Source organism: Bradyrhizobium sp. NBAIM08, assembly GCF_020193935.1.
GTDB lineage: Bacteria > Pseudomonadota > Alphaproteobacteria > Rhizobiales > Xanthobacteraceae > Bradyrhizobium > Bradyrhizobium yuanmingense.
The window spans coordinates 1-115,343 of sequence record NZ_JADYVR010000002.1; the positions used below are offsets into that span (position 1 = coordinate 1).

At 64.3% G+C, this 115,343-nt stretch carries 88 protein-coding genes, 1 tRNA gene and 2 pseudogenes; 54 read left to right on the forward strand and 37 right to left on the reverse strand.

Going from position 1 to position 115,343, the window contains the following annotated elements; translation table 11 throughout:
* Positions 1 to 308 precede the first annotated feature (308 nt).
* From I6F37_RS06135 to I6F37_RS06265, 28 genes and pseudogenes are all read left to right on the forward strand, one after another.
* Positions 309 to 1,124, forward strand: a complete 816-nt coding sequence (locus I6F37_RS06135) for a sugar phosphate isomerase/epimerase (RefSeq protein ID WP_225150606.1) — start codon at positions 309 to 311, stop codon at positions 1,122 to 1,124.
* A gap of 28 nt (positions 1,125 to 1,152) precedes the next feature.
* Positions 1,153 to 2,790: an ABC transporter substrate-binding protein gene (locus I6F37_RS06140; protein WP_225150608.1), complete on the forward strand. Its 1,638-nt coding sequence runs from the start codon at positions 1,153 to 1,155 to the stop codon at positions 2,788 to 2,790.
* Between the two features lie 2 nt (positions 2,791 to 2,792).
* Entirely contained in the window at positions 2,793 to 3,776 is a 984-nt protein-coding gene (locus I6F37_RS06145; protein WP_225150610.1) for an ABC transporter ATP-binding protein, read from the forward strand.
* The gene (locus I6F37_RS06150) at positions 3,773 to 4,759 is read left to right on the forward strand and encodes an ABC transporter ATP-binding protein (RefSeq protein ID WP_225150612.1); all 987 of its coding nucleotides are present in this window, start codon (positions 3,773 to 3,775) and stop codon (positions 4,757 to 4,759) included. The genes I6F37_RS06145 and I6F37_RS06150 overlap by 4 nt, the downstream gene beginning before the upstream one ends.
* Positions 4,759 to 5,688 carry an ABC transporter permease gene (locus I6F37_RS06155; RefSeq protein ID WP_225112902.1) on the forward strand — a complete coding sequence of 310 codons (930 nt, stop codon included), beginning with the start codon at positions 4,759 to 4,761 and terminating at the stop codon, positions 5,686 to 5,688. The genes I6F37_RS06150 and I6F37_RS06155 overlap by 1 nt, the downstream gene beginning before the upstream one ends.
* Complete coding sequence (locus I6F37_RS06160; RefSeq protein WP_225150614.1) at positions 5,685 to 6,548, forward strand: ABC transporter permease; 864 nt, start codon at positions 5,685 to 5,687, stop codon at positions 6,546 to 6,548. The genes I6F37_RS06155 and I6F37_RS06160 overlap by 4 nt, the downstream gene beginning before the upstream one ends.
* 287 nt (positions 6,549 to 6,835) lie before the next feature.
* Positions 6,836 to 8,686 carry a dihydroxy-acid dehydratase gene (gene ilvD, locus I6F37_RS06165; RefSeq protein WP_109143722.1) on the forward strand — a complete coding sequence of 617 codons (1,851 nt, stop codon included), beginning with the start codon at positions 6,836 to 6,838 and terminating at the stop codon, positions 8,684 to 8,686.
* 258 nt (positions 8,687 to 8,944) lie between these two features.
* Entirely contained in the window at positions 8,945 to 9,394 is a 450-nt protein-coding gene (locus tag I6F37_RS06170; protein ID WP_225112899.1) for a hypothetical protein, read from the forward strand.
* Positions 9,395 to 9,710: 316 nt separating this feature from the next.
* Positions 9,711 to 10,034 (forward strand): hypothetical protein, encoded by a 324-nt coding sequence (locus I6F37_RS06175; RefSeq protein ID WP_036028057.1) that lies wholly within the window; start codon positions 9,711 to 9,713, stop codon positions 10,032 to 10,034.
* A gap of 122 nt (positions 10,035 to 10,156) precedes the next feature.
* Positions 10,157 to 10,501 carry a hypothetical protein gene (locus I6F37_RS06180; RefSeq protein WP_036012306.1) on the forward strand — a complete coding sequence of 115 codons (345 nt, stop codon included), beginning with the start codon at positions 10,157 to 10,159 and terminating at the stop codon, positions 10,499 to 10,501.
* A gap of 119 nt (positions 10,502 to 10,620) precedes the next feature.
* Positions 10,621 to 10,707, forward strand: a tRNA-Ser gene (locus tag I6F37_RS06185).
* A 165-nt stretch (positions 10,708 to 10,872) separates the two neighbouring features.
* On the forward strand, positions 10,873 to 11,841 hold the full coding sequence (locus tag I6F37_RS06190) for an Arm DNA-binding domain-containing protein (RefSeq protein WP_225150616.1): 969 nt from the start codon (positions 10,873 to 10,875) through the stop codon (positions 11,839 to 11,841).
* A gap of 12 nt (positions 11,842 to 11,853) precedes the next feature.
* Positions 11,854 to 12,846 (forward strand): hypothetical protein, encoded by a 993-nt coding sequence (locus I6F37_RS06195; RefSeq protein WP_225150618.1) that lies wholly within the window; start codon positions 11,854 to 11,856, stop codon positions 12,844 to 12,846.
* Between the two features lie 1,304 nt (positions 12,847 to 14,150).
* A pseudogene (locus I6F37_RS45875) lies at positions 14,151 to 14,273 on the forward strand (integrase arm-type DNA-binding domain-containing protein); the annotation flags it as partial.
* Between the two features lie 212 nt (positions 14,274 to 14,485).
* Entirely contained in the window at positions 14,486 to 14,782 is a 297-nt protein-coding gene (locus tag I6F37_RS06200; RefSeq protein ID WP_368736762.1) for a GMC oxidoreductase, read from the forward strand.
* Positions 14,773 to 15,114 (forward strand): GntR family transcriptional regulator, encoded by a 342-nt coding sequence (locus I6F37_RS06205; RefSeq protein ID WP_225150620.1) that lies wholly within the window; start codon positions 14,773 to 14,775, stop codon positions 15,112 to 15,114. The genes I6F37_RS06200 and I6F37_RS06205 overlap by 10 nt, the downstream gene beginning before the upstream one ends.
* Before the next feature lie 1,179 nt (positions 15,115 to 16,293).
* Positions 16,294 to 16,959 carry a response regulator transcription factor gene (locus I6F37_RS06210; RefSeq protein ID WP_225150622.1) on the forward strand — a complete coding sequence of 222 codons (666 nt, stop codon included), beginning with the start codon at positions 16,294 to 16,296 and terminating at the stop codon, positions 16,957 to 16,959.
* 44 nt (positions 16,960 to 17,003) lie between these two features.
* Entirely contained in the window at positions 17,004 to 17,288 is a 285-nt protein-coding gene (locus I6F37_RS06215; RefSeq protein ID WP_225150623.1) for a hypothetical protein, read from the forward strand.
* A 502-nt stretch (positions 17,289 to 17,790) separates the two neighbouring features.
* Positions 17,791 to 26,109, forward strand: a complete 8,319-nt coding sequence (locus tag I6F37_RS06220; protein WP_225150625.1) for a peroxidase family protein — start codon at positions 17,791 to 17,793, stop codon at positions 26,107 to 26,109.
* Between the two features lie 77 nt (positions 26,110 to 26,186).
* A complete protein-coding gene (locus I6F37_RS06225) occupies positions 26,187 to 27,932 on the forward strand; it encodes a type I secretion system permease/ATPase (protein ID WP_225150627.1) in 1,746 nt (581 codons plus the stop codon).
* The gene (locus tag I6F37_RS06230; protein ID WP_225150629.1) at positions 27,929 to 30,265 is read left to right on the forward strand and encodes a cadherin-like domain-containing protein; all 2,337 of its coding nucleotides are present in this window, start codon (positions 27,929 to 27,931) and stop codon (positions 30,263 to 30,265) included. The genes I6F37_RS06225 and I6F37_RS06230 overlap by 4 nt, the downstream gene beginning before the upstream one ends.
* A 13-nt stretch (positions 30,266 to 30,278) precedes the next feature.
* Positions 30,279 to 31,628: an HlyD family type I secretion periplasmic adaptor subunit gene (locus tag I6F37_RS06235; protein WP_225150631.1), complete on the forward strand. Its 1,350-nt coding sequence runs from the start codon at positions 30,279 to 30,281 to the stop codon at positions 31,626 to 31,628.
* A gap of 1,216 nt (positions 31,629 to 32,844) precedes the next feature.
* Positions 32,845 to 33,141: a hypothetical protein gene (locus I6F37_RS06240; RefSeq protein WP_035999192.1), complete on the forward strand. Its 297-nt coding sequence runs from the start codon at positions 32,845 to 32,847 to the stop codon at positions 33,139 to 33,141.
* A 6-nt stretch (positions 33,142 to 33,147) separates the two neighbouring features.
* On the forward strand, positions 33,148 to 35,367 hold the full coding sequence (locus tag I6F37_RS06245; protein ID WP_225150633.1) for a VTT domain-containing protein: 2,220 nt from the start codon (positions 33,148 to 33,150) through the stop codon (positions 35,365 to 35,367).
* Positions 35,367 to 36,041, forward strand: coding sequence for an endonuclease/exonuclease/phosphatase family protein (locus I6F37_RS06250; RefSeq protein WP_225150635.1), 675 nt, complete (start codon positions 35,367 to 35,369; stop codon positions 36,039 to 36,041). Before I6F37_RS06245 ends, I6F37_RS06250 begins: the two co-directional genes overlap by 1 nt.
* 168 nt (positions 36,042 to 36,209) lie before the next feature.
* On the forward strand, positions 36,210 to 36,401 hold the full coding sequence (locus tag I6F37_RS06255) for a hypothetical protein (protein ID WP_035999201.1): 192 nt from the start codon (positions 36,210 to 36,212) through the stop codon (positions 36,399 to 36,401).
* 220 nt (positions 36,402 to 36,621) lie between these two features.
* On the forward strand, positions 36,622 to 36,942 hold the full coding sequence (locus I6F37_RS06260) for a DUF1476 domain-containing protein (protein WP_192893207.1): 321 nt from the start codon (positions 36,622 to 36,624) through the stop codon (positions 36,940 to 36,942).
* A 106-nt stretch (positions 36,943 to 37,048) separates the two neighbouring features.
* On the forward strand, positions 37,049 to 37,339 hold the full coding sequence (locus tag I6F37_RS06265; protein ID WP_036031443.1) for a hypothetical protein: 291 nt from the start codon (positions 37,049 to 37,051) through the stop codon (positions 37,337 to 37,339).
* Between the two features lie 33 nt (positions 37,340 to 37,372).
* On the opposite strand, the gene I6F37_RS45515 is transcribed toward I6F37_RS06265, so the two are convergent.
* Positions 37,373 to 37,501 (reverse strand): hypothetical protein, encoded by a 129-nt coding sequence (locus tag I6F37_RS45515; protein ID WP_260347296.1) that lies wholly within the window; start codon positions 37,499 to 37,501, stop codon positions 37,373 to 37,375.
* A 785-nt stretch (positions 37,502 to 38,286) separates the two neighbouring features.
* Here I6F37_RS45515 and I6F37_RS06270 point away from each other — a divergent pair.
* Positions 38,287 to 39,213: a septal ring lytic transglycosylase RlpA family protein gene (locus tag I6F37_RS06270; RefSeq protein ID WP_225129927.1), complete on the forward strand. Its 927-nt coding sequence runs from the start codon at positions 38,287 to 38,289 to the stop codon at positions 39,211 to 39,213.
* On the opposite strand, the gene I6F37_RS06275 is transcribed toward I6F37_RS06270, so the two are convergent.
* Complete coding sequence (locus I6F37_RS06275) at positions 39,207 to 40,163, reverse strand: alpha/beta fold hydrolase (protein WP_035999214.1); 957 nt, start codon at positions 40,161 to 40,163, stop codon at positions 39,207 to 39,209. The genes I6F37_RS06270 and I6F37_RS06275 overlap by 7 nt on opposite strands.
* A gap of 154 nt (positions 40,164 to 40,317) precedes the next feature.
* On the opposite strand from I6F37_RS06275, the gene I6F37_RS06280 reads away from it, so the two are divergent.
* The 9 genes from I6F37_RS06280 to I6F37_RS06320 all read left to right on the forward strand — a co-directional run bounded on the left by I6F37_RS06280 (position 40,318) and on the right by I6F37_RS06320 (position 50,053).
* Positions 40,318 to 41,580 carry a D-alanyl-D-alanine carboxypeptidase family protein gene (locus I6F37_RS06280; protein ID WP_035999217.1) on the forward strand — a complete coding sequence of 421 codons (1,263 nt, stop codon included), beginning with the start codon at positions 40,318 to 40,320 and terminating at the stop codon, positions 41,578 to 41,580.
* Between the two features lie 2 nt (positions 41,581 to 41,582).
* Positions 41,583 to 42,269: a dTMP kinase gene (tmk, locus tag I6F37_RS06285; protein ID WP_035999220.1), complete on the forward strand. Its 687-nt coding sequence runs from the start codon at positions 41,583 to 41,585 to the stop codon at positions 42,267 to 42,269.
* Entirely contained in the window at positions 42,266 to 43,312 is a 1,047-nt protein-coding gene (locus I6F37_RS06290; protein WP_035999222.1) for a DNA polymerase III subunit delta', read from the forward strand. The genes tmk and I6F37_RS06290 overlap by 4 nt, the downstream gene beginning before the upstream one ends.
* A 108-nt stretch (positions 43,313 to 43,420) precedes the next feature.
* Complete coding sequence (metG, locus tag I6F37_RS06295; protein WP_074448020.1) at positions 43,421 to 45,367, forward strand: methionine--tRNA ligase; 1,947 nt, start codon at positions 43,421 to 43,423, stop codon at positions 45,365 to 45,367.
* A gap of 13 nt (positions 45,368 to 45,380) precedes the next feature.
* Positions 45,381 to 46,157, forward strand: a complete 777-nt coding sequence (locus tag I6F37_RS06300; protein WP_035999225.1) for a TatD family hydrolase — start codon at positions 45,381 to 45,383, stop codon at positions 46,155 to 46,157.
* Between the two features lie 13 nt (positions 46,158 to 46,170).
* Positions 46,171 to 46,968 carry an MBL fold metallo-hydrolase gene (locus I6F37_RS06305; protein WP_035999229.1) on the forward strand — a complete coding sequence of 266 codons (798 nt, stop codon included), beginning with the start codon at positions 46,171 to 46,173 and terminating at the stop codon, positions 46,966 to 46,968.
* A 158-nt stretch (positions 46,969 to 47,126) separates the two neighbouring features.
* Positions 47,127 to 47,720: a TRAP transporter small permease gene (locus tag I6F37_RS06310; RefSeq protein WP_225150637.1), complete on the forward strand. Its 594-nt coding sequence runs from the start codon at positions 47,127 to 47,129 to the stop codon at positions 47,718 to 47,720.
* 2 nt (positions 47,721 to 47,722) lie between these two features.
* Positions 47,723 to 49,036, forward strand: a complete 1,314-nt coding sequence (locus tag I6F37_RS06315; RefSeq protein WP_035999234.1) for a TRAP transporter large permease — start codon at positions 47,723 to 47,725, stop codon at positions 49,034 to 49,036.
* A gap of 39 nt (positions 49,037 to 49,075) precedes the next feature.
* Entirely contained in the window at positions 49,076 to 50,053 is a 978-nt protein-coding gene (locus tag I6F37_RS06320) for a TRAP transporter substrate-binding protein (RefSeq protein ID WP_035999237.1), read from the forward strand.
* A gap of 54 nt (positions 50,054 to 50,107) precedes the next feature.
* Here the strand turns inward: I6F37_RS06320 and I6F37_RS06325 are convergent, their stop codons facing one another.
* The 8 genes from I6F37_RS06325 to I6F37_RS06360 form a co-directional block, all read right to left on the reverse strand.
* Positions 50,108 to 51,757 (reverse strand): acyl-CoA synthetase, encoded by a 1,650-nt coding sequence (locus tag I6F37_RS06325; protein ID WP_035999240.1) that lies wholly within the window; start codon positions 51,755 to 51,757, stop codon positions 50,108 to 50,110.
* A gap of 21 nt (positions 51,758 to 51,778) precedes the next feature.
* A complete protein-coding gene (locus tag I6F37_RS06330; protein ID WP_225150639.1) occupies positions 51,779 to 53,668 on the reverse strand; it encodes a TRAP transporter large permease subunit in 1,890 nt (629 codons plus the stop codon).
* Positions 53,669 to 53,698: 30 nt separating this feature from the next.
* The gene (locus I6F37_RS06335; protein WP_225137299.1) at positions 53,699 to 54,730 is read right to left on the reverse strand and encodes a TRAP transporter substrate-binding protein; all 1,032 of its coding nucleotides are present in this window, start codon (positions 54,728 to 54,730) and stop codon (positions 53,699 to 53,701) included.
* A 568-nt stretch (positions 54,731 to 55,298) separates the two neighbouring features.
* Positions 55,299 to 56,267: a tripartite tricarboxylate transporter substrate binding protein gene (locus I6F37_RS06340; protein ID WP_225150641.1), complete on the reverse strand. Its 969-nt coding sequence runs from the start codon at positions 56,265 to 56,267 to the stop codon at positions 55,299 to 55,301.
* 66 nt (positions 56,268 to 56,333) lie between these two features.
* Positions 56,334 to 57,518 (reverse strand): CaiB/BaiF CoA-transferase family protein, encoded by a 1,185-nt coding sequence (locus tag I6F37_RS06345; RefSeq protein ID WP_306469111.1) that lies wholly within the window; start codon positions 57,516 to 57,518, stop codon positions 56,334 to 56,336.
* Between the two features lie 24 nt (positions 57,519 to 57,542).
* Positions 57,543 to 59,765 carry an acyl-CoA dehydrogenase gene (locus I6F37_RS06350; RefSeq protein ID WP_035999267.1) on the reverse strand — a complete coding sequence of 741 codons (2,223 nt, stop codon included), beginning with the start codon at positions 59,763 to 59,765 and terminating at the stop codon, positions 57,543 to 57,545.
* A gap of 9 nt (positions 59,766 to 59,774) precedes the next feature.
* Positions 59,775 to 60,584, reverse strand: a complete 810-nt coding sequence (locus I6F37_RS06355) for an enoyl-CoA hydratase/isomerase family protein (protein ID WP_035999270.1) — start codon at positions 60,582 to 60,584, stop codon at positions 59,775 to 59,777.
* Positions 60,585 to 60,640: 56 nt separating this feature from the next.
* Positions 60,641 to 61,510 (reverse strand): FadR/GntR family transcriptional regulator, encoded by an 870-nt coding sequence (locus I6F37_RS06360; RefSeq protein ID WP_051056824.1) that lies wholly within the window; start codon positions 61,508 to 61,510, stop codon positions 60,641 to 60,643.
* An 81-nt stretch (positions 61,511 to 61,591) separates the two neighbouring features.
* Here I6F37_RS06360 and I6F37_RS06365 point away from each other — a divergent pair, with 81 nt between their 5' ends.
* Complete coding sequence (locus tag I6F37_RS06365; RefSeq protein WP_035999273.1) at positions 61,592 to 62,731, forward strand: acyl-CoA dehydrogenase family protein; 1,140 nt, start codon at positions 61,592 to 61,594, stop codon at positions 62,729 to 62,731.
* Between the two features lie 509 nt (positions 62,732 to 63,240).
* Positions 63,241 to 67,059 carry a Dyp-type peroxidase domain-containing protein gene (locus I6F37_RS06370; protein ID WP_225150644.1) on the forward strand — a complete coding sequence of 1,273 codons (3,819 nt, stop codon included), beginning with the start codon at positions 63,241 to 63,243 and terminating at the stop codon, positions 67,057 to 67,059.
* A 27-nt stretch (positions 67,060 to 67,086) separates the two neighbouring features.
* On the opposite strand, the gene I6F37_RS06375 is transcribed toward I6F37_RS06370, so the two are convergent.
* The 4 genes from I6F37_RS06375 to I6F37_RS06390 all read right to left on the reverse strand — a co-directional run bounded on the left by I6F37_RS06375 (position 67,087) and on the right by I6F37_RS06390 (position 73,831).
* Positions 67,087 to 70,425, reverse strand: coding sequence for an AAA family ATPase (locus I6F37_RS06375; protein WP_225150646.1), 3,339 nt, complete (start codon positions 70,423 to 70,425; stop codon positions 67,087 to 67,089).
* Between the two features lie 53 nt (positions 70,426 to 70,478).
* Positions 70,479 to 71,306 (reverse strand): hypothetical protein, encoded by an 828-nt coding sequence (locus I6F37_RS06380; protein WP_225150648.1) that lies wholly within the window; start codon positions 71,304 to 71,306, stop codon positions 70,479 to 70,481.
* 87 nt (positions 71,307 to 71,393) lie between these two features.
* Positions 71,394 to 72,686: a siderophore utilization protein FsrB gene (fsrB, locus tag I6F37_RS06385; RefSeq protein ID WP_036028050.1), complete on the reverse strand. Its 1,293-nt coding sequence runs from the start codon at positions 72,684 to 72,686 to the stop codon at positions 71,394 to 71,396.
* Positions 72,687 to 72,898: 212 nt separating this feature from the next.
* The gene (locus I6F37_RS06390; protein WP_225150650.1) at positions 72,899 to 73,831 is read right to left on the reverse strand and encodes a helix-turn-helix domain-containing protein; all 933 of its coding nucleotides are present in this window, start codon (positions 73,829 to 73,831) and stop codon (positions 72,899 to 72,901) included.
* 198 nt (positions 73,832 to 74,029) lie between these two features.
* Here I6F37_RS06390 and I6F37_RS06395 point away from each other — a divergent pair, with 198 nt between their 5' ends.
* From I6F37_RS06395 to I6F37_RS06415, 5 genes are read left to right on the forward strand one after another with little or no spacing between them, the layout of a single operon-like run.
* The gene (locus tag I6F37_RS06395) at positions 74,030 to 75,250 is read left to right on the forward strand and encodes an amino acid ABC transporter substrate-binding protein (protein WP_225150652.1); all 1,221 of its coding nucleotides are present in this window, start codon (positions 74,030 to 74,032) and stop codon (positions 75,248 to 75,250) included.
* A gap of 60 nt (positions 75,251 to 75,310) precedes the next feature.
* A complete protein-coding gene (locus I6F37_RS06400; RefSeq protein ID WP_225125393.1) occupies positions 75,311 to 76,186 on the forward strand; it encodes a branched-chain amino acid ABC transporter permease in 876 nt (291 codons plus the stop codon).
* Positions 76,183 to 77,853, forward strand: a complete 1,671-nt coding sequence (locus I6F37_RS06405; RefSeq protein ID WP_225150653.1) for an ATP-binding cassette domain-containing protein — start codon at positions 76,183 to 76,185, stop codon at positions 77,851 to 77,853. Before I6F37_RS06400 ends, I6F37_RS06405 begins: the two co-directional genes overlap by 4 nt.
* On the forward strand, positions 77,846 to 78,577 hold the full coding sequence (locus tag I6F37_RS06410) for an ABC transporter ATP-binding protein (RefSeq protein WP_057029189.1): 732 nt from the start codon (positions 77,846 to 77,848) through the stop codon (positions 78,575 to 78,577). Before I6F37_RS06405 ends, I6F37_RS06410 begins: the two co-directional genes overlap by 8 nt.
* Positions 78,578 to 78,612: 35 nt before the next feature.
* A complete protein-coding gene (locus tag I6F37_RS06415) occupies positions 78,613 to 80,064 on the forward strand; it encodes an aldehyde dehydrogenase (protein WP_225150656.1) in 1,452 nt (483 codons plus the stop codon).
* A 51-nt stretch (positions 80,065 to 80,115) separates the two neighbouring features.
* Here I6F37_RS06415 and I6F37_RS06420 read toward each other — a convergent pair whose 3' ends face one another.
* The 3 genes from I6F37_RS06420 to I6F37_RS06430 all read right to left on the reverse strand — a co-directional run bounded on the left by I6F37_RS06420 (position 80,116) and on the right by I6F37_RS06430 (position 85,877).
* Complete coding sequence (locus tag I6F37_RS06420; protein ID WP_225150657.1) at positions 80,116 to 82,356, reverse strand: TonB-dependent siderophore receptor; 2,241 nt, start codon at positions 82,354 to 82,356, stop codon at positions 80,116 to 80,118.
* Between the two features lie 326 nt (positions 82,357 to 82,682).
* On the reverse strand, positions 82,683 to 84,671 hold the full coding sequence (locus I6F37_RS06425) for a primary-amine oxidase (protein ID WP_225150659.1): 1,989 nt from the start codon (positions 84,669 to 84,671) through the stop codon (positions 82,683 to 82,685).
* 15 nt (positions 84,672 to 84,686) lie between these two features.
* Positions 84,687 to 85,877, reverse strand: coding sequence for a serine hydrolase (locus tag I6F37_RS06430; RefSeq protein WP_225150661.1), 1,191 nt, complete (start codon positions 85,875 to 85,877; stop codon positions 84,687 to 84,689).
* Between the two features lie 183 nt (positions 85,878 to 86,060).
* Between I6F37_RS06430 and I6F37_RS06435 the strand changes: the two genes are divergently transcribed.
* A complete protein-coding gene (locus tag I6F37_RS06435; RefSeq protein WP_225150663.1) occupies positions 86,061 to 87,050 on the forward strand; it encodes a helix-turn-helix domain-containing protein in 990 nt (329 codons plus the stop codon).
* A gap of 6 nt (positions 87,051 to 87,056) precedes the next feature.
* Here the strand turns inward: I6F37_RS06435 and I6F37_RS06440 are convergent, their stop codons facing one another.
* The 3 genes from I6F37_RS06440 to I6F37_RS06450 all read right to left on the reverse strand — a co-directional run bounded on the left by I6F37_RS06440 (position 87,057) and on the right by I6F37_RS06450 (position 89,883).
* Positions 87,057 to 87,722 carry a methionine ABC transporter permease gene (locus I6F37_RS06440; protein WP_057029183.1) on the reverse strand — a complete coding sequence of 222 codons (666 nt, stop codon included), beginning with the start codon at positions 87,720 to 87,722 and terminating at the stop codon, positions 87,057 to 87,059.
* A complete protein-coding gene (locus I6F37_RS06445; RefSeq protein ID WP_225125406.1) occupies positions 87,712 to 88,851 on the reverse strand; it encodes a methionine ABC transporter ATP-binding protein in 1,140 nt (379 codons plus the stop codon). The genes I6F37_RS06440 and I6F37_RS06445 overlap by 11 nt, the downstream gene beginning before the upstream one ends.
* Before the next feature lie 225 nt (positions 88,852 to 89,076).
* On the reverse strand, positions 89,077 to 89,883 hold the full coding sequence (locus I6F37_RS06450) for an enoyl-CoA hydratase/isomerase family protein (protein WP_225125408.1): 807 nt from the start codon (positions 89,881 to 89,883) through the stop codon (positions 89,077 to 89,079).
* A 118-nt stretch (positions 89,884 to 90,001) separates the two neighbouring features.
* Between I6F37_RS06450 and nthA the strand changes: the two genes are divergently transcribed.
* Genes nthA through I6F37_RS06465 form a run of 3 tightly spaced genes read left to right on the forward strand, consistent with a single transcriptional unit; the run spans position 90,002 to position 91,667 of the window.
* Positions 90,002 to 90,634: a nitrile hydratase subunit alpha gene (nthA, locus tag I6F37_RS06455; RefSeq protein WP_035999337.1), complete on the forward strand. Its 633-nt coding sequence runs from the start codon at positions 90,002 to 90,004 to the stop codon at positions 90,632 to 90,634.
* The gene (nthB, locus tag I6F37_RS06460; protein WP_057029182.1) at positions 90,631 to 91,290 is read left to right on the forward strand and encodes a nitrile hydratase subunit beta; all 660 of its coding nucleotides are present in this window, start codon (positions 90,631 to 90,633) and stop codon (positions 91,288 to 91,290) included. Before nthA ends, nthB begins: the two co-directional genes overlap by 4 nt.
* Entirely contained in the window at positions 91,290 to 91,667 is a 378-nt protein-coding gene (locus tag I6F37_RS06465; RefSeq protein ID WP_036028031.1) for a nitrile hydratase accessory protein, read from the forward strand. Before nthB ends, I6F37_RS06465 begins: the two co-directional genes overlap by 1 nt.
* A 109-nt stretch (positions 91,668 to 91,776) precedes the next feature.
* Here I6F37_RS06465 and queC read toward each other — a convergent pair whose 3' ends face one another.
* On the reverse strand, positions 91,777 to 92,490 hold the full coding sequence (queC, locus tag I6F37_RS06470) for a 7-cyano-7-deazaguanine synthase QueC (RefSeq protein WP_225125410.1): 714 nt from the start codon (positions 92,488 to 92,490) through the stop codon (positions 91,777 to 91,779).
* A 127-nt stretch (positions 92,491 to 92,617) separates the two neighbouring features.
* Between queC and mazG the strand changes: the two genes are divergently transcribed.
* Entirely contained in the window at positions 92,618 to 93,463 is an 846-nt protein-coding gene (gene mazG / locus I6F37_RS06475; protein ID WP_225125412.1) for a nucleoside triphosphate pyrophosphohydrolase, read from the forward strand.
* 18 nt (positions 93,464 to 93,481) lie between these two features.
* On the opposite strand, the gene hflX is transcribed toward mazG, so the two are convergent.
* The 4 genes from hflX to I6F37_RS06495 all read right to left on the reverse strand — a co-directional run bounded on the left by hflX (position 93,482) and on the right by I6F37_RS06495 (position 99,170).
* Entirely contained in the window at positions 93,482 to 94,864 is a 1,383-nt protein-coding gene (gene hflX / locus I6F37_RS06480) for a GTPase HflX (RefSeq protein WP_225150665.1), read from the reverse strand.
* An 11-nt stretch (positions 94,865 to 94,875) separates the two neighbouring features.
* Positions 94,876 to 95,124, reverse strand: a complete 249-nt coding sequence (hfq, locus tag I6F37_RS06485) for an RNA chaperone Hfq (RefSeq protein ID WP_007591126.1) — start codon at positions 95,122 to 95,124, stop codon at positions 94,876 to 94,878.
* A gap of 249 nt (positions 95,125 to 95,373) precedes the next feature.
* Complete coding sequence (locus I6F37_RS06490; protein ID WP_036039494.1) at positions 95,374 to 96,744, reverse strand: sigma-54 dependent transcriptional regulator; 1,371 nt, start codon at positions 96,742 to 96,744, stop codon at positions 95,374 to 95,376.
* A gap of 17 nt (positions 96,745 to 96,761) precedes the next feature.
* A complete protein-coding gene (locus I6F37_RS06495) occupies positions 96,762 to 99,170 on the reverse strand; it encodes a PAS domain-containing sensor histidine kinase (protein WP_225150667.1) in 2,409 nt (802 codons plus the stop codon).
* Positions 99,171 to 99,343: 173 nt separating this feature from the next.
* Between I6F37_RS06495 and I6F37_RS06500 the strand changes: the two genes are divergently transcribed.
* Positions 99,344 to 99,490 carry a hypothetical protein gene (locus I6F37_RS06500; RefSeq protein ID WP_167361662.1) on the forward strand — a complete coding sequence of 49 codons (147 nt, stop codon included), beginning with the start codon at positions 99,344 to 99,346 and terminating at the stop codon, positions 99,488 to 99,490.
* 189 nt (positions 99,491 to 99,679) lie between these two features.
* Here I6F37_RS06500 and ntrC read toward each other — a convergent pair whose 3' ends face one another.
* Genes ntrC through dusB form a run of 3 tightly spaced genes read right to left on the reverse strand, consistent with a single transcriptional unit; the run spans position 99,680 to position 103,305 of the window.
* The gene (gene ntrC, locus I6F37_RS06505; RefSeq protein ID WP_035999368.1) at positions 99,680 to 101,122 is read right to left on the reverse strand and encodes a nitrogen regulation protein NR(I); all 1,443 of its coding nucleotides are present in this window, start codon (positions 101,120 to 101,122) and stop codon (positions 99,680 to 99,682) included.
* A 9-nt stretch (positions 101,123 to 101,131) separates the two neighbouring features.
* Complete coding sequence (locus tag I6F37_RS06510) at positions 101,132 to 102,307, reverse strand: nitrogen regulation protein NR(II) (protein WP_035999469.1); 1,176 nt, start codon at positions 102,305 to 102,307, stop codon at positions 101,132 to 101,134.
* A complete protein-coding gene (gene dusB / locus I6F37_RS06515; RefSeq protein WP_085968735.1) occupies positions 102,304 to 103,305 on the reverse strand; it encodes a tRNA dihydrouridine synthase DusB in 1,002 nt (333 codons plus the stop codon). Before dusB ends, I6F37_RS06510 begins: the two co-directional genes overlap by 4 nt.
* A gap of 276 nt (positions 103,306 to 103,581) precedes the next feature.
* Between dusB and I6F37_RS06520 the strand changes: the two genes are divergently transcribed.
* Entirely contained in the window at positions 103,582 to 104,763 is a 1,182-nt protein-coding gene (locus I6F37_RS06520; RefSeq protein WP_225150669.1) for a bifunctional 2-C-methyl-D-erythritol 4-phosphate cytidylyltransferase/2-C-methyl-D-erythritol 2,4-cyclodiphosphate synthase, read from the forward strand.
* Between the two features lie 3 nt (positions 104,764 to 104,766).
* The gene (locus I6F37_RS06525; protein WP_035999375.1) at positions 104,767 to 105,375 is read left to right on the forward strand and encodes a CinA family protein; all 609 of its coding nucleotides are present in this window, start codon (positions 104,767 to 104,769) and stop codon (positions 105,373 to 105,375) included.
* A gap of 6 nt (positions 105,376 to 105,381) precedes the next feature.
* On the opposite strand, the gene I6F37_RS06530 is transcribed toward I6F37_RS06525, so the two are convergent.
* From I6F37_RS06530 to lipA, 4 genes and pseudogenes are all read right to left on the reverse strand, one after another.
* A complete protein-coding gene (locus tag I6F37_RS06530; protein ID WP_225150671.1) occupies positions 105,382 to 106,005 on the reverse strand; it encodes a mechanosensitive ion channel family protein in 624 nt (207 codons plus the stop codon).
* Positions 106,006 to 106,078: 73 nt separating this feature from the next.
* Positions 106,079 to 106,288: pseudogene (locus I6F37_RS45880) on the reverse strand (hypothetical protein); the annotation flags it as partial.
* Between the two features lie 33 nt (positions 106,289 to 106,321).
* Positions 106,322 to 106,792, reverse strand: a complete 471-nt coding sequence (locus I6F37_RS06535; RefSeq protein ID WP_225150673.1) for a type II toxin-antitoxin system RatA family toxin — start codon at positions 106,790 to 106,792, stop codon at positions 106,322 to 106,324.
* Between the two features lie 6 nt (positions 106,793 to 106,798).
* Entirely contained in the window at positions 106,799 to 107,755 is a 957-nt protein-coding gene (lipA, locus tag I6F37_RS06540; RefSeq protein WP_035999382.1) for a lipoyl synthase, read from the reverse strand.
* Between the two features lie 130 nt (positions 107,756 to 107,885).
* Here lipA and I6F37_RS06545 point away from each other — a divergent pair, with 130 nt between their 5' ends.
* A complete protein-coding gene (locus I6F37_RS06545; protein ID WP_036028025.1) occupies positions 107,886 to 108,488 on the forward strand; it encodes a DNA-3-methyladenine glycosylase in 603 nt (200 codons plus the stop codon).
* A 92-nt stretch (positions 108,489 to 108,580) separates the two neighbouring features.
* Here I6F37_RS06545 and I6F37_RS06550 read toward each other — a convergent pair whose 3' ends face one another.
* The 5 genes from I6F37_RS06550 to I6F37_RS06570 form a co-directional block, all read right to left on the reverse strand.
* Positions 108,581 to 111,457 (reverse strand): valine--tRNA ligase, encoded by a 2,877-nt coding sequence (locus tag I6F37_RS06550; protein ID WP_225150675.1) that lies wholly within the window; start codon positions 111,455 to 111,457, stop codon positions 108,581 to 108,583.
* A gap of 151 nt (positions 111,458 to 111,608) precedes the next feature.
* A complete protein-coding gene (locus I6F37_RS06555) occupies positions 111,609 to 112,373 on the reverse strand; it encodes a PopZ family protein (protein WP_225150677.1) in 765 nt (254 codons plus the stop codon).
* Between the two features lie 303 nt (positions 112,374 to 112,676).
* The gene (locus tag I6F37_RS06560) at positions 112,677 to 114,062 is read right to left on the reverse strand and encodes a TolC family outer membrane protein (RefSeq protein ID WP_035999388.1); all 1,386 of its coding nucleotides are present in this window, start codon (positions 114,060 to 114,062) and stop codon (positions 112,677 to 112,679) included.
* Between the two features lie 204 nt (positions 114,063 to 114,266).
* On the reverse strand, positions 114,267 to 114,929 hold the full coding sequence (locus I6F37_RS06565; RefSeq protein ID WP_036028010.1) for a protein-L-isoaspartate O-methyltransferase: 663 nt from the start codon (positions 114,927 to 114,929) through the stop codon (positions 114,267 to 114,269).
* 141 nt (positions 114,930 to 115,070) lie between these two features.
* Positions 115,071 to 115,250 carry a hypothetical protein gene (locus I6F37_RS06570; RefSeq protein ID WP_035999393.1) on the reverse strand — a complete coding sequence of 60 codons (180 nt, stop codon included), beginning with the start codon at positions 115,248 to 115,250 and terminating at the stop codon, positions 115,071 to 115,073.
* Between the last annotated feature and the right edge of the window lie 93 nt (positions 115,251 to 115,343).

Consider the following 115,343-nt stretch of genomic DNA (forward strand, 5'->3'; position numbering starts at 1 on the left):
CGCCCCATGTGGTCCCCCAACCCCATGTAGCGCGATCAGAGGGTGATGCCCGTGGAAGTGGCCGCCGATCGATGTCCCGCGATGTACGCGAAGGACGGCTAGGATTCCATTCCGGATCACTACGGACACGATGGCGCTTGCCATGTGCCCATTCGGCATCGCTCGGAGCGATCGCTTTTGCTTGAACCGCAGCACGCGCGGGCAGGATGTCCACATCTCGTCCACGCTGCGGAATGCGCATTTCACGGGCCTGTCATTGAACTGGTCTAGCGCTGCTCCCGTCATCGCTGACGACGAAGGAGCATGCCATGTCGAAGCCGGTGCTGGGCGCCGCATTGTCCATCAAATCGATCCCCGCGCATCGTGACTGGCTTCTCGAAAAGCAGCGCGATCTGGAAATCCAGGACTTCTTCCGCGCCGATCTGCTCGATAGCGACTGGCGCGCAACCGCTAGCGAGATCAAGCAGATGCTCACCGGGCACACCGGCCGGCTCGGCATCCACGGTCCGTTCTGGGGCTTCAAGATCGACAGCCACGATCCGATGATCCGCCAGGCCGTAACGAAGCGCCTGCTGCAGGGCCTTGAGGCCGCCGAGTTCCTCGGCGCGACGCAGATGGTGATCCACTCGCCCTTCACGACCTGGGACCACAACAATCTCGATCTCTATCCCGACAACCGCGCCAATATCGTCGAGCGAGTCAAGGCGACGCTCGCCGAGGTGATTGCGCGTGCCGAGACGATCGGCTGCGAGATCGTCATCGAGAACATCGAGGACAAGGATCCACGCGACCGCGTGCGCCTCGCCAAGGCGTTGGAAAGCAGCAAGGTCCGCGTCTCGCTCGACACCGGGCACGCCAATTATGCGCACATCTCCACCGGCGCGCCGCCGGTCGACTATTACGTCGAGACCGCCGGCGACATGCTGACGCATGTGCACCTGCAGGACACCGACGGCTTTGCCGACCGGCACTGGGCGCCGGGCGAGGGCAACATTCCCTGGGTCGCCGTATTCCGCGCGCTAGGACGGCTGACGTCGAATCCGCGGCTGATCCTCGAACTCCGCAACCACGACGATTTCCGCAAGGGCGCGGCGCATCTCGCCGCGCTCGGTCTCGCCGAATAACCGCAATCACAAAGGGCAGGGTCACATCATGAGCAAGCTCACCCGTCGCACCATCCTGAAATCCGGCGGCGCCGCCGCAAGCACCTTGCTGCTGCCGCGTTTTGCCATCGCGCAAGCCGACAACCGTCCGTCGGTGACGGTCGCCGTGCAGAAGGTCACGAATGCGAACGTGCTCGACGTGCTGCGCGAGCAGTCCAATGTCGGCGAGCGCGTGTTCTTCTCCTCGATCTGGGAAGGCCTGATCTCCAAGAACTGGCGCGGCAAGCTCGAAGCTGTGCCGGGCCTTGCCACCGAATGGCGCCGCATCGACGACCAGACCGTCGAGGTGAAGCTGCGCCAGGGCGTCAAGTTCCACAATGGCGACGAGCTCACGGCGGAAGACGTCGTCTTCACCTTCAGCCGCGAGCGCATGTTCGGCGAGACCGAGGCCAAAAACCGCTCCACCATCAAGGCGTTCGAGAAGATCCCGACGCCGCGCCCGGGCAAGGAGCTGCCGCCGGACGTCCCCGCGGTCGCCCGCCGCATCTGGCCGGACCTGGTGCGCGTCGATGCCGTCGACAAGTACACGGTGCGCTTCTACAACGCGACGCCCGACGTCACGATCGAAGGCCGGCTGTCGCGCTACGGCTCCGACATCATGAACCGCCGCGCCTGGGAAGAGGCGGCGAGCTATCTCGACTGGGCCCGCAAGCCGGTGACGACCGGCCCCTACAGGGTCGTCGAGCTCAAGCCGGACGTCTCGCTGACGCTGGAAGCCCACGACGAATATTGGGGCGGCCGGCCGCCGCTCAAGCGCATCCGCTTCCTCGAAGTGCCTGAGGTCGCGAGCCGCATCAACGGACTGCTCTCGGGCGAATACCAGTTCGCCTGCGACATCCCGCCGGACCAGATTGCCGGTATCGAGAAGAATTCCGCCTTCGAAGTGCAGGGCGGCACGATTCAGAATCATCGCCTTACCGTGTTCGACAAGAACCACGCCGTGCTCGCCAATCCGCTGGTGCGGCGCGCCTTCACCCATGCGATCGATCGCCAGGCGATCGTCGACAGCCTGTGGGCCGGCCGCACCCGTGTGCCGAAGGGTCTGCAATGGGAATTCTACGGCGACATGTTCAACGGCGACTGGAACGTGCCGGCCTATGATCCGAAGCTGGCGCAGGATCTGCTCAAGCAGGCCAATTATAAGGGCGACCCGATCCCGTACCGCCTGCTCAACAATTACTACACCAACCAGGTCGCGACCGCGCAGATCCTGGTCGAGATGTGGAAATCAGTCGGGCTCAACGTGCAGATCGAGACCAAGGAGAACTGGTCGCAGATCATGGAGCGCGGGCCGGCACGCGCCGTGCGCGACTGGTCGAACTCGGCCGCCTTCAACGATCCGGTGTCGTCGCTGGTCGCCCAGCACGGGCCGAACGGCCAGCAGCAGCAGATCGGCGAATGGACCAATGCCGAGCTGAACACGCTCTCCGAATTCCTGGAGACCTCGACCGACCGTGCCGCGCGCAAGAAGGCGTTCCGCCGCATGCTGGAGATCGCCGAGCGCGAAGATCCCGCCTACACGGTGCTGCACCAGAACGCGACCTTCACGGCCAAGCCGAAATCGATCAAGTGGAAGGCAGCGCCCGCCTTCGCGATGGATTTCCGCGCCGGCAATTTCGAGGTCTGAAGGTGAAGCCGCTGGTCAGCATCGAGGACTTGCGCGTCGCCTTCAATGGCGTGCCGGTCCTGCGCGGCGTCGACATTGCCTTGCAGAAGGGCGAGGCCGTCGGCCTCGTCGGCGAGTCCGGCTCCGGCAAATCGGTGACCTGGCTCGCCGCGCTGGGGCTGTTGCCGCGCCATGCGCAAGTCTCTGGCTCGGTGCGGCTCGACGGGCGCCAGATTCTCGGCGCGCCGGCCGCCGAGCTCGATCAGGTCAGGGGCGGGCGCATCGCCATGATCTTCCAGGATCCGGCGAGCGCGCTCAACCCGGTGCTGACCATCCGCAGGCAGCTTTGCGAAGCGCTGGCGCTGCATCGCGATCTCCAAGGCAACGCCGTGAAGGCGGAGGCGCGGCGGCTGCTCGATCTCGTCGGCATTCCCGACGCTGGCCGCCGGCTCGAGGCCTATCCGCACGAATTCTCCGGCGGCCAGGTCCAGCGCATCATGATCGCGATGGCGCTGGCCGGGAATCCCGATCTCTTGATCGCGGACGAGCCGACCACTGCGCTCGATGCCACCATTCAGGCACAGATCCTGGAGCTGCTCTCCACGGTCCGCCGCGAGCTCGGCATGGCCATGGTGCTGATCAGCCACGACCTCGGCGTCGTCGCGGAGAATTGCGACCGCGTCGCGGTGATGTATGCCGGCCGCATCGTCGAGCAGGCGCCGAGCAACCAGCTGTTCGCCGATCCCGTGCATCCCTACGCGCAAGGATTGATCGGCGCGTTGCCGCCGCTCGATGGCCCGCGGCGGCGCCTCACCGCCATTCCGGGCACGGTGCCCGATCCCGCGCACATGCCCGGGGGGTGCGCCTTCGCGCCGCGCTGCGCGCTGGTCGCGGAAGCATGCGGCCTTGCGGCGCCGCCCCTCGCGCCGATCGCCGATGATCGCAGCGTAGCCTGCGTCCGTGCCGAGACCTCGCGCCGCGCGCTGCTCGGGATGGCCGCCGAATGAGTCCGCCGCTCGTCGAGGTCTCCGCGATCTCGCGCACCTATGCGATGCGCTCCGGAATGTTCGGGAGAGCTGCGGCCGTGCATGCCGTCGACGGCGTGTCGCTGACGATTCCAAGGGGCCAGACGCTCGGTCTCGTCGGCGAATCCGGTTCGGGCAAGTCCACCACGGGCCGCATCGTGCTCGGCCTCGAGCCGCCTGACAGCGGCGCGGTGCGGTTCGACGGCAAGCCGATGGCCGCGCTTGGGACAACGGCGTGGCGTGCGCAGCGCGCGCGGATGCAGATGATCTTCCAGGATCCGCTCGGTGCACTCGACCGGCGGCTGCCGGTCGCCACGCAGATTCGCGAGCCGCTCGACATTCACGGCCTCGGCACGCCTGCGATGCGCGACGAGCGCGTCCGCGAGCTCTTGCGCGCCGTCGAACTGACGCCGGCGCATGGTGCGCGCTATCCCGGCGCGCTCTCCGGCGGGCAGCGTCAGCGCATCGTGCTGGCGCGGGCGCTGGCCACCAAGCCGGATTTCCTGGTCTGCGACGAGCCGGTCAGCGCGCTCGACGTCTCGATCCAGGCGCAGGTGGTGAATCTGCTCTGCGATCTCCAGGCCCAGCTGTCGCTGACGCTGCTCTTCATCAGCCACGATCTGCGCGTCGTCAGGCAGATCAGCAACGTCGTCGCTGTGATGTATCTCGGCCGCATCGTCGAGATCGGCAGCGCCGATGATCTGTTTGCGCGACCCGAGCATCCCTATACCCAGGCGCTGGTCTCGGCCTCGCCCGCGCCGGGCCGCCGCAGCGCGGGCCGCATCGTGCTAGCAGGCGACCCGCCGAACCCGGCCGCGCGCCCCACGGGCTGCGCCTTCCATCCGCGCTGCCCGCGCGCCATCGCGCGCTGCGCGCGCGAGGTGCCGGCGCTGTCCGCTGTCGGCGGCGACAGGCAGGTCGCCTGCCATCTCGTCGCCGGCGCTGCGACACGGGACGCCGCGTGATGGGACGTTATTTCGCCATTCGGATCGGACGCGCCGCGCTCACGATCGTGCTCGTCGTGACCTTCGCCTTCATCGTGTTGCGGCTGTCAGGCGATCCCGCACTGATGATCCTGGGACCGGAGGCGCCGCCGGAGGTGCTCGCGGCATTCCGCAAGGCTTGGGGCCTCGATGACCCGATCTGGGCTCAATATTTCGATTATTTCGGCGCCATCGCCAAGGGCGAGCTCGGCCGCTCCATGCGCGACGGCCGGCCCGCGATCGAGCTGGTGCTGGAACGCATCCCGGCAACGCTGGCGCTGACCCTGCCGGCGTTCTTCTTCAAGGTGGCGCTCGGCATTCCCGCCGGCATCTACGCCGCGCTGCATCGCGGCTCGGGAATCGACCGCGCCGTGATGATGACGGCGGTCGCCGGCTTTACCGTCCCGAGCTTCGTGCTGGCGCTGCTGCTGGTGCTGATCTTCGCCGTGCAGCTTGGCTGGCTCCCTTCGGGCGGGCAGGACAGCTGGCGCCACGCCATCCTGCCGATCGCAACGCTCAGCCTCGGCGGCGCGGCGGTGCTGGCGCGCTTCACCCGCAGCGCCATGCTGGAGGTGCTGGGCCAGCCCTATATCCGCACCGCATCCGCAAAAGGCGTGCCGTGGCGCAAGGTGGTGACCTCGCATGCGCTGCCGAATGCAGCGATCCCGACCGTGACTATCCTCGGCTTCATGGTGGGCACGCTGATCGCAGGCGCGGTCGTGGTCGAGAGCGTGTTCGCCTGGCCGGGAGTAGGGCGGCTTCTCGTCGTTGCGGTTGCCAACCGCGATCTCGCCGTCGTGCAATGCATCCTGCTGCTGGTTGCGATGACCATGGTGACGTCCAATCTGATCGTCGACTTCCTTTACGGCTTCCTCGACCCGCGCCTGCGCAGCAAGGGAGCCCATGCATGACCGACGCGACCCTGAAGGATAGCAAGGCGTTTTCACGCCGCTTCAGCCTGCCGGCCATTCCGGTCTCGGTCGCGCTGGCGATCACCTGGATCGTCGCGATGCTGCTGATCGCGGCCTTTGCGGAGAAGATCGCGCCTTACGGCTTCACGCAGCTCGACCTGCGCAACCGGCTTGCTGCGCCCGGCAATGCCGCGCACTGGCTTGGCACCGACGAGCTTGGCCGGGACGTGCTGTCGCGGCTGCTCGTCTCGATCCGCATCTCGCTCCTGATCGCGTTCGGCGCGACCGCAATCTCGGCCGTGGTCGGGACCACCCTCGGCTTCCTCGCCGCGCATTTTCGTGGGTTCGTCGAGCAACTCGTGCTGATGCTGACCGACTTCCAGGCCAGCATGCCCTTCCTGATCATGGCGCTGGCCGTGCTGGCCTTCTTCGGCAACTCGTTGCCGCTCTTGGTCGGGCTGATGGGCCTGTTCGGCTGGGAGCGCTACGCCCGCATCGCGCGGGGCCTTGCCATATCCGCCAATGCGCAGGGCTACGCCGCTGCCGTCCGCCAGCTAGGGGCGACGCCGTCGCGGATCTACCTCCGGCACATCCTGCCCAACATCGCCTCGACCTTGATCGTCTCGACCACGCTCGTGTTCCCCGAGGTGATCCTGATGGAGTCAGGCCTGTCCTTCCTCGGCCTCGGCGTGCAGCCGCCGATGACCAGCCTCGGCAACATGGTCGGCTACGGCCGGGAATATCTGACCCGGGCCCCCTGGATCATGCTGGCGCCGGCGACGACCATCGTGGTCACCACCCTGGCGGTCTCTGTGATCGGCGACTGGCTGCGCGACCGGCTCGATCCGACGCTGCAATAGGGGCTCCGACGCCCCCGCCGTCATTCCGGGGCGCGCCGAAAGGCGCGAACCCGGAATCCATTGTCCTGCGGGTGCTGCCGCCCGATGGATTCCGGGTTCGATGCTGCGCATCGCCCCGGAATGACAGAGAGTGAGCGACGAGCCCCCCGCGCCGGGAGCAGGGGAGCCCTGTCCAACCCAAGTTCCCGTTGCGCCCGCCGGGTCCGTGCGCTATCCGGCCGGAAAGGCCTGAGGTGGCTCCACATTTTCCCGCCCCGGCCGACGCAAACCCGAGGACGGAAACCGCCATGCCAGCCTATCGCTCCCGCACCACCACCCACGGCCGCAACATGGCGGGCGCCCGCGGCCTCTGGCGCGCGACGGGCATGAAGGACGCCGATTTCGGCAAGCCGATCATCGCGGTGGTCAACTCCTTCACCCAATTCGTGCCCGGCCACGTGCATCTGAAGGACCTCGGCCAGCTCGTGGCGCGCGAGATCGAGCAGGCCGGCGGCGTGGCGAAAGAGTTCAACACCATCGCGGTCGATGACGGCATCGCCATGGGCCATGACGGCATGCTCTACAGCCTGCCGTCGCGCGAGCTGATCGCCGACAGCGTCGAGTACATGGCCAACGCGCATTGCGCCGACGGCCTCGTCTGCATCTCCAATTGCGACAAGATCACGCCCGGCATGCTGATGGCCGCGCTCAGGCTCAACATCCCCGCCGTGTTCGTCTCGGGCGGGCCGATGGAGGCCGGCAAGGTCAAGCTGGCCGGCAAGACCAAGGCGGTCGACCTCATCGACGCCATGGTGGCCGCCGCCGATAGCAAGGTCAGCGACGAGGACGTCAAGGTGATCGAGCGCTCGGCGTGCCCGACCTGCGGCTCCTGCTCGGGCATGTTCACCGCCAATTCCATGAACTGCCTCACCGAGGCGCTCGGCCTCGCGCTGCCCGGCAACGGCTCGGTGGTCGCAACCCATGCCGACCGCAAGCGCCTGTTCGTCGAGGCCGGCCACACCATCGTCGATCTGGTCCGCCGTTATTACGAGCAGGACGATGCCTCCGTGCTGCCGCGCAACATCGCGAATTTCAAGGCGTTCGAAAACGCGATGACGCTCGATATCGCGATGGGCGGCTCGACCAACACCGTGCTGCATCTCTTGGCTGCCGCCCATGAGGGGCAGGTCGCCTTCACCATGAAGGACATCGACCGTCTGTCGCGCCGCGTGCCCGTGCTCTGCAAGGTCGCGCCTTCCGTCGCCGACGTGCATGTCGAGGACGTGCACCGTGCCGGCGGCATCATGGGCATCCTCGGCGAGCTCGACCGCGCCGGGCTGATCGACACCTCTGTTACGACCGTGCACGCGCCGACCATGAACGAGGCGCTGGAGCGCTGGGACATCAAGCGCACCAAGAGTGAGACGGTCCGGACCTTCTATCGCGCTTCGCCCGGCGGCATCCCCACGCAAGTCGCCTTCAGCCAGGAGCGCCGCTACGACGAGCTCGACGCCGACCGCGAGAAGGGCGTCGTGCGCGATCTCGCGCACGCCTTCAGCAAGGACGGCGGTCTCGCCGTGCTCTACGGCAATCTCGCGCAGGACGGCTGCATCGTGAAGACCGCCGGCGTCGATGCCTCGATCCTGAAATTCTCCGGCCCAGCGCGCGTGTTCGAAAGCCAGGACGCGGCGGTCGAAGGCATCCTGGGCGGCAAGGTCGTCGCCGGCGAGGTCGTGGTCATCATCTATGAAGGCCCTCGCGGCGGCCCCGGCATGCAGGAGATGCTGTATCCGACCAGCTATCTGAAATCGATGGGCCTCGGCAAAGCCTGTGCGCTCGTCACCGACGGCCGCTTCTCCGGCGGCTCCTCCGGCCTGTCGATCGGCCATCTGTCGCCGGAGGCCGCCGAAGGCGGCAATATCGGTCTGGTGCGGACGGGCGACATCATCGCCATCGACATCCCGAACCGCAGCATCAGCCTCGAGGTCTCCGACGAGGAGCTCGCCAAGCGCCGCGCCGCGGAGGAGGCGAAGGGCGATGCCGCCTGGCAGGCGCAAGGCCGCAAGCGCAACGTCTCGACCGCGCTGCAGGCTTACGCCGCGCTCACCACCAGTGCCGCGCGCGGTGCGGTGCGCGAGGTCAAGCGGCGTCCGAAGTAGGCGGCATCGGCGCCACTGGCCTGGATCGGCGATCTTCGGAACGCCTCGCGGCTCCGTGCGACCACCCGGATGCGCCGTTGCAGGAAGTAGCCGGAACGGAGATCGGGAAAGAACGGCCCCCGCCTCCCTAGGGCGTGGGGCTGGTTGGGGTGGGAGCGGGAGCCGTTTGCTCAGTGGGCACCCGACGTGCGGGCTCGCCCGCCAGGCATCATCAACTTAGTGCATTGTCCACATTTTGCTATTTAATTTTTATTAATTTTGTTTTTATTTTTATTTAATCGTGCCATCCTAAGAAAAATCGTCGAAATCCATTTTTCCGAATTCAGCCGAGGCGGTCGCCGTATCGAGGTTCGCCCGCAAAGGTTCGGATTGCCAATAGCGGAGTTAGCCATGAGTCATTCTCCATCACTCGTGCCGCAAATCACGACAGACCGGGACGTCTATCTTGTGCTCGATGATTTCGGCCGCCGCCTGGGCCGGGCTTGGTGCGAGACGGCCGAGGAGGACGCCAATCGCGCGACCCTGCTCAGACATCTCGCCGAAGGGCAATATCTCCATCCCGCACGTATCGTGGCCTTCAATACCGCGGAGGGATGGTCGCGCGATGCCACCGCTGAAATCGCCGATGAGCTGCGCCGTCGCTTCGTCGAACTCGAGGAGACCGATCCCTCGCTGTTGGAGTTTCTGGAAAGAGCAGCGAGGCGTTGAAAGCTCGAACATGAAACGAGGATGAACTGCAAATTATGCTCGAACGAGTGCCGCGGCGATGTCCGATCGCGGACTCGCTGTCATGCGCACCCCCGCGCAAAACATCCCGCGCGTTAATGCGCGTGGTCAATGAGTTCTTACCGCTCCGCCGCGATCGATCGTTCGCATTAAGGATGCCTCGACGAAGTTCGGCAAGGCAAGGTTTTGCGCCGTATACTCCCGCGACCTTCGCAGATCCGTTTCGGGCAACTGGGGCACCACCGCAATGTCTCGTACTCTCGCTGTCGTTTTCTCAACGGCCGTCGCCGCCATTTCCATGACGGGCGCGGCCTCCGCCGGCTGCTACAATTGCTACACGCCGCCGCCGTGCACGACCTGCTACCAGCAACAATATGTGCCGCCGCAATACCGCACCGTCGACGAGACCGTGATGGTCTCGCCCGGCTCCGTGGTCGCGCACCGCACGCCGGCGCAGTACCGCACCGTGATGGTGCCGCAGACCGTGATGGTCGCGCCGCCCAGCGTCCAGTACGAGCGCATCCCGCCGCAATACGCCACCCGGCAGCGCGTCGAGATGGTCTCGCCGGGTTATTCCTATTACGCCCCGGTGCAGATGAACTGCGCGTCCTGCGGCTACTGAGCTAGACGCAAACAACAAAGAATTTCAGGACGGCGCTCTTCGCGGGGCGCCGCGCTTTCTGTTGCGCGACGCAAAGGTGAGGGAGCCTTTGAACCGCAAGGCCCGGAACGACACGAAACGGCATGAGCTCGTTTCTGGACTCCGTCGAGCGACCGCAACTCGGGCTGGTCGCTGCTTTCGCCGTTTCACTGATGTGCGCAGTTGCGGTGGTCTGGTCGGTCGGCTCGACCGATCGCGTTACCTATCTCGGCCCGGACCACGGCCAGGAGCAGACCATCACACAGGTCCGCCTCAAGACGCTCCCACAAGGGAGTTACGTGATCGAACGGGGCGCGATCTACAAGGCAATGCAGGCAGGGTGCCGCTACGACTTGAACTACAGCCCTCAATTCGGGCGCAACGTCAGCGACCGGCAGAGGACCAAGTACATCCGGAGTGCCGTCCTGGTTGATTGCCCGAAGAGCTAGACAGGTTGTGCAGGAAAAGGAACGCGCCGCCCTCCGGCCGGCAAAGGTTTGAGCACTTGCGCCAACTTGGCGTTGCCTTGCGCGGTCGACTACGTTAAGCGACACCCATTCCCGGGACTGGAAGGGTGGCCGAGTGGTTTAAGGCACCGGTCTTGAAAACCGGCGTGCCCGCAAGGGTACCGTGGGTTCGAATCCCACCCCTTCCGCCCGTATATTGTTCGCCACTGTTCGTGGTCGTTCGAACTCCACAGCAAATTCAGCGACTTAGGCCGAAACACTGTACTTCGCAGTTCGTCGGTGTTCTTCCTAGTCGGCTCACTGACCGTAGCTGAGGACCGTGGGTTCGGAGGACGCTTCTCTCGGAGGAACAAATGGCTGGACGGCTCAAACCACTCGACGTAGAGCGCCTCACGGAGCCCGGCAAGTATGCCGACGGCGGCGGCCTCTACTTGATCGTCGCAGGACCAACGTCGAAAAGTTGGTCGTATCGATATTGGAAAGACGGCAAAGAGCGTTGGCACGGCCTCGGCTCGTTCAAAGAGGTGTCGCTAGCCTTCGGCGGCAGCGTCGAGCGTACGTCGGATCGTTTGCTGAGGTGGTGGGCTGAGCCCTTCAGCGCTAAGGCGGTGCTGATCCTCGATGGACTTTCCTTGCGCGAACTGCCGTGGTTGTTGCAGGGCGCGAAGACGCGCGGCTTCACACTGCACGAGGTCAGCGCCAACGCCTCCGAACTGCCCGGCGAAACCGGTGAATTCGCTCGCGCGCTCGGCTTTGGTAGCCGCAGCAAGCTGCAGAACAACGGCGGCGGCCTTGCACACAAGCTGCAATCCGGTTGGACCGAAACAGTGGATTTGCCTTGGAAGGACTGCGAAGCCCTGATCGGCAGCATGCCGAACCAAATCTTCTGGCACCATTGGCCAGATGCCAAGCTGCACGACGGCTCTGGTGCAGGTCAGGGGCTGGAAGCGCTGACGAAGGACGTGGCGGAGCAACTTTCCAGTGACGATTTTTGGTCCTTTGTGGAACGCTTGGCCACCGGACGGCGGCTGGTCATTACGTCCGATCACGGCTACGCCGCCACGGGATACTTCCCTGATGCGGATGGCGAGGTTGGCCAGTTCCTCAAGCAGACATTTTCTAGCGGACGCAGCAAGCCCGGCACCGGAGACACCGGCCCCTTCGTGCCTCCTGTCGCATTGTCGATCAGCAGCCCGCACGGCGCGTATTTGTTGGCCGTGGGTCGCAGGAAATGGCGTAACCGGGGCGGTTATCCAACGCTCACACATGGTGGTCTATCGCTGCTTGAAGTGCTGTCGCCCTTCCTCGAATTGACCAAGTAAGGATGCTGGCTGATGGCAAAGAATGGACTAGCAAAAGAGGTCGCCAAAGCGGTCGACGCAGGTAGGACCGCCGCGCTGGAAACCGTTGATTTCAACGATCCGAACCGGCCCAAGTCGTGTCTGGAGGTGGATTTCCCAATCCTGTCGATTAATCAGGTCGCGATTATCGAAGGTAACGCGGGTAAACCCATCTACCAGATGTCCAAATGGTGGGCTCGCCGCCGTTCCAGCGTGTTTCGTTCAATGCTGATCGCGGCAGCCACCAAAGCGCCGGAAGATCCGTCGCACGCGGCCAAGTTGGTGTGGGACAACTACTACGCCAACCACCAGAAGCGCGGTGCGTTCAAGCACCTCAAAGTGGCGGACATCTTTATGGGTGGCGGTACCACATTGGTGGAAGGCTCCCGCCTTGGGATGCAGATGGTTGGCAACGACCTTAACCCTGTGGCGTGGTTCGTGGTCAAGCAAGAGCTTGCTGACGTTGATCTTGATGAAGTGAAGGCGCTTCTTTCCGAAGTTGAGGCCGAGGTCAAGCCGCAGATCATTCCGTACTACTTCTGCGATGGTCCGAATGGCGAAAAGGGAACGTGGACGCATCTGCCAACCAAGAAGACGATGCCTCCAGACTTTGATCCACTCTCCATTCCTCGCGAAGAACGTAAAAACTATCAATATGAAGGCCCGGAAATCATCTACACTCTCTGGGCCAAGCACGGGCCATGTCAGGTCACGGGGTGCGGCCACCGCACGCCGATCATGGGTAGCCCAGTGATGGCGGTGAAGACGCTCACTGTAAAGCATTGGGAACATACCTGCGAGAATTGCGATAGGTCATTCCACGTCGAGGAGGACGCTGCACGTATGGCGCCAGATGCGCCGCTCTACGTTGCGCCGACTGAATTTCCGTTTGCGGTACTGGATCGGAAGAAGGGCGTGATCTGCCCCAACTGCGGCCATGCTGCGCTTGTGAACCTCGGTAAGGGGAGCAAGCAATTTCCAATGTGAGGCGTCGACCTGCTCGATCTGGGCCGCGCCGTCGAAACTCTGAGCTTGAACGTGAGTAGCTAGGATCAGGACCGCGATGACAGCGGCAATCCGCAAAGAAAGTGCAGACATCTAGCCCCCCATAAATGATGATGGCGTCACGAGAATGTTTGCAGGTCGATAGCTTATCGTGAAACAATCCTAGCTTGCAACTGCTTTGACTTCATGCGCGGACGGCTGCTGAAGGCCAGAAAGCGGGCCCTTTGACGGCCATCGGCGCGAAGGGTCAGATCCGTGTCGTAAAGCTACTTTCGCATACACTCGCTAGGCTCGGCCCCGAGTTGAACAATCAGATTTCTCCTCGTTAACCGCAGCGCCATGTCGAACACGGACGAGAGTTTAGCTACGTTGTCATGAGCCTCTGGCGCTCTTCTAAGGCGACCGCGCTGCCCCGGGATTGTAGGATCTGAGATGAGGGCGAAGAACGCGCGACAGAACTTGCGCCAACCGGACTGTTACGTTCGCCCCTTTATTGGTTGTCGAACGCGCTGACGATCGTTCGTTCAGTTCGTCGAGCGTCTGCTGCGTCTGCTGCGCGCCTTTGCTTCCGTTGACCGGAGTAATGCGTTCAAAGACCGAAGCGAAAGGGGCCGCAGGCTCGTCATCGATGCCTACGTCGCCGAGGTGCTGAAGGCCACGGGGCGCGACACCATTCCTCAGCCCGCGCCGGGGTGGTCAAATCTCGCAGTCTACAATCCCGCAGAGACAGCGTGTCCGATTGAAGGCCAAGGGAATCGCGGCGCTGGTCGATGATTATCGCGTCTTTCGGATCTGGCCCGGGCAGCCCGCCGGGGGCGCCCCGCACTCGGTCGACGCACTCCACGGGCGGCATCATCGCCGCGCGCATGCTCCGGAAGCAGCCGAAGCGTTTCGGTCGCCTTCGCGCTGGATCCGGTGACGCGGCTCGGCATGGCGTTGCTCTCAAGTTGCAGTCCGTTTCTTCCAGGACCAGATGCGTATGCTGACTGATCAAACCAAGACGCTCGGCGAAGCCGCGATGAAGGCGGCGGGCGGCATGTTCAGCCCGAAGAGCTGACGCGGCCGACGGGGAGGGCACGACTATTCTTACACATCTGCGCACAAGCGTCTTTTGGTAATGCATTTTTCCCGTCGTTCGTGAGATCCTTTTCCTACGTCGCGACTTGAAGGAAGGATCGGCGGCGAGGGACTGCAAAGCGGCGGTAAAAACTACACCGTCGCGGCGATGACCGTTGCATGGGCCGTAGTAAGGGTTGCGAACCACAAGAAAATGCGTGCTGCGCACGATGGTGCGCGGCAAGCGCTGCGACATTGGCCTCGGCGGGCTGAAGCTGGTGTCGCTTTCCGATGCGCGCGAGCAGGCAGAGAAGTATCGCAAGATCGCCCGCAACGACGGCGATCCGCTCGCCGAAAAGCGCAGGGCCCGGCTGGTGGTGTCGACATTCGAGGCGGCCGCCGAGACCGTCCACAAGGAGCACGCCAAAGCCTGGAAGAACGGCAAGCACAGCGATCAATGGATCAATACGCTGAAGGCATATGCTTTCCCGGCGTTTGGCGACCGCAAGGTCGCTGGTCACTCCACCCTCCCAGTTCGTAGCAGTGCCGCCGGGTCTGGGATGAGATGGTGCCGGGCGAGGCGGCCAGGGATGATACCGGGCTGTGGGACTTTGCACGTAACACGCGAGGCACGGTATTTCATTGCGTCGGGACTTGTCGCATGGGCCGGGACCCGCAGGCCGTGCTCGATCCGCAGCTGCGTGTGCGCGGCGTCGAGCGGCTGCGTGATCGACGCCTTGGTGATGCCCCAGATCACCTCAGCCAACACCAATGCGACCAGCCTGATGATCGGCGAACGCGGCGCCGCGCTGGTCAAGGCGTGACGGCGTGGCCTGGATTCGGGAGGACGAGATGGAATTGAGTTCCGACTGTCACGTCCCCAAATACGCGCAGATTGCCGACATCTTCCGGCAGCGTATCGCGCGCGGCGTCTGGACTCAGGGATTTCGCCTGCCGGCCAACGAGGAGCTGGCGGCCGAGTTCGCTGTGTCGCGCGTCACGATCAGGCAGGCGGTGAAGCTGCTCGCCCGCGACGGCGTGATCGAGGCGCAGCAGGGCCGCGGCACCCTTGTCACGGGACCGTGCGGCAGGATCCGGCACACGCGCAGCACTTGCGGTCCGCATTCGCTAAGGTGCTGCGAACCGTTGAGGAAATGGTCTCACGCGGCCGATCCGCAAAGCAAAGGTAGTTAGACGGCGGGCCAAGTAACACGAATGACGGACGTTCTCGCGCCGATTGCGCCCAGCGCCGATGCTGGATGCAGTCGCGAAGTCTCCTGGTTTCGCGTAGCGGGGCCTTCGCCGCAAGGGGCCCCCGTCACAAGCGACGGTCCCACCCATGATCAGCTCTAGTGAGCGCGCCGCGCCGCTTGGGGCACAGACCGCAGGCTCCGAGAAAACGGCTTGGCGATCGCGAGAACTGCGGCTTCGTCAGTTTCGAGCGCGATCTTCTGGGCGAGCATCACATCGCCAATTGCCAAGGCTCGGTCCGGGAGGAAGCACCACCCGATCTTAGGCTCCATTCTGTCGTCAAGCTCCAAAACATTGCCCATGGTGCCTTGATGAATTCGGTACCGTCGGCCCGTTTGAGAGCCAGTAACATCAAAAAAGCCATTAGTACAAATTGCGCGCGCTGTTCTGGAGATAACCATGCTCGCAAACGCGACGTGCACGCGCTTCCGGGCCACTTTGCTCGTTGAAGCCCCAGTAAGCATCGAAGTGAACACTTATTCCATACAGCAAGGTAGGACACCTCCAAAAATCAAACTAAGACACTGGAGGGCTTCTCGCTACTGCGTGAACCGGAGTTGCTCTAGTCCAATCTCAATTACTCGGAGGTCCTCAAGTAAAGCATCCCGAGAGTCCGTCGGATCAATATCTGATGTGGACTGTAGCCGTTCAATCAACTGATGCCGAAGGTCTCGCATATTCTCTAGAGCTTGCCGGTTTTTGAGACGCACATAGGCCGAAACGATCGATTCAATGCTGCTTGCCAAGGAGTAGCTCCAGAAGAAATTTCTAGAATAGGTTGCATCGTAAACATTGCCCGAGAAAACCCGCAAGGGGTCGGCACGTAAGATTTTGGTGACCAATCTGGCCCAAGGTGGCCTTGGGACGTCTCAAGTCCGAAGCAATCTCAGCATTGCACCAGCGGACCGGCATTTTTGCAAAGATCCGCCGCCGCGGTTGCCCCGTCGTGGCAGGGCACGCTTTCGCGTCTTTACGCACTTGCGAGATGAGGCGACTAATGCATCCTTGGGAAAGGGAGAAGCAATTGAAGGTGTCCACAACCGACCGTTTACAACCGTTTTAAAATCATTTATCTCTCGTCTGGTTTAAATCATTTTATCTCGATATTAAATGGAGCGGTTAATGCATCGCATTTCGGTGGCCATCGTTGATCATCATCCGATTACACTAGAAGCGATTGTCAGCGTCATTGGCCGCAACGCCGATTTGGAGCTGCTGGGAACCGGATCGGCCGTCCCCGATATTCTGCAGCTCGCGACTGACTGCAAACCTGACATTTTGATTGTTGAAGTCGGTATGCCAGGCAATGCTTTCGAGGCCATCACCAGCGTCGTCAGCAGCGTGCCTACCGTGAAAGTTGTGGCCTTTACAGGAGTGGTCGGGGTTGCAACTGCGATTCGAGCGCTCGACGCAGGCGCTGTTGGATTCGTCTTGAAGGCAGCTCAGTCCTGCGAGCTGATCGAAGCCATCGAAGCCGTTGCACGGGGTGAAAACTACATCACCCGGAGCTTTGCCAGCCAAGTCATCGCGGGGTTACGGGATGAAACGCTTCGGCGCAAGGCTGCAGCGATCATCAACCTTACCATCCGTGAAGAGCAGATCGTCAAGCTCTTGGTCCGCGGCAATACGAATAAGGAAATCGCAGCGCGCCTTAAACTGAGTGATAAAACGGTGAAACATTATATGACGATCCTCATGCAAAAGATGAACGCTCGCAATCGGCTGGAGGTTGTTGTCGCCGCTCAGAAAATGCAAGATTCCAACTTCGGCGCGCACACTCTCAATTGAGAACAACCACGTCAGTACTGACGATCAACTTAGGAATGACCCCGATGATCAAGCAAGAACACGAATCAACCAATCGAAATGGCTCATCGAGAGAGCATTTGTTCTGGGCCCGTGAGTTCATCCAACTCGCCAAAACGCAAGCGCGAAACAAGGGTGTCTCCGATCAGGTCCTCGCACAATCCATGTTGGTTCATGCATGGATGCTGTTCACGGGACAGAACGAAGAAGCGTCGAGAAGATCCGTCAGTGCGCTCTTTGCGTCGAGCATGGCCAAGAATTTGGCAGCAGGCTCATTGAGCCGCACCAATTCAAAGCCGATGGGGTCCTAGTGAGGAGCCAGCGACTCTGCAGTTGGTAACGGCTGAGAGCTTGCCCCATGGCTAGGGTGCCCGGGGCGGTTACCGCGTTCGAAGATCCGGCTTCAAGGATCTTGTACGACAGAGTAGCCATGCGCTCGAAAGCGCTCGACTTTCCATCCACCCACAAGATACCCCGAGTTTGCGGGAATGCTCGTCCAAGCTTTACTCGGGACAGTCTTGCTGATCCGCAGCATATGTCCACCTTTGCGCGACCAGTCCTCCGCCAAGGCGTTGCGCAGAAACGACCTGTGACGATGAAGGCTGTAAACGCCTTCATGACATGATGCGGCGCCAGCTCTCTTTTCGGACCAAGGTCTGAAGATCACTCCGACCTTTGTCTGAAATACCGTCGGACCTTCCTCCATTCCGCACACGGCCTCCAAGCCTCAAAGTTGCTCCAGAGTTCACGGATGCGCCTTTAGGACACCTCACTCCTTTGGGCGGGGTCTGTGCCCAACAACGGGAGCGCGTCATGGTTTCCTACATCAAGAGCGATCTGGAATTCATCCTGGAGCAGATCAAGATTTCTGAGGCGCACGCGAGCGGTCAGCCGCTGTTTGGCGTTGGTGGGCTTGTGCCGGCTTACAACCTCTCTTTGGGTCTTCGTACGGTCGACGGCACCTACAACAATCTGCTGCCGGGGCAGGAGCGGTGGGGCGCTGCTGACATTCAATTCCCCGAAGGGCTCGGGACGGACTTTCGGCCGGCGAGCGGTACGCCGTTGGACTTCGACGGTCCGGGAGGAATGCCTCCGGTGCCGACCCAGTCGACTTACGCACCCTCCAACGATCCGAATTCCTTTGTCGTCGACGGCAGCATCCGTACGATCTCGAACCTCATCGTCGACCAGACGCTGAACAATCCAGCGGCGATCGTGACGGCGCTTGAGCGGGCCGGTTCGGCAGATCCGTTTGCGGACCTGGTGATTGTTCAGAACGCAGCCGAGCTGATCATCACGACAACCGCTGCGGCTACCGCGGCACAGGCTGCGGAGCTTGCCGCCGAGGCAGCCGTCGGGGCGGCAACGGCAAATCAGGTTGCGGCGCAGGCCGCCTATGACGCTGCCCTTGCAAACAATGGCGCGGCTGTTGCAGCGTTGGCCGCCGCGTCCGACGATGCGGCAGCGGCCGCGGATTCTGCGACAGAAGCGGCCGCGATTGCGCTGCTCGTCGGTGGCAACATCAGCGCTGCAGACATCGCCTCGGTCCAGGCAGCGGTCGCAGCGGCGCTCGCGGCTTCCAACGCTGCCGCCGCCGTGGTGACTGGGCTATCTGTGGGCCATGTCGAATTCGCCGACGCGCAGGCCGTCCAGACGAACGCGCTGGCGTTGCACACGCAGTTGGCGGCGATTCGGGAAGCGCTGGTGGAAGGCCAGTCTGCAGGACCGCATCTTGCAGCGATCGCTGCTGCGGCGACGTTGGCGGATGAAAATGTTGCGCCTGCCGAGAGTCTCACGGCCGATCTGACCGCGTTGGTTGATCCCGACGCGGTCGCGGAAGCTCTTGCCGCTCTGACAGCCGCCAACGACGCGCTAGCGACGGCAGTGGCGAACGAGGCGACAGCTGAAGACGCCAGCGATGCGGCAGACGCCGCGGCAGCGGCGGCTATCGCAGGGCTGGCAACAACCCTGGCTGATCTCGGCATCGAATTCGATGGCGAGAACATCAGCCTGCCCAACATCGCGCCGGACGGCGGCCTGTCAGCATCGTTCAACTCGTGGTTCACTCTGTTCGGCCAGTTTTTCGACCACGGCCTCGACCTGGTGGGGAAGGGCGGCAGCGGTACTGTCTACATTCCCCTGCAACCCGACGATCCGCTGTATGTCCCGGGCAGCCACACCAACTTCATGGTGCTGACGCGCGCGACCGTTACGCCCGGAGCCGATGGCATCATGGGCACGGCCGACGATGTCAGACCGATCAACACGACGACGTCGTTTGTCGACCAAAATCAGACCTACACCTCCCATTCTTCGCATCAGGTATTCCTGCGGCAATACGTGCTGAACGGAGATGGCGAGCCGGTCGCAACGGGCAGGCTGATCGAAGGCGCCAACGGAGGCATGGCGACCTGGGGCGAGCTTAAGGCTCAGGCCCGGGACATGCTGGGGATCATCCTGACCGACTCCGACGTCGGCAACGTGCCCCTGCTGAGAACCGACCAATACGGCAACTTCATCCCCGGAGCGAATGGCACACCGCAGGTCATCATCGGGATCGGCCCCGATGGCATCCCGAACACTGCCGACGATGTGACGATTTCCGGGACACCGGAAGCTCCTGTTGGCATTGCCGGTGCCATCCGCATTGGTCACGCTTTCCTCGCTGACATCGCTCACGATGCAGTTCCGACCGGCTTGGCGGATGGCGACATCGAGATCGGGCTCGGCAATCCAGGCAACCAACCCGCAGATCCCGGCGCATATGACAACGAGCTGCTCGACGCGCATTTCATCGCGGGCGACGGCCGTGTGAACGAGAACATCGGCCTGACCGCGGTCCACCATGTTTTCCACGCCGAGCACAACCGCTTGGTGGAACACACCAAGGCGGTCATTCTGGCCACCGGCGACAACGCGTTTATCCAGGAATGGCTGGTGCCAGGTGCCGTGATCGGTGACGGCGTCAGCGACTTGGAATGGAACGGGGAACGCCTGTTCCAAGCCGCCAAGTTCGGCACCGAGATGCAGTACCAGCATCTCGTGTTCGAGGAATTCGCGCGCAAGGTTCAGCCCCAGATCAACCCGTTTGTTGTTCCCGACGGCTACGATGTCACGATCAATCCGTCGATCGTCGCCGAGTTCGCTCACGTCGTCTATCGCTTCGGTCACTCGATGCTGACCGAGACGATTGACCGGTTCGATCCGTCGTTCAACGCCGGCCATATTGGCCTTATCGAGGGCTTCCTTAATCCATTCGAGTTCGACGAAGTCGGCGGTACCGCGCACGGCGTCACCGACGAAGTCGCGGCCGGCGCGATCATCCGGGGTATGACCCGGCAGGTCGGCAACGAGATCGACGAGTTCGTGACCAGTGCGTTGCGCAACAACCTGCTCGGCCTGCCGCTCGATCTCGCCACCATCAATCTGGCGCGTGGCCGCGATACCGGCGTGCCGTCGCTCAACGCCGCGCGGCGCGAGTTCTACGAGGTGACCAACAGCGCGGCCGAGCTCAAGCCCTACGAGAGCTGGGTTGAGTTCGCTGCCAACCTCAAGCACGAGGCGTCGATCATCAACTTCATCGCGGCGTACGGAAACCACGCGCTGATCACCGGCCAGACGACCATCGAGGGCAAGCGTGACGCCGCGCTGACCATCATCACTGGGCAATCGGTCGGCGGCCTGTTGGTTCCCGCGGATGCCGAGGACTTCCTCAACGGCATCGGTGCCTACGGGGCCGGCAACGCCCTGGGGGGCCTGGAAAATGTCGATCTTTGGATCGGCGGCCTCGCCGAAAAGATCCTGCCGTTCGGCGGCATGCTGGGTTCAACCTTCAACTTCGTTTTCGAGGTGTCGCTGGAGCAGCTTCAGAACGGCGACCGCTTCTACTACTTGCAGCGGCTCGACGGCCTGCATCTATTCGGGGAGATGGAGGCGAACTCCTTCGCCGCCATGATCATGCGCAACACGGACGCCACCCATCTGCCCTCGGACGTATTCTCGGTCCCTGGCCTGATTCTCGAGATCGACCGAACCAAGCAATACAATCCGGGACTAGGTGAGACGGCCGGTGCGGATGGCATCCTGGCGGATGATCCGCTGACCGTTGGAGTCGATGAGAGCGCCGACAATCTCGGCAACGATCCGGTTGGCGGCGGAATCCTCACTCCGTTGGTCATCCGCAACAATCCGGCCACGCCGGGTGCGGATACCAACTACCTACGATACACGGGCGATCAACACGTCGTGCTCGGCGGCACTGCAGGAAACGATATCCTTATCGCCAGCGAAGGGGACGACACGCTCCATGGCGATGCCGGCAACGACTTCCTTGAGGGTGGCGCCGGCAACGACGTCCACAATGGCGGGGACGGCGACGACATCATCAAGGATCTCGGCGGCGACGACAACATCAAGGGCGGCGCCGGCAACGACGTCATCAACTCGGGACCGGGGCTGGATCTTGTTCTCGGCGGTGCCGGCAAGGACTTTGTCTTCTTGGGCAATGACGCCGGGGGCGAGGTGTTCGGTGGTGAAGGCGATGACTTCATCTACGGAAACAAGAACGCCGAGCGCCTTCTGGGCAATGAGGGCAACGACTGGATCGAGACCGGCACTTTCGACGGCGCGCCTGGCGACAACTTCGACGAGCTCTTTGCGCGCGATGGCGTCGTCGGACACGATGTGTTCCTCGGCGATGGCGGTTTCGACGAGTTCATCGCCGAGGGCGGCGACGACGTCATGGTTGGCAGTCCCGGCCGTGGAAAGCTGGCCGGAATGTCGGGCTGGGACTGGGTGACGTATAAGGACAACGCCTTCGGCGTCGACGCGGACCTGACGCGCGGTATCGTGTTCGATGAGTTCCCCAACCCGCCCGTGAACGGCACGCTCGACGCCTACGAGTCGGTTGAGGGCGTGTCGGGCTCGAGGTTCAACGATATCCTCACCGGCTCCGATACCCTGGCCGCCGATCGTCTGCCGTCATCGCTCGGCGGTTCGGAAGGTTACACCGGCAGCACCGTCACGGCCGAGAGCCTTGCGCTGATCAACGGCCTCGACGCCGTCTTGGGCACCGGCGTTACGTCCTACTCCGCGGGTGACATCATCCTCGGTGGCGACGGCAGCGACAGGATCACGGGCCGCGCCGGCGATGACATCATCGATGGCGACAAGTGGTTGAACGTCCGGATCAGCGTCCGTCAAAACCCGGACGGAACCGGCCCTGAAATCGACTCGCACAGCAGCATGACGACGCTCGCTGCCGCCATGTTTGCCAGCACGTACAATCCGGGTCAGCTCGTGATCGTGCGCGAGATCCTGGCTACGGGCGACGCGGTCGTCGACACCGATACCGCCGTGTTCTCGGGCGCTGCCAGCGAATACATCTTCGCCGGCAATGCCGACGGCACCATACAGGTGACACACACCGTCGCGGATGGCGACGGATCCGACAAGCTGCGCGGCATCGAGCGTGTCGAGTTCGCGGGCGGCGAGTCATTTAACATCATCATGGGAACGCCGGGCAACGATCCGGCGCTAAATGGCACCAACCCCGGCGCTCCGGTGGGCAACGACGGGAACGACCTGATCGTCGGGCTCGGCGGAAACGACGTGCTCAACGGTCTGGGTGGCAACGACATCCTGATTGGTGGGGACGGGACCGACACGCTTAACGGTGGTGACGGCAATGATGCGCTCGACGGCGGCCTCGGTAACGATGCGCTCAACGGCGGCCTCGGCAATGACGCCTACAACGTCCGCCTGGGCGACGGAAACGACACGATCACCGAACTCGACAACGGCGGTTCGGCCGATCGGCTCGTGATCCAGACGGGCAGCACAGAGGACCTGCCGGTTGCGCTCACGACGCTGAATGCCGCAGACAATGACACTGGCACTGCCAATGGCGACCTTGTTGTCGCCGTGAACGGACAGACGGTGACCGCCATCAATCACTTCGACGGTGGCAATCCGCAGCGGGGCATCGAGAGCATCAACTTCACCGGCGCCACCTACAATGGCTATCTGCTCGGTTTCGAGGATTACGTCGTCAACCGTGCCGATCCGACCGGTTTCAGCCGCACGATCAACCTCGCGGCATCGACGGCTAACAACTTCATCGCCGGCGAAAACCTTACCAATGACGAGATCATCGGCGGCAGCGGAAACGACCTGATCTTCGGCGGCACCGGTGACAACGAATTGCAAGGCGGAGCCGGCGAAGACCTTCTGGTCGGCGGTTCGGGAGCCGGTGATGGCGACCTTCTCGACGGCGGGCTCGATGCCGATGTGATGGTCGGCCTGAACGGCAACGACACTTACGTCGTCGATGACATCGCAGACGTCGTGGTCGAAGCCCTGAACCAGGGCACCGACACGATCGAGACCGAAATGGCCGTGTTGTCGATCGAAGCGGTCGCCAACGTGGAGAACCTGGCATACACGGGCATCGATGCCGATCCGTTCGTCGGGACCGGCAACGATCTCAACAACGTCATCACCGGCGGCGACCTCGCCGACACCCTGAGTGGACTCCTGGGCAACGACACGCTGAACGGCGGGCTCGGTGCCGACAGCCTGCTCGGCGGCGACGGCAACGATACGCTGAACGGCGGCGACGATGGCGATACGCTGAGCGGCGGCATCGGCACCGACACGCTCAATGGTGGTGCCGGGGTCGACACCATGGCGGGAGGCGCCGACAACGATATCTACGTCGTTGACGATGCCGGCGACGTGGTCAATGAGATCGCCGCGGGTTCGGGCGGAATCGATCGGGTCGATTCGTCCATCAGCTACACTCTTGGCACTAATGTCGAGAACCTGAACCTGGTCGGAGGCAATACGACAAATGGAACCGGCAACGCTCTCGACAACACGATTGTCGGAAACAACGCTACCAATCAATTGTTCGGAGGCGGCGGTGTCGACGTCCTGACGGGGAACGGCGGCAACGATCTGCTCGACGGCGGTACCGGCAACGATACCCTGTCCGGCGGCGACAACAACGACGTGATCATAGGTGGCGAAGGCAACGACCTCATCGATGTCGGCACGGGCTTCAACACGATCGCCTACAACGCAAGCGGCTTCGGCAACGATACCATCAGCAGCTTCGATGCAGACGGGGGCACCGCGGCCACCCAGGACAAGATCGATCTCTCGGGTCTTGGCGTCACGGCGGCCAACTTTGCCACCCGTGTCTTCGAGAGCGCCTCCGGTGGCAACACCGTGCTCACGATCAGGGAGGGCGGTGCCGCCTCGCCGGTCCAAGGCACCATCACAATCAATGGCATTAGCAATGCCTCTATCGACATCAACGATTTCACCCTGGCAACGACACCAGCCTCGACGATCACCGGCACGGCGGGCAACAACATCCCGCTGAACGGCACGGCCAATGCCGATACGATCAATGCCCTTGCTGGCAACGATACGGTCAATGCCGGCGGTGGAAACGACATCGTGAACGGCGGGACCGGCAACGACACCGTGAATGGCGATGATGGCGACGACACGTTCAACTGGAACGCCAACACCGCGACCGCGACGTCGCTGACCAACTCCGACGGTCGCGATATCGTCAACGGCGGGGCTGAGGGTGCTCTGGGCGATACCTTGGTGGTCACGGGCAACGCCGCCGTCGCGGAGACCTATCGCATCTACACCCGTGCCGCCTGGGATGCGCTGCCTGGCAACATCGGGGCCAGCCTCAATCCGGCCACGGAGATTGTCGTCACGCGCGGCGCGAACACCGACTTTGCCAATTCGGTCATCGCCGAGTTGCGCGAGATCGAGGAGATCCGTATCAACAACTCGGAACCCGTCGGCAGCGGCAGCGCAGGCGGCGACACGATCCAAGTGATTGGGGACTTCTCCGGCACCAGCCTGCGCCTCAACACCATCACCATCGATGGTGAGCAAGGTGACGACACGATCGACATTTCGGCCCTGACTTCGGCTCATCGCATCGTATTCCGTTCCAACGGCGGCAACGACACCATTATCGGCGCCCTGCAGGCCGAGGACGTGATCGAGCTTCCTGATGGATCGGATATTTCGGCGTACGAGCTGGTCGAGAATGAAAACGGCACCAAGACGATCTCGAATGGAACCCATTCCGTCACCTTCACGGGCGTCATCCCGCCGCAGTTCCTGGCGGATGAGCCTGGCGGCGATGACAACGAGACCCCGCCGGGTGACAGCGAGGACGACCACACCGCTGCGGACGGCGTGGTTCGCACCGGGACGGCGCAGTCGGACATGCTGATCGGGACGTCGGGCGACGACAACATCGTTGCATTCGCTGGAAGTGACATCGCCATAGGCGATGCCGGGGCCGACGCGATCGCTCTCGGCGAGGATGCAGACTTCGCTAACGGCGGGGCGGGGAGGGACGTGATCTTTGCCGGAGCAGGCGACGACCACGTATTCGCCGGTGCTGACGCCGACATCGTCTACGGCGATGCCGGAGCAGATCGCCTCTTCGGAGACGAGGGCAATGACATGATCACGGCCGGCGCGGGCGACGATACCGTCTTCGGCGGCGCCGGGAATGATCTCATCATTGCGGAGATCGGTGACGGCGACGACACATACTTCGGAGACGAGGGGACCGGGGGCGGCGGCATCGATACGCTCGACATGTCGGCGTCGACTGCGGCGGTCAACGTCAACCTGGGCTCCGGCCCTCTGATGAACGGCAGCGTGTCGAGCATCCAGACCGGCAACGACACGATCTGGGGCATCGAGAACGTCAATACCGGGTCCGGCGACGACACCATCACGGCGAGCAACGCGGCTAACGTGGTGAATGGCGGCGCAGGCAACGACACCTTCAAGTTCCAAACCACCTTCGCTGCGGATGGCGACACGATCCATGGGTTCGAGCCCGGCGATCGCATCGATCTGAGCGCCATCGATGCGAACACCGGTACGGCAGCTGATCAGGCCTTCACTCTCGTGAGCGGGGCCGCTCAGACGGCGGCAGGCCAATTGGCCGTCCGCTTCGAGACCCGGGCCGATGGCGAATTCACTGTCCTGCAAGGTAACGTCGACGGCGACGACGCTGCCGAGTTCACGATTGAACTGGAAGGTCATCACACCCTGACGAATTCCAACTTCAATCTCTAGGGCCAGGGCGATGGAGGCGGAGCGAACAATCCGCCTCCATCATCTCCCTTTCTTTCTGAAGCGAGCGTTGGGGTCCAATGGCCAAGTCTAAAGAGTTGACGCCGGCAAAGCGCCGCAATCTTGAGGAGTTGACGCGTGGCTTCCGCGGCATCGCCCTGTTTCTGTTCTTGATCTCGGGAATGATCAACGTGCTGGCCCTGACCGGCTCGTTGTACATGATGCAGATTTACGATCGGGCCCTGACCAGCGGCAGCATCCCGACTCTCGTGGTTCTGTCGAGTCTGGCCATCGGACTTTATCTCTTTCAAGGCGGTTTCGACGTCGTTCGCTCGCAGGTTCTGGTGCGTGTCGGGGCGAGGCTGGACAAGAAGATCGCTCCACTGGCTCACCGGGTGGCGATCGACATGCCCCGTTTCGGCTTCTCCACCTCCGAGGCGCTCGAACGTGGCCGGGACGTCGATACCGTCCGCGGCTTTCTCGGCAGCCAGGGACCCGCGGCGCTGTTCGACCTGCCGTGGATGCCGATCTATCTGGTATTCATCTATCTCCTGCATCCACTCCTGGGCGCGCTGACCTTCGCGGGAGCCTTCATACTGACGGTCCTCACCGTCGTCAGCGAGATTATGACCAAGCATCTGAGCGTGTCCGCTCGGAAGGCCGCAATGGTCCGAAACACCATCGCAGATTCCAACGCACGCAATGCGGACGTTATCAAGGCGATGGGGTTTGCGAACCGTGCGGTCGATCGCTTCCATACCGCCAATGGCGAGCACCTCGATCTTCAGACCAGGACGAATGACATCACGGGCACTTTCGCCGCCGTGTCGCGGGTGCTGCGCATGCTGCTGCAGTCCGCCGTTCTTGGATTGGGTGCCTACCTCACCATCAAGGGTGAACTCTCGGCCGGCGCGATCATCGCATGCTCTGTCGCCTCCGCACGCGCCCTGGCGCCGGTGGATCTGGCGATCGGCAACTGGAAAGCGTTCATCTCGGCGAGGATGGCATTTCAACGGCTGCGCGACACGGTCGTGGCGCTTGCCGATGTCGACCAGCCGATGAAGCTGCCGGCGCCGAGCAAGCGGCTCAGCGTCGAAAGGGCAACGGTCGCCGTGCCCGGATCCGGGCAGGTCATCCTGAGCGACGTCAGCTTCGAACTCGAGGCCGGCCAGGCGCTCGGAATTATCGGACCCAGCGCCGGTGGCAAGACCACCATGGTGCGCGCCCTTACCGGCATCTGGCCGTTGCTGCGCGGCAGCGTTCGCCTGGACGGCGCCGATCTTGGCCAATGGCGAGAGGACGATATCGGTCGTCACGTTGGCTACCTTCCTCAGGAGATCAGCCTGATGGATGCGACGATTGAAGAGAATATCTGCCGCTTCGAGCCGCAGCCGGACTACCAAAAAGTGGTCGAGGCAGCCAGGGCGGCCGGCGTTCACGAGATGATCGTAAAGATGCCGGAAGGGTATCGGACGCAGCTTGGCCCGCAGGGCGCGGCATTGTCCGCAGGTCAGCGACAGCGCGTGGCGCTGGCGCGGGCGCTTTATGGCAACCCTTTCATTGTCATCATGGACGAACCCAATTCCAATCTTGACGGCGAAGGCGAGGCGGCCCTGACGAGGGCGATCGAAGGCATCAGGGCGCGTGGCGGCATAACGATCGTGATTGCCCACCGGCCCAGTGCGCTTGTGGCCGTGGATATGGTCGCCATTGTCCAGAATGGCCGCATGACGGCGTTCGGAACGAAGAACGACATCATGACACCGGGCCTGTCGGCAAGACCTGCAGCAGAAGAACTCCAAACGCAAGTGAGGAGGCCAGCATGATTACAGTTCAGGCGCTGAAACCGAAGTCACAGCCGTCGCGACCAAGGCACGAAGATTACGTCGAGAAGGAGCCGGAGAAGAAAGGGATCTTGCCGATCGCTTTCCTGCTGTTTCTGACCGCGGCTGCGACGTACCTGAAGAGCTTTCTGCCGACGACGGTGGAAGCGCACGAAGACCGGAAGACCGACAGGGATGACGGTTCCGAAGAGAAGAGCGATGCGCCGGCAGCGGAAGCGAGCCTCGCAGATGAGGACGATTCGGCCACGGACGCGCGCACTGCCAAGTCTTCCGACAACGTCGTGCCGATCAGGATCGTGCTGCCGCAGGAGATCAGCGAGTTCCTGGCCAATGATTCCCCGGCGCTTGACTTCAACGGACGAGAGCGTTCCGGCCAGGTTCGCGTCGACAATGGTCCATTGGGAGATCCAATCCGGGCGAACAATGATAATCGCCCGCAATCCGCGTCTTCCGAAGGAGCGGGTGCTTCGGGCGGGGGAGGCGGTGGCGGAGGAGGAGGAGACGGTGACGCCAAGCCTCGCGGACCGAGCCCCTTCACCCCCCGTCCGGACCTCGACCTCGATATCGATCCTCAACGCAATCGGGCGCCCCGGATCAGCGGACCGGTACAGCTGCGCAATGTGATCGGCTGTGAGGCTCTGACGATCTCGCTCTTGGCCCTGTTGAGCGGTGCCACCGATCCGGACGGCGACATCATGAGGGTCGTCAATCTCACGGCAAGTTCCGGCGCCATCACACAGGCGCAGGACGGGAGCTGGGTGTTCGCCCGTGACGATGGCATGCTCGGCGAGGTGACGCTGACTTATACCATCACCGACGGCTTCGCGTCCGTCGTGCAGACGGCGCACTTTAGCGTCATCGAAGCGCCGCCGGTCATCGGGACGGCTGCCGACGACAACCTTCTCGGCACGCAGTGCGCCGATCGGATCGACGGCCGGGATGGCGACGACAACATCGACGCCCGCCAGGGCAATGACATCATTTTTGGCGGCCTGGGCGACGACCACATCGTAGCCGGGGGCGGCAACGACATCGTCTATGCCGGGGAAGGCAACGATCTGGTGTTCGCGGGCGCGGGAAACGATGTAGTGTTCGGAGGTGCCGGTCACGACAGTCTGTATGGCGAGGACGGCGACGACACCATCATGGGAGAAGATGGAAACGACGTCATTTCAGGCGGCGGTGGTGCCGACATCCTGATCGGTGGCGCCGGCAATGATTCCGTTCAGGGCGATGCGGACAACGACAGGATCGATGGCGGTGGTGGCAATGACAGCCTCGCCGGTGGGACCGGCGATGACGTGATTGTCGGGGCCGCCGGCGATGATCTTCTGTTCGGTGGCAACGGCAACGACGTGCTGACGGACGGCGCGGGTAGCGACAGGGCACACGGCGATGCCGGAGACGACTATTTCATAGCCGCGCTTGACGAGGCCAACGACACCTACGACGGTAGTGACGGGTTTGACACTATCGATTTTTCCGCTGCGAGGGAGAGAATTGCCATCGACCTCGGACATGGAACGGCGGAGGGACGCGAGATCGGTCAGGATAGAGTTGCCGGCGTGGAGGCGGTTATCGGCGGAGGCGGCAACGATCATATCGATGCAGGATCGAAGACGGCCGACGTAACCATGAGCGGCGGCAACGGGAGCGACCTTCTCCAAGGAGGTGCCGGGAATGACAGCGTTTCGGATGGTTCAGGAGGTGACACAGTTTCTGCCGGCGGCGGCAACGATCACGTCGCTGCCGCGGCCGACGCGGCCGATGACACCTATGATGGAGGAACCGGAGAGGACACGCTCGATTACTCGACCGCAACCCTGAGTATCACGGTCGACCTCGAAGGAGGTACTGCCGACGGTCTCGATGTCGGGCACGACTTGATTGCAGCCTTCGAGAGGATCATTACCGGCTCGGGCGACGACCACATTGTCGCCGCTGGATCGAACTCCATCTCGATGACGGGAGGCGACGGCGACGACACCTTCGAGTTCAGGAGGACGGGCGATGATGACCAGGCGCTGACGGTCCGCAAGATCACTGATTTTACGGTGGGGGATCGAATAGTAGCTGCGACATACGAGATCAGTGTCCTCGGGGAGGGCGGTGTTGACGAGACAATCTCCGATATGTTCGACGATGTCTATCTTTCGACAACCGGAGACAAGCGACCGGTGCGCTTTCGATTCGAAGAGGTGGACAGCAACAAGATGACGTTGGTGGACGTGCACGATCGACCTGACACGGACGAGTTCTTTACGATTCAGGTCGAGGGGCATCATCACCTTCAATTCACGGTGGCGGTCAGCTGAGGCAATAACGTCCATGAAACATACCGACCCGAGAGAACTTGCTACCGCGTTGCCAGCCAATCCCGGCAGCGTCGAGAGATCGCTCCGGCTATGGCCAAGGATAGTCGGCGGACTGTCGCTTGTGGTTGTATTGGTGATCGGCTGTGGCGGGTGGGCGGCGATAGCCAAGCTGGAAGGGGCCATCGTCGCCAGCGGTACCGTCAAGGTCGACGAGAACCTGAAGGAGGTGCAGCATCGGGATGGCGGCATCGTTAAAACGCTGTCGATTCGCCAGGGCGATTTCGTTCGCGAAGGACAAATCCTGGCGACTCTGGACGACGTGCAAATCAAGGCAGAACTCCTTATCGTCAGGTCTCAGCTGGGGGAAGCGCTGGGCCGTCAAGCGCGACTGATTGCGGAGCGCGACAACCTCCCTTCGATCGAATTCCCGGCGGATCTCGGGCGCATTTCGACCGCCTCGGAGGTTGTGATCCAGGGTGAACGCCGACTGTTCGCGGGCAACAAGTTGGGGAGGGATAGCCAGAAGGAGCAGCTCGAGCTCAGCGTCAGCCAGACCCTGGAGGAGATCAAGGGAATGGAAGCGCGGCTCGCTGCCAAAGAACACGAGATCCAATTGGTTGGTGCCGAGCGCGACAAGCTGGACGCTCTCTTCGAGAAGAAGATCGTTGAGTATACCCGGGTTTATTCAGCTCACCGCGACTGGGCGCGAATACTAGGAGAACGCGGCGAGATTTCTGCGGGTATTGCCCGGGCTAAGGTCCGTGCGAGCGAAATCAGGGTTCAGATCATCGCCGTAGATCAAAATGCCAGCACGGAGGCGCAACGCGACTTGCGGACCGTAGACGCCCGCATCTCCGAGCTAAGCGAACGAAAGTTGGCGATCGAGGATCGTCTGTCGCGCACCGAAATCAGGTCTCCGGTTGCGGGTTACGTCAATGAGCTCTTTATTCATACTGTCGGCGGCGTTATTACGCCGGCTGCGAAGATCGCGACGATCGTACCCCAGCATGCAGAGCTCAAGTTCGAGATCAAGATCTCGCCGGCCGACATAGACCAGGTGAGAGAAGGGCAGTCCGCCCGCGTTCGCCTAACCGCGTTCAACCGCAACACAACGCCGGAGATGAAGGGATCCGTCGTCATGCTGTCTCCCGCTTCGGCGCGCGATCCTTCAAATGGGCAGGAGTACTATGTTGCATTCGTCAATTTGCTGCCGACCGAGGATGCGATAGCCAAGCTTCATGGTTTTAAGCTTGTTCCCGGCATGCCTGCAGAGGTGTTTATTTCAACACAGGAAAGGACAGCGGCGTCATATCTGGTGAAACCTTTCACAGATCAGATGAACCGCGCCTTTCGGGAGCGTTAACGTCTTGGCGGAGACACCGAACAGGGACGCATCAAGGAGCGAGGCGCCCGGAATGCCATCGAGCTGAAAAAGACCTCGACAATTCTTCGCGCCGGCAACGCTTGTTTAGTTTTTTTTCGAACCGGCTGGATGCCTCGGCTCAAGTGTCTGACCCTATCCGCAGGGTACTTGGTAGAACACGGAGATTTCCCCAGGTCGCCCACGAAACGCGGCCAGTTTGTCCAGTCACGCGGGCGAAGTCGATTGCGCAGATGATAACCTCGAATAGCGCGCGTCCTCCGCTTGGCTGGTTCGGGGGGAGTTCGTTGGCCTAAAGCTACGGCCGCAGGGCGGCCAGTTCTCCCGTAGTTCTGACCGTAGAATTTCGGAGGAGGGCGATGAAAAGGCTCGCAATATCAAGCGCCTTGACAGGACACCCCTTCCGCCAGAAATCGCCATAAGTTCCCCTCGTGGGCTGGCACGCTCCTTGCCAATTGGACGTGCCCGACCATGGAGGCGTGCACCGATGGCACAGCGAGTTCGTATCTTAAAGCAATCCAAGTCCGGTTTGACACATATTGCCCGCGAGCTGGTGAGATTGCTGGACGCGATCGAGGAGCTCGAGGAGCTGAGAGAAAGGGTCCGGCTCGCCGAAGCCGCTCGCGTGTTGCACTAGCCTGCGCTGGAAAGACTGGGGCGCCTCGGCGCGTCACTCCCAAGGTCTGGATTGGCGGCGCCCCGGTGCCGCTCGGGTCATTTGGCCGAGACCCATTCCTAACACCGCAGCCCGACGGATCTGTTCAATCTTCCTCGCTCAAGTCCGGCCCGCGATGTTGGAGAGACGGATTCCGGCGGTGCCGTAGACCCATGTTGCGTTTGGATCTCCAGTCTTCAAGAGGAGGATCGGGACTGGTTGAAATGCAGTGGAAGGAAGCGTTGCGTGCTAGAGCCACGGACACGCGAAACTGCGCAGGAACGCTACTGACTTAGAGAGATTAGCCCGACAGCAAGCTTCACAGCGGGCAACGCATGTTCTTCTTTTTCTCGAACCGGCTGGGATGTCTCGGCTCGCTGCTGATCTCCGGCCTGGTCACGGTGGCGCTGCTCTTCCTGTTTGGACTCATTCGGTTCTGATCATCAGCGCCTGGGATCCGACCGTCATCCTCTTGCATGCTCCCTCAGGAACTTGGCCTCGGCTCGCCTGTTGTTCGCAGTCTCGAGCACACGGAGAGCAGCCTTGGAAAGCACCATCATTGGAGAATTCGACACGCGCCGCGGAGCCGAGCTTGCGGTTGAGCATGTCGTGCAGGAATGCGGCGTGCCGCGAGGCGACGTCTTCGTCCAGCCTGCCGGCGCTGCGAACACCGTGGGAACACGCGCGGCAGGACCCGACGTCAAGACAGCGCCCACTCCGGAGGGGCGGCAGAAGCTGGAAGGCCTGATCGAGGTTTCCGTCGATTTTCACGGCGATGCCCCTGAGAAAATTGTCGATGTGTTGAGGAGCGCCGGCGCGAAGTTTGTCCGCACCAAATGACGACTTGTGCGACGGGCCCAGTGGGCGCCGGACATTCGGCATTCGCATCGAACCGCAGCCGTTGACCGCCTGGAACCCCTTGAGCCTCCAGCGCGTTTAGACGCAAACGCGAATTGCGAGGTCCACCTGCTTCAGAGCGCATCGACACTCACTCCCGGCGACACCGTCTGGCGGCGGTGCAAGGCGCGGCGCGTGGCGGTACTGAATGATGCCGCCGCCTATTTCGCCGCCCTGCGGGAGGCACTGCTGGAGGCGCAGGATGTCGTCTACATCGTCGGATGGGACATCCATAGCAGGACACGTCTGGTCGGAGCTTCCGGACGTGCCGATGATGGCCTGCCTGACGAGCTTGGTCCCTTCCTACGCGCCCTGGTGCAGCGCCGGCCCGCCTTGCGCATCAACATTCTCGTCTGGGACTTCGTCTCGTTCTACGCTTCCGAGAGAGAGTGGAGTTCCGCGGCGAAATTCACTGCCGACACCGATGGCCGCGTCCGGTTTCATCTTGACGCCACGCTTCCGTTTGGTTCGGCGCAACACCAGAAGATCGTCTGCGTCGACGGATCACTGGCGTTCGTCGGCGGCCTCGATCTGACGATCCGGCGCTGGGACACGAGTGACCACCGCGCCGACAATGCCATGCGCTGCGACCCTCAGCGCAAGCCATATCCACCGTTTCACGACGTTCAGTGCCTGGTCGACGGGGATGCTGCGGAGCAGCTGTTCGCCCTCGCGGAGCAACGCTGGCGTGCGGCAGGCCAACAGTCCGATGAACGGCGCGCACCGAGGAACGGTCGCTGGCCGGCGAACGTGCCTGTCGAGGCCGAGCACTTGCCGGTCGGAATCGCCCGGACCGAGGTGGTCTGTCCCGCAGGATCGACCATCAAGGAGGTCGAACGCTCCTTCATTGCGGCGATCCGGTCGGCAACGAGCTTCGTGTACATCGAAAATCAATTCACCAGCGCGACCAGGATGGCGCACGAACTCGCGGAGCAGATGTGTCGCGTGCCGTCGCTTCGGGTTCTGGTCGTCGCTCCGAAACTGCATTCCTCGTGGCTTGAGTCCCAGGCCATGCAGAACGGCCGTGGCGCCTTCATCGACTGCTTCAGCGCAGCTGGCGTGGCCGATCGCATCCGCTTCGTCTATCCGATCTCCCGCAGCGGCAATAAGGAAGCCGCGGTGATGGTGCACAGCAAGCTCATGATCGTCGATGACAGGATCTTGCGGATCGGCTCGGCCAATCTGAACAATCGTTCCATGGGCGCCGACAGCGAATGCGACCTCATCTTTGAAGCTGAATCCGAGCAGCATCGGGATTTCATCGCCTCGGTCCGCCGTCGGCTCATCGCTCATTTCTGCGGTCTCGACGAGCAGGCCGTCACGCAAAACGAGCATCGGCTGTTCGCCCTGCTGGACCAGGTGTCGAAAAAGGGTGGGGCGAAGACGCTGCGAAAAGTGGAGTCCTCGGTTCTGACCAGCACGCTGGCCACCCTGGTTCAGCCGGTGGCGGACCCTGAGCTGCCTCTTCATCTCGAGCGGGCGGCATCGCGCATGTGGAGCACGAAGACGATCATCGGGATCGCCTCGATCGCGCTGGCGCTTCTTGGACTGACGCTGGCCTGGTCGTACACGTCCCTCAGCGATTACGCCGATACGGGCCGGATCTCGTCGTTCCTGTCTGCCTATTCGCAGTCCGTTTGGGGACCGCCATTCGCAATTGCGGCCTTTGTCGTCGGCGGGCTGGTCATCTTTCCGGTTCTCGTGCTCATTGCTGCGACTGCCGCCGCCCTGGGGCCCTGGCTGGGTTTCGTCACCGCAATGGCGGGCGTCTTGCTCAGCGCGCTCCTCCTTTTTGCGATCGGACGGTTCCTGGGCCGAGAGCGCCTTCAGCGCTTGCTGGGACGCCGTGCGGCGCGCATCCAGGAGCGCGTTGTCGGCAAGGGAATCCTGGCCGTCGTCGTCATCCGGATGATTCCGATCGCACCATTCTCGCTGGTGAACGTCGCGGCTGGCGCGAGCACGCTGCCGCTCCGTGATTTCCTGGTTGGAACGCTGCTGGGCATGATGCCCGGCATTCTCGCCATGGCCGTTCTGGGAGCGCAGATCGCCGATCTGGCCAGGAATGCGTCCTGGAGCAGCGTATTGCTGCTCACGCTGGCATTTCTGGGCTGGCTCGGCGTCTGTGCGGGCGCTCAATTCCTCGCGACGTGGCTCGCCGGGAGGCGCTGATGGCGCCGATGCGCTTCATGACGTGGAATGTGCACGGCACGTTCAATCTCAATCCGAAATTCGATCTGGAGGGTGTTTGCTCCATCCTGCGCAAATGGTCGCCGGATGTCGTCGCGCTTCAGGAGGTGGATTCCCGATCGCGGTCGGACGATCCGTTCGCGAAGCTGGCGCGCGTCGTCGGCGATCATCGCGTTCATGCCAAGTCGATCGTCACGGAGGACGGTGACTACGGCCAGATGCTCATGAGCCGCTTTCCGTTCTCCAGCGTGCCCGAGATCGTCGACGTGTCGTATCGAGAGCGGGAGCCGCGCAGGGCGATCGCGACGGGGTTGCTGACGCCTTTCGGCGACGTCCGCGTGGTCGCCACTCATCTCGGCCTCAGCATCCACGAGCGTTATGCGCAGGCTCAGGCCGTGGTGAGCCTGGTGAGGCCGGAAAGGACCGTCGTCCTCGGCGATTTCAACGACTGGTTTTGGGTGAAATCGGTGCGGCGCGTGCTCGCGCAGGCCTGCCCGAACCGGACGCGGTTGCGAACTTTCCCATCGCGCTTGCCCCTCATGCGGCTCGACCGGATCTACGCAACGCGTGACAGCCGGATCGAGAAAGTCTGGACCGACCATGCGGCGCGCGCCTATTCCGACCATTTGCCCGTGATCGCGGACATCGCGATCTAACGGTTCCAGCGACGGGAGTGCGGATCTCTGGCCCTCATTGAGAAAAGCGTTGTAGTAGAGGAACTTAGCTACTGTGCATGGGGTTGTTTTCGGACAACTTATGCCCCCGGCCGACGGTCTCGAACGGGACCATGCGGAACTTTTTCCTCACGGCCACGTTCATTTGGCATGACTGAAGACCTTTCCTTCCGACGCAAACCCCTGACTCCCGAACAGCGCCACGCTCGCGATGCGGCTCGGCGGATTGAGGCCGAGAAGGCCATGCGCGATCACGAAGCGGCGCAGAAGGCGTTCTATGCCAACAAGGAACGGCTGAAGGCCGAGCGGCTGGCGCGCGAAGCGGCGGCGGCGAAGGGCTGAGCGAACGCGCTTAGCCGCGCAACTACCAAAAAATCGCATCTGCTGGCGGCATTTGATTGTCGGCCGCCAATGCCGCTTGGGTGTCTGCTTCCCATCGGCAGGCTTGACGGCGCTTCGCTTCCGGGAGGAAGCTTCTGATGATCCAAAACTGACCTGAACCACGGAGACGTTCGCTCCCAGCAAGTCCGATCCTCATCAGCGACGCAGAATGGAGCTGACCATGACCACGTTCGACAAGCGCGAGCGGGGCTTTGAAGCCAAATTCGCCCACGACGAGGAATTGATGTTCAAGGCCACGGCGCGGTCCAACAAGCTGCTCGGGCTTTGGGCCGCAGGCCAGCTCGGGCTCAGTGGCGATGCCGCTGCAGGCTACGCGGCTGCGCTGGTGACGGACCATCTGGAGAGCCGGACGATGGACCACGTGGTCGGCAAGGTGGCGGGCGATCTCGCAGGTACGGGGATCGCGCGCGAGCAGGTCGCGCAGAGGCTTCAGGAATGTCTGCACCAGGCGCTGGCGCAGCTCGAAGCGGACCGGCAATGACACCCGCTGCCGCGTTCATTCGGCGCGCTTGCCGCCTTCCGCGGGCTGTGCCGTTTCGTGCTACCGTGCCAGCCGCCGGAGACGGCGGCGAGCGGGAGGTGGGGGCATGTCACGCGGCAGCTTTGGCAAATGGTCCGGCGCAATCGCATGCGCCGGCGCCATGCTGGTCGCTGCAGGTGGCGCCGAGGTCTCGGCGACGCCGCTGACGCCGTTTCGATACGAGGCGCAGGCCCAGCGTCATTGCCCGCGCGACAAGGTGGTTTGGCTCGACTTCGGCAAGGGCGTCTATTACCGCAAGGGGCAGAAGCGCTACGGCCAGGGCTTCGACGGCAGCTTCGTCTGCCAGAACGAGGCCCGCGGCGGCTTCTACCGCCGCTCGCTGTTGGGCCTGCGCTGAGCGGCGGATTTCGGCGGCTGGCGGACGCGCCGGTTATTTCGCTGACGGCAGCCTGACCGGCACATGCGGGGAGGTGCTGATGACCCGGGGACTTCCATCCGGATAGGTGCGGTTGCCGCGGATCAGGGATTCCAAGACCAGGAAGAACTTCTCGGCAAGCATTTGCGTCACCCTCGTTGGTGATGGCCTCTTGCAATTGGTCGAGGCGCCGAACGCAATAATTCAATCAACTGAATGGGAGCGGGGACAGCCGCGCCTGCTGCGCCGCAATGGAGAGAACCCGTGTTGGACAGGCGGACGTGCGGTTCAGGCAAACGCCAGCGCGACGAGGCTCGAGCAGAGCAGCACCAAGCCGCCGGCGGTCAAGGCCAGGAAGCCATCGGATACGAGGTCATGATTACGCATGGGACACCTGCCGCTCTCGTGTTCGATGCGCGAGTGGATCGACCGTCCGAACGCGCCGCTTTGAAAGAGGTGATGCTTGCCGCCCGCGCGAGTGCCTTCAGGCCCTCGTGCGGTAACCCTCGAACGCATGGGCCAGGAAGATCCCCGCGCTTACCAGACCCATCAGTGCCGAAACCGTCTCGATCATCGTTAAATTCCAAATCCTGCCCTCGCATCCGAGAGAACGCGGGCGGCCTTGCACAGTCAAAAGAATTTCGGTGAGCGCCGCGACAATGGGGGTGGAGTGAGGATTTGGCGCAACAGACTGTCCGGCACTGGCACAGTGCGGGGGCCATCGCCCCGTAGAACAACGGAAAAATGCGAACGTCTCGTTTACCATCCCGGCGTGATCGCCGTGGGCTCCCCATTTCCGCCGCGTTCGGGTTGCGTTATCGTTACCGCTTCCGAGACGGTGGTGGGCCGCCTTGGATGAGATGACCGGACAGCGCTCCCGTAGCCAAAGCGGGTTGGGTACGCCTCCGGCGAAGTGGTATTTGGGGCGCATGGGGATCCGTCGGTCAGATTCGGTTTTGCGAGCCGCGCGCGGTGTTGCGGCGGTCGCGACCTGCCTTGCGCTCGCCAATTGCGCCTCGTCGAACAAGTTCGCCAGCCGGGTCGATCCGAAATACGGGGTGTCCTCGAGCCCGCGGGTGGTGGCCTTCGGCGATCCGGTCCCGAAGGGCGGCGGCACCTACCGCGTCGGCAAGCCCTATGTCGTGGCGGGCCGGACTTACGTGCCGGAGGAGGACGTCAACTATCGCGCTGAGGGCATGGCCTCCTGGTACGGCGACAGTTTCCACGGCCGCCTGACCGCCAATGGCGAAGTGTTCGACATGACCTCGCTGACCGCGGCGCATCCGACCCTGCCGATGCCGTCTTATGCGCGGGTGACCAACGTCTCGAACGGCAAGTCGCTGATCGTCCGCGTCAATGACCGCGGGCCCTACCACGGCAACCGCCTCATCGACGTCTCCAACAAGGCCGCCGAACTCCTTGAATTCAAAGGGAACGGCGTCGCCAAGGTCCGGGTCGAATATGTCGGCCGGGCGCCGCTCGAAGGCTCCGACGACCGCCAGCTTCTGGCGACCCTGCGCACCGGCGTCCCGGCGCCGTCGCCCTCGATGGTCCGGGTCGCCTCGGCCAAGCCGTTTGTGCCGGAGCTGCCGTCCTCGACCCGCGGTGCCATTCGCGGTGAGGTCCCGATGCCGGAGGGGCGGCCATACAATCTCGGCAGTACCTCGGCCGATATGGCTTCGCTCAATGCTACCTCGGAGATGTCGGCTTCGAGCCGCAGCCGGGGCCGGGCGCTCCAGAACGCCCGCGCGGTGTCCTATGGCGAGGACGGTCGCTACGCCGCCGACAGCGCGGCCGCATCGACCGATGGCGCCGCCGAGGCCCGCAGCATCCTGAGCGGCCGCGGCCTCTACTGAGCCGCGCTCTCCTTCAAGAACGTGACGAGCGCCGCATTCACCTCTTCGGGCCGCTCCTGCTGCACCCAATGGCCGGCGCCCTCGATGATCAGCTTGCGCTTCAGATTGGGCAGCACGCGCTCGAGCTCGTTGACGCGCTTGGCCCCGATCAGGCCGGTGATGACGGCGTCCTTCGAGCCTGCGATGAAGAGGGAAGGCTGGTGAATCTGCGCGTCCTGCCAGGGCGCGGTCAGCTCCCAATTGCGGTCGATGTTGCGATACCAGTTCAGCCCGCCGCGGAAGCCGGACTTGCGGAAGGCCTCGGTGAAATAGGCCAGGTCTGCCTCGCTGAGCCAGCCAGGCAGCGGCTCGTCGGCGCCCGCGTGGCCGAGAAAGCCCTTGCCCTCCTGCACGAACATGGCGGCGGTGGGATCGGCGAGGCCCCGCCCGCCGAGGACGATGCGCATGGTGCGTGCGACGTCACGCTCGAGCTCGGCCTCGGCGACGCCAGGCGTCTGGAAATACTGCCAGTAGAAATTGGTGACGCCGCCCTGGCGCAGCAGGTCGAGCGGCTTGCCGCGGCCCCGGAACGGCGGCGGCACGCTCAGGCCCGCGACCGCCGTGAAGATGTCCGGCCGGAACAGCGCCGCGTGCCAGGCGACCGGTGCACCCCAATCATGGCCGACCACCATCGCCTTGGTCTCGCCGAGGGCCTGGACCAGGCCGACCACGTCGCCGACCGTGTCGAAGATCGAGTAGGCGTTCGCGTCGAGTGGTGCCGCGCTCTGACCATAGCCGCGCATGTCGGGGGCGACGACGTGAAACCCGGCTTCGGCGACTGCCGGGATCTGGTGGCGCCAGGAATAGGACAGTTCCGGCCAGCCATGGCACAGGACCACAAGCGGTCCCTGGCCGGCTTCGCGGACGAACAGCTCGACCCCGTTGGCCTTGATCATGCGGGTTGAGGGCATTCGCTTTTCCGCCTTGTTTCAGGGGTTTGGTCGAAAAACATGAGGCGCCACGATAGGGGCGCGGCGAGAATCGTGCAATCTCGGCGACAAGCGTCCAACCGCGTGTTGTTCGCATCTGTTCCAGCTGTTAGAACGCCTCTCTCAGGGCTTCGCCATGGCACTTCGTCTTCCTTTGCTTCGTCGCAACCGGCTCACCGCCGGAACGCTGGCACGCGGGCTGATCGCGACGGTTTTGGCAGCGGCCATCGGCTGGGGCGGGGCGCTCCTTGCGGCCAACCAGAGCGTCCAGGGCGGCAAGAAAGCGGAAGATGCCGGCTTCGACGGCGATGCCCCGACCGCGATCCTGATCGAAGCCTCCTCGGGCAGTGTGCTGTTCGAGAAGAACGCCGACGAGCTGCGCGCGCCCTCGAGCATGATGAAGCTGATGACCGCGGAGGTCGTCTTCAATGCCATCAAGAAGGGCGACATCAAGCTGAACGACGAGTATCGGATCAGCGAGAATGCCTGGCGCAGAGGCGGGGCCCCCTCGGGCGGCTCTACCATGTTCGCCGCCATCAACAGCAAGGTCTCGGTCGACGATCTCCTGCGCGGCGCGATCATCCAGAGCGGCAACGACGCCTGCATCGCGCTGGCCGAAGCCATGGCGGGCAATGAGCGGATCTTTGCCGCCGACTTCATGACCAAGCGCGCCCGCGAGCTTGGCATGACCAGGTCGACCTTCGCCAATTCCAGCGGTCTGCCCGATCCCGGCAACAAGATGACGGTGCGCGAGCTCGGCATGCTTGCCCGGCACATCATCCTGGACTTCCCCGAATTCTACAAACTGTTCGGCGAGAAGGAGTTCACCTGGAACAAGATCCGCCAGCAAAACCGCAATCCGCTGCTCAATTCGATGGAGGGCGCTGACGGCCTGAAGACCGGCTACACCAAGGAAGGCGGCTACGGCATGGTCGGCTCCGCCGTGCAGAACGGCACGCGGCTGATCGTCGTCGTCAACGGGCTTGACGATCCCGAGGACCGCGCCACGGAAGCCAAGAAGATGCTGGAATGGGGTTTTCGCAATTTCGAGACCCGCACCCTGATCGCGGCCGAGCAGCCGGTCGGCTACGCCAAGGTGTTCGGCGGCGAGAGCCGGTCGGTCAAGCTCATCGCCAAGACCCCTGTGAAGGTGATGGTGCACAAGAACGGCAGCGACAAGCTGATTGCGCGCATCGTCTATAGTGGCCCGGTGCGCGCGCCGATCGAGGCCGGCCAGCGGGTCGGCGTGGTCAGGGTCTGGCGCAGCGGCAACATCGCGGTCGAGACGCCGGTCTACGCCGCGGAGGCGATCGGCACCGGCTCGACCATGCGCCGCGCGATCGACGGCGCCAGCGAGCTCGTGATCGGCATGTTCCGCGCAGGCGCCGAGAAGCTCTGATCATGAGTGGGAGCGCTGCACAGCGGCCGTCCGGACGGGGACGCTTCATCACCTTTGAAGGCGGCGAGGGCACGGGCAAGTCGACCCAGATCAAGAAGCTCGCCGACCGCCTCAAGGCGGCAAAGCTGCGCATCCGCGTGACGCGGGAGCCGGGCGGCTCGCCGGGCGCTGAAATCATGCGTCATCTGGTGCTGTCGGGCATGGGCAAGCTGCTCGGCCCCGAGGCCGAGACGCTGCTGTTTGCCGCCGCGCGCGATGACCATGTCCGCACCGTGATCCAGCCGGCGCTGAGCCAGGGCGTCTGGGTGCTGTGCGACCGCTTCGCGGATTCGACGCGGGCGTATCAGGGCAGCCTCGGCCAGGTGCCCGATGGCCTGATCAACGCGATGCAAAGGGTGACGATCGGCGACCTCAAGCCGGACCTCACCATCATCCTCGATTTGCCGGTCGAGATCGGCCTGCAACGTGCCGCCGCGCGCCGCGGCAGCGGCACGCCCGACAGGTTTGAGGCTGAGAAGCTCAGCTTTCACCAGGGCCTCCGCGAAGCCTATCGCAAGATCGCGGCGGAGGATCCCGCGCGCTGCGTGCTGATCGACGCCAATTCCGATCCGGACACGGTCGCCGCGCGCGTCTGGACGGCGCTGCGCGAGCGCCTGCTGCCAACGCCTGCGTCAGTGGTGTCGGTATGAGCCCGCGTCAGGCCGAGCGCGAAACCGCCATACCGCATCCGCGCGAGACGTCGCAGCTGTTCGGCCATCGCGAGGCGGAGGCCGCGCTGCTTGATGCCTATCGCAGCGGACGCATTCCGCATGCCTGGCTGATCGGCGGGCCACAGGGGATCGGCAAGGCGACGCTGGCCTATCGCATGGCGCGCTTCGTGCTCGCCCATGCGCAGCCGCTGGCGCCGGCCGTGCAGCGCGCCGAAAGCCTTGCGATCGATCACGACGACGCCGTGGCGCGGCAGGTGGCGGCCGGCTCGCATGGCGGCCTGCTGACGCTCGAGCGCACCGCCAACGAGCGCGGCGTGATGCGCACCGTGATCACCGTGGACGAGACGCGCGAGACGATCGGTTTCTTCGGCTCGACCGCCGCGGCCGAAGGCTGGCGCGTCTGCATCGTCGACACCGTCGACGAGCTCAATCCGAACGCGGCCAACGCGCTTCTGAAGATCTTGGAGGAGCCGCCGCAGCAATCGCTGTTCCTGCTGGTGAGCCACGCGCCCGCGCGGGTGCTCGCCACGATCCAGTCGCGCTGCCGCAAGCTGCGCCTGCGGCCGCTCACCACGAACGATGTGATCGGCGCCGCCGCTTCGGCGGCTGAGCTCGATCCGAACGATGCCGCGCTGCGCGAGGCGGCCGAGGCCTCCGAGGGCAGCGTCGCACGGACGCTGACGTTGCTCGGTGGCGAGGCCCTGAAGCTTCAGCAGCGCACGGCGGCGCTGCTCGCGCGCCTGCCGCAGGTCGATCCGCGCGAATTGCACACGCTCGGCGATTCGCTCGGCACCAGCGACCGCGTGGCGCTTGCGGCCTTCATCGACGGCATCGACCGCTGGATTGCGGAGCGCCTGCATGCGGATGAGGCCAATGCCAACCAGAACCTGCCGCGCCTTGCGCGGCTAGCTGAGGTATGGGAAAAGATCGTCCGCGCCGCGCGCGACACCGAAACCTACAATCTGGAGCGAAAGCCCTTGGTTTTCTCGGTGTTCGGCTGGCTGGCGGACGCAACGCGCTAAAGCATGATCCGGAAAAGTGCGCAGCGGTTTTCCGAAAGATCATGCGCAAAACAATAACGGAACGCCGAGCCGTTTCCAAAATTCGAGAAGCCGGTAAAGGAATTCGTGGTGGCAACGCGAGCTAAGAAATCCGTCAAACGCAAGAGCGGCAAGAAGGCTGCGAAGAAGGCCGTCAAGAAAGCCGCGAAAAAGGCCAAGGCGCGCGCGGCCAAAGCTGCCAAGAAGGTCAAGAAGACCAAGAAGGCTGCCGTCAAGAAGAGCGTGAAGAAGGGCGCCGCAAAGAAGGCCGCGAAGAAGCAGGTCGTCGCCAAGAAGGCGGTGAAGAAAGCTGCCAAAAAGCCGGCCAAGGCTCCGGCGAAGAAGGTCGCGAAAAATGCGGCTGCGCCTGCCGTGACCGCCGCACCGACTCCCGTCGTGACGCCTGAGAAGCCAAAGGCGCCGAAGCCAAAGGCTCCTCGTTCGCCGAAGCCCGTCGCTTCTGCGCACGTTGCCGCGCCTGCGGTTGCCGCCGCGCGCGACAACATCTTCTACATCACCACCGCGATCGCCTATCCCAACGGTAGCCCGCATATCGGTCATGCCTATGAGGCGATCGCGACCGACGCCCTGGCGCGCTTTGCGCGGCTCGACGGCAAGGATGTGTTCTTTTTGACCGGCACCGACGAGCACGGTCAGAAGATGATTCAGACGGCGGCGAACGAAGGCATGTCCACCGCCGCGCTCGCGACGCGCAATGCCGGCCGCTTCAGAGAGATGGACGAGCGCCTGGACGTGTCGTTCGACCGCTTCATCCGCACCACCGAGGAGCAGCATCACCGTTCCAGCCAGGAGATCTGGCGCCGCATGGAAGCGAACGGCGACATCTACGCTGACACCTATTCGGGCTGGTACTCGGTCCGTGACGAGGCCTATTACGCCGAGGACGAGACGCGTGTGAACGACGATGGCGTGCGCTTGGGGCCGCAGGGCACGCCGGTGGAATGGGTGGAGGAGAAGAGCTATTTCTTCCGCTTGTCGGAGTACCAGGACAAGCTGCTCAAGCTCTATGCGGATCAGCCTGACTTCGTCGGGCCGGACTCGCGCAAGAACGAGGTGGTGAGCTTCGTCAAGGGCGGCCTGCGCGATCTCTCGATCTCGCGCACCACGTTCGATTGGGGCGTGAAGGTGCCCGGCGACGAAGAGCACGTGATGTATGTCTGGGTCGATGCGTTGACCAACTACATCACCGGCGTCGGTTTCCCCGATGAGAGCGACAAGAACTGGCGCTATTGGCCGGCCGACGTGCACGTCATCGGCAAGGACATCATCCGCTTCCATGCGGTGTATTGGCCGGCCTTCCTTTTGTCGGCGGGCATCCCGCTGCCGAAACGGGTCTATGCCCACGGCTTCCTGTTCAACAGGGGCGAGAAGATGTCGAAGTCGGTCGGCAACACTGTCGATCCCTTCAACCTCGCCGACCAGTACGGCGTCGACCAGTTGCGCTACTTCTTCTTGCGCGAGGTGCCGTTCGGCCAGGACGGCAACTACAATCACGAGGCGATTGTCGCGCGCATCAACGCCGATCTCGCCAACGATCTCGGCAATCTCGCGCAGCGCTCGCTGTCGATGATCGCAAAACAGCTCGGCGGCGTGCTGCCCGAGCCCGGCGAGTTCAGCGACAACGACAAGGCGATCCTGGCGATGGCCGACGGCATGATCGCTGCCTCGCGTGAAGCCATGGCGACGCAGCAGATTCATCAATGGCTCAACGCCGTCTGGGCCGTGGTCGCGGAGGCCAACCGCTATTTTGCGGGTGAAGCGCCGTGGGCGCTCGCCAAGACGGATCCGGCCAGGCAGAAGACGGTGCTCTACGTCACCGCCGAAGTCGTGCGTCAGATTGCGATCCTGGCTCAGCCCGCGATGCCGACCGCCTCCGGCAAGCTGCTCGACAGCCTCGGCATCCCCGAAGCCGAGCGCAATTTTGACATGCTCGGCGGCGCCAAGCGCATCGCGCCCGGTTCGACGCTGCCGGCGCCGATGCCGGCGTTCCCGCGCTACGTCGAGCCGGCGGCCTGAAGGCGTTCGCACGATGCTGGTCGACAGTCATTGCCATCTGGATTTTCCGGACTTTGCGGAAGATCTCGACGGTATCGTGTCGCGGGCGCGAGCCGCCGGGATCGCCCGCATGGTCACGATCTCGACGCGGGTCCGGCGGCTGCAGGACCTGCTCGCCATCGCGGAGCGCTATGACGACGTCTATTGCTCGGTCGGCACCCATCCGCATCATGCGGACGAGGAGGACGGCATCGCGCCGGATGAGCTGATTGCGCTGACCCAGCATCCCAAGGTCGTCGCGCTCGGCGAGGCCGGGCTCGATTATTTCTACGACAACGGCTCGCAGGAGGCGCAGGCGAGGGGCTTTCGCGCCCACATCGCCGCCGCCCGCACCACCGGCCTGCCGCTGGTGATCCATACCCGCGAGGCCGACGAGGACTGCGCGCGCATCCTGGAAGAGGAGGCCGCAAAGGGATCGTTTCGCGCCGTCCTGCATTGTTACACGGGCGGGCGCGAGCTGGCACTGAAGGCGGTGTCGCTCGGGCTCTATATCGGCTTCACGGGAATCCTGACCTTCAAGAAATCGGAGACCTTACGCGCGATCGCAGCCGAACTGCCGCCCGACCGTATTCTGGTCGAAACAGACTCGCCTTATCTTGCGCCCGGCAAGTTTCGGGGCAAACGCAACGAGCCGGCCTACGTGGTCGAAGTCGCAAAAGTGCTCGCCGAGACGCGCGGCGTGTCGCTCGACGAGATCTCGCGCCAGACCAGCGAAAACTTCTTCCGCCTGTTCTCGAAGGTGAAAGCTTGAGACTGGGAGCCACATGACGCTGACGCTGACGATCCTGGGCTGCGGCTCCTCCGCCGGCGTGCCGCGCCCGGCGCTCGGCTGGGGCGCCTGTGATCCCAACAATCCCAAGAACCGCCGTCGCCGCTGCTCGCTGCTGGTCGAACGGACGTCCGAGCATGGCACGACACGCATCGTCATCGACACCTCGCCGGACCTGCGCGAACAATTGCTCTCGACCAATGTCGACCACATCGACGCGGTGTTCCTGACGCACGAACATGCCGACCAGACCCACGGCATGGATGATCTGCGCTCGGTCGTCATGCACATGCGCCGGCGCATTCCAACCTATTTCAACCAGTCGACCGCCAAGGACATCCTGTCGCGGTTCTCCTATTGCTTCATCTCGCCCGAGGGCAGCGATTATCCGCCGATCCTGACGCGGCATTCGATCGAGGCGGGAGAAAGCCAGACCATTCTGGGGAAGGGCGGCGCGGTGACGATGACCGCCTTTCTGGTGCAGCACGGCAACATCCCCGCGCTCGGCTACCGCATCGGGGATGCGGCCTACACGCCTGATCTCAATGATATCCCGCGCGAGAGCTGGGAGGCGCTGGAAAATCTCGATCTCTGGATCGTCGACGGCCTGCGCTACACCGGCCATGTCAGCCATTTCAGCATCAACGACGCGCTGTCCTGGATCGAGCGCTTCAAGCCGAAGCGCGCGGTCATCACCAACATGACCGCCGACGTCGATTATGAGGTTATCCGGCAGTCGCTGCCCCCTGGCGTGGTGCCGGCCTATGACGGGCTGCGGCTCGAGACGCACTAAACCCGCGGTGGAAATTCTCCTGCCAGCCGGCATAGACCTTGCTTGCACCGGCCCCATCATGTTGATCTAACGTCTGAAAGACAGGCGTTGGGCAGGGCGATATTCAAACAGGACCGGCAGTCGGATGCTATCGGTCCGTCGAGTCGCATCGTGTGAGGATGGGGATCGCGTTGGCAGAGGACGATGTAGCGACTCAGGGACCGGTACGACGCGCGCTGGACCTCCTCTATCTCGGCGCGGGCTATGCCGCGGGCGTCTTCCTGGTCGCGATCTTCGCAATCATGATGGTGATGTCGGTCGGGCGCCAGTTTGCGCTCAACATTCCCGCCGGCGATGATTTTGCGTCCTGGTGCATGGCGGCGATGGCGTTCCTCGGCCTCGCTCACACGTTCAAGCGCGGAGAGATGATCCGCGTCGGCCTGTTGCTGGAGCGCTTGCACGGGCGGACCAAGCAGATCGCGGAGGTCGTGGCGCTCGGCATTGCCGCTGCCTTCATTCTCTACTTCACCCGTCATGCTGTGCAGATGACCTACGATTCCTGGCGCTTCAACGACGTGGCGCAGGGCGTGGTCGCGCTTCCGCTCTGGATTCCCCAGCTCGGCTTCGCCGGCGGCCTCGTGATCCTCTCGATCGCGCTGATCGACGAGATGGTCAACGTCATCGGCGGCAACCGTCCGAGCTACGAGAAGGGCTCGCCCGACGAAACTCCGGCAGAGTTCGTCGAACGCATCTCGCAGGGCGGTGGGGGCTGACCATGGCCAGTCTCGGCATGATCGAGCTGTCGTTCGTCCTGCTCGGCGTCATGATCCTGCTGCTGGGAAGCGGCGTCTGGATCGCGGTCTCGCTCGGGCTGGTCGGCTTCGTGGCGATGGCGCTCACCACGAGCCTGCCGCTCGGCACCGTGCTTGCGACCACCACCTGGAGCGCGAGCTCATCCTGGACGCTGGCGGCCCTGCCGTTGTTCATCTGGATGGGAGAGATTCTCTTCCGCACCAAATTGTCGGAGGAAATGTTCCGCGGCCTGTCGCCCTGGGTGCAGTGGCTGCCGGGACGGCTGACACATGTGAACGTGATCGGCTGCGGCATCTTCGCGGCGGTGTCGGGTTCGTCGGCGGCGACCTGCGCGACGATCGGCAAGATCGCGCTGCCGGAGCTCGACAAGCGCGGCTATGACAAGGGCCTGAGCCTCGGATCGCTGGCGGGCTCGGGCACGCTCGGCCTGCTGATCCCGCCGTCGATTCCGATGGTGGTCTATGCCGTCACGGCGAACGTCTCCGTGCTTCAAGTGTTTCTCGGCGGCTTCCTGCCGGGATTGCTCGTGATCGCGCTCTATTCCGGCTACATCATCATCTGGTCGCTGCTCAACCCGACAAAGGTTCCGCCGCGCGATCCGCCGATGCCGCTCCGGCAGAAGCTGCGCGAGTCCGCCAAGCTCGCGCCCTGCCTGCTGCTGATCCTGGCGGTGTTCCTGTCGCTCGTTCTCGGCTTTGCGACGGCGACGGAGTGCGCGGCCTGGGGCGTTTCCGGCGCGCTGCTGCTGGCTTGGTGGAGCGGCACGCTCACGCGCAAGAACTTCCTCGAGAGCATCATGAGCGCGACGCGCCTGACCTGCATGATCATGCTGATCCTGGCAGGCGCGGCCTACACCACGGCGGCGATGGCCTATACGGGGATTCCGGCCGCGCTCGCCACCTGGGTCCAGGGCCAGCAGCTCACGCCGAGCATGCTGGCGCTGTATCTGAGCATCATGTACATCATCCTGGGTTGCCTGATCGACGGCATCTCGATGATCGTTCTGACCGCTGTCATCGTGCTGCCCATGGTCAGGCAGGCCGGCCTCGACCTGGTCTGGTTCGGCGTCTATCTGATCATCCACGTCGAAATGGCGCAGATCACGCCGCCGGTGGGGTTCAACCTGTTCGTGCTCCAGAACATGAGCGGCCGCGATACGTTCACGGTCGCGCGGGCGGCCTTCCCGTTCTTCGTGCTATTGCTCGCTGCGGTCTTCATCATCACGGAGTATCCGCAGATCGTGACGTTCCTGCCGAAGCTCGCTTTCCCAGACTGAGCGTACCCGTTCTCTAGATCGACTGTGAGGAGAAGTCCGATGATGTCTCGTTTATTCCACGCATCTTTGATTGCCGGCGTTGTGCTGGCCGCGACACCTGCCTTGGCTCAGACCAAATGGAACCTGCCGGCAGCGTATCCTGCGGACAATCCGCACTCCGAAAACCTGGTCGCGTTCGCCAAGGACGTCGAAGCCGCCACCTCGGGCAAGCTCCAGATCACGGTTCATCCGGGCGCCTCGCTGTTCAAGGCCCCCGACATCAAGCGCGCCGTGGTGACCGGGCAGGCGCAGATGGGTGAGGTGCTGCTGTCGATCCACGAGAACGAAGACCCGATCTTCGGCGTCGACGTCGTGCCGTTCCTCGCGACCAGCTTCCCCGAGGCGACGAAGCTGTATCAGGCCTCCAAGCCTGCGATCGCCAAGAAGCTCGACGCGCAAGGTCTCAAGCTGCTGTTCGTGGTGCCGTGGGCACCGCAGGGCGTCTACGTCAACAAGCCGCTGGCCACGATCGAGGACATGAAGGGTCTGAAGTGGCGCGCCTACAATGTCGGGACCGCGCGGATCGGCGAACTGGTCGGCGCGCAATCGGTCACGATCCAGGCTGCGGAACTGCCACAGGCGTTGGCGACCGGCGTGGTGAACTCCTTCATGTCGTCGGGCGGCACCGGCTACGATTCGAAGGCGTGGGAGTCGCTCAAATACTTCTATGACGTGCAGGCCTGGATTCCGAAGAACTACACTTTCGTCAACAAGGCTGCGTTCGAGGCGCTCGACAAGCCGACCCAGGAGGCCATCCTGAAGGCCGCCGCCACCGCGGAGACGCGCGGCTGGAAGGCTTGGGAAGAGAAGGCCAATTGGTACCTCGGTCAGCTCAAGGCCAAAGGCATGACTGTCGAGCCGCCGAGCCCGGCACTGAAGGCCGGCTTCCAGAAGATCGGCGACCAGCTCACGGCCGACTGGCTTAAGAAGGCAGGGGCCGACGGTCAGGCGGTGCTCGACGCCTACAAGAAGATGTGAGGATGAGAGAGCTTCCACCCGCCGCAGGCGGGCGGAAGCTTCTTTGGCCGCTGATCAGGCCGAGATCGCCTTCACCGAGCCGACTTCGTTGCGCAGCAGGAACTTTTGGATCTTGCCCGTGGACGTCTTCGGGATCGGCCCGAACACGACCGCCTTCGGCGTCTTGAAGCCGGACATCTGGCTGCGGCAGAAGGCGATGATTTCCGCCTCGCTGGCACTGGCGCCCTCTTTCAGTTCGACGAAGGCGCAGGGCACTTCACCCCATTTCGGATCGGGCTTTGCCACCACGGCCGCGAACAGCACGGCCGGGTGCTTGTAGAGGATGTCCTCGACCTCGACCGAGGAAATGTTCTCGCCGCCGGAGATGATGATGTCCTTGGAGCGATCCTTGATGATGACGTAGCCGTGCTCGTCGAGCACGCCGAGATCGCCGGTGTGGAACCAGCCGCCTTCGAAAGCTTCCTTCGTCGCCTTCTCGTTCTTCAGGTAGCCCTTCATCACGATGTTGCCGCGGAACATGACCTCGCCGATGGTCTCGCCGTCGCGCGGCACCTGCTGCATCGTTTGCGGGTTGATCACGGTGACGCTTTCCTGCAGCGGGTAGGGCACGCCCTGCCGGCGCTTCATGCGCGCGCGCTCGGCGGCGGGCAGGTCATCCCAGCCCGGCTGCTCGGCGCAGACGGAGGCGGGGCCGTAGACCTCGGTCAGGCCGTAAACATGCGTCAGCTTGATGCCGATGCTTTCGGCGCCTTCCAGCACCGCGACCGGCGGCGCTGCGCCCGCGATCAGGCCGACGACGCGGCGGGCCGCATCGCCCTTTGGTGCATCGGGCGCGTTGATCAGCGTGTTGTAGACGATCGGCGCGCCGCACATATGGGTGACGCCGTGTTGCTTGATCAGCTCGAAGATCCTGGTCGGCTCGACCTTGCGCAGGCAGACATTGATGCCGGCGGCCGCCGCAATGGTCCAGGGAAAGCACCAGCCGTTGCAGTGGAACATCGGCAGCGTCCAGAGATAGACCGGATGCTGGCCGAGATTGCCGGCGAGGATGTTGCTGACGGCGTTCAGATAGGCGCCGCGATGATGGGTGACGACGCCCTTGGGATTGCCCGTCGTGCCCGAGGTGTAGCTCAGCGCAATCGCGTCCCATTCATCGCTCGGCGTGATCGGCGCGAAGCCTGGATCGCCTTCGGCGACGGCTGCCTCGTATTCGATCTCGCCGATGCGGGTGCCGCCCTTGAACGATGCATCGTCGACGTCGACCACCAGCGGCTTGGGGCCGGTCATCTGCGCCAGGGCCGCAGTGATGACGCCTGAAAACTCTGGATCGACCAGGATGATTTTCGCGCCGCCATGATCGAGCTGGAACGCGATCGAAGGCGCATCGAGGCGGATGTTGAGCGCGTTGAGCACGGCGCCGGTCATGGGCACCGCGAAGTGCGCCTCGTTCATCGCGGGAATGTTCGGCAGCATCGCCGCGACGGTGTCGCCGACGCCGATGCCCTTGCTCGAAAGCCACGAGGCGAACCGCCGGCAGCGCTCATAGGTCTGAGCCCAGGTGAAGCTGCGGCCTTCATAGACCGTGCTGACGTGATCGGGATAGACCGCGGCGCTGCGCGCGAGGAAGCTCAGCGGGCTCAGCGGCACATAGTTGGCTTGCGTCTTGTCGAGGCCGATATTGTACGGATTCTGTCGCTCGCTCATCGACACCCTCCTTAAACCGCATCAAAGAAATCCGATCGAGATCCAGGGGAAGATCGCGACGATGATCAATCCCACCAGCAGCGCCAGCAGATAGCCCCAGATCGGCCTGATGCCTTCGGCCGGATCGACGCGCCCGATGGCGCAGGCGGCATAATAGCCGACGCCGAACGGCGGGGCGAATAGCCCGATACCCATGGCGAGAATGATCACCATGGCGTAGTGCACCTCGTGCACGCCGACGGCGCGGGCGATCGGAAACAGCAGCGGTCCGAACAGCACGATCGCCGGGATGCCCTCCAGCACGCTGCCGAGGATGGTGAAGGCCAGGATCGACACGGCGATGAAGGTCGCAGCCCCGCCCGGCAATCCCGTCATGGCTGCAGCCAGCGAGCGCGAGAAGCCGGATTGGGTCAGGCCCCAGGCCATGCCGGTCGCCGTGCCGATGATCAGGAGGATCGCACCCGACAGCGCGGCGGTCTCGACGAGCATCGGAAACAGCCGCCGCCAGTCGAAGCGGCGGTAGATCAGAAGGCCCACGAGGGCGCCATAGACGATGCCGATGGTGGAGACTTCGGTCGCGGTCGCGATGCCCTCGACCACGGCATAGCGGATCACGAAGGGCAGCGCGAGCGCGGGCAGGGCGACGACGAAGGTCTTGCCGATCTCGGATGCCGTCGCGCGGCGGACGTGGCTCATGTCCTCGTGGCGGTAGCGCCACCACACCAGCATGCAGAGCATGACGGCGAGCACGACGCCGGGCAGGAGGCCGCCGGTGAAGAGGGCGGCGATCGAGACGCCCGTGACCGAGCCGATCGTGATCAGCACGAGGCTGGGCGGGATGGTCTCGGTCTGGGCGCCGGTGGCCGCCAGCAGCGCGACGAGATCGCCGGGCTTGGCGCCGCGCTCTTTCATCTCCGGGAACAGCACGGGCGCGACTGCCGCCATGTCGGCCGCCTTGGCGCCAGAGATGCCGGAGACGAGGTACATCGCGCCGACCAGCACGTAATGCAGGCCGCCCCTGATATGGCCGAGCAGGCTTGCCAGGAACGCCACCATGGCCCGCGCCATGCCGGTCATCTCGATCAGTAACCCCAGAAACACGAACAGCGGCACGGAAAGCAGGATGAGGTGGCTCATGCCCTCGTCCATCCGCCCGACCAGCACCATGACCGGCGTGCGCGTGGTCAGCGCGAGATAGCCGTAGATCGCAAGACCAAAGCCGAACGCAATGGGAACCCCGGCAAACACGCAGAAGCCGGCGACGCCGACGAAGAAGATGATGAGGTTGAGATTGCCGAGCGGTCGCAGCAATGGCTCGGCCAGCCAGAACAGGCCGATCACGACCGCAACCGACAGCACGGCGGCCGCAACCATTCGGTAGTCGGCCGCGCGCACGAGCCGCAGCAAGGCGAAGGCCGCCATCAGGCCGATGCCGGCCGGCAGCGCAGCGGCGCGCCACATGTTGGAGATCTGCAGCGCCGGCGTCGTGATGTAGCTTTCTTCATAGGCGTAGTCGCAGGCCGGCCACACAATCAGGATCAGGAACGCCAGGGCCGCGGAGGTCGCGACCAGATCGAGATAGGCCCGCATCGCCGGCCTGGCGCTGGCGACGACCGCTGTCATGCGCATGTGCTCGGAGCGGCGGAACGCAACCGCCGCGCCCAGCATGGCGAGCCACAGGAACAGGATCGAGGCGAGCTCGTCCGACCAGATCAGCGGCCGGTGCAGGCCATAGCGTGCGACCACGCCGGCAAACAGGATCACGATCTCGGCGACCACCAGGATCGCCGTGGGGATTTCGACGACGAGGCCGAGCACGCGCTCGACTGAGGCCAGCAGCGAAGGTCGGCGAGGGGACTGCAACGTCACCTCGCCCACCACTTCGGTCACCTCGATCTCGACGTGAGCCATCCTGATACCGACCTCGACGGCCCCAACGTGCTACGACAGCTTGCCGACGGCCTTCTCCAGAAGCTCCCAAGCCTGATCGCCATATTTGCCCTTCCATTCGGCATAGAAGCCGGCGGAGCGCAGCTTGTCGCGGAACGGCGCGATAGGCGGCTGGTTGAAGGTCAGGCCCTTGCCCGCGAGCTCCTGCTGCAGGTTGGCGTTCAGCTTGGCGGTATCCTCACGCTCCCTAACGGCGGCGGCATTGATGTTCCTGGCGACGATGGTGCGCACGTCCTGAGGCAGCTTTTCCCAGGCTCTGCGGTTGGCCAGGAACCAGAAGCCGTCCCACATGTGGTTGGTCAGCGAGCAGTACTTCTGCACCTCGTAGAGCTTGCCGGTCGAGATGATGGCCAGCGGGTTCTCCTGGCCCTCGACGATCTTGGTCTGGAGTGCGGAATAAACCTCGCTGAAATTGATCGAGGCGGGCGCGGCATCGAACGCCTTGAACATCGAGGTCCACAGCGGCGACACCGGCACGCGGATCTTGAAGCCCTTGAGATCGTCAGGCCCGGCGATCGGCCTGGTCGACGACGTGGTCTGGCGGAAGCCGTTGTCCCAGATCTTGTCCATGACCTCGAGGCCGGCCTTCTTGATCTCGCCGCGGACATGGGCGCCGAGATCGCCGTCCATGGCCTTCCAGACCGTGTCGTAGTCCGGGAACGCGAAGCCGATGCCGTTGATGGACGCCGCCGGCACCAGGGTCGACAGGATCAGGCCGGACAGCGTGAAGAACTCGACGCCGCCGGAGCGGATCTGGCTCAGCATGTCGGTGTCGGAGCCGAGCTGATTGTTCGGGAAGATTTGCAGGTCGAACTTGCCGCCTGTCTCGGTCTTGATCGCCGCCGCCATCTCCTTGGCACGGACGTTGAGCGGATGGGTGTCGGGCAGGTTATTGGCGTACTTGTAGGTGAACTCGGCGCTCTGGGCGCGGGCCACATGGGGCGCACCGAGGCCGCCCAGGACCGCGGTCGCGGCGGAAGCCTTGAGAAGCGTGCGTCGGGAATAGCGCGTGGAAAGGACCATGGGTCTGCTTCCTCGGAAGGTTTGTTGTTGTTCTGAGATGCAAACCTATACGGGCGGTCGGCCTTAGGGTCATCTGCGATCTCGCGGATGCCTCGCTTATTGCAGCCGGACAATGTCACGGCAATATCGGCTTTCGCAGACCTCGACCCGTTTCAAAACCTGAAAAACAACCCCATGCACAGTAGACGTCAAGAGCTAAGACGACGGCCGACGCGCAGGAGATACGGGCTTTGGCGAAGGTCGGATGTCAGCAATTCCGCCCAAATGATTGATCTCATTGTACATAAATATATTCCATAATATACCTTATGCGAATTACGGATGTGCCGGGCACCAGGCCAATGTCCTGCGGCGATTTCGACGATGCTACGTTGATCTGGTTCTGCCGACTGGTACCCCAAGTGATCGGCGGCTTCCTCCTCTGGCAACGTGACGATGCGGCTGCGGCGCGAGCCTACCTCCAAGCTCCGGCGGTCGGCGGAAGCCCAGACGCCGCGATCCACCGGCTGGTGATCGCCCTAATCGAGGTCTCTTCCGCCTCGGCCAGTCCCCTCTCCCCGAACGTCCGCTATTCGGTCTTGACGTTGCGTTCTTCGATCACCTTGCGCCAGGACGGGATTTCTGCGGCGATCAGGGCGTGCAGTTCGGCAGGCGTGCTGGCCTTGGCCTCCACGCCATAGGAGAGAAACCGATCCCGTATTTGCGGCATCGCCAGCACCGTGCCAAGCGCAGCGTTGAGCTTGGCCAAGACGTCTGGCGGAGTGCCGGCAGGCGCGAGAATGCCGAACCACGTTTCGACCGAATAGCCCTTCAAGGCACTGCCGATGGATGCCGCACCGGGAGCAACCGGAGAAGGACCGGGCGAGGAAACCCCGAGCAGCTTCACCTTGCCGGAGCGGATGTGCTCGTTCAGCGTATCGGACGTGGTGGTGAGCAGAATGTCGACCTCGCCGGCAAAGATGGCGAGCGTCGTCGGCGCCTGGCCCCGGTATGGGACGTGGACCATCTGCAGACCTGCCTGATTGAGGAAGCGTTCCGTGCTCAGATGCCCGAGCGAGCCTGGTCCAGCGGAGGCATACAGCATCGGCTTGCTCTGCGCCTTGGCGTAGGCAAGCAGCCCGGCAAGGTCGTTCACGGGCACCTTGTCGCTTGACACCAGAACCAGAGGCGCCGTGGAGACCAGGGACACCGGTGCAAAGCTCTTCAGCGGATCGAAATCGATGCCCTTCTGCAGCAACGGTGCGATCGAAATCGGCCCATTGTTGGCAAACAGAAGCGTGTAACCGTCGGCATCCGATCGGGCCGCTTCGTTGGAACCGGTCGTGCCGGCCGCACCGCCGCGATTGTCGATGACAATCGGCTGCCCGAGGATTTTCGTCATCGGCTCCTGCAGTGCACGAGCCATGATGTCGGTCGAGCCGCCGGCGGGATATGGCACGATGAGCCGGATCGGACGCGATGGATAATTGTCCGCTGCGGCGGGCGCAACGAGGATCGCCGCTCCGAATATGAAAGTCAGAACACGCAGTACCTTCACGTCGATCCTCCCAAGCTGTTTTTTGATTATCTTGCGGTAGAACAATTCGCGGCTTGCAGCTTTAAATCATAGGGGTGTCTCACCCTTGCCAAATGCGCCGGCGGCAGCCGCCTGTCCGATGTCGCTGTTGGATAGGCCGAGCACGCGCGCGAGGATCTCATCCCGATGCTCGCCGACCGCGGGGATGTCGTGGCCGATCCCAGTCCGCGCGCCCGACATCCGCCACGGCGCGTTGACGCCCCTGAACTCGCCTGCGACGTCGGCGATCGGCGCGAATACGCCGCGAGCAGACAAGTGCGGGTCATCCAGCGTTTCCGCGGGATCGCGAAAGCGGGCGCTCGGAATACCGGCGCGATCGAGCGCTGCCAGGCACTCATCCACCGTGTGCTGCATCGTCCATCGCTCGACGACCTGCATCAGAGCGGTCCAGTTCGCGCCGCGCGCCGACACCGAGGAGAAACGAGGTTCGGACGAGAGCTCCGGCAGGCCCGTGAGGTCGCGAAGCGCGGAAAAATTGCGTGCCGACACCGGCGCGATCAGGACGTCGCCGTCTTTGGCGCGCACAGGGCCGTAGGTCGGGCGCGCCACCGGCGCCGAGAACTGCGCTTCCTGCAGCTCGTACACCAAGAGGTTCAGCATACAGTCCATCAGAACGACATCGACGTGCTGCCCTGCTCCCGTACGCTCCCGTTGTACCATCGCCGTTTGAATCGCCGAGAAGCCGAAAACGCCGCCGAGAATATCGGCGACGAACACGGCTCCAGCCGCCGGCCGGTCGCGATCGCCGGCATATCGCATCAGCGCGCGGTCGAAACCGCTCTCGGCATGAACGATCATTGCATAGGCCGGGCGTTCCGACTGCGGACCGGTCTGGCCGTAGCCGGATATCGAGCAATAGATCAAACGGGGATTGATCTTGCGAAGCGCCTCATATCCGAGACCCAGGCGCTCCATGACGCCGGGCCGGAAATTCTCGACCAGAATATCCGTGCTTTCGACCATGCGATGCACGAGCTCGATCGCCTCGGATGATTTGAGGTCCAGCGCGATGCTCTTCTTGCCGGCATTGAGCTGACCGAAATAGGCGCTTTGGCCGTCGCGAAGGGGCGCGCGCAGACGCATCTCCTCGCCTTCCGGCGGCTCGATCTTGATCACTTCGGCGCCGACATCCGCCAGCAGCCGCGCGCAATAGGGTCCGGCGAGCATGATGGAGAAATCCAGCACGCGGACGCCCTCGAGTGGTGATTTCAATGATTGGCCCTGCATCATCGGTTCCTATCGAGGTAAGCCAAGCGCACGCTGCGCAATCAGGCTGCGCTGAATTTCGTTCGTGCCGATGCTGATCACCCACATCAGCGAATGACGCAGGTTTTGCTCGAACCGGCCGTTCTCGACGGCCCCCGGCATCTGTTCGGACAGCGTGGCCCGCATGCCAAGGATGTCGAGCGCGGCTTCGCCAAAGCGTTCCATCAGCTCGCTGGAAAAGACCTTGCTGATCGCGCCATATTCCGGCGGCGTGACGCCGTCGGCGGCAAGGTCCGCGCAATGCATCATCAGTTGGCGGCCTATCTCGATTTCGCAGGCGAACGCCGCCATGCGGTCCCGGACAATCGGATCTCCACTCAACTCCTGCCGGGCGATCACATGCTGGCGCAGTTGTTCAAAGGTATGCGCAACTTTCAGCACGATGCCGCCGCCGACCAGTCCCCGCTCGAAAGCGAGCGCTCCAGTCAGGACTTTCCAGCCCTCGTTTTCACCGCCGACGAGGTTCTCCACGGGCACGCGAACATCGTCGTAGAAGATGTTGGCGAACGTTCCATCGTACATGGTGGTGGCCGGCCGGATCGTGATTCCGGGTGTGTTCATCGGCACGATGAACATGCTGATGCCTGCATGGGGCTTGGCGTTCTTGTCGGTTCGCGCCGCCAGGAACATGTATTTTCCCCACCAGGTCGTGGTCCAGATCTTCTGACCGTTGATGACCCAATGGTCGCCGTCGCGGACCGCGCTGGTTCGCAGCGCCGCAAGGTCGGAGCCTGCCTGCGGCTCGCTGTACCCCATCCCATGCATGGCCGCGCCGCGCAGAATTTCCGGCAGATACTTCTTCTGCTGCTCGGGCGTACCGAACATCATCAAGGCGTTGGCCTGGATCGAGGCGCCGAGGCGCGGAGCTTCGTACTGCTCCATGGTCTCCATGAAGGCGATCTGCTCAAGCGGCGAACGCGCCTGGCCACCGAACTCCTGCGGCCAGCCGAGGCCGATCCAGCCGGTGCTCCCCATATCGGCAGCAAATTCAGCGTCGAATTCACGCTTTGCGAACGGCTTGGCGTCAAAAGCGGCCTTTCGGCCGCCCGCCCAGTTCTGTGCAAGCCACCGCCTGACATGTTCGCGCAGTTCGTTCCCGGCGGAGCCGAGATCATATTGCGGCATCGCTGCACCGCCATTGTCGAACAGGTGGGCGGCGAGGCGGCGTCTGGCATGGGCCGAGCCACCAAGCGCTATGGTGTCCAAATGCACGCGCTTGAAGTGCAGCGGCGCTTCGTGTTCTTCGGCGTAGCCGATCGCGCCGAATGTGTGCTGCGTCTCAAGAGAAACGCGTCGCAAAGACGGACCCCCGAACGCCATGGCGCAATCGGAGAAGTATTGCCAGTCGCGATCACCCTCGTCCCGCAGCTTCGCCGCGTGGCGCAGAACGAGACGCACGCCCTCGAGATCGACGAAGCAGCTGGCGAGCTTGTGCTGGATCGCTTGAAATCGCCCGATCGGTTGGCCGAATTGCTGCCGCTCCCCGGCGTAGGCTACCGCCAGCTCGAACGCACGACGCGCGGCACCATGGGCGCGCGCCAGCAGCGCCAGTCGCGCGATCGATCGCAAATCGCTCAGGCTGATCTTGGCAGCAGGAACAAGTCTTGCCGGCGCCGCATCGAGCGCCAGCTCCCAATTGCCCCATGCACCCATCGCGCGCGTGGGGGTACGATTAACGCCGTGAGCCCGAAGGTCGAGGAGCGCAAGCTGTTTCTCGTCCACCGGCGCGAGCAGGTGGGTAGCGCTCCCCGCGGCCTCAACGAACCGAAGCGATCCTGTTGCCTTCTCGCCAAGAAGCGCGATCGACCCGATACCAGGATCGGAGTCGAATGCACCGAACGAAAAAACAACACGCGCCGTGCCCCCCTGAAGTGCTGTTCGCAATTCCCCTGCATCGGGGGATGCACCTGACAGCACGAGATTTGCCAGCACGGCAGACCACATCGGAGCGGGACACGCCGCGCGGCCAAGTTCTTCCATCACCGTCAGGATCTCACGAAGGCCGCCCTCCTCCGGATCTGCGCCCAGAGCCGTGAGACCTTGCCCGGCCAGCTTGTTCCACATCTCGGTGATCGCGTCGGGCGATGCACCATCCTTCAGGCAGTCGGCTCGCCAATGCGCTTCGAGAAGCCCGCGCAGGGATTCGCGAAGCATGCCCGCAACGTCGTCGCTTTCGATGCCGGAGGCCGCCATTGCGAGAGCCTACACCTGACCGAACCTCGGTTTGCGCTTCTCCTTGAAGGACATGGTTGCCTCCTTGTGATCCGCTGTCTCGAACGTGACCTGTTCGAGCGCCATTGACGCCTCGAGCAACATGTTCACGCGATCCTTCACGATCTGGTTGATCGACAGCTTGGTCCAGCGGATCGCCCAAGTTGGGCCGTTTGCCAGTTCAACGGCGATTTCCCGCGCCTTGCCCAGCACGTCAGCACGAGGAACGACATGATTGACGAGGCCGATCCGCTCCGCTTCCCGCCCCTTCAGCAGCGTGCCGCGGATCAAAAACTCCTTGGCCTTGTTGATGCCGACCAGCAACGGCCAGATGACGGTGCCGCCGTCCCCGGCAACCAGCCCAACGCGCGAGACGTGCGTGTCGCCAATGCGCGCATCTTCGGACATGACGGTGATATCGCACAGCAGCGCATGGGTCGCAGCGAGCCCGATGGCATCGCCATTGATCGCCGCGATGATGGGTTTGTCGAGCTCGAGCTGCCGCGTCACGCCGCGGCGGCTGATCATGGGATCATGGACCTCACCCTCCTCCAGGACGTCCCCGCCGGGACGCTCAGACATGGCCTTGACGTCGCCGCCGACGCTGAAGAAATCGCCGGCGCCGGTCAGCACGACGACGCTGACGGCGTGGTCATCGGCGAGGTCGTCCCAGATCGTCCGCAGCTCGCGGATCAGCTTCTGATTGATCGCGTTGCGCAACTGCGGCCGGTTCAGGGTCACCGTCGCCACCTTCTCCGACACGTCGACCTTGAGGCATTCATACTTTGCGTAGTTCGACACTTTATTCCTCCCGTTGTTATCGTGTTCGAGCGCAGGCCTTCGGCGTCCAAGCCCGGCTAACGCCGCATGCCCGGCTGGACCTCGGCCAGCGCGACATGCAGCGACATCGCGCCCGGATCCTGCTCCAGCATTCGCTGGACAGCTTCGAGATGCGCGCGCATCAAGCGGCGCGCCGATGAGGTGTTCCGTTCGGCTATGGCGGAGAGCAATTGACGCCGCCGGTCGGCCAACCGGCTCATCGCGACGCCGCTCGAGGCCACCTTGGCGTAGACGAAGCGCATGTGAATTTCGGTCACCGAATCCATGATCATCGCGATGACCTTGTTTCCGGTCGAGGCCGCCAGCAGCTTGTAGAATTCGCGCGAGCACTCGACCCGGTCGAGCAGCCTCCCCTCCTTCGTCGCAAGCTCGGTTCGCCGGATGTTGGCCTCCAGTGCATCGAGATCGGACTGGCGTGCATGGTCGCACGCAAGACCGACGACGAGGTCGAGCACGTGGACACGCGCCTCCGACAGCTCCCGGACCGAAATCGTTCCAAGGCTCAGCATGTCCCGCATGACGTCGTTCATGCGTCTGGTGTCGCCCTCCTGGATGAAGGCACCGCCTTTGACGCCCTTCAGCAATCGAAGCACGCCAGCCATCTCGAGGCTGCGCAACGCCTCCCTCAGGACATTGCGGCTCACACCGAGCTGCTGCGCGAGATCGCGCTCCGGAGGCAGCTTGTCGCCGGGCTTCAGCTGCCCGAGCGCCAGCTGCTCGCGGATGCGCTCGCAGATTTCCTCGAACGCCCGCCTCGTATGGATCGGCCGGAACCTGGGGGCCGGCGCGGGACTTGCCGTCGCCCGCTGATCGGCCGGGCGCTCGCGCCTACCGGGCGAAACATTGCGTGACTGCGCACCGGCGCGGGGGCTTGACTTGGTGTTCATGTGGTGAATTATTAAATGGATCACCCATTCAATGGAAGCCCCTTTCTGGGTTTCACTCAAGAAAGTCCACTACGAGGGTCCATGAGCTTTTCCGAGGAGCAGATCGCCTTCCGCGACACCGTCCGCAAGATAGCCGAGAAGCATGTGGCGCCGATCGCCGCCGAGATTGACGAGACCGACCGCTTTCCGACCGAGCTCGTGAAGCTGTTCGGCGAAATGGGGCTGATGCAGCTTTGGGTGCCGGAGCAATATGGCGGCCCGAACGGCAATCTCACCATGGCTTGCATCGCGCGCGAGGAGATCTCGAGGATATCACCTGCCTGCGCGTCGATCGCCTGTCTGAACACCATGTTCATTATGCCGCTCCTCCACTTTGGCTCAGAGGAACAACGAAAAAGATACCTGCCGATCATCGCCAAGGGCGGCGTCGTCACCGCAATCGCCATCTCCGAGCCGCAGGCCGGTTCAGACGTCACCGCTATTGCGACACGCGCGCGGAAGGATGGCGATTCCTACGTTCTCGATGGCCGCAAGCAGTGGTGCAGTTACGGGGTGGTCGCCGACTATATGGTGGTGATGGCACGGACCAGCGACGGTCCAGGCTCCGATGGCATAAGCGCCTTCATTGTCGAGCCGAAGAAGATGGCCGGAATTTCCTTTGGACGTCACGAGCGCAAAATGGGTTTCCGGGGCGCGCCGAATACCCCGATCTTCTTCGACAATGTGCGCGTGCCGAGGGAAAATCTGGTTGGGGAAGAAGGCAAGGGCTTTCGAGCCTCGATGCGCGCCCTCGATCTCAATCGACCGACCATTGGGGCACAGTCCGTCGGATTGGCTCAGGGCGCGCTCGACGCCTGCGTCGCCTACGCGAAAGAGCGCAAGCAGTTCAAGAAATCGATCTCGGAGTTCCAAGGCGTCCAGTTCATGCTCGCGGACATGGCGATGCAAATCGAGGCCGCACGTGCACTGGTCTACGAGTGCGCGCGCGCCGGGGACGCGGGTGACTGGAAGCGCCTAAATGTTCTTGCCAGCATGGCCAAGTGTGTGGGCAGCGATATGGCCATGAAGGTCACAACGGATGCGGTGCAGATATTCGGGGGCTATGGCTACACCATGGATTACCCCGTCGAGCGCATGATGCGCGACGCGAAGCTAACCCAGATCTTCGAGGGCACGAACCAAATCCAGCGGGTCGTCATCGCGCGTGAGCTGCTCAGTTAGACAAACGCGGCCCTGGTCCTGAACCGGGCCGCACCTTTCTCGACTTCGCCTCCGCCGCGTCGAGGGTGCGCGAGCCAGTTGTTGCGCAACCTCGCGGAATGAGCCGCGGCGATGCTCACCGTCAGACGTGAATGCGGTGTGGTGTTAATTCACGGCAATGATGCGCGCGATTCGACCACAAATCGGTGAGCACCCTCGTATGGAATCTCAATACCGTGCGAGCTACGTCCCGAGGCCCAGCTCGGCCCGTCGAGATGGCCGAAGCCGATATCGCCCCTTACCGAGCTCAAACCCGAGGTCGCTCAGTCCTGGTGGATTGCGCTGCTCCGGCGAACTTTCCGACCGCTGACCGCAACGGAAAGTTCGGAAAGTGTGGGCCAGTTCATACAATCGAGCGGCCGCGAGCCGCACTATTCGCAAATAGCGTTGCATTGCGAAACACGTTTCGGTTGCCGGGCTCAGGCGCGAAATGGCCTCAAGTCTGCGTGCGACCCGGGGGAGCCAAAAACATGCGTCGTGATTTGACCATCAAGACCGGCAGCATGGCCGGCACGTCCGATTTCAGGGTGATGGCTCCGATCAAGAAGGGGTTCGTGCCGTCCCTGGATGCGACCACGTACAAGACCCGCGTCAAATACGTGCTACGGGCGCTGAATGGCGGACGCGCCAACGCGTATGAATACGAGCTCGCCCGCGTGCTGACCGATTCCGTTGACCGCGTCGGGCGGATCCACTCGGTGGGCATCGCCGTGCTCGAACCCGAGGACGAATCCGTGGACGGCGTGGACTATGTGCTGCTGACCGCCACGTTCGACGGCTCCTGGGAAGCCTATGTCCGCGTCATCTGGCAGAAGGCCGCCCGGCTGCTCGACCTCATCTTCTGCAATACCGATGGTTATGTGCTCGGATACGAGAACACGTACGAAAACTGGGGTATCTGGCTCAAGAGCAAGCAGACCGAAGCCTATTTCCTCTATGCCACTCCCGACCTGACCGTGGATGACACGCGCTTCCTGCGGATGGAGGAGCGGGTCTATCGGCGCGCCTCTGGCGCCGGCGCCGACAAGATCGTCACGCGGATCAGGATTCCCTCGCCGGAAGACATCGCGCGACACTCGATATTCGAGGTCGACGGCCAGGTCGGCGTCGATCCGACCAATGCCGGCTTCAGCAAACCGCTCAGCATCGAAGCCGCCGCCCGGCCTCCGTTTCGCCACGGCATCCGCGCACTGGCGGGCCTCTACCGTCTGGCCGACTTCTATCCGCCGGGGACGCATGACGGGGTGCTTCTGCATCGGGCCGGCCACGAGCTGCTGCCCGAATTCGTCACCATGATCAACGACCCCACCTACGCGGAAGGCGTCAAACGCGCTCGCCGGCGCTATGAAGAGGCCCTGCGCTGGTTGATGACCCCGCCCGATGTGGCGCCGGTACGGCGCAACCTGCCCCTCGCCCCGCCGGCAAAACTGCCGTTGCAGGATCCCGGCAACGTGCAGGGCGGAATTCTGACCGCCTACAATTCAGATCACGGCTGCCTGCTGCTGCTGCAGTTCGCCAACCCGGCCGCACTGGCCGCGTTTCTCGACGTCCTCGAGGTGACGTCCGAAGCCGACGTTCTGACGCCGGGGCAGATCGTCACCAACATCGCATTCACGGTCGAGGGACTGCGTCAGGCCGGCCTGTCCGACGAAGAGGTGCGCACTCTGCCGGAAGAGTTCGTGCAGGGCATGGAAAGACGCGCCGGCCTGCTCGGCGACGTGCGCTGGAATCATCCGCAGCGATGGCGCCTTCCCGCCAGCAACTGGGCGCTCGGGACCGACGCGCCGGACCTGCCCGAAGGCGACCCGGCGCCGCGCATCAGCATGAGCTCGGTCCATGCCGTCCTCCAGCTCCGCCTGTTGCTGTCCAAGGATGCGCAGCCGACGGCGGATGCGAGACAGGCGTTGATGGCCGAAATGAACCGCCTGGTCGGGGTCGATGCGGGTATCAGGCCCCTTTCGATCCAATGGATGCAGCGGCAGCGCGACAAGAGATCCCGCGACATGCAGGACCATTTCGGGTTCGCCGACGGCAGTTCGAACCCGGTGCTGCGAGAGTGCGAGGCCGGCACGTACTATTCCAATCAGGTGCATCTCGGCGAAATTCTGTGCGGCTATCCGAACATCGCCGACGAGACGGCGCCATTCGGCAACGCGACCAATCGTGCTCACGCGATGCTCCGCGACGGCAGCTTCATGGCGCTGCGCAAGCTGCGACAGGACGTCGAGCAGCTCGAGGATGTGCTCGCCCGCGCGACGCGACAGGCAGCCGAGATGGCCGGACCGGACGCACCTGCCCTGACGCGCGAGACGCTGATGGCTAAGATGATGGGACGCTGGCCGACCGGCCATCCCCAGGCCGGGCAACCCCTGACCCCTACTCCGCCCCCTGACAAAGGCCACAACGACTTCAACTACGACGCCGACCCGCAGGCCCAATCGTGTCCGTTTCACGCGCACATACGGCGCGCCAATCCGCGCGTGTCGATCACCAAGGCGGATGCCGGCGCGCGGCCCCCACGTATCGTCAGGCGCGGCATGTCCTACGGGCCGCCCGTCGAGCCGCAAGCCGCCAAATCCGGCCAGCAAGCAGAGCGGGGCCTGGTTTTCATGGCCTACAATGCCAGCCTCGGCGAGCAATTCGAGGTGGTGCAGAGCTGGCTCTCTGGCGGCAACAGCGCGGGTTCGTCCTCGGGGGTAAGCGATCCTTTCCTCGGCCTCGCCGAGCCTGGCCGGCTCCGGCATTTCCGTTTCGAGCATGAAGGCCAAACCATTCGCGTCGCGCTCGACGGCTCGGACCGGCTCCACGACGAACCTCGTCCGTTCGTTCGTCTGGAATGGGGAGCATATTTCTTTGCGCCATCGAAGAAGGCGCTTGCCGATCTAAAGCAATGGGCGGCGAGCCGGGGGTATAAACCGGCCGTGACATGGTGCGCGGATCGGGGAGAAAAGGAGATCGCGCGTCTGCGCCTGATCGAGCGCCGGCAGGGCGAAGCCGCGGCGATGGCCGCGTGGAAGACAGCGCTCGAAGATCCGGATTCAGCCTCGCATTTCGTCAACGCCTCGATCTGGGCTGCGATCCGCGAGCGCCACGGCGGCGCACTTCGCACGCCCTTCGGGGTCTTGGTGGCCGACCGCGACATGGTCTACAAGGTGTTCGCCGATTCCGACACCAAGCTGACCATCACCGGCTATCTTCCCCGCATGCTGCGGTCGTTCGGCATCCTCTATCTTGGCCGCGACGCCGGGCAGCCCGACCAGGTCTACGAGCAGGAATCCGAGGCGTGCAACGCCGCGATCATGGCGCTCGACCAGCCCGCCGCATTCGAGCTGGCGCGCGCGGTCACGCAGAAGTTTCTGGGCTTGATGGTCAAGCAGACGATCGACTTTGCCGCAGGCGACGGCGAAGCGAGCTGGGAATTGACCGTCGACGTGCACGAATTGGTGGATCCGCTGCTCGCCGCCTTCTGCGAAGCGTGGTTCGGGTTGAGCGAAGACGGGGGGCACTTCCGCCGCGTCGGCTATCGCTGGGATTGGAAGCCGGGCGAGCCGCCCGGTTATCCCGGCCATTTCCTGTCGCCTTCGCGCTACATCTTCCAGCCGCACCCAAACGCGACAGTGGAGGCGATCGGCGCGGCACATGGCGACGCTGCGCGCCGTGCGATGGAAGGTTTCCTGACGCAGTTCGGGCCGACAAACGGTCCGGTGACCAAGGCGGTCTATAACTCGCCACGCGGCAACGGCGACATTCCGTTCGTGGCGCGCACGGTCGCCGGCGCCATGATGGGATTCATTCCGACCGTCGACGGCAACCTGCGGCGGATACTGAACGAATGGCTGCGCGAAGGAACGCTATGGGCGTTGCGCGCTCGCTATGCCGGCACGAAGGCAAAGAACTACATGGACGCCCTCAACCGGCTAAGAGACGACTTCATCCCCGCGATGCAACTTCGCGCGGTGCCCGAATTGATCTGGCGGACGGCGGTTGTTTCGCAGACCATCGGAGGCGTCGAGGTGAGGCCCGGAGACGTCATCGTCGCCGGCGCAGTCTCCGCCACCCAGCAAAGTCTCGCCGAAGGTCGCCAGGACATCTACCACGCCTTCGGCGGCAACCGCAGGGTCCCGGGGCATCCCACGCATTCATGTCCCGGAGCAGACCCGGCACTGGCGGTGATGCTGGGTTTCTTCAGCGCACTGGTGGAGACGGAGCTACCCTTGCGGACCGGCCCCATTCCAATGAGCCTGACGATGGACGGAAGAGTTCCCGCACCGAGCCCACCTCCACCCTAGAGCCGTGTAAGGAAAGGTGCGCAGGGGTTAGACGGCACAATGCCGAGCGAGCTGATCGTTGGCGTAGCCGACGGGTATGCCAATGACGAGCCTGATCGTCTCCTCCGCATGCCAGTGCATGCCGAGCGCGCGCAATTTCTCGGCGGCTTCCATCATGGTCTGGCGGGCCGCCTCGCCCCGGCCCTGCCCTGCGAGAAGCTCGCCGCGCAGGGAGAGGTTCAGAGCCGCATCGCGCAGCGAACCGCGCCAGCCTGCGGAGGTTTCAGCCCGTCGCAACCAGCGCTCGCTAAGGCCGAGATCCTGGCGCAGGGCTGCGAGCTTCGCCAGCGAGCGGCATGCCGCCGCCTCGCCCAGTCGCTCGCCTTCGCGCGCACGGCGCAGGACATGGGCGGCATACCGCCGCGCCGTCTCGACATCGCCTTCGGCCGTCGCCGCCTCGACGAGCCAACTATATTGAACCGACGTGTAGAATTGAAATTTGCGCCGCTCCATCCAATCGGCGGCGTTCCGCAACTGCAGCAAGCCATCGGCGTCGCCGGTCGCCGACCAGCGGGCAAATCCGGAGGCGGCGCGGCAATCGGCCAGAAGCAGCAGGCTGCGCGTGTTCTCGGCGATGCGCGCCCCTTCCACGGCGAGCTGCTCCGCCTCCTGCCAGCGACCCTGCCAGATCAGTGCGACCGCAATCCAGTTGCGCACGGAGTTGACGACCGGGTGGGTCGAGCCTTCGACCAGAGCCATGCCTTCACTGAAACAGGCGTGGGCGCCCTCGAAATCGCCGCGATCCGCCAGGATGCCGCCCTTGCACGACAGCGCATAAGCCGCCCCGAAGGATATCGCACCATGACGCCGGCTGCGCTGCTGCTTGGTCGAAATGGCAGCGTCGATCAAGGCGATCGCTTCGTCGTACTGACAGCTTGCAGCCAGAATCTGCCCGAGCGTCGCTTCGATCTGCGCGATCAGGCGGCGGTCTTCGAGCTTGCGCGCCAATTCCAGCGCCGTCCGCGTGTGAGTCACGGCCTCCCGGAAGCGGCCGAACCCGTAGCACATCCAGCCGAGCCATTCATAGGCGCTGGCCATCGCGGCGGTGTCGCCGAGGGAGGACGCGACCGCAACCGCGCGTTCGAACACGGAGGTGTCGTCGGTCAGCGACAGCGGGTCGAAGATATTGGCCATCGCCAGCTTGTTGGCCAGCAGGCACCAGCGCAGCGATTGCTCGCGCGAGCGATCGGGCACGCGATCCAGCGCCTGCATCGCGACCTGGTACTGCGCACTGGCACGATCGAGCGCAAATGCAGCCATGGCCTTGTCGCCGGCGCGTTCGGCATAATGGGCTGCGCTTTCCCAATGACCTGCGCCTTGCGAATGGTAGGCCAGAGCTTCCATCGCCTCCTCGCGATCAGCCTGCTCGGACCGCGCCAGCAGGGTGGCTTCGATCCGCTTGTGCAATGCCTGACGCTCGTGCAGGCCAATGGTGTCGTAGACCGCATCGCGCGTGATGCCGTGCTTGAAGCGAAGGACGCCGCCCGCTGGATCCGTATAGAGAAAGTCCGCATCCGCCAATGCCCGCACGATGGCCGGGTCGGGTTCGCTGCCGCAGGCCGAAACCAGCATCCCGTGCGGCACGGTGTTGCCGATAACGGCCGCGGCGCGCACCACCTTCGCCTCATCGGGCGGCAGGCGTGCCAGGCGCGAAGCGACCAGGGTTGCGATCCAGCCCTGTTTGCTGCGCGCTTCGAACGAGGCAGGATCGTTGGCGGCGATGGAATGGCAGAGCTCTTCGATGAACAACGGCACCCCGCCCGCATAGGCATGGATGCGGGCTACGAGGAAGGGATCGGCCTGCGGGACCCAGCGTCGTACGGCAAAGTCGGTTTCCGGCCCCTGAAACGGTTCGAGAAATAGGTGCGGTGCGCCGGAAATCCATTCGCTGCCGTCCTCGCGCGGCCGGCTGGCGAGGATGACGCGAGGTCCGTTGGGCAATTCCAGCAAAGCCTGCAGCAATTGGCGGCTCGCGTCATCAGACCATTGCCAGTCGTCGATCACCAGCACCAGCGGGCCATGTGCCGACAGTCCGGTGAAGAACCCGAGCAGATCGCCGACGACGCCGTCGACGGTGATGCGGCCGCCACGCGCATCGGCGCCGGCCGACGCCAGTGCCAGGATCGATTCTGCATTCGGACCGAGCTGGGCCGCCCATGGCTCCAGAGCCGCGCGCGCCGTCTCCTTTGCCTCGACGAGGGAGGCGTCCGCTCGAATTCCCAGCGCAGCGCGCAGCATTTGCAGGAATGGTTGCAGAACCTCGGCACCGACGTAACTCTCGCAACTGCCTCGCAGCAGCCTGATGCGCTCGGTGCCGACGTGCCCCAGCACCTCTTCCAGAAGGCGCGTCTTGCCGAGTCCGGGCCCGCCGACGACCACCGCGCAGCGTTGCGCCTGCGCAGGTGCTCCGCTCAGAAAGCGTGTCAGGAAGCCGAATATCTCGTTGCGGCCGATGAAGGGTGTCAGGCCGCGGCGCGAGGTTGCTTCGAAGCGTCGGGTCGCCGTGCTTCGACCCAACACCAGCCTCGCCTGCGGCATTCCCGAAGCCGCCGGGAGGTGGGCGGCGAGCTCGAAGAAGTTGGCATGCGGCCCAAGGGCATCGAGGCTGGCCAGGATCTGATCCGGACCGGCGTGGCGCGACAGGTGCGCTGCCGTGTTCACGACATCGCCGATCAGGTCATACCGGCCGGACTCGATGTCGCCTTGGGTCAGGAGCACGGTGCCGGCATGGATACCCGAATGCATTCGAAGCGGCATCAGCGCCGGCGATACGCCATCGTGGCGCAGCTCTCCGACCCATTCGTGAATATCGAGTGCTGCTTCCGCAGCACGACGACCGTCATCTTCGCCGGATTGGGGATAGCCGAAAATGGCGAGCGCACCGTCTCCCTGCGTTCGGATGATGCGACCACCGTGCTTCGCCACCGCGCGATGCCAGATCTGCCGCAACTGGCTGAGGAGTTCGGAAAGGTGCTCGGACTCGACATCCCGGCCCAGGGCGGTTGATCCGACAAGGTCGGAGAACAGCACCGTCAATCGATGACGTTCGCCTCTGGGGTCGCGGGTCTGCGTAATCATCGTCAATCGCAGCCAACTCGTTGACGAACCGCAAGAACGGTCTCCAGCGGGTGCCAGACCGGATGCAGCAAGTATCGCAAAAGGCCATAGTAACTCGCCCAACCCGCAAGTGGAAGCTCGCGGGGATTGCATCCGCCGAATATGGCGATCAGGACGACCGCATTGGCCTAACCTATTAAAAAACCTCATGTCTTCCGTTTGCCGACGGCGCGGCGCCGCCTCGCCTGCGCAGGCCAAGGCGTGGTTCAAAGCCGGTGGTTCACAGCCGGAGGATCACGGCGGAGAATATCGAGCTGGCATTCCTAGGGAAGCGGCAGCCGGTCCAGCTGGCTCTGCGCCTTCTTGACGGCGGCCGCATACCAGCTCTGGCTCGGGGCTTCCTTGGCGAAGCACGCCGTGAAGGCGGTCATTGCCTTGTCCTCGCGGGCCATCTCGCCGCGCGGGTCTTTCTTGTCGACGGGCTTTGCCATCATCTGCTTCCAGACCTTCTCGCAGGTCGGGATCGGGGCGGTCTTCACGGCCTCCCTTGCCGCGAGGAAATAGACCTTGTCGCTCTGGATCGCGACGACGTCGATTTCGTCCGGCGGGCCCTTGAGGCCGCCATTGCCGCGCACGCCGAGCACAGCGACTGCGACGCTCGCCCTTGCCGGCTTGGTGATCGGCAGCTCCGCGTAGATCGCGAAGGCGGCGTCCTGGATGGCGTAATAATAGAAGCGGTCGGATTTCAACGCGGCGCCACTGTCCTGAGGCATGCCGTCGGCGCGATGCTCGCCAAGCCAGTGCTTGAGCAGCCCGGTCGTGGTCACCACAGCCTGCATCTTGTCGCCTTCGGATGCGAAGCTCAGCCCGTCGAGATGGCCGAAGCCGATGTCGTCCTTGAACAGCGTATCGACGTTCGACTTGCCCTCGGCCGGGAGTCCCTTGATCGCGACCGGACCGACCAGGCCGCGCAGCACGCCGGCCAGCTCCTTCAGGGCCGCATCGTGCTGCTTGTAGATCTCGTCGCTCTCCTTGGCATTCGAGAATTTTGCGATGTAGCGGTCGCGCAGGTCGAGATAATGCTGCTCGGGCGCGGCCGCCCCGGCGGGCGCGGCCAGGACGAGCAGGCAGAGCAAGGCAAGCAATCTCATTGCAATTCCGGGAAGACTGGAGAGCGATCTCCATCTTTGTGCCGACGCCGCGTGCCAAGGTTCATCCATTGGCGGAACGCGGGTGCCCTACTCTGCCGGCGTCAGTTGCTCCCGGTTCAGCCGCACGGCCGCCGTCTCCCGCACGCGAACGCGGGCGCGGCGCTTGCGCCACCAGATCACGACGCCGGTGACAGAGAGCGCGGCGACCACGAGGCCCATCACCGAGATCAGGATACGCCCGAACAGTCCGACGATGCGGCCCGAATGCAGCGGAAACTGCGCCTGCACGAAGATGTCGGCGGCGGTGCCGACCCAGGGCAGCCGCTCGCCAATGGGGCGGCCGTCCTCGCTGTCGTAATAGAGCTGCGCCGGGCCGACGCCGCCGGCACCGTGATCGTCGCCGGGATGGAAGAACGCGGCGGCGTAGACGCCATGGGCCGGGCCGTAGCTGAGCGCGCCGACCGGGGTGGTCCAGCCTCGCGCCTTGCCGTCGGCGGCCGCGCGGGCAGCAATCTCGGCAAACGTCATCTTGGGCTCGATCGGATTATCGAGATCGCGATAGGGCCGCTGCTCATAGGGTGTCGGGGTGTAATTCGACACCATCTTCATCAGCGGCGAGAACACCTCGAAGTAGAGGTTCAGCGAAAACGCGGTGAAGGCGATGATGAACAGTACGCCCCACGTCCACAGGCTGAATGCGCGGTGGATGTCGAAATTGATCCGGTAGGCGCTGCCCGAGGTCTTGATGGTCCAGGCCGGCGCCCAGCGCGCCCAGAAGCCGCGCTCGAGCTGGCGCGCGACCTCAGGCGCCCGCGCGGCCTTGGCGCGCCGGCGCGAGGGCAGCGTCAGGTAGAAGCCGACGAAGCAATCGATGGTCCAGATGATGGCGATGATGCCGAGCACGCGCATGCCCCAGCGGTCGCTGCCCCAGAATTCCGGGATGTGCATCGTGTAGTGCAGCTTGTACAGAAACGAGACGAAATTCTCGCGCGTGACGGGCCACACCGCGCCCCAATAACGCCGGCCAAGCTCCGCGCCGGTGTTGGGATCGAGGAAGACCTGATTGTAGTCGAGCGGGTAACGCTTGCCGGTCGCGGGATCGATCCGCGGCATGACGAAGAACCACAGCGAGTGGCCCTGCTCCGGCGTCATGAAGAGGTAGACGACGCGCGCGCGGGGATCGCGCTGCTCGATCATCTTGGCAAGCTCGAGCGAGGGAATGGCCGGGCCCTTCGTCGAGACATCGAACAGATGGCTGTTCAGGACGTCGTCGAGCTCGTGATCCCAGGAGATGATCGCGCCGGTGATGCCGGAGAAGAACAGGAAGGCGGCCGTCAGCAGTCCCGCCCAGCGATGCAGTTTGCCGAATATCGCTCTCATCGCTCAGATCTCATTCCCACTGGGCCCGGCCCCTCATTTGCCGGACCGCTTTTCGATTGGACTCGCCGCCGGCAGTTCAGCCGGTGGGCCTTCGGCCTAACGCAGGGACAGTTGCAGTGCGAGAGGTCCGACATTAGAATTTATCGAGACTGGCCAATAAGCTGCGCGACAAAGCGTCCATGCGTGATCGGGTGTCGACGCAGCCGCGTGCGTTACGGCCAATCGGCAAAATTCAGCGTCGGTCTCGATCGCCCCGCTCTCGCGCGTGCCGCAACGCGCCGACGCCATACGCCCGGTGCCTCGCCGGTGTGCTTGCGGAAAAAGCGGCTGAAATAGGCGGTGTCCGTGAAGCCCAGCGCAAATGCGATCTGCTTGACGGCGATGGTTCCAGCCTCCAGCCGCGTCGCCGCTTCCCTGACGAGGCGCTGCTGAATCAGCTCGCTCGGCGAGCGCTTCAGCTCGCGGCTGCACAGCGCGTGCAGGCGATCCGGCGTGGTGCCGAGTAGCCTGGCGTAATCGCTGACGCGCAAGTGCTGTTGATAGCGCTCCTCGAGCAGCCTGCGGAACCGGCTCAGGATCTCGGTGCTGCTGCTCTCCTCGTTGCGGTTCCCGTCGCCAGCGAACAGGCGCCAGAATCGCAGCACGCACAGCGTCAGCTCCGCCGACATGATCGACGCTGCACCGCTGCGTGCGGGCGTGGCGACCTCGGCGGCGATCGCCGCGATGGAACGCGCGATCGTGGCCGCGAGATCGGCCTCGACCTGCAACGCCAGGATGCCGCCTGCGCCCTCGAGCGCGAGATAGGCCGCCTCCGCCGACGGCGGGAGATAGCGATGCCATGTGCCGGCGCGCAATTGCAGCAGCTGCGCCGTCGTGCCTGCCGATACCTCCAGATAGTCGGCCGATCCCGCCGGGAGCCAGACCATCGCGGGTCCGATCGTCCGCATGGACTTGCCGGCCTGACCGATCTCGGCGGTCCCTCCGCCGGGAAGGCAGAGCAGATGAAAGAACGGACGGGCCGCTTTCGAGGTCAGCGTCCATCGCCGCGCGACGTAATGCGCTGCGATCAGCTCGGCGCCCACAGGGACAGCCCCATTCGGCACGATCGCCGGCGCCGGATCGGGGCCCGCGACGCCTCGACGCACTTGGCGGTCAAGACCAGAAACGTCCAATCTTTCACCGGATTTGTCCATTGTGCGAGCAAAGCTCGGGATGCTTGCTAGGTCAAGTCTCGGTGGCGGCCGGCTCAATGATGCCGCCCTAGAGAAAGTCGGGACCAAGGGGAAACGACCACTCACTGCGATGCCGACCATCGCTTGGGTGCAACAGGAGGGAGACACGATATGTTTTCAGCGAACCGTCGAACGTTGCTGCGCGTCGCTGGCCTTGCGGCTCTGGCCGGAACGCTCTGGACCTTTCCGTCCACGGCCGATGCGCAGGAGAAGATCCGGATCGGCTACGCCATTTCCAAGACCGGTCCCTATGCCGGCGGCGCCGGCATCACCACCCTGCCCAATTATGAGCTGTGGGTGAAGGACGTGAATGCCGCCGGCGGCATCAAGCTGGGCGACAAGAAGCTGCCGATCGAGGTGGTCGAATATGACGACCGCAGCAGCTCGGAAGAAGCCGTCAAGGCGATCGAGCGCCTCGCCAACCAGGACAAGGTCGATTTCATTCTTTCGCCGTGGGGCACGGGTCTCAATCTCGCGGTCGGCCCGACTCTGAACCGTCTGGGCTACCCTCACCTCGCGGTCACGTCGGTGACCGACAAGGCGCCGGAGCTTGCCAAGCGCTGGTCGAACGCGACGTTCTGGCTCGGGACGTCGGCCCAGATATCCGAGGGGCTCGCCGATCTGCTCGGCAAGCTGAAGAGCGAAGGCAAGATCGGGGCGAACATCGCGATGGTCAGCATCGCCGACCAGTTCGGCATCGAGCTATCCGCGGCGGGCCGCGAGGCCTTCAAGAAGCACGGCTTCAAGCTTGGCTATGACAAGACCTATCCGATGGGCACGCAGGATCTCCAGCCTCTGTTGAAGGATGCGATCGCGTCGAACCCGGACGCGTTCATCGCCTTCAGCTATCCGCCGGACACGATCGCGCTGACCGAACAGGCGCAGCTGTTGAAGTTCAACCCGAAGGTTTTCTATGTCGGCGTCGGCACCGCGTTCCCGCTCTACAAGGGCAAGTTTGCCGCCAACAGCGACGGCGTGATGGGCATCGGCGGCTGGAATGCCGAGTCTCCGCAACTGAAGGAGTATCTCGCGCGCCACAAGGCCGCCACCGGCAAGGAACCGGATCGCTGGGCGAGCTCGATCACCTATGCGAGCCTGCAGGTGCTCCAGCAGGCGATCGAAAAGGTCGGCAAGCTGGATCGCACTGCTGTCGCGGCGGAAATCCGTGCGGGCACGTTCGAGACCATCATCGGCAAGGTCAAGCTGAAGGACGGGCTGCTCCAGGAGGTCTGGAGCGTCGGGCAGTGGCAGAACGGCGAGTTCTACGCCCTCGCGCCAACCTCGCTGCCGGGCGCACGTGCCGCGGTCGTGCCCAAACCGCAGTGGCAGTAAGGCTGGTTGGCAGGCCTTGCGTCCGCAAGGCCTGCCTGCCGTTCATGGGGACGCCGTTTCATGCTGCTTGTCGACATCATCCTGCCGGGCCTCGTGCTCGGCGGCATGTACGCGTTGATCGCGCTCGGGCTGACGCTGCAATATGGCGTGGCGCGGATCATGAACCTCTCCTATGGAGAGTCGCTGGTCGCGGCCGCCTTCGGCGCGTTCTCGCTCTATGGCGGCCTTGGGCTGAGCCCGCTCGCGGCGCTTCTGCTGGCGGTCCCGGTCGCGATGGTGCTGAACTGGCTACTGTATCGCTTGCTGCTGGAACGGCTGATGCGGCGCGGCAAGGACCGGGGCGCGCAGGAGATCGACAGCATCCTCGTCACCTTCGGCGTGCTGTTCGTGATCCAGGGCGCCATGCTGGTCGCCTTTGGCGGCCAGTACTACAGCTATAGCTATCTCTCCATTCCGCTGACGATCATGGGCTCGACGCTTGCCGTCAATCGGCTCGTCGCGCTGCTGTTCGCGGCGCTGGTCGGCGGCGCCGTGTACCTCGCCCTCACCCGCACCCGGATCGGCACTGCGGTACGCGCCATCGCAGTCGATGCCAACGCCGCGCGTCTGGTCGGCATCGACGTCGCGGCCCTGTCGGGGCTGGCGTTTGCCTTCGGCGGTGGCCTCGTCGCCGTAGGCGGCGTGCTGATCAGCATGTTCCTCACCTTCAATGCTGCGATGGGGGTGGTCTTCACGATGAAGGCACTGGTCGTCGTCATCATGGGCGGTGTCGGCAACGTCATCGGTGCGCTGGTCGCCGGACTGCTGCTTGGTGTGGTCGAGACCGCGGTGGCGCGGCTGGTCGATCCCGGTCTGACGCTGGCTGCGACCTACGCCCTGTTTCTCGGCGTGCTCGTGATCAAGCCGACCGGCCTGTTCGGCAGGGCCGCGTCATGACGAGACCCGTCCGGATTTTGCTATGGTGCGCCGGCCTCGCCCTCGCCGCATGCCTCGTCACCTATCCGCTCTATGCCAACGGCTATTATCTCGCGCTCGGCATCAGCGTGCTCTATTTCACGATCCTGGCGACCGCGTGGGCGATGTTCTCGGGCCCGACGCGCTACATCTCGCTTGCCACGGTCGCGTTCTTCGGGCTCGGCGCTTACACGGCTGCGGTGCTCGGCGAGACCATGCCCTGGCCGGTCGTGCTGCTGGCCGCAGCCGGCGTGGGCGCACTCACCGCCGCAATCACCGGGCTTTCGACGCTGCGGCTGTCCGGAATCTATTTCGTGATCTTCTCCTTCGGCCTGGCCGAGCTGATCCGGCAGCTCGTGATCTGGTACGAGGTCAACATCCACAAATCGGTCGGCCGCTATCTCTTCAGCGCGGTGACGCAGGACGTTCTCTACTGGCAGCTGCTGGGCTTGACCGCGGTCGTCTTCCTGGTGGGCTGGATGCTCGGGCGCTCGCGCTATGGGCTGGCCCTGCGCGCCATCGGCGCCGACGAGACCGCGGCGAGCCATTCCGGCATCGATGCCACGCGGATCAAGCTCGGCGTCTTCATTCTGAGCGCGACCTTCATGGCGGTGACCGGCGCGGTGATGGCGCCACGCTGGACCTATATCGATCCAGCCATCGCGTTCAATCCGACCATCTCCTTCCAGGTCGTGATCATGGCCCTGCTAGGCGGTGCGGGCTCGCTGTTCGGGCCCGTGCTGGGCGTCATTCCGCTCGTCCTGCTGTTCGAGGTGCTGACGGCGACGCTGCCCAACCATTTCAGCATCGTGCTCGGCGTCATCTTCGTGTTCATCGTGATGATGTTGCCGAACGGCGTAATCGGCCTGTTCGGGGCGGGCCGCTGGCGTGTTCCGGCCGGCGGTCCCGCCGCCGCGCCCGCCCGCGCGGGCGATGCACCGCTGCTCGCGGTCGACGGCGTCAGCAAATCGTTCAGCGGACTACGCGCCGTCGAGGGTGTCAGCTTCACGGTCACGCCGGGCGAGATCATCGGCATCATCGGCCCGAACGGATCCGGCAAGACGACGCTGCTGAATACGCTGTCCGGGGCGCTGCGGCCCTCCTCGGGCACGATCCGGCTGGGCGGCATCGTCCTCAACGGTATGCGCGCGCACCAGATCGCGCGCCTTGGCCTTGCGCGCACGTTCCAGCTGGTGCGCGTGATGCCGGACCTGACGGTGGCCGAAAACGTTGCGGCGGCGCGGCTGTTCTCGACGACGAACGGATCGGGCGCAACGGCAAGCGAGCTGCTGGACCTGGTCGGGCTCGGCAAGCTGCAGGAAACGCCCGCGAGCGAGCTGACCTATATCGACCAGAAGCGGCTCGAACTTGCCCGCGCGCTGGCGCTGCAGCCGCGCCTCGTGCTGCTCGACGAATGGCTGGCGGGCCTCAATCCGAGCGAGCTCGAGACCGGCATCGCGCTGATCGCGAAATTGCGCGATCGCGGCCTCACCATCATCATGGTCGAGCATGTCATGGATGCGATCCGAGCGCTGTGCAGCCATTGCATCGTCATGAATGCCGGCAGCGTGATCGCGCGCGGCGCGCCGGAGGCCGTGTTGTCCGATCCAAAAGTCGTTGCAGCCTATCTCGGAGGCGACGATGCTTGAGGTCGCCGCCCTCTCCCACTTCTATGGCAAGCACCAGGCCCTCGCCGACATTGCGCTCGGTATCGGGCAAGGCGAGATCGTCGCGATCCTCGGCGCCAACGGCGCCGGCAAGTCCACCTTGCTCAAGAGCATCGCCGGGCTGGTCAAGCCCGCGCCGGGCGCAACGATCCGGTTCGAGGGACATCACATTGGCGAACTGCCCGCCCATCTGATCGTGGAGCGCGGCATCGCCCTGGTGCCCGAAGGCCGCGGCGTGTTCGGCGATCTGACGGTTGCCGAGAATCTGCAGCTCGGCGCCTATCCCGCCCGCGCCCGCGCAGGCGAGGCAGACCGGCTCGCGAGGATCCTGCGACTGTTCCCGCGCCTTGCCGAGCGTATGGCCCAGGCCGTTCGCACCATGAGCGGCGGCGAGCAGCAGATGGTGGCGATCGGCCGGGCGCTGATGTCGAACCCGCTGCTGCTCCTGCTCGATGAGCCTTCGCTCGGCCTGTCGCCCCTGCTCAGCCGCGAAGTGTTCCGTGCACTGGCGGAGATCCGTAGCAGCGGCCTCAGCGTGTTGCTGGTCGAGCAGAATGCGCGGGCGAGCCTCGACATCGCCGACCGTGTCTACCTGATCGAGTCCGGCCGCAACGCCGGCAGCGGGCCGGCCAGTGCGATGAAGAACGATCCGGAGGTCCAGCGCGCCTATCTCGGCAAGGCCCGCGCGGCCCCGTCCCCACCATAATCGCTCAATCCCGCCTGCAACCTTTGGAGTGCATCATGAACGCGATCGACCTTCTCATCGGCGGCAAGGACCAGTCGGCCAGCCATCAGCGTACCTTCCAGCGCCACAACCCGATCTCCGGCGACGTCGCGACGATCGTGGCGGCGGCCTCGATCGACGACGCGATGCGGGCCGCGGACGCTGCGGCCGCCGCGTTCCCGGCCTGGTCACAGCTCGGCCCGTCGGAGCGCCGCAAGCGGCTCAATGCGGCCGCCGATATCCTCGCGCGCCGTGCCGCGGAGTTCACCGCGCTGATGGTCGCTGAAACCGGCGCCACCGCGGGCTGGGCCGGATTCAACGTGCACCTGGCCGAAGGCATGCTGCGCGAAGCCGCGGCCATGACGACGCAGATATCCGGCGAAGTCATACCGACCGACAAGCCCGACAACCTCGCCATGGCGTTTCGCCAGCCGGTCGGCGTGGTGCTCGGCATCGCGCCCTGGAACGCTCCCGTGATCCTCGGCGTGCGATCGGTCGCGATGCCGCTCGCCTGCGGCAATACCGTGGTGCTGAAGGCGTCCGAGATGAGCCCGGGCGTGCATCGGCTGATCGGAAGCTGCCTGGCGGAGGCCGGCCTCGGTGACGGCGTCGTCAATGTCGTCACCAACGCGCCGGAGGATGCGCAGGCGGTGGTCGAGGCGCTGATCGCCCATCCTGCGATCCGCCGCGTCAACTTCACCGGCTCGACCCGCGTCGGCCGCCTCATCGCACTCGCATGCGCCAAGCACCTGAAGCGCGCGCTGCTGGAGCTCGGCGGCAAGGCCCCGCTCGTGATCCTCGACGATGCCGACCTCGACGCCGCCGTGAATGCGGCAGCGTTCGGCGCCTTCATGAACCAGGGGCAGATCTGCATGTCGACCGAGCGGATCGTGGTCGACGACAAGGTGGCGGACGCCTTCATCGCCAAGTTCGCCGCCAAGGCCAGGAGCCTTCCCTTCGGCGATCCCCGCAAGGGCAATGTCGTGCTGGGCTCGCTGGTCAGTGACGCCGCCTGCGAGCGCGTCCGGGGCCTGATCGACGATGCCGTCGCCAAGGGCGCCGTGCTCGCTGCCGGCGGCCACGGCAGCGGCACCATCATGCCCGCCACCATCGTCGACCATGTCACGCTGGCGATGCGGATCTATGGCGAGGAGAGCTTTGGTCCGGTCGTGACCGTGGTGCGCGTGAGCGGGATCGACGAGGCCGTGCGCGTGGCCAACGACACCGAATACGGCCTCTCCTCGGCCGTGTTCGGCCGCGACATCGCCCGTGCGCTCGGCGTTGCCAGGCGGATCGAGGCGGGCATCTGCCACGTCAACGCTCCGACCGTGCATGACGAGCCTCAGATGCCGTTTGGCGGGACCAAGGCGTCAGGCTATGGCCGCTTCGGCGGCAAGGCCGCAATCGACGAGTTCACCGAACTGCGCTGGATCACCGTGCAGACCGGGCCCCGGCACTATCCGTTCTGATCGGCGGGATGCAGGTCCGGTCTCCAAGGCCGGACCGTCCTCGCATTGTGCTCACCAGCGGTAGGTCAGCCTGGCGATGGCTTTCCGCCCTTCCGCGTAGAAGCAGCCCGACATGCTGTAACATGAGGCGACATAGCGAGTGTCGGCGAGATTGGTGACGTTCAGCGCCAGGCGCCAATTGTCCCTGTTGTAGGCCAGCAGCGCGTCGAGAACGGTCGACGATCCCACCTTGAACGTGTTGGCCTCGTCGCCCCAGGTCGCGCCGACATAGCGGATGCCGCCGCCGAACTGCAGGCCGGCGAGCGGCCCGTTCTGCAGCGTATAGTCGCTCCACAGCGAAGCGCGGTTGAGCGGCACCGTAGTTGGCGCCTTGCCGACATTCACCGGATCCTGCGTGACCATGGCGTCGACATAGGCATAGGCGGCGCGCAGGTTCCAGCCATCGGCGAGCGACATCGTGCCTTCGAGCTCGATGCCGCGCGACTTCACCTGCCCGATCTGTTCGTAAAAGGTGGCCGCGGGCACGTACACAGCGACGTTATCGCGCGTCAGGTCGAAGGCGGCGAAGGTGAACAGCGCGTTCCAGCCGATCGGCTGATACTTGACGCCGACCTCGTATTGGACGCCGGTCTCGGGATTGAGCATTTGTCCGCCAAACCCGGTCGCGAGCAGCGGCAGGAACGATTCCGAGTAGCTGAAATAGGGCGCGATGCCGCTATCGAAATTGTACATCACGGCGGCTCGGCCGGTGAAGGCCGAGGCGTCCTTCGCGGCCGTGGTATTGGCGATACCGTTATCGACCTGCGTGGTCACGAAATCCTGACGGCCGCCGAGCTGGAACGAGAGCCGGCCGAGCTTGATCTGATCCTGCGCATAGACGCCGACCTGGGACTGCTTGACGCCGGTGTTGTCGTACATGGCGCCGATGGCGTAGTCGTAGCTGTAGTTCGGGTTGAAGACGTTGATCTCGGGGGACGAGGTCGTGACGCCGAAGGCGGTGTCGCGGAAGGAGGTGTTGCGATAGTCGACGCCAACCAGCGTGGTGTGGCTGAGAATGCCGGTGGTGAACTTGCCCTGGAGCTGGTTGTCCACGGCGAATGAGTTGATGTAGGAGTTGCTGTAGCTGCCATAGCGCGCGAGCTGCCCTGCGGCCTCGTTGGTATAGCCGCCGCCGTAAAACACCTTCTCCTCATTGTGCTGATAGGCGTAGCGCAGATTTTGCCGGAACGTGACGTTGTCGGTGAAATTGTGCGCGAGCTGGTAGCCGACGGTTGCGATCTCGGTGTTGAATGCGTCGAAGCCCGGCACGCCCGCGAAGAACGAGACCGGGATGGTGCGGCCGTTGTTCGGCCAAACCGTGCCCGAGGCCGGCAGGAACTGAAGGCCCCACCCTGCCCGGTCCCGCTGATAGTTGGCGAGCAGGGTGATGGTGGTGTCCTCGTTCGGCTTGAAGGTGACGGCGGGCGCGATGAAGACGCGATTGTCCTTGCTGAAATCGACCTGGGTCTCGCCGTCGCGCACGACGCCGGTCAGGCGCCACAGCACCGTGCCTTCCTTGTTGGCGGCGCCGCCCATGTCGAACTGGCCCTGATAGCGGTTGAAGCTGCCACCCGAGATCGAGACCTCGCCGAACTGCTGCGCCGTCGGCAGCTTGGTCACGTAGTTGAGAACGCCGCCTGTGCCGCTGCCGCCATACATCGCGGAGGACGGACCCTTGAGCACCTCGATACGCTCGGCCCCATAGGGCTCGAGGCCATTGAAGTGCACGTAGTTGCTGGAGGGAATCCGCAGGCCGTCGACGAAGAGGCCCGGCATCGTCATGTCGAAGCCGCGGATCTGGAGGCCGCCGAAGCGGGTGTCCGAGCCGCCATTGACGTCGCCGCTGACGCCGGCGGTGTAGCGCAAGGCCTCGCCGATCGAGACCGCGCCCTGGTTTCTGATCTGGTCGGTGGTGATGACCGACACCGACTGCGGCGTTTCGATCAGCGGCGTATCGGTCTTGGTGGCGGTGCCGCTGCGCGTCGCAACGAAACCGCGTACCGGGCCATTGGCGCGTTCGCCCGTTGCACCGTTCGATGAGGCCGACTGGGTTGGCGCAGCCTGCTGCGCCGGGCCGCGACGATTGGCGCGTGCGGTTCGCGCCGCAGCAGCCCGTCGCGACGACGCAATCGCCGCTGGACGGGTGCGCTGCGTCGGCGCTTCGACGGTGACAGAGGGAATCTGCGTCTGGGCTTGGGCAGAGCCGAAGGGCACGGCGAGAGCGAGTGTGCTGGCCGCACCGAGGAAGAGCATCTGGATTTGTCGGCGGCGCGTGTTCTTACGCGAAGAAGGTTGGAAATCGGTCACGTCTGTTGAGCCCCACGCACTGCCGGCTTTGCCGGTATCGATCTTGATGGCCCGCCCTAACTCAGGCGGTTTCGGAGTGCGATAGGAACGGCGTTAGAATTTCTCCAGACGTGTGCACAGCACGTGCGACGGATGCGCTCATGCGCGCTGCTTCTTTGGGATTGGAATGCTTCTAGAATGTTTCTGTCAGTGTGTCAGGACCCGACCGCGTGCCACGGCCGCGTCGCGCAATCAGTGTTGCGACCAAAGCCAAGGGTGCGAGCGGATGAAGGTCACGTCCAGTCCGCGTGACAACAGGTCGTGCTCTTCTCGCCAGCCAGCACGCTGCGGCTGTTGCGGTCCGGCGGAAGGTCGCCAGCCGCATTCGCCGCAAAGAATCCGGTTGGCTTCAACACGAAGCCGGCATATTCCACCGGCATGATCGGAAAGTCTTCGGGCTTGCAGACATGGGTGTGGCCGAAGGAGTGCCACACCACGATGTCGGCATTCTCGATATTGCGATTCTGCGCGGCATAGCGCGGCAGGCCGTCACCGCCGGCGTGAACGTTGGGATAGTCGCCGCTGGCGTATTTCTCGGCCGGATCGAATGCAGTCACCCAGACATGCTTGGTGGCGAAGCCGCCGCGCTTGCGCACGTAACTACCCTCCTGGGCCAGCATCAGCGGGCTGGGATTGACGACGAGCTTGTAGGCCGGTGCACCGCCGACCGAGTTGATCTCGTTCGGATTACTGATCTTCCAGAATCGGCCGGTCTCGCCATTGGCGACCGCTGCGGCGTCGCGCTCGCGCGACAGCACGCGCGTGGTGGTGTCGAACACGTTGCCGTGCGGATTGTCGTCGCCCCAGGGCCGCGGCACGAACTCGTGCTCCGTCACCGTGTTACCGCCGCCGTCGAGATCCATATGCAGGCGGACGTTGAAGAAGTGCTGGTGCGTGGGGCCGCCGAGATTATCGTCGACCATGCCGCCCCATCGGTACTTTTCGCCCGGCCGCACCGCGGCGGTCTGGATGATGCCGGTGAGTTTCGTCTCCAGCTGAATCGTGCCGTCCTGATAGAGATACCAGTAGAAGCCGTAATCGTAATTGCCGACGGTGGCGAAGAACGAGATCACGAGCCGTCGGGATCTCCGCACCTCGAAAAGGCCGTTGCGAAACTCGTAGTGCTTCCAGGCAATCCCGTAATCCTCCTCATGCATGCAGATCGCGTTCTGCATGACGAAGGGCTCGCCCTTGTTGTCGGCGGCAGGCACGTCGAAATAGTGGATGTTGCCGAGGCAGTCGCAGCCCAGCTCCAGCGCGTTGGCGAGCATGCCGAGCCCGTATTCGCCGGCATCGAAAGCCGACTTCCAGAAATGGTTGGCGGTCGGATCGGCATAAGGCACCACCATCTCGGTGACGCTGGCGCGGTGGATCAGCGACCGCTTACGCGCGCCGTCCTGGTAGGCGAGCTGATGCAGCACGAGGCCCTCGCGCGGCGTGAAGCCGACTCGGAAGCTCCATTTCTGCCAGTCGACTTTCCAGCCGTCGACCTTGAAGCTCGGCCCTTCCGGCTGCTCGATATGCAGCGGCTTGATGTCGGTGCGCGGGTTTGGCACCTCATGCGCGCCGTAGTTCCGTTTCTTGCGCGGAATCGGCACGATCGGATCTTCATCCGTGAGCTCGATGATCTTGCCCCCGATGAGGTCGACCACAGCGACAACGCCCTCGATCGGATGGGCGTAGCCGTTGTCCTGAAGGTGCTCGCGAAAATAGCTGACGGCCCGCACGATGCGGGCGCCGCGCTCGAACTCCTTGTCGAAGAATCCGGAGGAGAACGGGTCGACCTGAACCAGCTCGATGTCCTTGTCGGTCAGCCCGCGCCGAACCATCGCCGCCCGCCAAGCGGGATCGGCCTTCACCACGGCATCGCACTTGAAGAACTCTTCCAGCATCACCGGCGGCTGCCCATAGGGCGCCTCGCGATTCGGCACGACCTTGCGGCCGACGATCTCGCCGCGGCCGAGGTCGACGATATGCTCGATCGCCTCGCCCGTGGCGACGTCGAGCGTCAACGCGAAGGCACGGCGTCCCACCTCGCCTGAAGCCAGCTCCTGCTTGGTCGGCTCCTCCAGCCGCACCGTCGGGAAACGGCAGTTCGCCGCTGAGGCGGCCGCCGCCCGCACCAAAGCGCAAGCCGCGGTGATCTCGTCGGCCGTCAGCGGATCGAGCGGATGCGGTGTCGCGGTCTGCGCTTGCGGTTGGGCTTTGGCGGTTTCAAGCATGAGGACGTCCAAATATCAGGCGAGATGTGCGGTGATGGCGCGGAAGGCAGCAAACCAGCGCTGGTCGATCGACACGTCCATCGCCTTGGGCTGTGTTGCGAGCTTGACGATGACGGTGTCGGAGTCGAGGTCGACATAGAGGTGCTGGCCGTGAATGCCGATCGCGGTGAGCGCGTTGCGCGAAGGATCGATGGTGAACCATTTGCTGCGGTAGCGCGCGCCCGGGAAGAACTCGGCGAGGTCGCCATCGGCCCACGCCTTGCAATCACCGTTCTCGCGGATATCGTCGATCCACCAGCCCGGCACCACCTGCCGGCCCTCGACGACGCCGCGGCAGCGGATCATCTCCCCGAAGCGGACGAGATCGCGCGCGGTGACCGAGATGCCGCCGGCAATGCGGCCCATGCCGTGGCTATCGAGTGTGAGAGAGCCGTCCTCCTCCGCGCCCAGGGGCTGCCAGAGAAACTCGGAGAGAATAAGATGGTAGGGCATCCCGCAGGCGCGTTCATACACCCAGCCGAGCACCTCGGTATTGGGCGAGACGTAGTGGAACACCTTGCCGTGCGGCTTGCCGCTGCCGCGCAGCGTCGTCAGATAAGCGCGCTGATGGCTGGGCTCGACGTCCGGCGGCGGCACGTCCCAGCCCGAGGAGAACCGATAGCGCGCGAGGTCGCCGGCGGGGTCCTCGTAATCCTCCTCGAACTTGATGGCGACGGCCATGTCGAGCAGGTTGCGGACGGTGCAGCCGGCGTAGGCCGATGTCTCCAGCTCCGGCACGTAGCGCAGCACCCTCGCCTCTGGATCGACCAGGCCGCGCGCGGCCAGCACGCCGCCGAGCGTGCCAGCGATCGCCTTGCTGATCGAGCAGATCAGATGCGGCGTGGTCGCGCTCATGCCGTCACCGTACCATTCATGGATCAGCGTACCCTGATGCATCACGAGGAGCGTGTCGGCAAAGGTTTCGCGTAGCGCGCACTCGATCGTGGTCGCGTTGCCATCAGGCCCGGTGAAGCCGAGCTTTGCCAGTTCGCGCGGGGCGCTTCTCATTGGCGTCGGCCGGGCGGAGCGGCGAATCTCTGCGGTCGGCAGCACTTCGCGGGTGTGGGTAAAACCCCAGCGGATCGCGGGAAAGCTGCGCCAATTGGCGCGCGTCACCTGAGCCTCGGGTACGGGCGGGCTGCCGCGCATGACATCGGTCGATCGCATCTCGCTCCCTCCGCGAAGCGCCGTCCCGGCAGCGATGTCGGAACGGCAGGACGGAAGCCTGCACGGCGGCGCTGTCAGGCGTTATCGAGATCCGGCAATATTTTGCTGGACAGCGTCTCTGGCCGTGCCAGTCTGGCGTGGTTCCTGCTCGCTGCTCGGCTCAAGGATTTTCGACGTACTGCCATGGCCTTAACGGCAAATCTTCCGATTCAGGACTCGGCTGCGGGCCTGCTCCAGGCGAACAGCACGGATGTCGACGAGCATTGCGCAAGCCTCGGCCGCTGGCGGCTGAGCTACGATCAGATCAGCGCCGGCGCGTTCCGGGGCAGCTTCACGCAACTCTCCTTGCCCCGGCTGGAGGTGTTCTGCGAGATCACCAGCCAGCAGGTCCGCCAATATGGCCAGCTTGGCGCCGACAGTTTTGGCATCGGCCTGCCCTGGCACGGCGACGGCGAGCTCAGCTTCAACGGGACCGGTGCCAGCGGCGCCCGCGTCCTCGCCAGCATCGACGCCGAGATCGACATGTGTACCCCGAAGGCCTTCGAGCTGCGCGGCGTCGTTGCCAGCACGGTGTTGATCGCAGAGCTCGCCGCCCGGCTCGACATCGAGCTGCCGCGCACCGCCTGGCACCGGCTGCAGGTGATCGAAATGGCGGAAGCGCCGGTCGCGCGGCTGCGGGCGCATCTGGCCGCCATTCAAGCGACGATCACGACCGCTCCGGCAACGTTCAACGATCCGGCGGCGAGGCAGGCCCTGGAAGACGCCCTCCTCGTCGAGATCATGGACATGCTGCCGACCGCACGCCCGAGCGATCCCGGCCGCAGCGCGGCGGCTCGGAAGCGAACCGTGGATCGTGCCCGCGAGCTGATGCATGACAGGGGCGATCGCTCGCTCTCGCTGCTGGAGGTCTGCAAGGCCGTCGGCGCCAGCCCGCGCAAGCTCGGCTATTGCTTCCAGGAGGTTTTGGGCACGAGCCCGATGCACTATTGGCGCGCGATGCGACTGAACCGTGTGCGGCGCGATCTCAAGGGCGCCGGCGGCAACGAGACCTCGGTCTACGACGTCGCGGTGCAGCACGGATTCTGGCACTTCAGCCAGTTCTCGCTCGACTACAAGCGTCACTTCGGCGAGCTGCCCTCGCAGACGCTGCGTCGCGCGAGGTGTGCCGCCTGACCGGATTCAGCGATGCCGCAGCCGGCGGTTGACCCGGCGCGCCAGGTAATCGCCGGCGCTCTGGACTATCTGCACCAGTGCGATCAGCACGACTACGACGGCCAGCATCATCTCCGGCATGAAGCGCTGATAGCCGTAGCGGATGCCGAGATCGCCAAGGCCGCCGCCGCCGACTGCGCCGACCATCGCGGAATAGCCGAGCAGGCTGACCACCGCGAGCGTCAGCGCCAGCAGCAGGCCGGGCAGCGCCTCCGGGATCAGGACCTTGAGCACGATCTGAAGGGGCGAAGCGCCGAACGAGGACGCAGTCTCGATCAGGCCGCCGTCGACCTCGCGGATCGCAGCCTCGACGAGGCGCGCGATGAACGGCGTCGAGGCGATGGTCAGCGGCACGATAGCGGCGGTCGAGCCGATCGAGGTGCCGGCAACGAGGCGCGTGAACGGGATGATGGCGACGACGAGGATAATGAAGGGCGTCGAGCGCGTCGCATTGACGACGATGCCGAGCACGCGATTGACGATGGGCGCCGCGAACAGCTCGCCTTTGCGGCTGGTGGCCAGGAACACGCCGAGCGGCAGGCCGAACGCGGTGCCGAGCAGCGCCGCGATGCCGACCATGTACAGGCTTTCGAAGGTAGCCTGGACGATCAGGTTGATGAGTTCAGGCGACATAGCCGAGACGCTCCGCCGAGAATTGATATCGAGAGAGCCAGGCGAGCGTCCGCATCACCGCGTCCTCGCCGCCGGGAATTCCGAGCGTCAGCGAGCCGACATGCTGGCCGCCAATCTCGTCGATGCGCGCCGACAGCAGCGACACGTCGAGGGCTAGCTCACGCGCGAGGCGGGCCACCACGGTATCGCCGGCCCCTGCCCCGCGCACCTGGATCCGGATCACGGCCTGCCCGCCGGCAGGCTGCGTCGAAACGATTCGGCTCGCCAGCGAGACCGGCAGGCTGTCGCCGATCACCTCGGCCAGGAAGGACTGCGTGATCGGATGTCTTGGCTGCGTGAAGATGTCGGCGACGTGGCCACTCTCGACGACGCGGCCGGCGTCCAATACCACCACCTCCTTGGCGAGCTGGCGCACCACGGACATCTCATGCGTGATCAGCACGATGGTCACGCCGAGCTCGCGGTTGATGTTCGCAAGCAGATCGAGGATCGCGCGCGTGGTCTGCGGATCGAGTGCCGAGGTCGCCTCGTCCGACAGCAGCACGCTCGGCCGCGTCGCCAGGGCGCGGGCGATGCCGACGCGCTGCTTCTGGCCGCCGGACAGTTCGGAAGGATAGCGGTCGTGCTTGTCGGCGATGCCGACCAGCGCGAGCAGCTCGGCGACGCGGGCCTTGATGTCGGTCTTGGTCCAACCGGCGATCTCCAGCGGCAGCGCGATGTTGTCGGCCGCGGTGCGCGAGGACAGCAGGTTGAAATGCTGGAAGATCATGCCGATCGAGCGCTGCGCCAGCCGCAGCTCGCGGCCGGCCAAGGCCGAGATATCGCGGCCGTCGACGATCACACGGCCCGTGGTCGGCTTCTCCAGGCCGTTGATGAGCCGGACCAGGCTCGACTTGCCGGCGCCGGAGCGGCCGATCACGCCGGTGACGGAGCCGCGCGGAATGGCGAAGTCGATGTCTTGCAGCGCGTTGACGCCGGGCTTGCCGCGATAGGCCGGATAGGTCTTGGAGATGCCGGCGAAACGGACCATCGCGTGCGGCACGGCGAGCGCGGGTGAAATCGCTTCGATCGTTTCGATCGGTCGTCCGATCGCGAGCGATTGGCGGGCATTCATGGAGATGGCCTTCATGCACGATAGCTCGGTCACCCAGATGCCCAGGGCACATGGGAACCGGTCGCGTCTGCGACGGGGGGAGAATGGCGACGAGGGCTCAATCGAGCGCGCTGCACCGCAGCACGCACCTTCGCTCTTTCTGGTCTTCCTTGCAATCTCAGATATTTGGGAGGACTTGGAGGAAGTTTTCCCGATCGCCTCCAGGCGGAGAAGATTATCCGCCGACTATCGGCGCTGTGATCACCGACCCCGGAACCGCGGCTTGCGGCGCGTCAGGAACGCCTCCACGCCCTCCTTGTGGTCCTCGCTGAGGCTGGCGAGCGCGAACTGATCGACATCCATGTGGCTCGCAAGGTCGTCCAGCGCATGCGCGAGCCGGTTGACGGTCAGCTTGGTCATGGCGACGGACAGCGGCGGCTGCGCGGCAACCTTGCGGGCAAGCTCCATGGCGGCATCGAGCGCATGGCCGGGATCCGCCACCTGCTCGACGAGCCCCCATTCATAGGCCTCGTCCGCGCTGATACGCTGGTCGGCTAGGATCACCGCCTGCTTGGTGCGGGCCGGCCCAATCAGATGCAGCATGCGCGGGATGCTCTGCCAGCTCATATTCATGCCGAGCCCGATCTCGGGCACGCGCAGATGCGCATCGCGCCCCATCACCCGGAAATCGAGCGCCACCGCGAGGGCGACGCCGCCGCCGACGCAAAAGCCTTCGATCGCGGCGATGGTGATCTGTTCCATCTCTTGCCAGACGTGCGTCAGGCGCGGCCCGAGCTTGAGGTGCCGCCGCAGCGCGCCGAGGTCCATCTCCTTGCGCGAGCGTCCCTCAGCGTCCTTGAGATCGAAGCCGGCGCTGAAGGCGCCCGAGCTGCCGGTCAGCACAACGACCGAGGTCGCTGCATCGTCCTCGAAGCTGCGCGCGGCCGCCGTGAGCTGGCGCAGCGCCTCCGGCGAGAGCGCGTTGATGCCGTCGCCGCGGTCGAAGCGCACGACCGCGATCCGCCCCTCCGGCCCGAGACCCTTCTCGATCTTCACGTAGTCGGTCACCATCATCTCCACGATGTTTGCGGGATGCTAGCGCACAACTGCCCTCACGCATACGTGCCAGGACTGCACTGCAACGAGCCCTCGACAGCCCCTAGCCATTGCGCCTATCTTCCGCCGCATGAGCCAAGATCACGACCATCATCACCACGATCACGATCATTCCGAGCTGTCCGAGACCGAGCTGCGCGTGCGCGCGCTCGAGACGATCCTGACCGAAAAAGGCTATGTCGAGCCGGCTGCGCTCGACGCTATCATCCAGGCCTATGAGACCAAGATCGGCCCGCACAATGGCGCGCGCGTGGTCGCCAAAGCCTGGACCGATCCGGCGTTCAAGACGGCGCTGCTGCAGGACGGCTCCAAGGCGATCGGCACGCTCGGCCATGTCAGCCGCGTCGGCGATCATCTCGTCGTGGTCGAGAACACGCCCGAGCGGCACAACATGGTCGTGTGCACACTGTGCTCCTGCTACCCCTGGGAAATGCTCGGGCTGCCGCCGGTCTGGTACAAGGCCGCGCCCTACCGCTCGCGCGCGGTGAAGGACCCGCGCGGCGTGCTCGCCGATTTCGGCGTCGCGCTGCCGAAGGACACCGAGATCCGGGTGTGGGATTCCACCGCCGAGACGCGCTTCCTGGTGCTGCCGATGCGCCCCGCGGGCACGGAAGGCTGGAGCGAGGAGCAGCTCGCCGAGCTCGTGACGCGCGACTCCATGATCGGCACCGGTTTCCCCAAGACGCCGGGCGCACCGTCGTGAACGGCGTGCACGACATGGGCGGCATGGACGGGTTCGGCAAGGTCGAGCCTGAGCCGAACGAGCCGATGTTTCACGAGGAATGGGAGTCGCGCGTGCTGGCCATGGTGCGCGCGATGGGCGCGGCCGGCGCCTTCAACATCGACACCTCGCGCTTCTATCGCGAGACCTTGCCGCCGCACGTCTATCTCTCGAGCTCTTATTACAAGAAATGGTTTCTCGGGCTCGAGGAGATGCTGATCGACAAGGGCTATCTCACCCGCGAGGAGGTCGCTGCCGGCCATGCGATGCAGCCTGCAAAGGCGCTCAAGCACGGCAAGTTCGACCGCGCCAATGTCGAGCGCGTGATGGTGCGCGGCAAGTTCGGCCGCCCTGCCCCGGCTCCGGCGAAATTCAACATCGGCGATCGCGTCCGCGCCAGGAATATTCATCCAGCCACGCACACGCGGCTGCCGCGCTATGTCCGTGGCCATGTCGGCGTGGTCGAGCTGAACCATGGCTGTCACGTGTTTCCTGACACGGCGGCGATGGAGCGCGGGGAGAACCCGCAATGGCTCTACACCGTGGTGTTCGAGGGCCGCGATCTCTGGGGCGAGGACGGCGATCCCACGCTGAAGGTCTCGATCGACGCGTTCGAGCCCTATCTGGATCCGGCGTGATGAGCAGCGCGCTTGCGGCCGCCGCGACGGCGGCGATCCCGAGCATTCCGTGCGACGACGACGGCCCGGTGTTCCGAGCGCCCTGGGAGGCGCATGCCTTCGCGATGGCCTTGAGCCTGCACGAGCGCGGCGTATTCACCTGGCCGGAATGGGCCGCAGCACTCGCAGACGAGATCAAGCGCGCCCAGGCCGCCGGCGACCCTGATACCGGCGAGACCTACTATCTGCACTGGCTCGCCACGCTGGAGGGCCTCGTCGCCCGCAAGGGCGTCGCGTCGATGGAGACGCTGCACCGCTATCGGAATGCGTGGGACCACGCCGCCGATCGCACGCCGCACGGCAAGCCGATCGAGCTCAGGCCGGAGGATTTTGGTTAGCTGTTGCCTCTCGTTATTGCGAGCGCAGCGAAGCAATCCAGAATCCCTCCGCAGTGGCAGTCTCGATTGCTTCGTCGCAAGGGCTCCTGGCAATGACGACAGAGCGAGCTTACCGTCCCGCCACGTACTCGTTCCACCCCTTCGCCCGCAAACTGCAGGCCGGGCACTCGCCGCAGCCGTAGCCCCAATCGTGCCGTGCGCCGCGTTCGCCGAGATAACAGGTGTGGGAGTGCTCGCGGATGAGATCGACGAGGCCGTCGCCGCCGAGGTCATGCGCGAGCCGCCAGGTCGCGGCCTTGTCGATCCACATCAGTGGCGTGTGCAGCTCGAACTGCTTGGCCATGCCGAGCGAGAGCGCGGCCTGCATGGCGCGGACGGTCTCGTCACGGCAATCGGGATAGCCGGAATAATCGGTCTCGCACATGCCGCCGACGATGTGGCTGATGCCGCGCCGGTAGGCCAGCGCCGCCGCAAAGGTCAGGAACACGAGGTTGCGGCCCGGCACGAAGGTGTTCGGCAGGCCGTCCGCGCCCATCGCGATCGCGACGTCGCAGGTCAGCGCCGTCTCGGAGACGGCCGCCAGCGTCGGGATCGACAGCGTGTGGCTCTCGCCGAGCCTTGCGGCCCAATCGGCGCGCAGGCCCTTGATGCCGTCGAGCAGGCGGTCGCGGCAGGCAAGCTCGATGGCGTGGCGCTGGCCGTACTCGAACCCCAGCGTCTCCACGCGGGCGAAGCGGCTCAGCGCCCAGGCGAGGCAGGTGGTGGAATCCTGGCCGCCGGAGAACAGCACCAGCGCGGTTTGTGAGGAAAATGCATCACTCATGGCCCGCGCTTTAGCATCGCACGACTTGCCCGCCAATCGGTGGAAATCGGCCAGTTCCGCCGCCTTGTGCTGGGATCGGAGGCCCGCTTTTGGCATAAGGCTCTGGATCCCAGGAGACTGCCCGGCAATGACCCCTTCCCGCGACATTTCCCGCCTGATTGAGATCATGGCGGCGCTGCGCACGCCGGTGACCGGCTGCCCCTGGGACCTCGAGCAGGATTTTTCGACGATCGCGCCCTACACGATCGAGGAAGCCTATGAGGTGGTCGACGCCATCACCCGCGGCGATCTCGACGATCTCAGAGAGGAGCTTGGCGATCTCCTGCTCCAGGTGGTGTTCCACGCCCAGATGGCTTCTGAGCAGAACGCGTTCAATTTTGGTGACGTGGTCCTGGCCATCACCCGCAAGATGATCCGCCGTCATCCCCACGTCTTCGCCGACAAGGACGGCAATCTCGCCTCCTCCCACGTCAAGGAAGTCTGGGACCGCATCAAGGCGGAGGAGAAAGCCGAACGCGCCGCGCGCCGGCCGCCGGAGGAGGCGCCGACGCACAAGTCGCTGCTCTCGGGCGTGAAGGCCGGCCAGCCCGCGCTGACGCGTGCGATGGAGCTGCAGCGCAAGGCCTCCACCGTCGGCTTCGACTGGAACGACCCGCGCGCGGTGCTGCACAAGATCCGCGAGGAGGTCGACGAGATCGAGGCGGCATTGGACCGCAACGACAAGCAGGAGATTGCGGAAGAGACCGGCGACCTCATGTTCGCCCTCGTCAACCTCGCCCGCCATGTCGATGCCGATCCGGAGGCTGCGCTCCGCGCGACGAATGCAAAATTCGAGCGCCGTTTTGCCTATATCGAGCGGGCACTGGAGGCGCAGGGTCGGACGCTCGAGCAGGCGTCGCTGGCGGAGATGGATGCGCTGTGGAATGCCGCGAAAGTGGAGACGAAGGTGACTTCGGAGACGCGAACCGCGTAGTCCAGATGCGCGCCGGCCTCACGCCGGCAGATGTGGCACGGCGTCGAACCTGTTCACCACGATATCCCGCTTGGTCTCGTCCACCCGCACGGTCATGTCGAAGCGGCCCTCGTGCAGCTCCTTCGACAGCACCTCGGCATTGCGGTGCAGCCAGCTGATGCCGGCGCCGTCTGCGGCGTCGATGGAGAGATCGAGCGTTGTCCGTTTCGCCGCGAGCCGCTGCTCGATCGCGGCGAGCAGAGCGTCGACGCCCTCGCCCGACACGGCTGAGACCAGCATCGCCGGATGATCCTCCGGCCTGCGCGCGACGATGTTGAGCAGCTCTTCGCGTTGCTCGGGGTCGAAACGGTCGATCTTGTTCCAGACCTCGATGATGCGGCCGGAATCATCAGGGTTGATGCCGAGCTGGCGCAGCACCGCATCGACGTCGCTCTGCTGCGCCTCGGCATCTTCATGCGAGATGTCGCGGACATGCAGGATGACATCGGCTTCCAGCACCTCCTCCAGCGTGGCGCGGAAGGCGGCGACGAGCTGCGTCGGCAGGTTGGAGATGAAGCCGACGGTATCCGAGAGCATCGCCTTGCCGCCATGCGGCAGGTTGAGCGCCCGCAAGGTGGGATCGAGCGTCGCAAACAACATGTCGGCCGCCTGCACGTCGGCGCGGGTCAGGCGATTGAACAGCGTCGACTTGCCGGCATTGGTGTAGCCGACCAGCGCGACGACACAATACGGCACGCGTTGACGGCCGGCGCGATGCAGACGCCGCGTCGCCTGCACCTTTTTCAGCTCGCTCTCCAGCTTGGAGATGCGCTCCTGGATCAGGCGGCGGTCGGCCTCGATCTGCGTCTCGCCGGGGCCGCCCATGAAGCCGAAACCGCCGCGCTGGCGTTCGAGATGGGTCCAGGAGCGCACCAGGCGCGAACGCTGGTAGTTGAGATGCGCAAGCTCGACCTGCAGCGAGCCTTCCCGGGTCTTGGCGCGGCGGCCGAAGATTTCGAGAATGAGCCCGGTGCGGTCGAGCACCTTGGCATGCCATTCCTTTTCGAGATTGCGCTGCTGGATCGGCGACAATGCGCAATCCATCACCACGAGCTCGACCTCGAGGGTCTTGATCAGCCCGGCGATCTCCTCGACCTTGCCTTTGCCGATATAGGTCGCGGGGCGGATCTGGCTGACCGGCGCGACGATGGCATCGGCAATGACGAGATCGATCGCACGTGCGAGGCCCGCGGCTTCATCGAGCCGGGCCTCGGTATCGCGCAAAGCATGAGTCTCCGATTGCGCGTCGGCGCTGCCCGCGCGCACGCGCAAGTAGGGGCCGATGACAAGCACCCGCCCCGTCTGCGTAGCCCCTGCCGACCGCGGACGGTCGGCATCCCCGTCGAAATTCCGGGGTTCCAATCAGGTCACTCTCAAGCCGGCTGGTCCTCGCCGCCTTCGAACAACTGAATCGGAGCGCCCGGCATGATGGTCGAAATCGCATGCTTGTAGACCAGCTGCGAATGACCGTCGCGCCGAAGCAGCAAACAGAAATTGTCGAACCAGGTCACGATGCCCTGGAGCTTCACTCCGTTGACCAGAAAGATCGTCAGTGGCGTCTTGGTTTTGCGAACGTGATTAAGGAAGGTGTCCTGTAGGTTTTGTGCGCGGTCTGCCGCCATTGTTTTTTTCTCGCTTTGAGTTTCTTTTTATTGCGCCGGATGCGGCCCTCTTTGTGGAGTTCGGGGCTTCCTCCGGTTGCCGTCCTTCATGAGATCCCCCTCGGAAGGAACAGCGGTTCGATTAGAGGACAGGTCGGGATATTAGGCAAGCCGCTTGAAGCGGCAGGCGTGGCCCTATTGCCCCGAAAAATTACGGAAATCGATGATTTTCTTTGCCTATTCCCGAGATGCCGCCGCAGCGTCGCAGCATTAGCCGACGCCGAGCGCTTTCAACTTCCGGTGCAAGGCCGAACGTTCCATGCCAACGAACTCGGCCGTTCGAGAAATATTTCCTGAGAAACGGCTGATCTGTGCAATCAAATAGTCGCGCTCGAACACCTCGCGTGCTTCGCGCAGCGGCAGGCCCATGATGTGCTCGCCATTGTTGCTGGTCGGCATCGCCGGCACCATCGAGCCGACATCCTGCGGCAGCATGTCGGCGGTGATGATGACTTCCGGCCCGCCGGCGGCCAGAATCATGACTCTTTCAACGTTGTTGCGGAGCTGGCGCACATTGCCGGGCCAGACATGCGATTGCAGCACCGCCATTGCGTCCTGACCGATCTGGCGCTTGGGCAGGCCGCTGCCGGCCGAGATCTGCTCCATGAAATAATCGATCAGTTCCGGAATGTCCTCGCGCCGCTCCGACAGTGCGGGCACGCGGATCGGCACCACCGAGAGCCGGTGGTAGAGGTCCTCGCGGAAACGGCCGGCCGCGATCTCCTCCTCGAGATTGCGGGCGGTCGATGAGATGATGCGCACGTCGACCTGCACCTTGGCGGTGCCGCCGACGCGCTGGAACGACTGCTCCACCAGCACGCGCAGGATCTTGTTCTGGGTCTCGCGCGGCATATCCGCGATCTCGTCGATGAACAGCGTGCCGCCATGCGCCTCTTCGAGCGCGCCGGGCTTGCGCGGTTGCTCGCCATTGGACTGCTCGACGCCAAACAGCTCATGCTCCATTCGCTCGGGCGTGATCGCGGCGGCGTTGATGACGACGAACGGACCGTCGGCGCGGCCCGAAGCGGTATGCAGCGTGCGCGCGGTCAGCTCCTTGCCGGCGCCGGCGGGGCCGACGATCAGGATGCGGCTGTTGGCCTTGGCCGCCCGCTCGATGGTCTGGCGCAGCTGGTTCATGCTGGGCGAGCGGCCGACGAGCTGGCTGGCGCTCGGGGCGAGCTGCTTCAGCTCCTTGACCTCGCGCTTCAGCCGCGAGTTCTCCAGCGCTCTGGTCGCGACCAGGATGAGGCGGTCGGCCTTGAACGGCTTCTCGATGAAGTCGTAGGCGCCGCGCTTGATCGCGGCGACCGCGGTCTCGATGTTGCCGTGGCCGGAGATCATCACGACGGGCAGATCGGCATTGTCCTTCTTGACCTGCTCCAGGAGCTGCAGGCCGTCGAGCTTGGAGCCTTGCAGCCAGATGTCGAGAAACACCAGATGCGGCCTGCGATTGGCGATCTCGGCGAGCGCCGTGTCGCTGTCACGCGCGGTCCTGGTGACGAACCCCTCGTCTTCGAGAATGCCTGCAACGAGATCGCGAATATCGGCTTCGTCATCGACAATCAGAATTTCACTTGCCATGGATCGCGCCTGTCTTGTCAGCTGCCTGTTGAGGCTTCGATTTTGGTTGAATCATTGGTCTTTTCAGCCGGCTCTTTGGTTCCGGCGGCCGGCTCTTTTGTTGCCTGGGTCGCGACGGATTCCGTCGCCGTTTGCGTGATGTCGGGCTTGGAGGTTGTCCCAGTCGCACCGTTGACCGTCGGCACTTGCTCTGTTGTCGCGGACTTCGCGGGTTGCCCCGACACGGCAAAGCGCATGCGCATCCAGGCGCCGCGCTGGCCTGGGCGGAAGTCGGAGGCGTCCTTCAGCTCGATCCGCCCGCCATGGTCTTCCAGCACGCGCCCGACGATCGCAAGCCCCAGCCCGGTGCCCTTGGCACGCGTGGTAACGTAGGGCTCGAGCAGACGCGAGCGCGCGACCTTGGGCAGGCCGATGCCGTTGTCGATGACGTCGATCAGCACGTCGTCGCCCTCGCGCGACACCACGACGTCGATACGCCCCTTGCCGAGCTCCTCGGGCGGGACCTGCTCGATCGCCTCGGTGGCGTTCTTGACGATGTTGGTGACCGCCTGCGAGATCAGGCGCCGATCGAACTGGGCGCGCAGCGGATCCTGCCTGAACTCGGCCTCGATGTCGATTTCGGGATGGGCGACCTTCATCAGGAACACGGCCTGGCGCACCGTGTCGGCGACGTCCTCGCCTTCCATCACGGGCTTCGGCATCCGCGCAAAGCGCGAGAACTCGTCGACCATGCGCCTGATGTCGTCGACCTGGCGGACGATGGTATCGGTGCACTGGTCGAAGATCTGCTTGTCCTTGGTCTCGGTGATGTCCTTGCCGAACTTGCGGCGGATGCGCTCGGCCGAGAGCTGGATCGGCGTCAGCGGGTTCTTGATCTCATGCGCAATGCGGCGCGCCACGTCGCCCCAGGCCGAGGTACGCTGCGCCGAGACCAGCTCGGTGATGTCGTCGAGCGTGATGATATAGCTGTCGTGCGGCTGGTTCTTCTCGGCGCTGACGCGGACCGACAGGTTGCGCTCGGTGCCGTCACGGGTGATCGTGATCTGGCCCTGCACCAGGCGCTGGGTCCCTTCCCGCGCCGTCTTCATCATCTCGTCGAGCTCGGGCAGCACGTCGGAGAGCGGATGGCCGAGCGTCTCGGCTTCGGAGTGCCCGATCAGTTTCTCTGCGGAGCGGTTGAGGATGCCGACACTGCCGGACGCGTCGACGCCGATGATGCCGGCGCTCGCGGACGACAGCACCGCCTCGATGAAGCGGCGGCGGCTGTCGATGAGATCGCTGGCATTGACCAGCTCGTCGCGCTGGCTGCGCAATTCCTGCGTCATCTTGTTGAAGGTCTCGCCCAGCTGGGCGAGGTCGCCCTCCGACTGGTGCACCGGCACCTGGACGTGCAGGTCGCCGGTCGAAACTGTATGTGCCGCGTTCATCAGCCGCCGGATCGGCGAGACCAGCGAGTTGGCGAAGTTGAGACCGATCAGCACCGAAGCCATGAGGATGGTCAGCGCGATCACCGCGAACATCAGCGCGAAGGCGACCTGGATACCGAGCCGGCGCGATTCGATCTGGGCGTATTCGGCGACGCTGACCTCGGTCTGCTTGAGCTGATTGACGACATTCGGATCAAGCGGCCTGGCGACATAGAGAAAGGTGTCGTTGAAGGCGCGCAGGCGGATCACCGCAGCAACGAAGCTCGCATCGGGAAGGACCGCGATCTCGGGCTCGTTCTCGTTGACGTTGCTGAGAAAGTCCGGCGCGGGCGGCGAATAAGCGAGCCGCATGCCGGTGTCGGCGGACTCCAGGATGTTGGTGTTCTTGTCAATGATCATCGCGCCCGGCAGGTTGCGCGACGCGGCGCTCGCTGTCAGCATCTCGCGGAACGAGCGGCGGTCCTGGTCGTAGAGCGGCCGGGCATGGGCGATGTCGTTGGCCATGCCGAGAATGTCGCCGCGGATCAGCTGGGCATGGTCCTGCATATAGGCCCGCGCGATCGTCAGCGAGTTCTGGATCACCTCCTTGGTCGGCCCGGAGAACAGCCGGTCGAGGCCGCGCTCGATGGTGACGTTGGCGACGACGGCGACCAGCACCGCCGGCAGCACCGCCACGATCGAGAACAGGCTGACGATCTGGACGTGAAGACGCGCCGCCGCCCTGCCCCGCCGCCGCGCCAGGATCAGCTGCCAGAGTTCCCGGACAATGATCCCGACCAGCAGCAGGATCGTGGCGGCATTGATCAGATAGAATGTGCGGACCACCGCGGGCGTCGGCTCGATCGTGCTCAGACCCGTCAGGACCAGGAAGGTCAGGAAGGCCGACAGCAGCGCCAGCGCGACGGCAAAGGGCGCCAGCCAGCGTCGCACCGACCAGCGCCGGGGCTCTTCCGCTGGGGCCGTGTCAAAGTGTGCGGCCGAGGTATCTGCGCTGGTCATTCCGGCAATGATGCTGAAAACGGGTCCGCGGACGCGCGGATACTGATGTATTCGTACCACATTGTTGCCGAATTGCGACAATTCCGCGGCGTGTTCTCCCTGGCGGACCCGCGCAATCCACAGGCACATGCCGCCTGGGCGGAACGGATTCCCGCCGTCCCGGCTTAATCCGCATGGATAGGATCTTTCTCGCGACGATGGTTTCGGCCGTTCTGCTGCTGATCGTGGCCGCCGACCTCCTGGTCAACGGCCTCGGCCTTCAGCAGCCGCCGCTGAATGTCGCGAGCGTGGTGCCAGCCTCCGGCGGACTGGTCAGATAGGCGCAATGGCCGCGCTGCGGCCGACGACCAATTTGAATGTGCGGGCGGAACATTAGAGTCCCGTCAGGACTTGTGCTCACCGCGTCAGCCACAACGGCCAGCGCGATCCGGACAGGCTCAGCTCTGCCTTGGTAGGGGGAGCTGAGCCACCGGTCCGCGCTAGCGCGTTTGGCGTTCGTCGCAAGAAAGTCAGCCCCCGCTCCGATACACCTGGATGTCGAGATCCCGGATCTTCTTCCGCAGCGTGTTGCGGTTGAGGCCGAGCAGGTCCGCAGCGCGGATCTGGTTGCCACGGGTGGCGGCGAGCGCGGCCGTGAGCAGCGGCACCTCGATCTCCTTGAGGATGCGGTGATAGAGGCCTGGCGGCGGCACGCCGTTCGGGAAGCCCTGGAAGTGCGAGGACAGATACGCCTCCACGGCGCCGCCGAGATTGTCGACCCCCTGCTGGACCGCAGCCCCCGGGCTGACCGAGGGCGGCGCGAGCTCGCCGTCGATGACGGAGGACGTGATCACGTCCTGCGGATAGAGCGCGGCGAGCCGCCGGGCGAGATTTTCCAACTCGCGCACGTTGCCGGGCCAGCGGTGCTGCTTCAGCCGCTCCAGCGCCAGCGTGTCGAGCTTCTTCGGCGGCAGACCGTCCTTCTCGGCCAGCGTGAAGAAGTGCCGCACGAGATCCGGCAGGTCCTCGATGCGCTCGCGCAAGGGCGGCAGCCGCAGCGGGACGACGTTGAGGCGGAAGAACAGGTCTTCGCGGAACAGGCCCTGCTGGATCAGCACGCGCAGGTCCTTGTTGGACGCCGCGACGATGCGCACGTCGGTCTTGATGGGGGTACGGCCGCCGACGGTGGTGTATTCGCCCTGCTGCAGCACGCGCAGCAGGCGGGTCTGCGCCTCCATCGGCATGTCGCCGATCTCGTCGAGGAACAGCGTGCCGCCCTCGGCCTGCTCGAACCGGCCGGAGGCGCGGGTGTTGGCGCCGGTAAAGGCACCGCGCTCGTGGCCGAACAATTCGGACTCGATGAGATCGCGCGGGATCGCCGCCATGTTGACCGCGACAAAGGGGCCGTTGCGGCGCTTGCCGTAATCGTGCAGCGCTCGCGCCACCAGTTCCTTGCCGGTTCCGGACTCACCCGTGATCATCACGGTGAGATCGGTCTGCATCAGGCGCGCCAGCACGCGGTAGATTTCCTGCATCGCCGGCGAGCGGCCGACCAGCGGGATCGCCTCCATCTCGGCGTCCTCGTCCGGCGACGAGGTCCGCTCCTTCGGCTCGGCGAGCGCGCGGCCGACGATGGCGATCAGTTCCTTCAGGTCGAAGGGCTTTGGCAGATATTCGTAAGCCCCGCGCTCGGAGGCGCGGATCGCCGTCATGAAGGTGTTCTGCGCGCTCATGACGATGACGGGCAGGTTCGGCCGCATCTTCTTGATCCGCGGCAACAGGTCGAAGGCGTTTTCGTCCGGCATCACCACATCGGTGATGACGAGATCGCCCTCGCCCTGGCTGACCCAACGCCACAGCGTTGCGGCATTGCCGGTCAGCCGCACTTCGTAACCGGCGCGGGACAGTGCCTGATTGAGAACGGTGCGGATGGCGGTATCGTCATCGGCTACGAGAATGCTACCTGCGGGCATCGTTGATCCTCATTTTGCCCCCTGTGACGCAGGCGACGACTTCCCGGCAGAGCCGTCGCGACTGCTTTGATCGGCGTGTTTGACCGATGTGGAATACATCGGCATCAGCACGCGGAAGGTGGTCTTGCGCGGCTGAGATTCGCATTCGATGATGCCCCCGTGATCGCCGACGATCTTGGCGACCAGCGCAAGGCCGAGACCCGAGCCGGTCTGCTTGGTGGTCACGAAGGGATCGAACAGGTTGGGCAGAAGATCGTCGGGCACGCCGGGTCCGTTGTCCTTCACGCAGAATTCGAGCGGAAGGGATACCCGCGATTTTTGACCGGGGACTGACAGGCGCACACCGGGTCGGAACGCGGTGGTGAGCTGAATCTCGGCATCGGGCACGTCGATCAGCGCTTCGGCGGCGTTCTTCACGAGATTGAGGAACACCTGGATCAGCTGGTCCTGGTTCGCCAGCACCGGCGGCAGCGAGGGATCGTAATCCTCGACGAAGCGGATGTTGCGGGCAAAGCCCGACTGCGCCAGCCGCTTGACGTGATCGAGCACCGAATGGATGTTGACGGGGCCGCGCACCACGGGGCGCTCGTCGCCGAACACCTCCATGCGGTCGACCAGCGTCACGATGCGGTCGGCCTCGTCGCAGATCAGCCGCGTCAGCATGCGGTCCTCGGACGAGGCCTGCTGCTCGAGCAGCTGCGCTGCGCCGCGAATGCCCGAAAGCGGATTCTTGATTTCATGCGCGAGCATTGCTGCTAGCGCTATCACCGAGCGCGCTGCGCTGCGATGGGTGAGCTGCCGATCCATCTTGTCGGCGATGGTGCGCTCCTGCAGCATCACGACGATATGGCCGGGCCGCTCGGTGAGTGGAGCCACGTGCAGGTCGACCTGGCGGTCGCCGCCCATGCGCGGCGTGCCGAGATCGACCTTGTATTCGTTGACCGGCGCGTTCGAGGATCGCACTTGGTCGATCAGCGCCAGCAACGGGCTGCCGAACGGCACCAGCTCCTTTAGCGACTGCCGCTTCAGGAATTGCGTGGAGATCTCGAAGAAGGCCTCGGTGGCGATGTTGGCGGCGACGATCTTGCCGTCGGGCCCGATCATGAGCACGGGGTTGGGCAAAGCATCCAGGATTGCGTCGCTGTCGGACTGAAGCGGCCGACGATGTTCAGCGGCTGAACTCATGCAGCAGCGCTCCATGCGAAGTCGTCGAAGGCGTCTTGCAGTGCATCGTGAACGAGGCGCGGATCCTCCGAGACCAGGATCTTCTGCCGCCAGGATTTCAGCTTCTCGGCCGGCGCACGGCTCGCCTGCGCTGCGACGTCGAGCGCCCAGCCCAGATGCTTGCGGGCGTGCCTCAGTCCGATGCGCAGGCCATAGAGCGCACAAACGCCGTCATAGAGCGTGCGGACATAATGCAGCTGCGTCTGGAGCGAGGGCACGGCTTCCTCGGCCCCGCCGTTCAGACGGCGGCCGATCTGGCCCGGCAGCCAGGGCTGGCCCTGCGCGCCGCGGCCGATCATCACGGCGTCGGCGCCCGAGGCGTCCAATGCCGCCAGCGCCTTCTCGTAGGAGGTGATGTCGCCGTTGACGACGAGCGGAAGGGAGGTGGCCTCGCGCACGGCGCGGATCGCATCCCAATCGGCCTCGCCCTTGTAGAACTGGCAGCGGGTGCGGCCGTGCACGGTGACGAGCTTGATTCCGGCGGCCTCGGCACGTCGCGCCAGCTCCGGCGCGTTGCGGCTGCGGTCGTCCCAACCGAGGCGCATCTTCAGCGTCACCGGCACCTTCACCGCCGCGATCGTCGCTTCGATCAGGCTGACGGCATGGTCGAGGTCGCGCATCAAGGCCGAGCCGGACTGGCCGCCGGTGACGTGTCGGGCGGGACAGCCCATGTTGATGTCGATGATATCGGCGCCTTCCGCTTCGGCGATCCGGGCGCCTTCGGCCATCCAATGCATCTCGCAGCCGGCGAGCTGGACCACATGCGGGCCGATGCCAGTGGCTTCGCAGCGCAACCGGGACATCCGGTGGCCATTGGCGAGCTCATCGCTCGCGGTCATTTCAGACACAACGAGACCAGCCCCAAGCTCGGCGGCCAGCCGGCGGACGGGCGAGTCAGTCACACCCGACATCGGCGCCAGGAAGACCGGGGTGGCGACTTCAATATCGCCTATTTTCAACGGCTTAGAGCCTGATACTGCCGAGCCGGTCACAGGGGTCCCGTTGACTGGGCAGGGCCTCATCGCGCCTGCCATGATCTATCTTGCGCACAATTCTTGTGCAGTCAAGCGTCATGCCTACAGTTTAGACAGTTCTGTAGATCTTTCAAGTGCAGTGCAGCAAAATGCTGTTTCCCACAATCCGGGGAAACCCCCTTTTTTTGCGGGCCTGCCGTGCTAGAGGCATGCCGGCAAATCACCCCCTGCTCTTTATTAGCAATTGAGTATTTGAGTCCTATGGCGAAATCACAGCGCACCGCGGTCGTCCTCGTCGCAGCCGGGCGTGGACTGCGCGCCGGCGCCGGCGGGCCGAAGCAATATCGCGAGATCGGCGGCGTGCCCGTGATCCGCCGCGCCATGGAAGCCTTCAGCCGTCACACTGAGGTGTTCGCGGTGCAGCCGGTGGTGAACCCCGACGACAGCGCCATGTTCACCGCAGCGGTCGCAGGGCTCAGGCACGAGCCACCGACCAATGGCGGCGCGACGCGGCAGGCTTCGGTGCTCGCCGGCCTCGAAGCGCTGGCCAAGCACAATCCGGACATCGTGCTGATCCACGACGCCGCGCGCCCCTTCGTCTCGGAAGGCGTGATCTCGCGCGCGATCGAGGCGGCGAGCCGCACCGGCGCTGCGATCCCCACCGTTGCCGTCACCGACACCATCAAGGTCACCGGCGAAAGCGGCAACGTCGAGGCCACGCCGGAGCGCGCTTTCTTGCGGATCGCACAGACGCCGCAATCCTTTCGTTTCGACGTCATCCTCGAGGCGCATCGTCGTGCGGCAAGGGATGGACGCTCGGATTTCACCGACGATGCCGCGATTGCCGAATGGGCGGGATTGACGGTTGCAACCTTTGAAGGCGATGTTGCCAACATGAAGCTCACAACTCCCGAGGATTTCGTGCGCGAGGAAGCGCGCCTGGCCGCCCAGCTCGGCGACATCAGGACCGGCACTGGCTACGACGTGCACGCGTTCGGCGAAGGCGACCATGTCATGATCTGCGGCGTGCGCGTGCCGCACACCAAGGGTTTCCTGGCTCATTCCGACGGCGATGTCGGCCTGCATGCGCTGGTCGACGCCATTCTCGGCGCTCTCGCCGACGGCGACATCGGCTCGCACTTCCCGCCGAGCGATGCGAAGTGGAAGGGCGCCTCCTCCGACCAGTTCCTGAAATATGCCATCGAGCGCGTCGCAGCGCGCGGCGGCCGCGTCGCCAACCTCGAGGTGACGCTGATCTGCGAGCGGCCGAAGATCGGCCCGTTGCGCGACACCATGCGGGCGCGCATCGCCGAGATCTCCGGCGTCGACATCTCGCGCATCGCAGTGAAGGCGACCACCAGCGAGCGGCTCGGCTTCACCGGCCGCGAGGAAGGCATCGCGGCGACCGCGAGCGCCACCATCCGCCTTCCCTGGGGCGTCTAGGCCATGGGCGGCAGCGACGCACGCGCCCTCTCCCGCTCGCTGCTCGATCTGTGCCGGATGCGCAAGCTGACGATCGCAACGGCCGAATCCTGCACCGGCGGTCTCGTCGCGGGCGCACTGACTGACATCCCGGGCTCGTCCGATGTCATCGACCGCGGCTTCGTCACCTATTCCAACGAGGCCAAGCGCGCGATGCTTGGCGTCGAGGCGAGCACGTTGGCCAATTTCGGCGCCGTAAGCAAGGAGACCGCGACCGCAATGGCAATCGGTGCGCTTGAGCGCGCCGATGTCGATCTCGCGGTCGCCATCACCGGCATCGCCGGCCCGGGCGGCGCCACGCCCGGCAAGCCGGTCGGTCTCGTGCACTTCGCCGCCGCCGCCCGCGACGGCCGCATCATCCACCGCGAGCACCGCTTCGGCGCCATCGGCCGCAGCGCGGTGCGCGCCCGTTCCGTTGTAGAGGCTTTGCGCATGCTGATGGATCTGGCCCGCGGCCCGCAAGTCGCGGCCAAGCCGCAGCGCACCGCCGCCAGCCGCCTGCGCCCGCGTGTGACGCGCTCACCGCGCCGGCATGTGGTCAAACGCAGGCCGCCACGTCCGCCGCGGGGATAAATCGTCTCAGGCGGCCGTGGCAAGCAGCGCGCTCGCATGATCGAGCACGCACTGCTTGACCGCGCCAGCTTCAGACGGTTTCGCCTTGGCGCTAACCGTCAATTCCAGGATCGGCGCGGCGGGATTGGCGACATCGAGGACCTTGCTGACGGAGACGGCAGGTTGCGCCTGATCGTCGATGCGGGAATCCTTGCGAAGCTCCTTCAGGATGCGATCGGCCAGCGCCGGAGCGGCGCCGGCGGGGACCGGAAACGTCACCTTGATCTCGCCCGTGCCAGGATAGGCGCTGTGGTTGATGATGGCCGCGCCCCAGACCTGTCCGTTCGGCAACAGGATCTGCGTGTTGTCGGGCGCGACCAGCTCGGTCATGAACAGCGACAGCGACCTCACCTTGCCCGCTTTGCCGGCGACCTCGACATCATCGCCGATGTGAAATGGCCGGAACAAGAGCAGCATCACGCCGGCGGCGAGATTGGACAGCGTGCCCTGCAAGGCAAGACCAATGGCGAGCGAGGTCGCACCTAGCACGGCAACGAGGCTCGCCGTCTGGATGCCGAACAGCTGCAGCACGGCGATGCCGACGACCGCGAGCACGCCATAGCGCGCAAGGCTGCCCACGAACAGCGTCACCAGCGGGGTCGACGCGATGCGTCACGCTGAGAACGCGCGTGACGAAGCGCTGCATCGCGCCGGACAGATACCAGCCGACCGCGAGCAGCAGGACCGCGTAGATCGCGTTCAGGCCATACAGGACAAGCGAAGCTTTCAGCGTGTCGAAATTGATGGTCATGACGGCTCCAACCCGGTCAGTCGGTTGAGAACGCGCCGCGATGCGAAATGATCCCGGTGGATGCTGATGGGGAACACGGAGCGATGTTGGATTGGGAGGGCACGCCCGCCGCTCCATTGTCATTGCGAACGGTGGAGAGAGCAGCGCTTATCGCGACTACGTCTCCGCCAGCTTCGGCCGCCCGTAGATCGCGTCCGCCCGCTTCTCGAACGCGGTCGAGAACCGCGCGAAGGCGGCATCGAACATCGAGCCCATCAGCATCGCCAGCATGCGGCTCTTGAATTCGTAAGACAGGAAGAAACCGACGTCGCAGACGCCCTCGCCCTTGGGCTCGAACGTCCAACGGTTTTCCAGATTCCTGAACGGACCTTGCAGATATTCGACCAGGATCTTCAGATTGGCGCGGTCGAGCGTCACGCGGCTGGTGAAGGATTCCTTGACCAGCTTGAACGACACCGTCATGTCGGCGACCAGCACCTCGGTGCCGTCGGGTTTCGCCATGCGCTGGCGCACCTTCAGCGCGCTGCACAGCGGCACGAATTCCGGGTAGCGCTCGACATCGGCGACCAGATCAAACATCTCGGACGCGCTGTGGTTGACACGGTGCTTGCTCGAAACTCGATGCATGGTACGTCAGCGGGCGTGAGCTGCCCGCGCAGCCTTCAGTCTCGCGAAATCCTCGCCGGCATGATGCGACGAGCGGGTGAGCGGGCTTGCCGACACCATCAGGAAGCCCTTGGTGTAGGCGATCTTTTCGAAGGACGAGAACTCGTCCGGCGGCACGTAGCGCATCACCGCGTGATGCTTGCGGGTCGGTTGCAGATATTGTCCGATGGTCAGGAAGTCGACGTCGGCCGAGCGTAGATCGTCCATCACCTGCTGCACCTCGTGGCGCTCTTCGCCGAGGCCGACCATGATGCCGGACTTGGTGAAGATGGTGGGATCGAGCTCCTTGACCCGCTGCAGCAGCCGGATCGAATGGAAGTAGCGCGCGCCGGGCCGGACCGTGAGATAACGCGACGGCACCGTCTCGAGATTGTGGTTGAAGACATCGGGCTTCGCCGCGACGACGATTTCGAGCGCCCCCTCCTTGCGCAGGAAGTCGGGCGTCAGGATCTCGATCGTGGTCGAGGGACACGCTGCCCTGATCGCGCGGATAGTCCGAGCGAAATGCTCGGCACCGCCGTCAGTGAGGTCGTCGCGGTCGACCGAGGTGATGACGACGTGGGCCAGGCCGAGCTTGGCCACGGCCTCGGCAACGTGCTGCGGCTCGGCCGCGTCCAGTGCATTGGGCAGGCCGGTCTTGACGTTGCAGAAGGCGCAGGCCCGGGTGCAGGTGTCACCCATGATCATGAAGGTCGCGTGCTTCTTGTCCCAGCACTCGCCGATGTTCGGGCAGCCCGCTTCCTCGCACACCGTATGCAGGCCGTTGGCGCGCACGATGTTGCGGGTATCGGCATAGCCGCGGGTGTTCGGCGCGCGCACGCGGATCCAGTCCGGCTTCGGCGGCGAAGCGGAATCGGGCCGATTCACCTTTTCGGGGTGGCGCGGGCGCAGCGGGTTCGAGATGGTATCGACAATAACGACCATGGGGTGTCCGGTCTGTTCAGGTCCTACCTAGTCGGTCTGGCCTGGCATCGCAACCCGGCTCGCCCCGCTTCAGGGAACATGGCAGATATGGGCAATATCTTGCTCTGTTCTCAGGCGATTCTCACCTCGAATGGCTCCAATCTCGAACGCTTCACCACCGCGGCTCGGCAAGCCCCTGAAGCGCGCCTTCTTCGGACGCAGCGTCCATGAGGTCGCGCCCGACCTGATCGGCGCCACCATGCTCGTCGACGGCGTCGGCGGGATCATCGTCGAGGTCGAGGCCTATCACCATACCGACCCGGCGGCGCACTCCTATCGCGGGCCGACGCAGCGGAACCAGGTCATGTTTGGCCCACCTGGCTTTGCCTATGTCTACCGCTCCTACGGCATTCATTGGTGCGTCAACTTCGTCTGCGAGGAGGAAGGCTCGGCCAGCGCCGTGTTGATCCGTGCGCTGGAGCCGACGCATGGCCTGGCTGCGATGCGCCGACGCCGGCATCTGCAGGAGGTGCGTGCGCTGTGCTCGGGCCCTGGCAAGCTGACCGAGGCGCTCGGCATCACCATCGCGCACAACGCCCTGCCGCTGGACCGGCCTCCCATCGCGCTGCATGCGCGAACCGAGGATGTCGAGGTCGCAACCGGCATCCGCATCGGCATCACCAAGGCGGTCGAGCTGCCCTGGCGCTACGGCGTCAGGGGCTCGAAGTTTTTGAGCAAGCCGTTTCCGAAATAGGCCTAAAGCGCGATGAATCATCATCGCGCTTTAGGTTATTGTTTGAGCATGATCTTTCCGGAAAACCGCTGCACACTTTTCCGGATCATGCTCTAAGACGCCTGCTTCAGCAGCTCCATCGCCTCGAGCAGCTTGGCCTTGCGCGCCAGCGCCGCCTCGCGCTTTTCGCGCTCCTCCTCGACGACCTCCTCGGCCGCGTTGGCGACGAACTTCTCGTTCGCCAGCTTCGACTCGGCGCGCTTGATGTCGGCCTCGGCCTTGGCGATCTCCCTGTCGAGACGCGTGCGCTCTGCGGCGACGTCGATCACGCCCTTGAGCGGCAGCGCGGCGACCTCGCCGCGCACCAGCAGTTGGACAGCGCCGTCAGGCGCGCGGTCGGCGAACGAGATGTCCGACAGCCGCGCCATACGCTTGATGACATCGGTCCAGCGCGGCGCGCGCTCCTTGGTTTCGGCCGAAGCGCCTGCGAGCACCAGCGCCGTCAGCGTTGCCGGCGCGATATTCATCTCGGCTCGCACCGAGCGGATCTGCGTGACGAGGTCGATGACCCAGCCGATCTCGGCTTCGGCAGCCGGATCGGTGAAGTCGGCATGATCGAAGATCGGCAGCACCCAGGCCGGCGAGACGAGCGCATCGGTCGGTCCCGTGGTCGCCGCAAGCATCGCGAGCTGCTCCGGCGTCGGCTCGACCGGCTTCAGCGGCCACGGCGCCAATGCGAGCAGGCCCTCGCGCCTGGCCGTCACCTCCCACAGCTCTTCGGTGATGAAGGGCATGAAGGGATGCAACAGCTTCAGGATCTCGTCGCGCGCCCAGGCGACCATGGCGCGGGTCTCGTCCTTGGCAGGGTTGTCCGGACCGAGCAGCACGGGCTTGGCGAGCTCGACATACCAGTCGCAATAGACGTTCCAGACGAAGCGATAGATGCTGCCGGCTGCATCGTTGAAGCGATAAGCTTCGATCGCCTCGGTCACCTCGCGCGTGGTGTGGGCGGTCTCATGCGCGATCCACCGGTTCAGCGTCTCCTTTGCCTTCGCCGGCTCGAAACCATCAGGCACGGCGCAGTGGTTCATCTCCGCGAACCGGCACGCGTTCCAGAGCTTGGTCGCGAAATTGCGGTAGCCTTCGACGCGGCTGGTGGCGAGCTTGATGTCGCGCCCCTGCGCCGCCATCGCGGCCAGGGTGAAGCGCAGCGCGTCGGCGCCGTATTCGTCGATCAGGTGGAGGGGATCGATGACGTTGCCCTTCGACTTCGACATCTTGGCGCCCTTCTCGTCGCGGACGAGGGCGTGGATGTAGATGGTCGAGAACGGTACTTCCTTCATGAAGTGCAGGCCCATCATCATCATGCGGGCGACCCAGAAGAAGATGATGTCGAAGCCGGTCACCAGCGCATTGGTCGGATAATAGCGCTGCACCTCGGGCGTCTCGTCGGGCCAGCCGAGCGTCGAGAACGGCCACAGCGCCGAGGAGAACCAGGTGTCGAGCACGTCCTCATCGCGCGTGATGAAGCCTTCGCGCTTGTTGCGGTCGAGCGCCATCTCGCGGCCCTGCTCGGGCGTGATGACCTCCTGCTCGACGTAATAGCCGAGCGCGTGGCTGATGGCCTCCTCCTCGGTCTCGGCGACGAACACCTTGCCGTCAGGGCCGTACCAGGCCGGGATCTGATGGCCCCACCAGAGCTGACGCGAGATGCACCAGGGCTGGATGTTCTCCATCCACTCGTAATAGGTCTTTTCCCAGTTCTTCGGCACGAAGGTCGTTTCGCCCGAACGCACCGCCGCGATCGCAGGTCTCGCCAGCGTCTTGGCGTCGACGTACCATTGGTCGGTCAGATACGGCTCGATCACGCTGTTGGAACGATCGCCGTGCGGCACCATGTGGGTGTGCGGCTCGATCCGTTCGACGAAGCCGAACGATTCCAGCCGCTCGACGATGCGCTTGCGCGCAGCGAAGCGGTCGACCTTGTGGAATTCCTCGGCGAATTGCGCAGCGCCTTCGGGCAGGTCGCGCAGATAATCCTCGTTGTCGAGGAGATCGAGACAGCCTTCCCTGTCGAGCACGCTGATCCGGCGCAGCCCGTGGCGATTGCCGACCTCGAAATCGTTGAAGTCGTGCGCCGGCGTCACCTTCACAGCGCCCGATCCCTTTTCGGGATCGGAATACTCGTCGGCGACGATTTTGATCTTGCGGCCGACCAGCGGCAGGACGACGTTCTTGCCGATCAGCTGCTGGTAGCGATCATCCTCCGGATGCACGGCCACGCCGGTATCGCCGAGCATGGTCTCGGGTCGCGTGGTGGCGACCACGATGAAGCTCGAGGGATCCTCGGGGTTGAACGTCTTGCCCTCGATCGGATAGCGCAGATACCAGAGGTGGCCCTTCACTTCCGTCTGCTGCACTTCGAGATCGGAGATCGCGGTGAGCAGCTTGGTGTCCCAGTTCACCAGCCGCTTGTCCTTGTAGATCAGGCCCTCGCGGTGCAGCTCGACGAAGACCTTGACGACGGCCTTCGACAGGCCCTCGTCCATGGTGAAGCGCTCGCGCGACCAGTCGCAGGACGCACCGAGGCGCTTGAGCTGGTTGATGATGGTGTCGCCGCTCTCGGCCTTCCACTGCCAGACCCGCTCCAGAAACTTCTCGCGGCCCATCTCGCGGCGACCGGGCTGCTGGCGCTCCATCAGCTGCCGCTCGACCACCATCTGGGTGGCGATGCCGGCATGATCGGTGCCGGGCTGCCACAGCACGTCGCGGCCGCGCATGCGCTCGAACCGGCAAAGGATGTCCTGCAGCGTGTTGTTGAGGGCGTGGCCCATATGCAGCGAGCCCGTCACGTTCGGCGGCGGGATCACGATGGTGAAGGGCACGGCATCACGGCGGTCGGGCCGGCCAGCCTTGAACGCAAGGCTGTCCTCCCACACCACGGACATGCGGGTTTCGATATCGGCGGGCTGGTAATTTTTCTCGATCATGGGGCTGCTAGAAAGCCGCGCGAGGGGGCCAAGTCAACGAAAAGTCAACGAAAAGGCCAGGGAAAACGAGGCGGCAACAGCGCTTTCCAGCCCGGTCCGGGGCCCGAATATGACGCCCAAGCCGGGCTTTATGAGGGCCCTTCGGCCGCCCTCAGCGGCCGCCGCGCGAGACCCGCTCGATTTCGGCCTTCACGATGCGTTCAACGAGGCCGGGCAGGTTGTCGTCGAGCCAGGACTTCAGCATCGGCCGCAGCATCTCCTTGACCAGGTCCTCCAGCGTCCGCGCATTGCTGCTGAGCACCGTATGGGCCAGGGAGTTGAAGGCGGATTCGACCGCGGAGACCGTCGATTGCGCGAGGATCGGCTGCTGCGGGGGCAGCGGCGGCGCGTCGAAGTCCACCGGCGCGTAGGACGGCGACGGGGCGGGACGCGGCGGCTCGGCGAATTCGAGATCGTCGCGTGGCTCGACCTTGCGGAAGGTCGGCGGCGGCGGAGGTGGCGTCGGGTCCATCGCCATGTCGTCGGTCAGTTCGAGCACGTCGGGCTCAGGCTCGGGCTCTGGCTCGGGCGCGCGGACCTCCGGCGTAGGTGTGGCCGCATCGAGACCCGCCAGCAACGCGTCGATATCGTCCTGGCTGTTGGATGCGTCCGCCGCGGGCGCCGGCGCAGGTGGCGGCGCCGGCTTTGCAGCCGGCGGCGGTGCCGGCTTCTCGGCGGCGGGTTTAGGCGGAGCGACCTTGGATGGCGGAATGTCGTTCATCGCCTGCGGCTTCGGCGGCGCGGCGGGCGCAGCAGCCTTCTCGGGCTTGGCGGCCTCAGCCGGCGGGGGCTTTGCCTCGTCGTCGGCAATGATGCGCCGGATCGAGGCCAGAATCTCCTCCATCGAGGGTTCTATGACCTTTGCAGGCTGCGTCATCTCCGACTCCACATCATCAACGCCCTCGCATGCGTTGTTTTACACCAAGCACGGCAGGATTGGCCGGTTCCGCAACGATGGGTCCGCCATTTTCGTCGCCGCAGCCCGACTTGTCCCCAGATCACGGCTCGACGCGCAGCGGTGCGCCCCTGCCCCCGGCGCCGAAGCGTTACGCACACGACATCAACGCGGGCGAATCGACCCGCATCATCTTGGCAAGGCTATGTCAGGGATTTTGACGATTGCAAGCAAAGCACCGGTCGACCTCGGCTATTGGCGAGATCGACCGGATGATTACGGGAATCAGCGGCCGTCAGGCGTGCGCACACCCGCCCAGCTGTCCCGCACCTGATGATAGTGAACGCTGGGGTCGTAGGTCGTAGTCGCAAGGCCGAGGACCTGCGGCGATAGACGCCCGACCGCCGCGAGGACGTTATACGATGCGACCACGCGATCGTGCTGCGCGGTCACCAACGCAACGCGCGCGTTCACCAGCGCCTGCTGCGCATTGAGCACGTCCAGCGTGGTGCGCTGGCCGGCCTTGGCCTCCTCGCGGACGCCGTTCAGGGCGATCTCGGACGCCGTCACCTGCGCCTGAGCCGACTGCACCTGCGCCTTGGTGGCCTGCAGCGAGCCCCACCATTGCACAATGGTCGCGCGGGTCTGGTCGCGAGTCGTTTCGAGGTTGAGCCTCTGCTGCGCCAGGTTCTCCTTGGACTGGCGGATCAGCGAATATTCACCACCGCCATTATAGATCGGCACGGTGAGCTGCGCGATCGCCGATGCGGTGTACGAACGCATCTGAATCAAGGATTGTTCGTCGGCCCGCTGGGCCGTTGCCTGAACCGAAAGTGTCGGCAGCAACGCTCCTTCATTGATCTTGACCTGCAGATAATTGACGTCGATGCCGTACATGGCGGCCGTCACGTTGGGGTGCTCGATCAGGCCGAGCTCGATGGCGGAAGCCAGCGTCTGAGGCAGAAACCGATCGACAGGCGAGCCGGGCGCAAGATTCGTGGGCTCGTTGCCGATGATGCGACGGTAGTTCGCGCGGGTCGTCGTCAGATTCGCTTCAGCGGTGAGCGCCTGGGTCCTCCCGGCCGCCAGTTGCGCTTCCGATTGGGCGACGTCGGTCCGGGTCACTTCGCCGACATTGAAGCGGTCGCGGGTCTGCTTCAGTGTCTGCTCGAGGACGCGCACGTTGCTGCGCTGGACTTCGAGCGTGGCGGCATCCCGCAGATAGTCCATGTAGGTCGTCGCGGCGCTCAGCAGTACGCTCTGATCCATACCGCGCAGCGCTTCACGCGTACCGGACACCTGGCTCTCCGCCGCGCGGGTCCGGTTGGCGGTCTGGTTGCCATTGTAGAGCGTCTGTGTCGCCGTCACGCCAATGCTGCGAGGCACCCTCGTTCCGTAGACTGAGTTGGTCCCCGGGGCACTCTGCAAATCTTGATATGAATAGCCACCGGTCGCTGTCAGATTGACCCTCGGGCGATAGCCCGACAAGGCCTGAGGCACGCCCTCGTCAGTCGAGCGCACCTGGGCACGCTGTGCGTTGAGCTGCGGGTTGTTCTGATAGGCGCGCACCAGCGCGCCCTCGATCGTATCCGCCAAGGCAGGTGTCGGCCCGGCAAGCGCCAGCAGCAGGACCGAAACCGCAGCTCCGGTGAAGAGCTTCACCCCATGCATCCGTGAAATTCCGTTCGTTCTAGCGCCCTGCTCGTGCCCGCGAGCCGGGGTACCGTACCAATGGAGTCGTTGCCCCGCCGCAACATAGGACGCGGTCAAGCGCGACGGAACTACCTGGGGGTGGTTCTCAGTGGAAACTCTTCGCGTGCAGCATCCCGGCCACACTTCTGATTCAGAACGGGATTTGGGGCGGCTTTGGGGCCGTCAGAAGACAAAGGCAGCCGCCCGTTCCAGCCCGGGAAGCACCGGGGCGGCGGCGTCGAACAGGGTCCGATGACCGAATTCGCCGTGGGTACGGGTCACGATCGTGGCGCGCGGCGGCCTCGATTCGGCCGACACCCCCACCAGGCGCCCACCCTCCTTCAGCTGCCCGAGCAGCGCTTCCGGCATCACCTCGGCCGCGCCGTTGAGGAGAATCACATCATAGGGGGCAGCAGCAGGGTCCCCCTCGGTGCAGGCCGCCGCCTTGCAGGCGACATTGGCAAGCCCCTGGGCGGCGAAGGCGTCGCTGGCCTTGGCCGCCAAAGCCGAATCGCACTCGGTCGCCGTGACCTGACGCGCGAGCTTGGCGGCCAGTGCGGCGAGATAGCCGGTGGCGCAGCCGACGACCAGCACGTTGTCATCCGCGCCGATCTCGGCGGCCTGGAGCAGCTTGCCGGTCAGCGCCGGCTTGATCAGGAACCGCTTGGCGGCGCCTTCGCTGACGTCGAGGTCGAGATCGAGGTAAGCCAGCGCCTGCCGGCCGGCCGGCACGAAGGCCTCGCGCGGCACCGTGAGCATGGCATCGAGAACACGACGGTCGGTGACGTCATTGGTGCGCACCTGGCCATCGACCATTTTTTGGCGCGCGGTCGAAAAACCGGACATTTGCGGACCCTGCAATGCGGACGATGCCGCGGAGAAAAATCGCGGCATCTTTTGGAGCATGCTCGGTCAAAACGCAACATAGCGGTTGGCGATGCGCGTTTCGCCCTCCGCAACCTCTCCTGATGGAGGGCCGGGCCGGCCCTATTCGATGGCGACTGCCAGGCGGCCAATGAGGCCAGCGACCTCGTCAAGCCGCGCCGAATCCGGCGCCTCGACTGCGCGCGCGAGACAAGCGAGGCATTCATCGTCGCTGAGCTCGGGGATGCCGGCCGGCAGAATCGAAGGGGCCAAATCAGAACGGTCGACCTTGTTGTCTGGCATGGGAATCAGCTCCGCGAGTGTCCGGCAGATCCACGCTCGACGTAAATTGAGTCGTTTTGGCGCCGTCCGAATGGCGGGACCTCGCCGACGCAC

Coding starts and splice junctions, on each gene's coding strand:
- I6F37_RS06135 (WP_225150606.1), top strand. CDS start 309: ATGTCGAAGCCGGTGCTGGGCGCCGCATTGTCCATCAAATCGATCCCC.
- I6F37_RS06140 (WP_225150608.1), top strand. CDS start 1,153: ATGAGCAAGCTCACCCGTCGCACCATCCTGAAATCCGGCGGCGCCGCC.
- I6F37_RS06150 (WP_225150612.1), top strand. CDS start 3,773: ATGAGTCCGCCGCTCGTCGAGGTCTCCGCGATCTCGCGCACCTATGCG.
- I6F37_RS06155 (WP_225112902.1), top strand. CDS start 4,759: ATGGGACGTTATTTCGCCATTCGGATCGGACGCGCCGCGCTCACGATC.
- I6F37_RS06160 (WP_225150614.1), top strand. CDS start 5,685: ATGACCGACGCGACCCTGAAGGATAGCAAGGCGTTTTCACGCCGCTTC.
- ilvD (WP_109143722.1), top strand. CDS start 6,836: ATGCCAGCCTATCGCTCCCGCACCACCACCCACGGCCGCAACATGGCG.
- I6F37_RS06175 (WP_036028057.1), top strand. CDS start 9,711: ATGACGGGCGCGGCCTCCGCCGGCTGCTACAATTGCTACACGCCGCCG.
- I6F37_RS06180 (WP_036012306.1), top strand. CDS start 10,157: ATGAGCTCGTTTCTGGACTCCGTCGAGCGACCGCAACTCGGGCTGGTC.
- I6F37_RS06190 (WP_225150616.1), top strand. CDS start 10,873: ATGGCTGGACGGCTCAAACCACTCGACGTAGAGCGCCTCACGGAGCCC.
- I6F37_RS06195 (WP_225150618.1), top strand. CDS start 11,854: ATGGCAAAGAATGGACTAGCAAAAGAGGTCGCCAAAGCGGTCGACGCA.
- I6F37_RS06200 (WP_368736762.1), top strand. CDS start 14,486: ATGGTGCCGGGCGAGGCGGCCAGGGATGATACCGGGCTGTGGGACTTT.
- I6F37_RS06205 (WP_225150620.1), top strand. CDS start 14,773: ATGGAATTGAGTTCCGACTGTCACGTCCCCAAATACGCGCAGATTGCC.
- I6F37_RS06210 (WP_225150622.1), top strand. CDS start 16,294: ATGCATCGCATTTCGGTGGCCATCGTTGATCATCATCCGATTACACTA.
- I6F37_RS06215 (WP_225150623.1), top strand. CDS start 17,004: ATGATCAAGCAAGAACACGAATCAACCAATCGAAATGGCTCATCGAGA.
- I6F37_RS06220 (WP_225150625.1), top strand. CDS start 17,791: ATGGTTTCCTACATCAAGAGCGATCTGGAATTCATCCTGGAGCAGATC.
- I6F37_RS06225 (WP_225150627.1), top strand. CDS start 26,187: ATGGCCAAGTCTAAAGAGTTGACGCCGGCAAAGCGCCGCAATCTTGAG.
- I6F37_RS06230 (WP_225150629.1), top strand. CDS start 27,929: ATGATTACAGTTCAGGCGCTGAAACCGAAGTCACAGCCGTCGCGACCA.
- I6F37_RS06235 (WP_225150631.1), top strand. CDS start 30,279: ATGAAACATACCGACCCGAGAGAACTTGCTACCGCGTTGCCAGCCAAT.
- I6F37_RS06250 (WP_225150635.1), top strand. CDS start 35,367: ATGGCGCCGATGCGCTTCATGACGTGGAATGTGCACGGCACGTTCAAT.
- I6F37_RS06255 (WP_035999201.1), top strand. CDS start 36,210: ATGACTGAAGACCTTTCCTTCCGACGCAAACCCCTGACTCCCGAACAG.
- I6F37_RS06260 (WP_192893207.1), top strand. CDS start 36,622: ATGACCACGTTCGACAAGCGCGAGCGGGGCTTTGAAGCCAAATTCGCC.
- I6F37_RS06265 (WP_036031443.1), top strand. CDS start 37,049: ATGTCACGCGGCAGCTTTGGCAAATGGTCCGGCGCAATCGCATGCGCC.
- I6F37_RS45515 (WP_260347296.1), bottom strand. CDS start 37,501: ATGCTTGCCGAGAAGTTCTTCCTGGTCTTGGAATCCCTGATCCGCGGC.
- I6F37_RS06270 (WP_225129927.1), top strand. CDS start 38,287: ATGGGGATCCGTCGGTCAGATTCGGTTTTGCGAGCCGCGCGCGGTGTT.
- I6F37_RS06275 (WP_035999214.1), bottom strand. CDS start 40,163: ATGCCCTCAACCCGCATGATCAAGGCCAACGGGGTCGAGCTGTTCGTC.
- I6F37_RS06280 (WP_035999217.1), top strand. CDS start 40,318: ATGGCACTTCGTCTTCCTTTGCTTCGTCGCAACCGGCTCACCGCCGGA.
- tmk (WP_035999220.1), top strand. CDS start 41,583: ATGAGTGGGAGCGCTGCACAGCGGCCGTCCGGACGGGGACGCTTCATC.
- I6F37_RS06290 (WP_035999222.1), top strand. CDS start 42,266: ATGAGCCCGCGTCAGGCCGAGCGCGAAACCGCCATACCGCATCCGCGC.
- I6F37_RS06300 (WP_035999225.1), top strand. CDS start 45,381: ATGCTGGTCGACAGTCATTGCCATCTGGATTTTCCGGACTTTGCGGAA.
- I6F37_RS06305 (WP_035999229.1), top strand. CDS start 46,171: ATGACGCTGACGCTGACGATCCTGGGCTGCGGCTCCTCCGCCGGCGTG.
- I6F37_RS06310 (WP_225150637.1), top strand. CDS start 47,127: ATGGGGATCGCGTTGGCAGAGGACGATGTAGCGACTCAGGGACCGGTA.
- I6F37_RS06315 (WP_035999234.1), top strand. CDS start 47,723: ATGGCCAGTCTCGGCATGATCGAGCTGTCGTTCGTCCTGCTCGGCGTC.
- I6F37_RS06320 (WP_035999237.1), top strand. CDS start 49,076: ATGATGTCTCGTTTATTCCACGCATCTTTGATTGCCGGCGTTGTGCTG.
- I6F37_RS06325 (WP_035999240.1), bottom strand. CDS start 51,757: ATGAGCGAGCGACAGAATCCGTACAATATCGGCCTCGACAAGACGCAA.
- I6F37_RS06330 (WP_225150639.1), bottom strand. CDS start 53,668: ATGGCTCACGTCGAGATCGAGGTGACCGAAGTGGTGGGCGAGGTGACG.
- I6F37_RS06335 (WP_225137299.1), bottom strand. CDS start 54,730: ATGGTCCTTTCCACGCGCTATTCCCGACGCACGCTTCTCAAGGCTTCC.
- I6F37_RS06350 (WP_035999267.1), bottom strand. CDS start 59,765: ATGGCGGCCTCCGGCATCGAAAGCGACGACGTTGCGGGCATGCTTCGC.
- I6F37_RS06360 (WP_051056824.1), bottom strand. CDS start 61,510: ATGAACACCAAGTCAAGCCCCCGCGCCGGTGCGCAGTCACGCAATGTT.
- I6F37_RS06365 (WP_035999273.1), top strand. CDS start 61,592: ATGAGCTTTTCCGAGGAGCAGATCGCCTTCCGCGACACCGTCCGCAAG.
- I6F37_RS06370 (WP_225150644.1), top strand. CDS start 63,241: ATGCGTCGTGATTTGACCATCAAGACCGGCAGCATGGCCGGCACGTCC.
- I6F37_RS06380 (WP_225150648.1), bottom strand. CDS start 71,306: ATGAGATTGCTTGCCTTGCTCTGCCTGCTCGTCCTGGCCGCGCCCGCC.
- fsrB (WP_036028050.1), bottom strand. CDS start 72,686: ATGAGAGCGATATTCGGCAAACTGCATCGCTGGGCGGGACTGCTGACG.
- I6F37_RS06395 (WP_225150652.1), top strand. CDS start 74,030: ATGTTTTCAGCGAACCGTCGAACGTTGCTGCGCGTCGCTGGCCTTGCG.
- I6F37_RS06400 (WP_225125393.1), top strand. CDS start 75,311: ATGCTGCTTGTCGACATCATCCTGCCGGGCCTCGTGCTCGGCGGCATG.
- I6F37_RS06405 (WP_225150653.1), top strand. CDS start 76,183: ATGACGAGACCCGTCCGGATTTTGCTATGGTGCGCCGGCCTCGCCCTC.
- I6F37_RS06410 (WP_057029189.1), top strand. CDS start 77,846: ATGCTTGAGGTCGCCGCCCTCTCCCACTTCTATGGCAAGCACCAGGCC.
- I6F37_RS06415 (WP_225150656.1), top strand. CDS start 78,613: ATGAACGCGATCGACCTTCTCATCGGCGGCAAGGACCAGTCGGCCAGC.
- I6F37_RS06420 (WP_225150657.1), bottom strand. CDS start 82,356: ATGCTCTTCCTCGGTGCGGCCAGCACACTCGCTCTCGCCGTGCCCTTC.
- I6F37_RS06425 (WP_225150659.1), bottom strand. CDS start 84,671: ATGCTTGAAACCGCCAAAGCCCAACCGCAAGCGCAGACCGCGACACCG.
- I6F37_RS06430 (WP_225150661.1), bottom strand. CDS start 85,877: ATGCGATCGACCGATGTCATGCGCGGCAGCCCGCCCGTACCCGAGGCT.
- I6F37_RS06435 (WP_225150663.1), top strand. CDS start 86,061: ATGGCCTTAACGGCAAATCTTCCGATTCAGGACTCGGCTGCGGGCCTG.
- I6F37_RS06440 (WP_057029183.1), bottom strand. CDS start 87,722: ATGTCGCCTGAACTCATCAACCTGATCGTCCAGGCTACCTTCGAAAGC.
- I6F37_RS06445 (WP_225125406.1), bottom strand. CDS start 88,851: ATGAAGGCCATCTCCATGAATGCCCGCCAATCGCTCGCGATCGGACGA.
- nthA (WP_035999337.1), top strand. CDS start 90,002: ATGAGCCAAGATCACGACCATCATCACCACGATCACGATCATTCCGAG.
- I6F37_RS06465 (WP_036028031.1), top strand. CDS start 91,290: ATGAGCAGCGCGCTTGCGGCCGCCGCGACGGCGGCGATCCCGAGCATT.
- queC (WP_225125410.1), bottom strand. CDS start 92,490: ATGAGTGATGCATTTTCCTCACAAACCGCGCTGGTGCTGTTCTCCGGC.
- mazG (WP_225125412.1), top strand. CDS start 92,618: ATGACCCCTTCCCGCGACATTTCCCGCCTGATTGAGATCATGGCGGCG.
- hfq (WP_007591126.1), bottom strand. CDS start 95,124: ATGGCGGCAGACCGCGCACAAAACCTACAGGACACCTTCCTTAATCAC.
- I6F37_RS06490 (WP_036039494.1), bottom strand. CDS start 96,744: ATGGCAAGTGAAATTCTGATTGTCGATGACGAAGCCGATATTCGCGAT.
- I6F37_RS06495 (WP_225150667.1), bottom strand. CDS start 99,170: ATGACCAGCGCAGATACCTCGGCCGCACACTTTGACACGGCCCCAGCG.
- I6F37_RS06500 (WP_167361662.1), top strand. CDS start 99,344: ATGGATAGGATCTTTCTCGCGACGATGGTTTCGGCCGTTCTGCTGCTG.
- ntrC (WP_035999368.1), bottom strand. CDS start 101,122: ATGCCCGCAGGTAGCATTCTCGTAGCCGATGACGATACCGCCATCCGC.
- I6F37_RS06510 (WP_035999469.1), bottom strand. CDS start 102,307: ATGAGTTCAGCCGCTGAACATCGTCGGCCGCTTCAGTCCGACAGCGAC.
- I6F37_RS06520 (WP_225150669.1), top strand. CDS start 103,582: ATGGCGAAATCACAGCGCACCGCGGTCGTCCTCGTCGCAGCCGGGCGT.
- I6F37_RS06525 (WP_035999375.1), top strand. CDS start 104,767: ATGGGCGGCAGCGACGCACGCGCCCTCTCCCGCTCGCTGCTCGATCTG.
- I6F37_RS06535 (WP_225150673.1), bottom strand. CDS start 106,792: ATGCATCGAGTTTCGAGCAAGCACCGTGTCAACCACAGCGCGTCCGAG.
- lipA (WP_035999382.1), bottom strand. CDS start 107,755: ATGGTCGTTATTGTCGATACCATCTCGAACCCGCTGCGCCCGCGCCAC.
- I6F37_RS06545 (WP_036028025.1), top strand. CDS start 107,886: ATGGCTCCAATCTCGAACGCTTCACCACCGCGGCTCGGCAAGCCCCTG.
- I6F37_RS06550 (WP_225150675.1), bottom strand. CDS start 111,457: ATGATCGAGAAAAATTACCAGCCCGCCGATATCGAAACCCGCATGTCC.
- I6F37_RS06555 (WP_225150677.1), bottom strand. CDS start 112,373: ATGACGCAGCCTGCAAAGGTCATAGAACCCTCGATGGAGGAGATTCTG.
- I6F37_RS06560 (WP_035999388.1), bottom strand. CDS start 114,062: ATGCATGGGGTGAAGCTCTTCACCGGAGCTGCGGTTTCGGTCCTGCTG.
- I6F37_RS06565 (WP_036028010.1), bottom strand. CDS start 114,929: ATGTCCGGTTTTTCGACCGCGCGCCAAAAAATGGTCGATGGCCAGGTG.
- I6F37_RS06570 (WP_035999393.1), bottom strand. CDS start 115,250: ATGCCAGACAACAAGGTCGACCGTTCTGATTTGGCCCCTTCGATTCTG.